This is a genomic window from Flavobacterium sp. ENC (assembly GCF_020991415.1).
Lineage (GTDB): Bacteria > Bacteroidota > Bacteroidia > Flavobacteriales > Flavobacteriaceae > Flavobacterium.
Genome location: NZ_JAJMOY010000003.1, coordinates 403,700 through 519,042, shown reverse-complemented (window position 1 = coordinate 519,042; position 115,343 = coordinate 403,700). Strand labels below are relative to the sequence as shown.

The window sequence follows — 115,343 nt, the reverse complement described above, 5'->3', positions numbered from 1 at the left end:
GAGCTAATGGTTCCGGTTTTAAATTATTGCTTACGTATTCGGCTACCTTGGCAGGAGCATCGGCTAGAAAAACATCGGCAATACCTTCTTTTTTTATAGTTGCAATCCCCGCTTTTTCTTCTACAATAAGGTTTTTACCAACATGGCTCTCTGCATCCGTTTTTGCAAGAGACAACAGGCTTTCTCCATTTTTCGGAACGTATGCCGCGATGTAAATGATCTTTTTTATCTGAGGCGCAATCTCTTCTGCAACCTGGCTTGCTACAATTCCGCCAAAGCTGTGCCCAACCAGTACAATATTTTGTTTGTCTCCAATGGCTTTTTTAACTTCGTCCACATACAGCTTTAAGCTAATGACTGAGATTGCGGTATTATCGGTTCCGTGCCCGGGGAGGTTAACGGAAATAACCGAATTGCCACCAGCAGTCAGATCTTCTGAAACGTGCTGCCAATCGTTTGACGATGACCATGCACCGTGGATGATTACGATTGTACTTGTATTTTGCGCTTTATTCGTTTGGGATAAAGCTGTAACCGTGGTAAGCAATAGTATTGCCAGTGCTAAAATTGAATTTTTCATGATGTATATTTGTTACTTGTTACTATTTAGTTGTTTGCTATTTTTGTCAATATCGATGACAATTCGTCGGGCTGTGAAAGGAATGGACTATGTCCTGTATTGATCTCGTATACAGATTTGACTTTACCGGTTTCGATCATTTTATTTTGCAGGTAAGGCGACACAACATGATCCTGTAACGTTTTGATGTATGCTTTTTTAACTGATCCAAAATTTTGCTCCGTAAGTACTACAGGATTAATAAACGGAGTTAATGGCTCTGTTCGATAATTCTTTACTACGAGGTTTTGAATTTCCGGACTGCCGTCCTGAATAAACAGATTAACGATCTGATCTTGTTTTACATCTACAGTACCATTATCATTAAAAATTAGATTACCCTTGATTCCAAGCTGAGAATCTGGATCCATATGTGACAACTGATCTAAATTCTGACCTGACTCTGGTAAATAAGCAGCCACGTAAACCAGTTTTTCAATTTTCGCAGGCACCGCTTCCGCCACCGATGAAATGATCATGCCGCCAAGACTATGGCCTACTAAGATCACTTTTCCATCTATTGTGGAGAGTGCATCAATTACCTTTTGTTTATAAACATCCAGCGTTATTGTGCCTGGAGAAGTTTTATCATTGCCATGACCCGGTAACTCCACAACAATTACTTTATTACCCTGTTTTTCAAGCTTAGCTTTTACGGTCTGCCATGCATAAGGAGCCTGCCATGCTCCGTGAACAAGGACATAATTTTTTAGGTTTTCGGGCTGTTTATCGTCACTTGAACAGGATGATAAGATGAAGATACAGGCCACAACGAGAAGTTGAATTAATTTTAATTTTTTCATGATTGTACTAATTAAAGAGTTATTTATATTGTGAGATGTGTTTTATTTAGCTTCAAGCGTTAAAATTGCGGATAGTATTTGAGGAAATACTATAAATGGTGTGTGGCTGGAAGGAAGCGAATAAGTTCTTAAAATTCCTGCCTCTTTTACCATTTTTTGCTGAAGTGAATAGCCTATTGTATGGTCATTAAGACTGTGAACATATACCTTATTAATGTTACCGAAATTAGCCTCAGATAAGGTGACCGCAGTAGATAACGGGGCTGAAGGTTCTGGTCTCAGATTATTAGTTACATATTCTGCCACCGGTTTTGGGGCATCTGCTAAAAAAACGTCTGTAATTGCCTCTTTCGTTATACGGGCTACTCCCGCCAGCTCATCTACAATAAGACTTTTACCAATATGACTCTCTGAGTCCGTTTGTGCCAGTGATAATAAGCTGTCTCCATTTTTAGGAACAAAGGCGGCAATGTAAATTAGTTTTTTTATCTGCGGAGCAATTAACTCTGCTACTTCACTTACTACTATTCCACCAAAACTGTGACCAACAAGGGTAACAGCTGTTGCATCTCCAATCGCTTTTAAAACTTCATATACATAAAGCTGTAAACTAATGTTCGATACAGGGGTCTGATCAGTACCATGACCCGGAAGATTTACTGTGATAAGGTTAATGTCTTCTGCTGTAAGATAGCCGGCAACATGATGCCAGTCATTTGCAGATGACCATGCTCCATGGACAATGACAATAGTATTTTTACTCTTAGATAATGAGGAATTTAATTCCTGCTGTGTGTTGTTTTTTTCGTTTTGCATAATATGATTTGTTTAATACTATGCAAAGAAAGTGCGAATAAAACCTGCAAAACTTGTCTTGCGGCAAGTAATGAAATTTCGTATCATTTTTTTATTTATAATTCAATTTTAAAAATTAAAGAAAAATAAAGCGGATTGCTATAATCCGTTAATCTAAATAGCAGGAAGAGTTGTTTGATAATACTACCAGAGAAATACTAGTATTTTAAAAAGTTTTTTTTGGATTGCAATGTTAGAGCTTCCCTATTGGAAACCCTAATTTTAGAATAGGCAGAAAGGCCTGAATTTATTGAACTAAAGACAGGCTTAGCAGCTATATGAGCTACAAGAAAACGGAATTGTATCAAAAAAAGTGATTTCTTCATTTGTCGATAAAATTCCGGCCGTAAATTCCAGAACTTTATAAACGGGTTTACTATCGCTGAATATCACTACTGCTGTTTTCGCAGGTATATCCAAAAAATAGTGCCTTCACCGGGTGTGCTTGTAAAATTAATAATCCCGTTATGGTTTTCGATAATACGCTGGCACAGGGCGAGACCTATTCCGTTGCCGCCATATTGGTCTCTTTCATGAAGACGCTGGAACATATTGAAAATGCGGTTTGAATATTGACTTTCAATACCAATACCATTATCAGCAATAGAGATAATGTGGTAATCGCCTGACAAAGCCAATGCATTGTTGTCTTCCGGCATAAGAGTAGCCGAAATGGTTACTGAGGGTACTGAAGTATTAAATTTAAACGAGTTGTTTACAAGATTATAAAACAATTGACGCAGCTGCGTATTTAGCCCTAAAACCTGCGGTAAGGGTTCTATGTTAATGATCGCATTTTTCTCTTCGATGATCATGCTTAAATCACCTAAAATTTCAGCAATAATATCATTAAGGTCTACTTCTTCAAAAAAATGTTTGTTATTATCTATCCTTGAATAATTAAGAACGTCAGTAATTAAATCTGATAAGCGCGTTGCCGACAATGCAATCCGGTCAAAATAATAATCCTTTTTCTGTTCTTCCGATAAATTTTCGCTGGCACGGGAAATCATAATCATAATCTTGCGCAGCGGTTCCTGAAGATCGTGACTCGCAATGTAGGCAAACTGCTCTAACTCCTTATTTTTAAAAACCAATTTGGAGTTGGCACTTTCCAATTCGCGCTGGATCACTTTTAGTTCCGTATTATCCTTTAGGGTCTCCACCACCACTTTTTGGGCATTAATATCGATAAAATAAATCAGCCAGCTGTTAAAGGATCCATCTTCTGATTTATTCGGAATCATGGTCACAAGGTGCCAGATGTAAGTCCCGCTATTATTAAGCCTGATTTCACCCGAAAAAGAAGATTGGTTTGATTTTGCTTTATCCCAGCCTGCTAAAATTACTTCAATGTCCTCAGGATGAATAAAAGTCGTCAAATTTTTTCTTTCAAAAGTTGGTGGAGGTACTTTTAAATAATACAGTAATGATTCGTTATACAATAATATTTTATTACGATCACTGACCTCACAAATCAAAATCGGGATTGTGTTCGCTAATTTTCGGTATCTGTTTTCGCTTTCAATTAATTTTTCTGAAAGCGCTATTAGTTCAATATTTTTCTTTCTAATCTCATCATACGGAGATAAAGGCGGCTCAAACTTAAAATAATCAATCAGCGATTTTATTTTCGTTTCCGACAGCAGTCCGGGCGACAGTACCTGCTGACTTATTCGGGTAGTTGACTGATTTCCTTTAAAACTGTATTCAATATTGCCGGAAATTTTTGAAGCGTAGTTAAATGCTTCCGGATTACAACTTTTCAAATCAATACTGTCTGTAATGATGGCCAGGATTTCCTTTTGAGTTGCTTTTGTAATATGAATGCCAATCACCAGCACTGAATCTTTCCCCTTCGCAATCGAACATCTGGCAATTTCGGATACCGCTGTAGAAAACCTTGTCTGAAAAGAAGAGGGCATCCCGCACATTTCGGCAATTTTCATGCAGCGCTTGTGGGCAAGAATCAGGTCCATTTCGTTATCAAGATTTATTTTTATGATCTCTTTCATGGTGCTTAGATTATTTTGCCTACAAGAATAGAGGCATCATCAGTTCCTCTGATATTTTCCTTAAAAATAGCGGATGCAATTACACCCGACTGTTGTTTTACTATTGACGCCATTTCGTTCAGGTTCCATCTGGTGCGCAATCCATCGCTGTGCATGACAATAATCTGATGTTTTTTGTAAGGTACAATAGTATTGTTCAGGGTACGGGGAATATTGTGTCCGATAATTCCGTTATAAGGTGTGTAGGTTTTATTTTCCAGTCCATCATAAATACGGGTACTGATATTGCCAATTCCGCATATACTCCATACATCTGATTTATAATCGACAGTGGCGATTGTTCCCACAAGACCCCTGCTCTTTTTTACTGCTGTATGGATATCCCTTAGAATTTCAGAAGGTTCTGTTTCTATGGACTGCTTAAAGGCTTTAATGGCTAATTGTACAGCTTCATTTGCATTTTCACCATGACCTAAACCGTCCCCTAAAAATATTTGGAAACCTTTTTTGGATGACTTAATATGATAGCCGTCCCCGCAGAACTTTTCGCCCGGGTAGTTTACCGCAATTGCGGCATAATTTAAACCGTTTTGTAAAGGAGGCAAAGGCAAATCAGATCTTTCGGCAATTTTGATGTACTGCACACATCCCCAGTTTTTCATGGAATAAATCTGAAAATCAGTACTCAGTCTTTTGATAGAGCCCAATCCGTGTCCCAGGGTATTGGATGACGAATAGCCGTCATTCATTATTTTGGCAAGATTTTCGAACCCTACACCTTTATCCAGACAATAAATTTCGATTACATTATGTTTTTCTTCCAGAGTAGCTCTGTATAGCAGCTCCCCTCCCTTGGCATATTTAATAAGATTGGAGGTTAATTCTGCAACTATAATATCGGTTTCAGCAGCGCGGTGGGGTGTAAATCCTATGTGAAGTGCCAGGTTGTGTATTTCTCTTTTTATAAAAGCAATCAGACTGCGATCGTCAATTTTATAACTGGAAAACGTATTATCCATTTTTCCATTTTATTATAGTAACGGTGGTACCGTTGCCCAGTTCTGTTTTAATATCAAATTCATTCACGAGTCTTTTGGTACCGGGTAGTCCTAAACCTAAGCTTTTCCCGGTGCTGTACCCGTCTTTCATAGCCAATGACACATCGGCTATTCCGGGACCATTATCGATAAAAGTGACCCGTACACCATTATCACGGCCATTACTAACCGATTCAATGATGACTTTTCCGCCTCCGCCATATTTAAGGAGATTACGAACAAGTTCGCTTGTGGCCGTAATTAATTTGGTTTGATTCAGAATGCTCATCCCAATTTTTACACCATACTCTTTTACACGGTTGCGTAAGGGCACCACATCTTGTTCTCTTATAATTAAAGCTTCTTCTTTACTATTCGTTATCGTCGTCATATTCCTGCTCTTCATTATCGCTAGTATGCATTTTTGAGCGCAGTAGATCCATGCCTTTTTCAACATTCAGGGCACTTATAACTCCGTTTAAGGACAATCCAAGTTCAACAAGTGTAATCGCTACGGCCGGCTGCATTCCTACAACGACAGTCTGCGCATCCATTATTTTAGACATGACCGCAATATTTCCTAAAATCCGCCCCATAAAGGAATCGATTATAGAAACAGCCGAAATATCAATTAACACGCCTTTTGAGCTATGTTTACTTATGGTGTTAATTAAATCCGATTCAAGATTTTCTGCCAGTTGGTCGTACAAATCTACTTGTATGGTAACAAGCAGAAAATCGCCCATTTTTAGTATAGGAATTCTCTCCATATCAATTATTAAATCTTAAACTAATTTTCTTTTAACAACAGTTAGCTGCAACATATCAAATGCTGTTTTAAGTGCACTTGCCAGTGATGCTTTGGTAATAATACCGGTAAGATCTATTCCTAAATGTACTACTGTCTGTGCAATTTCCGGACGGATACCGCTAATGATACATTCGGCCCCCATTAAACGTGTTGCACTAACCGTTTTTATAAGATGCTGCGCTACAAGAGAGTCTACTGCAGGAACACCTGAAATATCGAGAATAGCAATAGAACTTCCCGTATCAACAATCTGCTGAAGCAGGTTCTCCATTACAATCTGTGTTCTGGAACTGTCAAGTGTCCCGATAATTGGCAATGCAACGATACCCTCCCATACGGTGATCACCGGAGTTGAGATTTCGCTAATTTCATCTACCTGTCTTGATATGATATCTTCCCTTCCTCTCATGAAGGCTTCGAAAGTCATGATAGTCATATTATCTATAATGGCATTCAGCTCTAAATTAGCCTTATACAAATTTTCAGAATCCGTGATCAGTTCCGAAAGAATTTGCGAAGATGCCTGTTTGAAAGTCGTAAGGTATTGTGCATTCTCTCTTGGTGAAAAGCCTCGTTTTCCTCTTGAAGTTGAAATACCGACAATAAGATCTTCAACCTTTTCAAATTCCTGGGAATCCTGAAATCTTCCGTTTAGCGTTGCCAGTGCACTTAAAAAGAGGGAAGCAAATTCCTTAGATTCTTCTTCTTCAACTGCACCATCATCAGATCCGCTTTCGATAAGAAGTTGCGACCATATTGTTAGTAATCTATTTTCGTGCTCTTTTAAGCCCCCTAAAAAGTTGTTTTGCATGTGGTATAAATTTGTAAATTTCACTAACAAATATAGGGTTTTAAAAATAGTAAAATGAGAAAAGATTTATTAAAATAACAAATTTGTAAATTGCAGAAAAAATACTGTATCACCCTGTAAAACAGTTATTATCCTATGCAGTAAAAGGGCAATTATTGACCGGACGCTATTTTTTTACGGATTTTGCTCAGGAACTCCGGGGTAATGCCCAAATACGAAGCAATCTGGGTATTGGGGATTCGGTTTATTAAGGCAGGGAACTGTTTTGTGAAACTAAGGTAACGTTCCTCTGCCGTGGCACTAATGTTTTGCAGGATGCGGTTTTGAAAATTGATATACTTCCGTTCGGTGATAATCCTGAAATTGCGGTCGAACTTATGATAATTTACAAATAAGTACAAAAGGTCTTCACGCTTTATCTGCAGCACAACCGAAGGTTCAATCGCTTCTATATGCATATGGCTTGGCTCCTGCTCATAAAAACTCTGAAGATCACTTATCCACTCGTTTTCTGCAGCAAATTGCAGGTTGTGTTCTTTTCCGGAAGGATCAACCGCAAACATTTTAAAACAGCCCGAAACAATGAAAAAATAATGGCCGCAGACATCACCTTCCTGCAGGAGATATCCCCTGCGCCTGATATTCCGTTGTGAAAAGAGCCGGATCACCTCATCACATTCCTTTTGATTCAGGGCAAAATATCCGCTGAAAAAGCGAATCAATTGTGCTGTCGGGGCATCTTTACCGGCCAATGCTGCATTAATGTCCATAGTAGTATTTAAATAGTAAAAGTAAGAAATAGGAGCCGCATTAAAAAGCGTAACAGCATTCCTTATTCAGACAGAAAATATAACACGCCTGACATTACTGGCTTCTAAAACCAAAAAAATAATGGTTTACGGTTTTTGCGTTTTAATTATTTTGATATTTATAAAGAAATTCGCATCTTTATTAACATTAATAAATTAGTTAAGCTGATACTAAAGGCATATCTCCGGATACGCTCTTACCAGGCTCCTCAATAAGTCTCCTGGAAGGGTTATCCGATTTTCCTGAAATTATCACTAAATTTCCGATTACCATAATCCTGTCTTTTTTTAGTCCATGAATTTTGCATTAAACAAGACTTAATCATTAACAAATCTTTAAACGTAAACAAATGAAAAAATGTAGTGTATTGACTTTGGTCGCTGTTACTTTATTTTTAACGGCATGTGGAAAAAAAACCGCTAACGAAACAACAACAGGCGAAGAACAACAGGTTGCCGAAAAAAAGGGAGAAGTACTGGCGGTAAACCTCGAAACTTCAAAAGTAGACTGGAAAGCATTTCACAAAGGAGGGTTTGCTCCTCGCTGGGGAACACTTGCCATTAAATCAGGTGAAGTTTCTGTTGAAGCTAACGAACTGACAGCAGGTGATTTTGTAATCGACATGACGTCTATTAAAGTGGATCCGGCATCGGTTACTGAAAAAGATAAAAAATATTCAGAACTGGAAGCACACTTAAAAAGCGCTGACTTTTTTGATGTGGAGAAAAATCCAACAGCTGACTTTAAAATTACAAGCGTTACAAATTTAGCCACTCCGGCAAAAGATGCTGTAGCAGGTGCCAACAAAACAGTAAGCGGTAATCTTACCCTTAAAGGTAAAGCGGTGAATGTTACTTTCCCTGCAAAAGTTACCGTAGCAGACGGCATTGCAACAGTACAGGCTAAATTTACGGTTAACCGTACCGACTGGGATATTAAGTTTGGAGCTTCTGAAGCTGATCCGGCAGAATGGATGATCAGTAAAGATATTGAGATTGGTATTGATGTAACGGCAGGAAAAAAATAAAAGACCGACGGTTTATTATTATAAAGAGAGGCAGCCTAAATAATGGGCTGCCTTTTTTTTGATGTTCACTTGCTTCGTACCGGAAGCTCTAAGACAGTCCTTTTAACAGTCGCTCCAGTCCTGTTTGCAACTGTGCTTTTGGAGTAGCAATGTTGATCCGCAGGAATCCCTCCCCGGAATTTCCGTACATAGTGCCCGAATTTATCCAAAGCTTTTGTTCTTCCAAAAGGGAATGCGATAGTGCATCTGCAGTTTTGTGCAATGCGGTACAGTCCAGCCAGACCAAATAGGTACCTTCTAAAGGTGTGACCTTGATCTGGGGCAGATGCAAACTTATAAATTCGTGGAGAAAAAGATAATTATCCTGAAGATATTCTTTTAAGGCATCAAGCCATTGCTCTGATTCCTCATAGGCCGCTATCAGTGCCGTGATGCCAAATATATTGAGTAATTCTATGCCCATCAGCTGAAAAGACGATTGAATTGCTTTTCGTAACTGCTCGTTTTGCGTAAAAAAATAACCCACTTGTAATCCCGCCAAATTAAAACTCTTGGTGGGCGAGCTAAGGGTAACAGCATTGCGGCTGTACTTTTCTCCCAATGATGCAAAAGGAATGTGAATGTGTCCCTGAAAAACCAGATCGGCATGAATCTCATCTGAAATAATGATCACATTGTGCTGCAGACCAATATCCCCGACCGCCTGTAATTCTTCTCTTTTCCAGACCCGCCCCACAGGATTATGCGGATTACTGAGAATCAAAAGCTTTACTTTGGGATCAGCTGCTTTTCGGGCCAGGTCTTCCAGATCAATTGTATATTCACCATTTTGATACCGTAAATTATTCTCGATAACGATACGGCCGCTGTTTTCTATACTGCTGTAAAAATGATTATATACGGGCGATTGCAGCATCACTTTATCACCTGTTTTTGATAGCGATTGTATGGCTGCAGATAATGCCGGTATGACTCCTGAAACCGGTACCAGCCATTCTTTTTCGAGCGTAAAACCGTATCTTTTTTTCCACCATCCCAGTACCGCTGTATAAAATGCTTCCGGTATTGCCGTATAGCCAAAAATGCCATGATCGACCCTGTTTTGCAAAGCACTTAAAATTGGGGGTGCTGATTTAAAATCCATATCTGCAATCCACATGGGGAGCACTTCGCCAAACGGGGCCGCATCCCATTTAATCGAGCCGCTGCCGTTACGTGGTACTATTTCATCAAAATTGTATTTCATGACAGGTTGTTTTTATTTAAAACTTATTTTCCGGAACAATAGGCACTAAGCTGCGAAATCGTTTTTATACGGAGTTCCTTCGCCTGCGTCCTTCTCATCATCAGGGCATAAGCATTATTAAATCCGATGGGACTGAGCCATTGCAACTGGTATTGTTTCTGAAATTCCTTCTGCACATAATTATAGGTTTTTCTGCTGTCTTTGGAGACTTCGGCAATGGTCTGTGCATCGGGTTTTAGCAAAACTAATAATCCGGTACCGGTATATTCCGGATAAAAATCAATGGCATCATTCATCAGGGCATCAAAACATATTTTTGTTCCGCCCAGTCCTGTTTTGGTTTCTACTTTATAATTGGTGTAGCCTTCAATCAGCATTCGGTACATTTCTGCTAAAATATATTGTTCGCCAAAAATTTTTGAACCAATCCGAATCGTTTCTCCCGTACCCTGATTTGCTTTTTTATATAAACCCTGACGGACTAAAAAATCTTTAGCTACTTTTTCCGGGGTCTGTTTTAAAAGTTCTGTTTTATAATTAAGTCCGGTCATAAGGCTGTCGTTGATCTTGCCCGCCAGAAGATTCAGTGTTTTTTCGAGTCCCGGAAATTTTTCCAGTGTTCGGGTTTTGAGTATGGGAGCGGCATAATAAGGCGGAAAAATGGTTTTATCATCTTCTAAAACGACCAGGTCAAAGGCTTTAATTCTTCCGTCGGTAGAATAACCGCTAATCAGATCCAGTTTTCCCTGATACGCCGCTTCGTACATAATAGCATCAGAGACCACCAGCGGGTTCAATTGTAGTCCGTAGACCGATCTGAGTCCCAAATCCCCATCCTGGCGCCCCATAAATTCCGGTGTAAACCCAGCTATTATCCTGCGTTCCGGCTGGGCCGAAAATATAAAATAAAGACCAGTTGCCACCACAATACCGCCAACAATATAAAGGAATTTCCGAAGTGTTTTTAATGACGCCTTCTGCAAATAGCCAATAATTAAATCTAACAGAACAGCCAGCAATGCCGCCGGAATAGCACCTGCCAGAATCATATTGGTATTGTTAAGAGAGATCCCTCCGAAAATAAATTCCCCAAGTCCGCCCGCTGCCACAAAAGAAGCCAGAGTGGCCACGCCGACATTGATTACCGCAGCGGTTCGAATACCGGCTATAATAACGGGAAGGGCCAATGGAAATTCGACTTTAAACAAACGCTGGGTTTTATTCATTCCAAGTGCCGTTGCAGCTTCTGTAACTACGGGACTTACTCCTGTAATTCCGGCAAAAGTGTTTCGTATAATGGGAAGCAACGCATAAATAAGCAGTGCAATTATCGCCGGTGTGGCACCAATACCGAAAAGCGGTATCATAAAACCCAAAAGCGCAATACTCGGAACGGTTTGCAGAATACCTGCCGTACCTAACACCGGGGCCGATAAGCTTCTTCTTCGGGAAATTAAAACTCCGAGTGGAATTCCGACTGCAATTGCCAGAAGTAATGATAAAAAAGTAAGGCCAAGATGTTGTCCGATCTGCACCAGCAATTTTTCATGCTGGGCCATCATAAATTGCCAAAGACTTTGCTCCTGTGTCATATGGTTTGAAGTTTTCTGTATTGGTTAAAGGCCTGCAAAAGTTCTTCGTAATCTTCGTTAAAAGCAGGATCGGCACTAAAAATCTGAAGCGCTTCCCACACATTGGTATCTTTGACCAGTTCCTGCGTTTTTAATGGCTTTTTCAGAAAAGGCGCTACCCGGTTTACGGAAGCAATTTTATACTCCAGCATCAGACGATTGCCTGCAAAAAAATCTTTGACAAAATTATTGGCGGGCTGATATAATATTTGGTCCGGTGAACCCATCTGAACAATCTTCCCTTTGTCCATCAAACCAATACGATGTCCGAGTTCAAAAGCTTCCACTACATCATGGGTCACTAAAATAGTTGTTTTGTTTTTGAGTTCATCAAGATTCTTAAACTCATGATGTATGGCCGACTTTGTAATCGTATCCAAAGCGCCAAAAGGCTCGTCCATTAAAAGAACCGGAGTATCGGCAATAAGGGCTCTGGCCACACCAATACGCTGTTGCTGTCCGCCGCTTAGTTCATGTGGAAAAACTTTTAAAAGGTCTTCCGAAAGATGCAGTTTTTCTAAGAGTTCAGACGTTCTTTTTTCTGTTCGCTGCTTTTCCCATTTTAAGAGATTAGGTACAATAGCAATATTCTGTGCTACGGTATAATGTGGAAAAAGCCCTGCGTGCTGCATCACAAAACCAATGGTTTTACGAAGTGCTTCGGGCTTCTGGTCCTTTATGTTTTTGCCGTCAATAAAGATATTTCCGCTATCGGGCTCGATAAGGCGGTTAATCATTTTGAGCGTAGTGGTCTTGCCACAGCCGCTGGTGCCTAACAGTACCAGAATTTCTTTATCATTGGCCTGAAACGAAATCGTATCTACCGCTTTGCCCGAACCAAAAGTTTTGGAAACTCCCTCTATACTAATCATCTGTTTTTCCTGCTATACATTATTTTGCCAAACGAATGCCCATAAACTGCCACTGATGGCGGGGATGAAAAAAATTACGATACGTAGCCCGGCTGTGTCCCTCGGGTGTTGCCACAGAAGCACCACGCAAAACCATCTGGCTTACCATAAACTTTCCATTGTATTCCCCTATTGCTCCGGGCGCTTTGGTAAAACCCGGATAGGGCAGATAGGCACTGTCTGTCCACTCCCAGCGTTGTCCCCAGTTTAAATGTGGTGAAGCGGCCTCCCATTCTGCTTCAGTAGGCAGACGCAGCCCTTTCCATGACGCAAATGCTGAGGCTTCGTAAAAATTAACATGGCACACGGGCTCGTTCAAATCTATTTCTTTTAAACCGGCAAAAGTATAATTCATCCACTTTTGATCGATGTAATGCCAATAAAGGGGTGATTTAGCAGCGTTTTCCTTTACCCATTCCCAGCCTTCAGAATGCCAGTATTTAAAATCGGTATACCCTCCGTCTGCAATGAATTCAAGATAGTGCGCATTGGTCACGGGATATTTTGCAATTTCAAAATCTTCCAGATAAACCTTATGCCGCCCCAGTTCATTATCAAAACAGAAATCTTCACCCTGATACCCAATTTCATAAATGCCGGATTCGACCTTTACAAATTCATTATTCTGAATGCTTCTGGGGTCAGAAACCGCATCAGTACGATAAGCCGGAAAAAGCGGATTATGTCCTAAGATATATTTAATGTCACTGTATAATAGTTCCTGATGCTGCTGCTCATGATTAAGTCCGAGCTGCAGCAATTCGGCTAACGCTTCCGAAAGAACATTGTTTTCCAGAAAAGCTTTCATGTGCTGGTCTACATACGCCCGATAGCGATAGACATCGGTTACGGAAGGACGGCTTAAATTACCGCGGTCGGTTCGTAAAACGCGCGCACCCACGCTTTCGTAATAGCTGTTAAAAACGAAATCGTACTGATCATTAAAAACGGTATACGCCTTATCATTCGGTTTAAGAATAAAGGTCTCGAAAAACCAGGTCGTATGTCCCAAATGCCATTTTGGGGGGCTAACATCTACAATGGGCTGCACCACATAATCCTCTATTTCTAAAGGTTTACAGATGTGCTCGGAATGCAGCCTGATGGTATTGTATTTTTCTATTATATTTTGATTCCTGCCTGTTGATTCCTGTACCTGCATACTTTTATCTTTAAATGTTAAACTGCCAGCCAGGCCACGTCTGTAAACCACGCTTTGGAGTCCATAATATGATTTATTGTTTCAAAACCGGAACTGTTGGCCAGTTCTTCGCTTTCCTTCAGCGAATATTTCTGTGAAAGTTCCATAGCTATCAGCTCATCTTTTTCGAAATTAACAGACTGGCCGTCAACGTTGACACGCTGATTTTCGAGGCTGATTAAATAGCTTCTGCAGGCACCGCTTAAAGGATCGTACGTCTGGTAATGCTCAAACTTTTCGACATTGAAATCAGCATTAAGTTCGCTGTTAATCCGGGTCAGCAGATTCAGATTGAATGCTGCGGTAATTCCCGCTTTGTCATTATAGGCATCCAATATGACCTGTGGATTTTTTTTCAGGTCAAATCCCATCAGGACAATATCGCCCGGGGACAGATAACTGTTAAGGCCCCGACAAAAGGAAAGCGCTTCGTCCTTCTCCATATTCCCGATATTGCTTCCCAGAAAAAGAACTACTTTTCTTTTTGAAGATAATGCTGCCGCCTTTTCCAGCATCTTAAAATATTCCCCTTCCAAACAAGTAATATTCAGCTCAGGAAGATCTGACTTTAGCTTATCCTGTAAAACAGACAATATGTTGGCCGATATGTCAATTGGCATATAATTAAAATCAGCTTTCTGATCTAAAAGATATTTTAGCAAAAAAGCCGACTTGGTTCCGTCACCCGCCCCAAGCTCTATGAGGTCAAAGGCTTCATCCGTTTGCAAAATGATCCCGGCAAGCGCTGAAGTTTTATTTTGGAATATATCCATTTCACAATTCGTCAGATAATATTCGGGCATTGCCATGATCTGTTGAAAAAGAGCATCGCCTTTTTTATCGTAAAAATATTTAGAGTGCAGTTTTTTGGGTGTGCTTTGCAGGCCTTGCAGTACATCAGAACGAAACTGATCTGTGGGATTGTCCTGTGTAGGTATGTGAGTAGATTTGGTAGTATAAGATTGCAATATCATAAAAATTTGTTTTTTAGAAATTCATTTAAGGCAGAACTACAATTTTGCCCCCTCCCGAACTGCTTTCCATAAGATGATGTGCAGCAACGATTTCGTTCAGATTAAAGATACGTTTTATAGCTGGTTTTAAAAATCCTTTTTCGATATCCTTAACAAATTTCTGAAAATATTTTCCTTCAATTCGAATTTCACCACTGTCATAAACCGTCAGGTTAACTGTGGCAGGAATATAATTCATTGGAGCAAATTCGGCAATTGACCATTGCTCGGAGAGTATCCCGGTCATGCAGACACTGCCGCCACTCACTACCGTTTTAAGAGAATCCTGTAAGGTGGTGGTCCCTACAAGTTCCAGTACTTTATCAATTTTAAACTGACTTTGATTTTTGATTATTTCTGCTAAGCTGCCGTTGTCAATGAGAACTTCATCGGCTCCGTTAGCGACCAGTAACTCTCTTTTCGCTTCATTTCGTGTGGTTGAAATCACAAAAAGCCCCGCTTCCTTTGCCAGCTGCAAAGCCAGTAAACCTACTGATGATGTACCGCCGCGGATTAACAATGTTTCTCCCGATTTTATTTTAAGAGCCCGATGAAGCGATCCGTATGCTGTCTGGAACATTTCAGGCAGGGCACCCAGGATTTCCCAGGAAAGTGTACTTTCAAAAGGCATGACAATAGCGCGCGGAACCAGGGTGTATTCGGCATAACTTCCATCGAAATCACGTCCCATTCCTCCCATAAAGGCTGCGACCTTTTGTCCCTTTGCCAACGTACCCGAAGGATCATGTGCTACTTCACCGACACATTCAATTCCCAGAACTCTCGGAAAATGCACATCAGGTGATAATCCTTTTCGCGTCATGAGTTCGGAACGGTTGAGTCCAAACGCTTTGACCTTAATAAGTACCTGACCTTCCAATGGAGTGGGTACCGGAAATTCTTCCATAAAAAAGTTTTCTGCCCCTCCGGCACTTCTAATTACAGCTGCTTTCATTTTTTTTCTGTTTTAGCTTAATTCAAGCTCTTGTACGTTATTGAACAGGTATCGGTAAATCTTCCAGTTTCCTGCTTCATTTTTCAAAACAAAAAAATCAATACTTCTTTTTTGTATGGTTTTTAAATCTGAAATGCGTTTTTCTGTTGTAGTGGCAAAAGCTTCTACAAAAGCAAATTGATTTTCAATCGTGATTTCTTTTATGGCGTAACTGATTTTAAAATCAGAACGTTTCAGATAGCCATTGCCGGTTTTCCCCAGTTGGTTAGCGGCAATAATTTTTTTCATCCCCTCCGGGATAAAAACAGCATCGCGATCAAAAAAATCCGGAATCGTTTTTGTATCTCCGGCATTTAGTACTCCGGCAAAATTGACCAGTACTGTTACAATTTCTTCTTTTTCTTTTATGTAATTCATGACTGTATTTTTTAATTAGCTCAGCATTCCATTTACGGATTAATATCCCGGTTTTTTATAAAGCTTTTCCATATTAGGCTTTATTTCCTTATCATATACTTCTTTCATCCAGGCCTCTTCAGCAACTTCTTCTATGGCGATTGAAACTGCTGCATCAGGTTTACCTGTATGTTTCATAATTACGTTCGTAATTTCCTTTGCTATTTTTGCTTTTTGCTCCTCAGAAGTTCCGGGATACATTTTTACATTTACGTGTGGCATGTTATTTTATTTTAAGTTTGATTTTTTGATGCTGATTCTGGACAGCGAATTTGCAATACAAAATTGCACCAAATCTGATGTAACTACATATAAGCATGTTTAAGAAATACCCTTAACCTGGTTTAAGAAAAAATCTTAAACCAGGTTAAGGGTATGGGATGTGAGACTATCTAAATTTATAAAATATTTGTGGTCCGGAAACACTAGACGTATAATCTCTAATATATGTTTAGTGCTTTTATTAAAATAATTTGCGGTAAATTGGGAAGAAAATGCGATGGCGGCATTCGTCAGCATGAAGGGAGTTATGGTTCTCCATAGAAATCTATAAATGAAGTTCCGGGTGTTGAAGTATCGGGAATTATGGCAGAACAAGGTCCGCAAGCTACCCAAAGGACAAAAGCCAGCCGGTTTTTGGCCTGTTCCCCGGATTTGGCTAAAGCGGAATTCTAAAGATAAAACGGCCTTCTATCACAAAAAAGGGCTAAGAATAGTAGTGTATCCCTGAATTAGTTCTAAATATCCAATTCTATCCAATGTGAATTTTTTACAAGTGCCCAGCAGTAGTTATTTGATCAGATTTTCTATTTTATTAAACTCTTCCGCTCCTCCACGTAGTAAAATTTTTCCACCGGAATCCACTAAAATAAATGTTGGATATGTCTGCACGGCAAGGTCAGTATAAATTCTGTTGTTCTTTCTGCCATCCACAAAGCCATGTGTCCAGTTCATTTTACTTTTCTTTGCATATTGTTTCACCACATTTTTATCCTGATCGTTGGCGATACTAATGATACTCAATTTTTCAGGATACTTATTGTGCAGGGCCACTAATCGCGGAGTCATATCCAGACAGGGTCCACACCAGGTGCCCCAAAAATCAATTAGGGTATACTTCTTTTCTTTAATGACGACATCGGTACTAAAATTTCCGTTATCCAAATCTTCAATGATCCTGTTTTCAAAATATTTCCCGACCCATTGACCGTATTTTTCTTCTTTGCTTTTTATTTTTCTAAGATATAATTTAGATATCTTTCTGTTGATGCTGTCTATTTTGTAATAGCCGTCACCAAGCGCAATAGTATCTTCTGTGAAGTGCATGAATTGCGCGTTAAAAATCTCATCTTTTCTGAAGGAAACGTTTTTTGGCTTAATGTAGATCGCGCCAAATGTATTATCAAGTGCCTGATAAGAAAAATCGTAAACGGTCTGGTTTAAAATTTGTTCGCCCTGCCAATAATCCTTAAACCTAAAACTGGAAAGGTATTTTGCTTCTTTATCTGTAACTATTATTTTTCGGTCATAGATATTCGCACATGGGAATAAAGTAGTTTTTCTTTTATAAGTGTGAATAGTGCCTTTAGAATAGGTTTCATAATAGTAGTCACTTTTAGGTAATTTATTGATACTTTCTAAGTTCTCTGCAATCGATTTATTTCTGAAATTGATGTCAAATTCATATTTAATATCATCACTAAAATCCTGATTTCTGTTGAAATCCCCAATAATAAATTGTTTATCTTTATAAAACCCGACAATGGAAATTACGCCCTGTTTTAGCGGTTTTTTCGAGAATCTCAAAGTATCGATATGTATTTTGTTTACTAATTCCAGAAATTCCTTTTTATCATATTGCTTAACTTTATATAAATCGTAGAAAAATTGGAGTGTTTCCTGAAAATTACCATAATATTGTATGGAATCATGCGCGGGAACCCCAATATAATTTTTTATTACTTTTTCTTTAAAAATAGGCGTTCTGTCTAATGAAATCAGTTCGGTGCTTACATACGAAAAATTGAGATTTAAGGTATCGTTAGTGACCTGTTTCATATCAATTACAAAGTTGGTGTCCGGTTCATACTGATAACCAAACAATAAAAACAAACCAGATAACAGAACGATTTTCTTTAGCATTTCATACGAATTAAAAGGATTAAAATTAAATTCAGGCAACTCCAAAAAATCACAATGATATGTACCGCTGCATATCATTCCAACTATAAATGCTGAACCTCAGCTCTAAAATGAAATATCAAAAATACACTATAATATCATACAAAAAGCTTCTGTTACCAACAGAAGCTTTAAATCTAACTACAAAATAAAAACCAAATTATTCAATTACTACGTTTTCTTATTTTGAAAACTCAACCGTATTCAATTTTTCCCAGCCTCCACGAGTGAAGTCCGGAATTTCAACCGGAGCTGAATTATGGTCCAGCGAGATTTCGGTCAACGTGCTCAGACAAGACCATTCGGCCAGATCGTACACATCCATATCTAACGGAAGTCCCTGCTGCAGACAGTGAAACATACGGTAATCCATTATAAAATCCATTCCGCCGTGGCCTCCTACTTTTTTGGCCATTTCTTCGATATCTTTTACGATCGGGTTTTTGTATTTTTCCATTAATATCTTTTTGACATCTTCCGATACAAATTCTTCTGCATTCAGGTTTTGGTAATTTTTAGAGATTTCTCCTCCTGCTTCCTTTGCATCGATGGCATAGCCTTCAACCGGATATTTATTGGCAAATCCTTTAGTTCCTGATAACTGATACATTCTGCTGTACGGTCTCGGACTGGTCACATCATGCTGAATCTGGATTGTTTTTCCTTTTTCGGTACGAATCATGGTCATGGTGTGATCCCCGTTTCTGAAATCGGTTACCACTTCCCCTGTTTTTTCTTTGATGAATGCCGGATTTCCGACTGCTTTGGTATCCATCGAAACCAGAAAATTCATTTTATCTCCTCTGTGAATGTTTAGCGCCAGACAGGCTGGTCCCATTCCGTGTGTCGGGTAAACATCACCTCTGTGTTTGCGGTTGTAATCCATACGCCAGTTGTTCCAGTATTCATTCCAGTATGGCTGTAAACCGTGAATGTACGAACCTTCCGCATGAAGAATCTCTCCGAACAAACCTTGCTGTGCCATATTTAAGGTGGTCAGTTCAAAGAAATCATAGACACAATTTTCAAGCATCATACAATGCTTACGTGTTTTTTCTGAAGTATCGATGATGTCCCATATTTCTTTCATGGTTAAAGCGCCCGGTACTTCTACCGCCACATGTTTACCGTCTTTCATGGCCTGAACGGCAATGCCTGCATGATGTTTCCAGTCGGTTACAATATAGACCAGATCCACATTTTTAAGTGCGGTTACTTTTCTCCATGAATCTTCTCCGAAAAACACTTCTGCTTTTGGCTTTCCGTGTTTTACCAAAGTGTCGTTGGCTGCATTTGCTCTTGCTTCGACCATATCGCAAAGTGCCACAATTTCTACTCCCGGAATATGGGTAATACGCTCAACGGCTCCTGTGCCACGCATTCCTAAACCAACAATAGCTACGTGAACAACAGGAATTGCCGGCGTAGCCAAACGCAATACATCGGCCTGGCCTTTGTCTCTTTTGGGTGCTTTTGTTTTTATGAGTTGCGCAGATACATTGCCAATTTTCAATACTAAAAAGGCTATCAATAAAATTTTTAAACTTGAACTTTTCATTTTTTTTGTTTTTTGATACTATATTGAGGTGAGTTACTCGTTATTATTTGTTTGCTTATACTTTTACGTAGGTCTTGTTTTTATGCATGTACCAAAGTATGAAATAAAGGATTCCAAAACCTGCCAAATCACAAAATGCATCGTAATAAGCTCCTGTGAATTGTTCGAAGCCGTAAAAAACCTGTTTGGCAATCAGGGAAAAATTTAAAACATGAGAACCCACATAAGCGGCGATGGCATTAAGGCCAATAACCCGAAACGGATAGGCCCATTTTGTATAGCCTTTTACATCAACAAGCCAGTAGAATAAAGCCAGCAAAACAAAACTTATTCCGGAGGAAAATATAACAAAGGAACTCGTCCATATTTTTTTAATAATGGGATGCCATATCCCTATGATTAACGACAGCGCGATTCCCGCGATACCGATCATAAAAAGATACCCGGCTATTTTTTGTCTTGACAACGAAGACAGCAGCAATTCGCCTGCAAACAATCCGGACATGGTGGTGGCCGTAAATCCTAAGCCGGTTAATAACCATGAATATTGGGTCTGATCGTAAAAACGACCGAAAACCTGCTGATCAATATAAATAGGAAGATTTTTATTGGGCAGTAATTCAAAAGCGTGCCCGAAAAAGCTGGGTATTGCTAATAATACTGCATATAAAACCAGACAGCTGATAAAGAAAATATACCTTCCTTTTTTGGATAAATTCAGGTATGCGATACACGAAAATAAATATCCTACCGCAATGGCCTGAAGCGTATTGCTGAATATTTGAAATTTGGAAAGATCCAGAAACAATAAATTGCCCTGAACAATCCACCCTAAAATGAACAGAATCACAAATCGCCTTAAAATATGGCGGTACAATTTGCTGTCCGATCCGGATTCCGTGCTTCTTTTTCCCAAAGAAAACGGAATCACAACACCGACCACAAACAGAAACAGCGGCATAATAACATCGTATAAATGAAAGCCGATCCATTCCGGATGTTCAAACTGGTCTGCCAGGTTCTTTGTGAAATTAGTTTTGGCCGCTGTATTTAGGTTGTAAAAAAAACGGTCTGCCACGATGATCATCAAAAGATCAAATCCACGCAGTACATCTACAGACATCAGTCGGTTATGGGGTATGGTTGTATTCATGCTATATCTTAATTGCTGTATAACTGGCTTTTTATAAAGCAATCCCCGATAGCAAAACATCAGGGATTACTTTTAAAATTATTTTTACTCGATAGCATATGCCATTAGATTCAAAAATTAAATCTTCAAAAAACCCTTCTTCTAATGGCACATTTGACCGGCTATCGATGACAAACTAAAGTTCTAATGTTGAAAATTTAGGTCCTTCCGGAAAGTTGGCAACTGCTGCCCATCCTGAAGTCATTTCGGTAATGGCAATACCTATTGAACTGCCTAAAGTTCCTAATTGTGATTTTGGAATACTAAATTCAATTGCATTTGTAGTATCGGAAAGGCTTACTACAGAAGATGCCGTTAAATTGGCACCGGAACCTGCAATGGCACTCCAGCCCCATCCTCCGTTTGGATCGGTGTGATTGTAGAATGCACCCCAGCCGTTGGTTACCAGCGGACCTTCAAATAAAAATTCTGCTCCGGAACCTCCCGGCCATGAACCATGTAAAAATCCTGTTTGCGTATTGCCGTCGGTATTGATAAACATATCAACCAATTCCATCAGCATTTTTTTGTTTCCTTCTAAATATACATTCACATTTGGACCACCTGCCCAGATTTTAATTTTCTGGATAGAACCGTTTCCGGAGGTATTCTGGTCTGTTACGGCCACATCATCCCAGTCTTTAAATTTCCCGTCAATTTTAATGTCGATGATTATAATTCTTGGTGCAGTGATAACTTTTGTAATAAATGATTCTTCTCCGGCTTCGTTTGTAACAGTCAGCGAAACCCTGATTTCACCGCCAATTTTATAGGTATACACGGGATCTTTTTCTCCTGATGTGTAATAAAGATCTCCAAAATCCCATCTGTATTTGGTACCGTTTGTAGAAAGGTTGGTGAAGGTAAAAGTGCTTCCGTCATTGGTAAATGAAAAATCTGCCACCGGTTTTGATGCCGAATCGGACGATGCATTATCACTGGAGCAGGCTGCCAGTAGTAAAAATGCAGCGAGCATTGTGATGTATTGGGTTAGTTTTAATTTTTTCATGGTTTTTTAATTTAAATGTTTTAATAACTATTTAATGATAACCGTTTGTGATAATTTATTGAAACCTGTTGAAGCTTCCCATACTCCTGTATTCGCCAGGCGAACCGAATAATCCGGTCTGTCTGCCAGTTTTGAAGAGTTGTCCTCGATCTTTAAAAGCAGTTCGTAAGTTCCCGCCGGAATTCCGGATAAGGATACCGATTCTTTCAGGTCGAAAGTCACTCTTGGCACGACTTTTCGAACATCAAAGTTTAATTTTTTCTTATAGACCGTACCGCCGGAAGTGGCTCTCAGGATTAAGAATGCATTTTTTGAATTGTAAATTGGCGCAAAACCTGAATTATTAATCAGTGCATTAAACTCTAAAGTTCCGTTTAAGGCTGCTTCTTTCTTGATGCTGGACGATGCCAGGGCAAGTCTGTAACCGAGCTTTCTTTCGAAATCGGTAAAGCAGTTGTTGTTTCTCCATTCCTGTAAAACGGGACCGTAATAATCAAGATTTAAGTACGTCCATTTTAGCATGGTCATTTCTTTTTCAGCAATACTGCAGCTCGCCACCGGAACGTCTGTTGGCGGGCAGGTTTCACCTCCTGTTGGGACAAAAAGGGCTTCATTACTTATATAGGTTTTCTCTGCCGTTACATTAATATATGTACCATAATCGTCTACACTTGCCATAAAGCAATCGTTATGAAAACCTAAACGGGCCGTATTGGTGGTTCCGTAACCCACTGTAGCATCCATAGCGGTTGTAGTGGCCACGAAGTCCTGTTTGATTTTTGGAGTCCTCACCTGTATTTTTACTTCTTTTGGAAAAGTCTCCAAAAGTTTATCGAGGATTATCTTTTTATTCGCCGGCGTAGTCAGCTGGTTCGTGGTGTAATACCATTCTCCCCAGGCTCCGACAAAACCAGCCTGAACAAAAGCAATCACATCTTTATTCTCTTCCAGAATTGGTTTTAACTGATCCAAATGTCCTGAAATAACGGCAACAGAAGCATCTGTACCATCCTGCGCATCGGTGTAGGCAAAACGCAGCACACATTTTAAACCCGATTCCCTCAAACGGGTAAAATCGGTTTTAATAAGATCTAATTGTGCCTGGCTTAAAGGAGTGGTTTTAAATTTCTCCAGATAATACAAACGCAGAATGAGGCTTACATTTTCTTTTTTAAGATTGTTTAAAGATGCCGCTGTTATGGCTGCTCCTTCTGCGTTTACCTGCCACGTGTGCATGAACCCGCGCTCCGGATTTGTAAACACTTCATTAGAAACTGTATAAGTAACCTTTTCAGTTCCGCTTACGGCTTGTTCTTCCGTATTGCCGCCTCCATCACTCTGACAGCCCGAGGCAATATTTAAGAAAAGAGCAATTACGATTAGTAAATGTTTCATTTTTATAGAATTAAATTATCTGATTATATTGTTTTATTCACAAAGTATAATGACCGTCTTAGTTTATATATCCGGTGTTCTGGATAAATTTACCTTTACCTTCACTTATTCTGGCTAATGAAAAAGGGAACAATGCTTTGTAAGGTTCACTTTGGCTTGCTGCTCCGTTTAAGGCTTTGGCATGCTCTGTAAATTTCCCGTGTCGGATCAAATCGGAACGGTATTGTCCGTTTTCACACCAGTATTCATGTGATCTTTCCAAAAGAATCATATCGTTAAATTTTTCCAGCGTGGCATAATTTACCAATTGCAATTCGCTGATCTTGGCTCTTTTTCGTACTACATTGACCAAATCTATGGCTTCCTGTGTAGGCGTTCCTGTTTTATTTACCAGTGCTTCTGCTTTAGATAACAGCACATCAGGATAACGGTATACGATAATGTCTACTGTCGTCAAAGCGGTTGTTCTCGCTGCATCCGGATCAATTTTTAACGGAATTGGTCCCAACTGCATATAATTGGCAGGATTTGCCCTGTTGTATGTAACACCATCTGTACCTGTATATTCGGCAATAAGTGCATTTTTTCGAATATCTGTTGCTTCAAAAGAATCGTAAAATTTCCAGGAACTCTGGATGGTACCGTAACCTCCTCTTCCTGGGAAATTAGCCGGCAAACACATCAACTGCCATTGGTTTTCGCTGGTTCCTGCATAATCTGCCGGAACTGCCCAGATTACTTCCCTGCTTTCTACCGGTGCTTTCACATCCCAAAGCCCCACATAATCGTCTTCCAGTCCGTAGTAATTCATGCCGATAATCGCATTGGTTTGTGCTTCTACCTCAGCCCATCTTTTTTCGTGTAAGTACAAACGTACCAGCACCATTCTTGCCATTCCGCTGCTTAATCTTCCGTAGGGTGTTTCGGCAGGGGATTTTAAATTTTCAGCGGCCGCTTTTAAATCATTTTCAATAAAACTTACCATTTCTGCATTGGACAATCTTGCCAAAGGCTCTTCTTTCAATGGGTTTTTAAGTACTTCAAGCGGTGCTACCACAAGCGGTCCGTACAAATCAAAAAGTTCATAGGCCAATAATCCTCTGGCACATCTGATTTCGGCAATGGCCTGTTTTTTAATCAACTCGTTTACTTTTGAGTTCTCGATTCTGTCAATGCTCAAAGTCATGCTGCTGATCTTGTTATAGAACACATCATAAAATCGCGTAAAAGCGGTAGAACTGGCTTTGTAACTGTGCAAAGAAGCTTCCTGCTGTACACCGTAAGGTCCCTGAAGGATTTCGGTTGTGGCATCCAGAATAAACATGAGTCCGTTTTCTGAAGTCGAATGAATTCCGTTTCCGTAAGATCCTCTCAGCGGATAGTACGCTGACGCTACTATAGCCTGAATATCTGCTTCTGAACTGGGGAAAATGCTCGGGTTAATCTCATCGTAATTAACAGACTCTATATCTTCGCTACATCCTGAGAAAACCAGTAATAGTAAAACTATTGTATAATTTTTTAAATTTTTCATCTCTTTTTTATTAAAACTTAAGATCAATTCCTACTGTGTATGTTTTTACATTTGGATATGCTGCTGCATAACCATCTGTTTCAGGATCTATACCATCATATTTGGTAATGATGAAAAGGTTTTGCCCGTCTACTCTGACAGCTGCCCCCTGCATGTATTTTCCAAACCATCTTTTTGGAAGATTATAACTTAATGATACGCTTTGCAGACGAACAAATGAGGCGTCCTGCAGGAAGAAATCTCCTGAACCGTATTGTGTGTATCCAAAATGTGACGCTGGGCGTGTATTGGTCGGATTATCAGGTGTCCATCTGTCGTATACGCTGCGAAGCGCATTTCTTCCGTTTTGTGCTACTCCTACTGCGGTTACACCGTAGGCAAAATCGGTCTGGTCTACTATTTTTCTTCCGAACATTCCATTGAAAACAAAATTCAGCTGAAAGTCTCTCCAGGTAATCGTGTTACTTAAACCTGCTGAAAAATCAGGATCTGCCGAGCCCAGTAAAACCGTATCGGCTTCGTCAATTCTTCCATCCGCTTCACCGGTTCTTAAAAATACACCATTGGCATCTGTTACCGGATTTCCTGCTCCGTCTCTTACAAAACCATTAATATCTTTGATTTTGATTTGTCCCGGAAATAAATCAGGCTGTGCCGGCACTACTTCGCCAATCTGCATGATTCCGTCAGATAACTGACTGTATTGTGCACGTAACGGATCGTTATAACTCATGTAAACCGATGGTTTCCAGTCCGGGGCTCTTTCTTTCCAGTTCGTTTTAAATTGTGAGTAGGTAAAAGTCGTATTCCATTTAAAATCAGGGGTACGGACATTTACGGTACTTATGGTAACCTCAACCCCTTTGGTTTGTGTACTTCCAATGTTAGCCCAAACCGTATTTATTTCATGGTAGCTATTGATTGGTTTTTCCATCAGTAAATCTGAGATTACCCTGTCGTATACCTCTACCGAACCTGAAATTCTTCTGTTTAATAATTCGAAATCAACCCCAAAATTCTTTTCTGTTGTGGTTTCCCATTTCAAATCAGGATTTTCCAAACGGCTTGCAAACACTCCGGTCCAGATAGATTCATCAGCGTTCAGATAAGCTGGCTGTGCATAAAAAGCACCTTTAGAAAGTCCGGCAGAATTTCCAACCGACCCGTAGCCAAATCTAAATTTAAGTTGTGATACATAATCTGAGATTCCAGTCATAAAAGACTCCTGAGAAACATCCCATCCTACTGAAATAGAAGGAAACAGAGCGTATTTTTTATTGGCAGCAAAAAAACTTACTCCATCACGACGTATCGTAGAGGTCAACAGATATTTGTCTTTATACGAATAGTTGATTCTAGAGAAATACGAGCGATAACTATCTTCGTTTTTAGACGATGTCGTTAGTTTTGTTCCCGCTCCTGCATTCATATTGTTCCATAAAAAAGCATCGGTAATAAAATTACTGTTTCCTAATGAGCTTCTTTCATTTCTAAAGGTAGATTGAGAATAACCCGCCATAAAAGTAAAGGAGTTGTTGTCTCCGATATTTGTGTTGTAGGTTAAAATAATATCCAGTAAATCATCATCTTTCTTTTGTGAATTGATAGACGCTTTACCGTTTTCCAATGCACCATATAAGGTCGTTCTTGGTAAATAGGTACTTCTGCTGGTGTTTCCCTGATCAAAACCTGCCTGAAATCTTGCTGTAAGACCTTTCAAAGGTTTTATCTCCGCATAAAAATTGGTCATGGTTCTGTCAATAACACCTTCATCAGAAATGGTTAACAAGGAATAAGGGTTTGGCTCTAAGGCATTATCCGGATTAATTGGATAATTGCCAAGCTCATCAATCGCCACAATGTTTGGTCCCTGCTGAATCGCTGACCTGATAATTCCGGAATTTTCGAACTGATCCCCTCCTAGTTGAGAATTTTGGTTTTTAATGCGGCTTTTGGTCATGTTCATACCAAAATTAATATAGTCCGTCAGTTTCTGATCGATACTAAAATGAACCGTGCTTCTTTTTAATCCGGAGTTTTTAACAATTCCTTCCTGGTCGAATAAATTTCCCGATAAAAAGTATTTTGTAGATTTGGTTCCGCCTCGTAATGATAAATTATGCTGTTTCACCATTCCGTCTCTTGTAACCAGTGACAACCAGTCTGTACCCGCTCCCGCATTTCTGATCTGCTCGTCAGAATAGACTCTTTTGTACGGAATTCCGTTTACAGGAGCCGCATTTGCCTCCTCCAGAGTTTTGGATGAATAAGGATATACCCTGTTGATAAACTCCCAGTTTTCTTTGGAAGCATCGTTTCGCAGCTGCATCCATTCCTGTAAGTTTAAAACGTCATAGCTATCGTTGTATTTCTGGTACGAATAAGAACCGGAATAATCCACTCTTACATCGCCTTCTTTTCCTTTTTTAGTCGTAATCATAATGACCCCATTTGCGGCTCTTGCACCGTATATGGCAGAAGCACTGGCATCTTTTAAAACCTCAATCGATTCAATATCATTTGGGTTGAATGAATTTAGAATACTCTGCGTACCCCCATCGTAACGGTTTCCTGTTCCGGGCTGCTGTAAATTTGTTACCGGAAATCCGTCAATAACAACCAAAGGATCATTACTGGCATTAATAGAACCTGCACCACGAATCTGAATATTAAATCCACCTCCTGGCTGTGCACTGTTCTGCGTGATCTGCAAACCGGCTACTTTTCCCTGGAGCGCCGTTAAAACAGAAGGTGCCGAAGATAAAATCAGTGATTCTCCTTTTACGGAAGACATTGCTCCCAGTACATTTTTCTTTTTCTGGGTTCCGTACCCTACTATAACGACCTCATTTAAGGTTTTTGATGAAGGTGCCATAGAAACTTTGATATTCGTCTGGTTGGCGATCAAAACTTCTTTGTTCTCATAGCCTACATAAGAAAATACTAAAGCTTCGGTATTGGAAGGAACGATGATTGTAAATGTTCCGTCAAAATCAGTTGTTGTGCCTCTTGGTGATCCTTTCGGGACAATCGTTACTCCAATCATTGGCTGTCCCAACTCATCCAGAACAACTCCTTTAATGGTAATATCGGCTTCTGATTTTTTATTTGTAATTTCTGATTTTTTGCTGCTATCCGTGGACGATGCAGCATTTACTTTAACAACAGTGACTATCAGAACTAAAACTGTAATTATTGCTTTTAAATTAAATTTTAATTCCTGATAGTTACCGTACAGTAACTTGTTACTTTTTTTCATATTATTCTGGTTAGTTTAATGGTTAATGTGAAAAGAATACTTTGCGTGGGTAAAAAAAATTTGGTTAGGAATTTTAGCAGACACAAAGCGAAGGTTCAGGTTATGTTTCTTTTGGTTTCATAATTTTTCCGGTTTTTGTTTTTTGTCTTGTTTTCGTTTGGTTATTTTTTTTTAATCTATTCTTTATGGTGCGTTTTCTTTCTTCTTAATTATCATTTCTCGACTCCTTCCGAGATACTGTATTTTTAAAATTTAATGCTCTTTTTTTTACTGTTTAAAGTCAATTTTAACTTCAGAAAAGGCGGAAAAAAAAGTTCTTTTTTAACTTATTATTGGCTAAACTAAATAATATTTTTTAATAAACAATGGTAAAACCAAGAAAATGTGTTCGTGCACATAAAAAAAGTGTTTTCGAACACATTTTTTAGAAAAAGTATTATTAAATTCCTACTTATTTTTAAATTTCACCATGAAAGAATTTAAATAATTACCAGAAAAAATTAATTTTACTTTAAAAAATATGTCTTTTAATTTGAAATTCATTTAATTAAAAAACGCAATAAAAATTAACTTTTCTATATCTAAATCAGGTATTTAATTGTATTTTGAAATGATAATCCTAATTTTAAAAAAGGGATTTTCAGCAATAATAATTTAGAGTAACTCTTTGATTTCAACAATGAATTTTTGGGCTAATTCATCTGCTTTTTTTTGTGAAATGCTCTCGGTGTAAATTCGGATAATAGGTTCCGTATTTGATTTTCTCAGATGCACCCATTCCGTCTCGAAATCAATTTTGATTCCGTCGATGCAGTTCGGCTTTTCGGTACTGAATTTTTGCGCTATTTTTTCCAGGATTTCATCGACATTAATTTGCGGGGTCAGTTCAATTTTGCTTTTGCTCATGTAATAATCCGGGTAACTTTCGCGAAGTGTTTTACACGAAATTTTGACCTGTGCCAAATGTGATAAAAACAAAGCAACACCCACCAGCGAATCTCTGCCATAATGGGATGCGGGATAAATAATTCCTCCGTTTCCTTCTCCTCCGATAATAGCATCAGAAGCTTTCATTACTTCCACGACATTGACTTCTCCCACGGCACTGGCCTGATACTTTCCGCCATGTTTTAAAGTGATGTCCCGTAACGCCCTTGAAGAAGATAAATTGGAAACCGTATTGCCTTTGGTTCTTCCTAAAACGTAATCAGCGCAGGCCACCAGCGTATATTCCTCGCCAAACATAGACCCGTCTTCGCAAATAATCGCCAACCGGTCTACATCAGGATCTACCACAATTCCAAAATCGGCTTTTTCTTTTACCACCAATTCCGAAATATCGGTAAGATGTTCTTTCAGAGGTTCAGGATTATGCGGAAAATGACCGTTGGGTTCGCAATACAATTTGACACAGGCCACACCCAGTTGCTCCAGCAAGGCCGGAATCGCAATTCCACCTGTTGAATTTACCGCGTCTACTACTACTTTGAAATTTGCATTTTTAATCGCTTCAACATCTACTAAGGCTAATTTTAAGACTTCTTCAATGTGTCGTTTTATGTAACCTTCTTCCTTTTCGTATTTCCCGAGATCGTCTACTTCTGCAAATACAAAAGTTTCCTCTTCCGCTATTTTCAGGATTTTTTCGCCTTCAGCAGCATTCAGAAATTCGCCTTTTTCGTTCAGTAATTTTAGGGCATTCCATTCTTTTGGATTGTGACTTGCGGTGATGATGATTCCGCCATCTGCCTGATCTAAGGTTACGGCAACCTCAACGGTTGGTGTGGTCGACAAGCCAATATCTGTAACATTAATTCCTAAACCTGTCAGCGTATTGGCGACCAGATTGCTGATCATTTCTCCCGAAATTCGGGCGTCCCGTCCTAAAACGATACTTAATTCTTTTTTTTGATTTTGTCCTTTTAGCCACATGCCATAGGCAGCAGCGAATTTCACGGCATTTACGGGAGTTAAGTTTTCATTTACAACTCCGCCGATTGTGCCTCTTATTCCTGAAATTGATTTTATTAAAGCCATTTTTTTGTTGATTATTATTTATGCTTAAAAAATTTAACCGCAAAGTTCGCAAGGTTTTTTATGCTGAAGTTTGAGTGGGAAGGATCGCAAAGCTTTGTGCTTAATTCAACCGCAAAGTCCGCAAAGGTTTTATGCTAAAGTTTGAGTGACAAGGGCCGCAAAGCTTTGTGATTAAAGTTGTGATTTTTTTGGCCACAGATTAAAGGATTAGAGTGATTTTTTGCCGCGAATTGCACGAATGATCACGAATTTAATTTATGTGAATTCGTGTAATTCGTGGCAAACTCTCTGTCGCAGGAATAACTTCCCGGTTTGCACTTAACAGTAACTGAAACCGAGACTGAAATACTGAGACTGAAAACTAAACCGCAAAGCTTTTTGATTGAAGTAAGTTGTGTGTGTGTTTTGCCACAGATTAAAGGATTAGAGTGATTTTTTGCCGCGAATTGCACGAATGATCACGAATTTAATTTGTGTGGATTCGTGTAATTCGTGGCAAACTCTCTGTCGCAGAAATAACTTCCCGGTTTGCACTTAACAGTAGCTGAAACCGAGATTGAAATACTGAAACTGAAAACTAAACCGCAAAGCTTTTTGATTGAAGTAAGTTATGTGTGTGTGTGTGTTGCCACAGATTAAAGGATTAGAGTGATTTTTTGCCGCGAATTATCGCCAGGTTTTAGTCGCAGTATTCAGTCTCAGTATTCGGACTGTAAACTGAGACTGTAAACTGCGACTAATAATACCATCTCACAAAAGCCTCCATAGCGGCGTAACTTGCCAGACCCATTTGTTGGTATACTTGTGCTGTTTCCCTGTTTCGGTCTTCGGCTCTCTGCCAGAATTCCCTGGCGTCTGTTCCCTGGAAAACAACCCCGTCTTTTTGTGACTGGTGTTTGAAGATTCCGTGGCGTTTGGCCAGCACCTGATCGGGGCTCATAGGTACCGCCATTTCGACTTCGTCAATGCCCCATTCCTGCCAGGCGCCGCGGTACAGCCACAACCAGCAGTCGTCCATAAAAGGTTTTGGTTTTAAGGCTTTGACAGCTTCAAAAATAGCATCCAGACATACTTTATGGGTTCCGTGCGGATCGGCTAAATCGCCAGCCGCGTAGATTTGGTGTGGTTTTATTTTTTCAATTAAATCGATTGTCAGCTGAATATCTTCCGGGCCGATTGGTTTTTTCTCGATTGTTCCGGTTTCGTAAAACGGAAGTTCCATAAAATGAATCTGATCATCTGTTAAACCTACAAAGTGACTTGTGGCTCTCGCCTCGCCTTTTCTGATGAGTCCTTTGATGTAACGTACTTCCGGAATGTCTATTTCGCTGTTCTTTTTATTCTCCAGAAAAGTTTGTGCTTTTTGGTAGATTGTATCGGCTTCGGCACTTTTGATGCCGAATTTCTCATTGTAGTCAATTACGAATCTTGCAAAACGTAAGGCCTCATCGTCAGCAACAGCAATATTTCCGGAGGTTTGGTAGGCTACATGCACTTCATGTCCCTGTTCCTGCAGACGCATGAAAGTGCCTCCCATACTAATGATATCATCATCAGGATGGGGACTGAAAATCAGTACACGTTTTCTGGCCGGCTCTGCTCTTTCCGGACGGTTGGAATCATCAGCGTTTGGTTTTCCGCCCGGCCAGCCTGTAATGGTATTTTGTAGTTTGTTGAATATTTTGATGTTTATGTCATAAGCAGGACCTGAATCTGCCAGTAAATCACTCATGCCATTTTCGATATAATCAGCGTCGGTTAACATTAAGATTGGTTTTTTAAGATCGAGTGCCAATCCCAAAACCGCTTTTCTGATAAGTTTATCTGTCCAGATCACTTTTTCTACCAGCCATGGCCGGTTGATTCTGGTGAGTTTGGAAGAAGCTTCCTTGTCCAATACAAAAACGGCATTGTCATGTTCCTGCAAAAAGGATGCGGGTACCCTGTTCGTTACTTCATCTTCTACGGATCTTTTTACCACATTTGCTTTTCCTTCTCCCCAGGCCATTAAGATCACCTGTTTGGCTTCCATGATTTTTTTTACTCCGAGTGTAATCGCTGTTCGGGGGGTATTGCTCAAACCTGAAAAATCCTTGCTGGCGGCAACTCTTGTAATATGATCTAAGGCTACCAGACGTGTTTTAGAGTTTTGTAATGAACCGGATTCGTTAAAACCAATATGTCCGTTTCCTCCAATTCCCAGAATCTGCAAATCGATTCCGCCAAGTGCTTCAATTTTAGCTTCGTAATCGTGGCAGTAATCCGCAATTTGCTCTTTGGTGAGAAGCCCGTCCGGAACATGGTCGTTTTCAGGTAAAATATCGACATGGTCAAACAGCAATTCTTTCATAAAACGCACATAACTGTTGATGGAGTTAGGTTCCATCGGATAATATTCGTCCAGATTGAAACTGATTACGTTTTTGAAACTCAATCCTTCTTCCTTATGCAGACGAACCAGTTCCGCATACAATCCTTTTGGGGAAGATCCTGTGGCAAGACCTAAAATACAAGGCTTATTTTCTTTTTGTTTTGCCTGAATCAAGACTGCAATTTCTTTAGCAACTGCTTTTGAAGCTTCATTTGAATTTTCGAAAACAACGGTATTAATATTTTCAAATCGTTTTTCGAAACCTGTTGCTTTGTCTATATTACTTTTTATCATTTTGAACTATATTTTATTGTGTTTTTCTTTATTTTAAAACAGCCCGTTGAGCTAAAAAAAGGCATAAGCTGCCCCGGAGCACATCAAATATTAATTGGAGTACTTAGTGGTAATCTGAAAATCAGATCGATGAATAAAATGTGGTGTTTATCTGAACTTTGTCATTTTTGAATAGCCTACCGCTTTAGCCGGAGGTTTAAAAAAGGTAGTCAAATTGGCTTTAGCTGAATTAAAAGTTCGGCTAAAGCCAAGCCTGATCAAATGAAATCCGTTGGTTAAAACCAACGGCAATTCAAAAAACTTAATTGAATTCCTTTCGATTTTCCCGTGTCATCCTTCGACTTCACTCGGGAGGCCAACTTGGTCCAAACTTCTGAAAACTTGAAACCTGAAACTTGAAACCCGAAACTGAAAACTGAAAACTGAAAACTGAGACTGAGACTGAGACTAAAAACTTCCCCCTACCATTTCCTGTACTTATGCCCTTTGAAGGCAAAAAATACGATCATAAGATAGGCCGGTATTAATATTAAATAGGCCAGTTGATTTCCGCTTTTTGCTGTTGCTACAGTACCTGCCGCTATATTTGCCGTATTGATATTGTCTGCCAGCAAACCATAGAATAAAGGAAAAACCGCACCGCCTATGATTCCCATAATAAGTACTGCACCTCCAATTTTAGTAAATCCGCCCAGATCCTGAAGTGCCATTGGCCAGATGGCCGGCCAGCAGAGTGCATTGGCCAATCCTAAAAGTGCAACCAAAATAATAATTAACGGTAATTGTGGAATTCCAGGTAACTGAATCATTATTTTTGGAGAAAGTATCACGATTAAGGCCACTAAAACAAGACCTAAAAACCCGGATGCTTTTAGGGCAAAAACCTGCGAAACATATTTGGGAATAAGTGTAATTCCTAAAATATAACCAACGACCATGGCAGTCATCGTAAAAGAAGTCAGTTTCAGATAAAAAGAACCATTCTCTCCGTAAACGCCCAATTGTTTTCCGAAACCTCCAATGGAATCTCCGGCCAGAACTTCGGCAGCAATGTACACCATCAGCGTAATCACACCAAAAACCAGTTGCGGATGTTTGAAGGCTTCTTTTATTTGTTTGAAAATACTCAGATGCGCTACTTGTCCCTCATTGTCCAAATTGATTTCGGGAAGCGGGGAAAACTTTACCAAAACTGCCAGAACCAGCATAATTCCCGCCATGTACATATAAGGCGTTTGCAGTTGCAAAGCCAGTAAATCGAGCGCGCTTTCTTTTTGAACCGAAGTCATAAGAGCAATTTTATCTGCCGAATAATCCCCAATATTAGACAAAACCAATGATGTCAATAGTAACGGAGCCAGAAAACCTGCCAGTTTATTGGCAATTCCCAGTACGCTGATTCGTGCAGCGGCACTTTCGCGCGGGCCAATGACAACGACATACGGATTGGCTGCTGTCTGTAAAACGGCCAAACCGGTTCCCATAACAAATAAGGCGATTAAGAACAGCCCAAAAGTACGGGCTTCGGCAGCCGGATAAAACAATAATGCTCCAACGGCAATGACCAGTAATCCTAATGAGATTCCGTTTTTGTATCCTACTTTTTCGATTAGGAAAGAAGACGGAATTGCCATGACGAAATAAGCAATATAAAACGCAAAGGTCACGAAATACGATTGTGATTCGGTTAACTCACAAGCTAATTTAAAAAATGGAATTAGCGGTCCGTTGAGCCAGGTTACGAATCCGAAAATAAAAAATAAGGAGGTTAAAATAACCATTGGAATCAAAGTACTGCTTTGTTCTTTTTTTAAAGTAATATCGATTTCTGACATAGTATTGGTTTTTGGGTTAGTTATTTTTATTTACTGACTAATTCCTGATGGTAAAAAAGAATGGTTTCTTCTAAGGCTTTATCAATGGTATATTCCGGTTTGAAGCCCAATTGATTGAATTTTTCAGGATTGGCTTTCGAATGTTTGATGTCTCCGGGTCTTTCTTCAAGAAATTTTAGCTGCGATTTTGAATTGGTAATTTTTATGATTTTTTCGGCCAATTCTAATACCGAAGTGCTGTGTCCGAGTGCTACATTGTAGGTTTCATTTCCTTTTTGGGAAGCCAGGATATTCGCTTTTACAACATCTTTGACATAAATAAAATCTCTGGTTTGCGAGCCGTCGCCATAAATAATGATGGGTTCGTTCTGAAGCGCTTTATTAATAAAAATAGGCACTGCCGCCGCATACGCCGATTCGGGGTTCTGGTGCGGGCCAAAAACATTAAAGTATCTCAACGATGCTGTTGGAACCTGATACTGATCAAGATACATTTTTAAATAATATTCCCCGTCTAGTTTTGTAACTGCATAAGGTGTCATGGGTTCCGGAAACATGGTTTCTACTTTTGGCAAAACCGGATTGTTGCCATAGTTCGCTGCAGATGTTGACAACACCACTTTACAGCCTGTATTATTTCTGGCAGCCTCCAGAATATTGATAGTTCCGACGGTATTGATTTCGATACATTCTTTAATTTTCAACAAAGACTCCGGAACGCTTACCAATGCAGCCAGATGAAAAATTCCGCTTGCTCCGCTTACCACTTCATTTACTAAATTTTCATCGCGAATATCTCCTTGTACAAAATCAACATTCAAACCGTTTAGGTTGTGTTTGAATCCCGTTCTTAAGCTATCAAGTATAGTAACCTGATGGCCTTCTTTCGATAAATGCTCGGCAATGTGGCTTCCAATAAAACCGGCACCTCCGGTAATGACATATTTTTTCATTTGTATTATTTTAATGATCCGATGAAATTCAGATTGTAATCTTCCATTTCCTTAAATTGTTCCGAAAGACTTTCAATCAGTTTGAATTGATTTTTGGAGCGATCCAGATTATGTTCCGGGTATTCGGTTTTATAGTATATATCGTCATTTAAGAAGTCTGTCAGAAAGCGCAATGCCATGATAAATACCATCGTTTTGGCACCAAGCGGCAGGTATTTTATTTCTAACAGCGAAAGGGACGAATTTGTTTTTTCCAGAAAACCTTTTACATAAGCTTTGTAATACTGTAAATTGAAATTCACCCGTTCGAGGTCTTTTTCATCTTCGGCAGCCGTATTGCAAATGGTTCGTATGGCATCCCCAAAATCATAATGGATAATTCCGGGCATCACCGTATCGGTATCGATGACGCAAAGCCCCTTTTTGTCCGCATCGAAAAGTGCGTTTGATATTTTGGTATCATTGTGCGTCACTCTTAATTTAATTTTTTCGGTATCTTTTAATTTTTGCAAAACGTGCATCTCTTCTTTAAGTTCGTGAACTAGGTTAATGCAGGTTTTGGCTTGTTCGATTCGTTGTACCGAAGCTTCCTTTAAGGCAATATCAAACTGGGCATAACGAAATGCCATATTATGAAAATTCGGAATGACTTCTGTAAGTTTTCTGGCATCAAAATCACTGGTCAGATTCAGGAACTCTCCAAATAACTTGCCTCCTTCATAGGCAATTTCTTCATTATTAACGGTTTCAAAAGTCAGGCTTCCTTCTATATACACCATCATATTCCAGAAATTTCCTGCCGCATCTTGATAATAAAAAACACCTTTTCTGGTGCCGATGAAAGTTAAAACACGACGTTTTAGTTCGTTTTCCGGTAAATGTTTCAGTTTCTTCAGCAGATGTTTGCTTACGCTGACCTTATTGGCAATAAGACCGGGAACGTCTTTAAAAACGCCATCGTTAATGCGCTGCAAAATAAACTGTTTACGACTATCAGTTGTTATCAAATACGTATCATTGATATGACCGGACGCCAGTTCTTCAAAACTTTTGAAAACCCCGATATGGTCAAACTGGTCGAATATAAATTTTAAATGTTCCGTTTCCATATTACCAGAGGTTAGTTGGATAAACTTTTTGGGCTCTCAGCTTTTCGATTTCTTTTTTTACAATTTCCTTATCTTCCTTGTAGGTCACTCCAAACCATTTTGCATTCGACTGAAGTACTTCAAGCGATGCATTCTCTGATTTTAAAATCTCATTTACAACAGAGGTAATAAAAAATTCGGCTTTTAAATCGTGTTCGTTTTCTTTCAGGAATTCTTCAAAAAGAGCACCGCCAAATTCAAAACATTTTGGCGTAAAACCCCAGAAATTCATAGAAACGATTGTATTTTCATCAATGGGAATAAAATCACCGTTATCCTCTTTACGCATGAGTGTACCGTTTATTTTTTCGATATGGGTACGTTCGGTAACATCGGTCAGAAAATTATTTTCATCTACCTGACATTCGCCTCTTGACACGAAGCCATGATCAGAAACCGTATTTTTCAGGAGATAGGCCATCATGTTGAAATGATAAGATTCCTTGTCCATTTCGGTTAAGGCTTTTGCCATGATCTCAAAAGCTTCTTTTCCGTAAAAATCATCGGCATTAATAATCGCAAAATTTTCGGTTACTTCATCCTTTGCCATTAGCAGGGCATGCCCGGTTCCCCAGGGCTTTTTTCTTTCCGGATTTTGATATTGTTTCGGAACATTGCCAATTTCCTGAAAAACATATCCTATTTCGGCTTTTCCTTCCAGTTTTTTATTAAATATTTCTTTGCATTCTTCTTCAATATTTTTACTTATAATAAATACAAATTTTCCAAAGCCTGCCTGCAATGCGTCATATATCGAAAAATCCATAATGGTATCTCCTTCGGGAGTAAATGTATCTAACTGTTTTAATCCTCCATATCGACTTCCAATACCTGCCGCCAAGATCACGAGAGTAGGTTTACTTTTGCTCATTTAAATAGTATATTAATGGTTTATTATTTTTAATTGTTTTTGGCTGGATTTTATTTTCAAATTCATTTCAAAAAGCATCCTGAAAAAATTATACTGCATATTGAAAACTTCTCTTATAAATCGAAAAATAAATATTAATCTGACAATATTTACGTTAATATCATAAACTATATGATTAATATTCGGCTAAAATATATATTAATATTTTATAAAAAAAGAAAATTGTGTTAAAATGTGCTCGAACACAATTAAAATGTTTTCGAACACATAAAATTTAATATTTTCTCATATTTGATTTTTATATATATTTGTTTCTATATGGAAAAAATTTATACAATTAAGGATATCGCAGAACTTGCGGGTGTCTCTAAAGGCACTGTAGACCGCGTTTTGCATAAAAGAGGAAAAGTCTCTCAGGATGCCCTTGACAGGGTGAATGAAGTGCTGGATAAGATTGATTATCAGCCCAACTTGATGGCACGAAGTTTAAAGAAGACACAAATCTATTCCATATGTGTTTTATTGCCGGATTCTAAAAATGATCCGTACTGGCAGCCTTGTATTGACGGTATTAATGAAGCCAAAAAAGAATTTAAGTCTTTTAATGTAAAAGTTGAAATTTTCCTGTTTGATGCGACAAGCACCGTATCGTTTGTAGAAACGAATAAAGCCGTTTTAGCAGCTTCGCCCGATGCCGTTTTGTTAGTTCCCCTTTTTCATAAAGAAGCGAATGAGGCTATTGAAACGTATAATTCAAAAGGTATTATCACGAGTATTTTTAATAACCAGCTTAAATCCAGTTCCATAAAAAGTTTTGTGGGCCAGGATTTATTTCAAAGCGGAAGAATTGCTGCCCGATTACTGGAATTGCTGCTTCAGAAAGGCACTATCGCCATCGTCCATATCGATGAAGATTATGAGAACGCCATTCACATGCAGGAAAAGGAAAAAGGATTCCGGGATTATTTTGACCTGTCTGGTAAAGGAAAATTTGAAATCAAAACTTTTAAGGTCAAACATCCTCAGTTTAAAACGACGCTTAAAGAGTATTTAGAAGCAAATCCAACTATTGGAGGCCTGTTTGTAACGACTTCCAAAGCGTATCAGGTGGCGAAAATTATCGCTAAAAATCCCGAAAAGAAAATTGCCCTTGTGGGTTATGATTTACTGGAAAACAATCTGGAATATTTAAATAATAAAACAATCGACTTTTTGATTCACCAAAATCCAAAAAGACAGGCGTATTTAGGAACCACCAGTCTGATTGAGCACTTTATCTTTGAAAAAGAAATCAGTGCCGAAAAGCTGCTGCCAATCGATATTATCAATACCGAAAACGCTAAAGATTATTTTTTATAAATCTAATGAACGTAGCTTAACCGCAAGGTTCGCTAAGGTTTACGCAAGGCACGCTAAATATTCTCATGAAGCGTTATAAAGTTTACGCAAAGCAGGCTAAATTATTTCACGCAAAGTCGCAAAGTCGCAAAGAAAAACTAAAATAGAAAACTTTGCGACTTTGCGACTTTGCGTGATTAAAAAAAAACAGCTTTGCGAACCTTGCGGTTAAGCTAAGTTAAATAAATTACAAATAAGTCCTTACCCTAAAGTCAAAGTACCAAAAGAGCTGGCAACATGAAAATTGGGAGTTTCAGTATCCGGATCTACCCATGAAATCCAGGTAGGTTCAAACAGGTTATTTTGCTGTTTTTTATATTTGGCCCTGAAAAGTCCGGCTTCAATAGTACGGCCTTTAATTAAGTTAAAGTTCATTAAAGACTGAATACTGATCGCTATCTCAACAACGAAATACTCCTCTTTGATATGAGATTTAATAACAATATCATTTTTGGGCCAGTTCCAGTCAAAATCAAATTTTTTGGCCGGAGATGCCTTAAAGTCCATGATTCTGGGCGTTGGATCAATTTCTAAACAATAATAGGGATTTAGGGTTTCATCTGTCCTGAAAAAAATCTCTATCCTGTCTGATTCCCCAATGCTGTCAACCGAATCATCTTTCCTGTCGATATGAATATTGGTATCATAAACAGTATATGAAAAATAAATATTTTTAAGATCCCATAAGGCCCTGAATTCAATTTTTTCAGGTTCTGCATTATCCCACGGAGAACTAAAATCAGTTAGTACTTCTGCCTGCTGCCAAAGCGGGTTATCTGCTAAACCATTTATTTGCAGAATATTTTCTTCGATACGATTTACAGTATAATTTTTCATTTTAAAAAGGTACGAAATTTTAAAAACAAAAAAAGGGGCAAAAAAGAAAAATCTCTTTTGCCCATTAGAAATTACTATTATTTCAGGTATACTTTAGTATTACTTAACTCATGATCAGCATTAATCTGAAGAATAACCAGTTGCGATTTCTTTAAATCAGAAACAGTAATGGTTGCCGTACTAACCCCATTATATTCTCCTTTTACAAGTACTCTTCCGTTTAAATCCAATACAGAAATCGTTGCTGTCTTAATTTCTTTTCCAAAATTAACAGTGATTATATCGGATGCCGGATTAGGGAAAACCGCAAAGTCAGGGTTAATTTCTTTGGTTACTTCCACAGCTGCCGATTTTTTAGCAGTCGATCCTGTCTGCAATTCAGAACAGCCAATATCGATTCTGCCATTTCTCTTGCGAATATCATCATCAAAATCCAGGGTACCGGAATACGTGCTATTGTAAGTCGGGTCCCCTTTATCTGTAGCGAAAGCTCCGGTGGCTAAAGTAAAATTAAAAGCCGCCGCATTTACAAATCCTGGCAACCCTGTAACTGAATTAACATCCAGACCTGTGGCTGTCGCAAATGTCGTTGGATTATAAGAGCCTGTAGTTGAACTTCCGTTGAAACTTACTCCCGTTAAATCAATAGTGAAATCCGTATTGGTTTCTCTGTAAAATAAATTATAGTTCGATACAAAGCCAGACACAGTATACCCTGAAGAAGCCAGAAGCAGTTTTTTACCCGTTGTAGCATACAAAATATTATTTTTGAACGTAATTCCCGAGCTGTTCTGAAGATGAACCTCTCCTCCGAAATTATCCGCAATAGTCCCCACGGCAACACCGGCAATAGTCGTAACGCCATTGATAACCGCTCCTGTTCTGTTTTTATAAAAAGTGTTGTTGAAAATTTTAGTGTTCCCGACACTTGTTGTGTAACCGCTTCCGATAACACCGCCAAAAATAGCTCCGGTCACTACATTATTATAAACCGAATTGTTATTTACAATATGTCCGGTAGACTGGCCACCATTTCCTGTGGCTGTATTCTGTTCAGAACCCACTGCAATTCCAACACCGCATCGGTACACTTCATTTCTTTGTACCGTACAGTTTAAGGCACCGTCTACATAAATACCGGCACTATTGGCAACGGCACTCATACAATTAAAAACTTCATTCGAAGCAATCACACCATTTCTTGCCTGGTTATTGCTTGTTGCCCCGGTCGATGTATAATTTCCGGCAGCAACAATTCCGATGTTGGCGATATCATAAACCGTATTTCCTGAAACCGAGAAACCATTTACATTTCCGGTTACGGTTACGGCTTCTCCCCAGCCAGTGGCACAGTTCGCTACTTCGTTATTTTCAATTTTAACATTGGTAATCGCGTATGTGGCATTCCCTCCGTCGACTTTGATCGCGTTGGCTACAATTCCGCTATTGGCAGGAATTGACGAAAGATTGTTGCTGATCCATCCGATATTTTTTACAATACAATTTTTGATCGTGATGTTGTTCAGATTAGCCGTTGCGCCGGAATTGGCTAAAATCCATATTCCCTTGCTTCCGTTTGCAATTTTGTTTGAAATAGTTAAACCATCAATGGTCACACTGCTTGTATTGACAATTCCCAATACATAAGTATCTGAGCTTGTCCAGCCGGAAGCGTTGATAACCACAGCAGACGAACCGCTTTTTTGAATCGTCAGCGGTTTCCCGACAAAAATAGGGCCTGTTACAGGATACGTTCCTGATAAAACCAATACGGTTCCGCCGGACGGAGCCACCTGAACTCCTTTGGCAATGGTCTTGAATGGTAAGGCAGCTGTTCCTGTTCCTGTAACATCATTTCCGGTTGTAGCGACATACGTCTGGGCAAATCCCTGCACAAAACACAATAAAATAATAAATGTAATTTTTCTGATTTTCATAATTTGATATTTTGGATTAAACAATTAAAAAAACTATAATTAAATATTGCAATATTTCTACAGTATAAATAAGCCTGTTTTATTCCGTTAAACTTTAAAAATCAATTCGTTAAAATCTAAAATTGAAAGTAACTTTTGATTGAAAAGAAGGTTTAGAAAAAACGTAAAGTAGCTTATTTCAGACGAATGTAAAAAATGTAATTTAATTGGCAACATGAAAACAAAAAAAAATGTGTTCGAACACAAAAAAAAGTGAAAATCCGAAAAAATGTACTATTTTACTTATAGCTAAATATACGTTTTTGGAAGTTCAACGAAATGTGTTTGAACACAATTAAGAAAAATACTATGTTATTAAGAAGTGAAAGATGCAAAGTGAAAGGTAAAAGTGCTACCTAAGGGGTGAAGATTTAACCGCAAAGCACACAAGGAAAAAAGCGCAAGGTTCGCAAGGCTTATAATAAACTTTGCGAACCTTGCGAAAAACCTTGCGCCCTTGCGGTTAAAAAAAATCCCAAACTCCGGATTTGGAATTTGGGATTTTATAATATTGTTATTTTAAACTTTAGTCCAGAATAAAACTAACCGTAACGTTTGCTAAAATCTCGATTTCGCCAATTGCTAAAGTTTCGTTTGCAGCTCCGGCTGTATCTGCAGATTCTTTCATTCTCATCGCCGCATACATTGGTTGCGGGTGGTATACCTGAGAATTATCAGAAATCGTGTAAGCTTTACCTACTTTTTGTCCTAAAACAGAAACATAGTCTTCAGCTTTTGCTTTTGCGTCTTTAATGGCCAATTTTCTGGCTTCTGACTGGTATTGTGCTAATTTAGAAGACTCAAAAGAAACATTATCTAAACGGTTAATTCCCTGTTGAACCAAACCTTCCATTAACTCATCGTATTTCGCTAAATCTTTCAATACAATTTCTACTGTCTGAGCAGCATTATAAGTTGTTTTCTTTTTCTCGTAATCGTATATCGGATTCAGAGCTACTTGTTTTGTTTTGAAATCTGCTGTTGGAATATTCATTTTTTTGATGAATTTCAAAACGGCATCCATTTTTTCATCATTTTGTTTTTTGACGTCTTTAGCATTATTCCCTTTTGTTTCAACCGTAGCTGAAATACAAACCTGATCAGGTGCTATTTTTACTTTACCTTCTCCATTAACATTGATTTGTGGAATTTGTTTGATTTCCTGGCCGTAAGACATAGTCATAAACATGATTGTTAAAAATAATACTAGTTTTTTCATTTTTGTTATATTTAAATTGTTTGATAGTTTCATTTCAAAAGTTGTGCCAGCATTACAATTTGCCCAATTTCGCCATTCCGAAAAGTATCAAAATCGGAATTGCCAGCAGAATTACCATTAAGGTATGATCGGCAAATAAAGAAGGTACTTTGATCAGTGTGATCAGATAACCGCCTATGGCGCCTCCAAAATGCGCTGTATGTCCGATATTATCATTTTTGGCTTTCATGCCATAAATTGAATACAATAAATACAAAATTCCGAAGAGATAGGCCGGTATTGGAATTACAAAAAAGATACCCAGCATCATATCGGGCTGCAATAAAATGGCAGAATACAAAACACCTGTTACTGCTCCCGATGCACCAACAGCCCTGTAACTGTAATCGTTTTTATGAAACAGCATGGTAAGCAAACTTCCAAAAATAAGGCTTCCAAAATAAACGAGGACAAAAGAGAAATCTCCCAGCCAGCTTAAAACCACAGGAGCAAAAAACCAAAGTGTCAGCATATTAAAAATCAAATGCATCATATCTGCATGCAAAAACCCTGATGATAACATTCTGATCTGCTCGCCGGAACGAATACTTCCGACATGAAATTCGTATTTTCTAAAAAAGGCAATATCATTAAAACCTTTGTAACTTATAAGTGCATTGGCCACTATTATCCCAATCAAAATGGTATTCATAAAAAATATTTAATGTGAATTGTAAAGATACTCATTCTCCCAGATAAGTCAGTAACAAACCAAAATATCGGTCGTTATTCATTTTTACTTTATATTTGCAAAAAAAATTACATGCAATTTCTCGTTTATATTTTGGCCTACCCTATTCTCTGGCTTATCTCTATACTACCTTTCCGAATATTTTATTGGTTTTCTGATTTTGTGTTTTTTCTGGTGTATTATGTTTTAGGATACCGCAGAAAAGTGGTGCGTGAAAATCTGGCTTTGGCTTTGCCACATCTGAATTTGGCTGAACGAAAAGTGATCGAAAAGAAATTTTATCAGCACATGTGCGATATGTTTCTGGAAACAATTAAAACCATGGGCATTTCACCGGAAGAAATGGATAAAAGATTTCAAATCACCAATCTTGATCTTATAAAAGAATATGCAAAGAAAGGAAAGAGCGTTATTCTGGTCGCTTCACATTATGCGAGCTATGAATGGCTTTTAACTATGAACACTAAAATTGATTTTAAAGGAATTGCTGTTTATAAAACACTGGCCAATCCTTATTTTGACCGATTGGTTCGAAGAATTCGTTCTAAATATGATACCGAATTAATTGAAACCAGAAAGGCAATTCCGCTGATGGCCCAAAACCAGCGGGCAGCAATTTTAAGCATGTACGGTCTGGCTAGTGATCAGTCTCCAAAACTCGACAGGATTTTTCATTCGATGAAATTTATGGGTGTTGAGGTTCCGGTACACACTGGTGCTGAAATGCTGGCCAAAAAATACGATTTGAGTGTTATAATGGTGAAAGTAAAAAAAGTAGCAAGAGGTTATTATGAAGCTACCTTCCTTCCTATTGCCGAAAACCCAAACGATTATGCCAATTTTGATCTTACCGAGAAATATTTAAGAGAGGTGGAAAAACAAATCCTTGAAGCCCCGGAATATTATTTATGGACACACAAAAGATGGAAACACAGAGTTGATAAATAGTTTCATAACGAAATAAAAAAATCCAAAAAGCAATTGTCGCTTTTTGGATTTTTTCGTTTTAAAGCTTTTCAAAAAGCCACAAAACAGATTTGATGTGTTTTTGTACTGTTTTTTTGATAAGATATTAATGACAAATTAAACCAACAATAATATCTTTGAAACTGATAAAAAATTTCCCAAAATCTAATTTATCTCCCTATGACAAAAAACCTATCTTTTACAGCATTGCTGTTCTGTTTTTCAATGGCCCTGTTGGCCCAAAGTCCAAAACGCGGAATCGCTTACGGCTACCATTCCCAGGAAGATTTACTGGCACTGAAACCCGGCGTTTCGTGGTGGTACAACTGGAGTCCTTCCCCGGATCAGGCTATTGAACCCAATTACCAATCTATCGGTGTTGAATTTGTACCCATGGTATGGGGTAAAATCTCAGATGCCGATGTACAGGGCTTCATTGCCAAAATAAAACCCGGCGCCAGATATTTATTAGCCTTTAATGAGCCGAATTTTAATAACGGTGCCAGACTTACCCCTCAGGAAGCGGTGAATGCCTGGGTAAATGTTGAAAAAATCGCAGCAGCAAAAAATCTCGAAATCGTAAGTGCGTCACCTGCATTTAATGGCCCGGATAATTATGGCGGATACACCAGTCCGACTGCCTGGCATGATCAGTTTTTTCTTTTATGTCCCAATTGCAAAGTCGATTATATTGCTTTTCATACGTATGATGCCACAGCAGGATCTGTTATTGGCGTTACGGGACTTTTGAAAAAATACAATCGTCCGGTTTGGGTCACTGAATTTGCGAATAGAGTCGTTCAGACTGCAGCTGAGAAAACGAAGTTTATGAAAGAAATTGTAACCAGTTTTGAAAACGATCCCGACATTTACCGCTATTCCTGGTTTACGGGCCGGGTTGACCCTGACTGGCTGGATATGGCCGAAGGTCCTTTATTGGCTCCGCAAAGTGGTGTTTTAAGACCTATTGGAACTGAATATATTAATACGACTTACACTGCTAAAAAGATGACTGTTCCGGGCAGAATCACCGCCAATAAACATTATCGCAGAAAAGGCACCACTTTATCAAACACAACTGATTCCGGAACAGGTCAAAATGTTACTTCGATCAGCAGCGGAGACTGGAATGAATTTATGCTGAATGTTGACAATGCCGGTACTTATAATTTTACTTTAAGAGTGGCATCCGCTACAATTCCCGGAAAATTTGACATTTTGGTCAACAATACGGTTGTTAAAACAGACGAAACCTTTCCGGCAACCGGAGGTGTACAGACGTATGCCAACAAAATTGTAAACGGAATTGCATTGCCAAAAGGAGAAGTTTACCTGAAAATCAGGTTCAAATCAAATGATATGAATTTTAATTTTATTGATGTTGCCACGGCGAACCTCGGTGTAAATGATCCTGCAATTGAAAAAGATTCTTTTATGGTTTATCCTAATCCGGTTAAGGAGCAGTCTACTCTTCACATCAAATCGGAAACGACAGAACCTTTACATTTGAAAATTATCGATATAAAAGGAAGTACCTGTTATTCTTCGGATGATTATTTTACCAATGAAGATATTAAGATTGGAGACAAACTCCAGAACGGGGTTTATATCGTAACCGCAACTTATGGTACAGTCAAAAGATCACTGAAAATTATCAAAAAATAAATTTTGGTTTTAGAATAAAAAAAACCTCTTTCAAATCGATGAAAGAGGTGTTTTTTATTTGAATTGTTCAGTATTAAATTCCTGCAATCGCTTTGATTTCATCAATAATGCGAAGTGCCAGGACATCGGCTTTTTCCTGAGAAGGCGCTTCTGTATAAATTCTGATGATTGGTTCTGTGTTTGATTTTCTTAAGTGCACCCATTCAGTAGCAAAATCAATTTTCACACCATCAATTGTCGTGATATCTTCGTTTTTATATTTTTCGGTCATGGCAACCAAAATAGCGTCAACATCAATTTGTGGTGTTAATTCAATTTTATTTTTGCTCATATAATACTCCGGATACGAAGCTCTCAAAGCCGAAACAGACATTTTCTTATTGGCCAGATGCGTTAAAAACAACGCTACTCCAACCAGACTATCACGCCCGTAATGCGATTCCGGGTAGATAATTCCGCCGTTTCCTTCACCACCGATAATGGCATTATTTTTTTTCATGAGTTCCACTACATTCACCTCACCTACCGCACTGGCTTCGTAGCTGCCTTTGTGGCCAACCGTAACATCACGCAAAGCACGTGAAGACGACATATTGGAAACGGTATTTCCAGGTGTTTTACTCAGTACATAATCGGCACAAGCCACCAAAGTATATTCTTCGCCAAACATCTCCCCGTCTTCGCTGATAAAAGCCAAACGATCCACATCCGGATCTACTACCACTCCAAGATGTGCTTTTTCTTTTACGACCAATTCAGAAATGTCTGTCAGATGCTCTTTTAAAGGTTCCGGGTTATGAGGGAAATGTCCGTTTGGTTCGCAGTACAATTTTACTACTTCAACACCCATCAACTCCAACAATCTTGGAATGATAATTCCTCCTGATGAATTCACCCCATCCACAACAACTTTAAACTTTGCCGCTTTTACAGCTTCAACATCCACTAAAGCTAAGTTTAACACTTCGTCGATATGGATATCCATATACGCATCGTTTATGGTGATTTCTCCCAAATTGTCTACATCTGAAAAGTCGAAAGCTTCTGCCTCGGCAATTTCAAGAATTTTAGCACCTTCAGCACCGCTTAGAAATTCGCCTTTTTCATTTAGCAATTTCAGGGCATTCCACTGTTTGGGATTGTGGGAAGCCGTCAGGATAATTCCGCCATCTGCCTTTTCCAATGGTACTGCAATTTCTACCGTTGGTGTAGTTGAAAGCCCAAGATCAATTACATTAATTCCTAAACCAATTAAAGTATTTACTACAAGATTATGAATCATCGGGCCTGAAATTCGGGCATCACGACCAATCACAACCGTCAGTTTTTCTTTAGAAGTGTTATTTTTAAGAAAAGTCCCGTAAGCCGATGCAAATTTCACAGCATCAACAGGAGTCAGGTTATCTCCTACTTTTCCACCAATAGTTCCACGTATACCTGAAATAGATTTTATTAAAGTCATTTTTTTGAGTTATGGTTACCAATTACAAATATAGAAAAGTTAGTAAGGTTCTTAGGTGCCAAGAGGCTAAGATTTTCTGAAAAAGTTGCTGAGGGGCTAAGTTACTTAGGTGCTGAGATTTTAATGGAGCAGTAAATCATTCTTTAAACGATATAAAAAAGTTTTCATACATTTACTAAAATAAACTTAGCGTGCTACCACCTAAGTGCCTTAGCACCTTAGTACCTAAGAAACTTAGCACCTCAAAAAAATGAATTTTCTAGCACATATTTATTTGTCAGGAGACAATGATCTGATCAAAATTGGCAATTTTATGGCCGATGGAATCCGCGGAAAACAATTTGAACATTTTCCGGAAGATGTCCAGAAAGGAATCATTCTGCACCGTTCGATAGATACTTACACCGACTCGCATGATGTTTTCAGGCAAAGTACCAAGCGTCTACATGAAAAATACCACCACTATTCCGGAGTGATTGTAGACATTGTTTACGATCATTTTTTAGCTAAAAACTGGACTAAATATTCTGACGAAAAACTGGAAACCTTCATTAACCGGTTTTACAGATCCTTACATGAAAACTACGATATCCTGACCGAAAAAACGCAGGACTTAATGCCGTATATGATTCAGCGAAACTGGCTTTTGAGTTATCAGACCGTTGAAGGGATTCATCAGATCTTAACGCAGATGGACCGAAGATCCAAAAATGAATCCAAAATGCAGTTTGCCAGTACCGAATTAAAAGAATTTTACACCGAATTCGAACAGGAATTTACGCTCTTTTTTGAAGATATAAAAGAGCATGCAAAACAAAAATTACTCTTATTATGAGAAACATTACGCTTTTATTTACCTTCATCTATATTAGTTGCGCAGCGCAGCAGACCCCGGCAAAACCAACAGGATTGGTAGTTACAAAGCGATGGTCGTTTCCGCCCGTGAGGAAGCCTCAAAAATAGGGGTTGAAATTATGAAAAAAGGCGGTAACGCTTACGATGCGATGGTGGGTACAGAACTGGCGCTTGCCGTTGCTTTTCCGTTTGCGGGAAACATTGGCGGTGGCGGATTTATGGTATACCGAAAAGCAAACGGCGAAGTCGGGTCCTTAGATTATCGTGAAAAAGCCCCCTTGGCCGCGACCAAGGACATGTTTTTAGATCAAGACGGAAACGTAATTAAAGGAAAAAGCACCGAAACAGCTTTGGCAATTGGAGTTCCCGGTACTATTGCCGGTGTTTTTACCGTTCATAAAAAACTGGGATCACTGCCCATGTCCGAGATTTTAAAACCGGTAATTGCACTTGCTGAAAGAGGCGTAATTGTAACAAAAAAACAGGAAAAAAGCCTGGATGCTTACCGCGAAAGCATTGTCAGAATAAACGGAGACAAAACCCTCCTGGCAGCTGCCTTCAAAGAAAACGATACGATTAAATATACCGCCTTGGCTGAAACTTTAAAGAGAATTCAGAAAAACGGCAGCAATGAATTTTACAAAGGAAAAACTGCTAAAATCCTGGTGGATTATCTTAAGAAAAAAGGAGGCATTATCACGCTTCAAGATTTAGCGAAATATGAAGCCAAATGGAGAACACCGCTTCAGTTTACGTACAAAGATTTAAAATTAACCTCCATGTCTCCTCCAAGCAGTGGCGGAATCTGTCTGGCGCAAATTTTAAAAATGGTTGAACCGTACGATTTATCTAAATTAGGACATAACACCCCCGAATCCATTCAGATCATTGTTGAAGCTGAAAGAAGAGCCTACGCGGACAGAAGTCAATATTTAGGTGATCCGGATTTTGTAAAAATTCCGATTAAGGCCTTACTGGCTGATTCGTACTTAAAAGACCGAATGGCTACTTTTAATCCCGAAAAAGCGAGCTTATCCTCAGAAATAAAAGAAGGAAAAGTGACGTATAATGAAAGCACGGAAACTACCCATTATTCTATCGTGGATCAGTTTGGGAATGCTGTTGCGGCAACTACAACGCTAAATGACGGTTATGGCTCTAAATATTATTGTGACGAATTAGGTTTCTTTTTAAATAATGAAATGGACGATTTTAGCGCCAAGCCCGGATCTCCGAATATGTTTGGTTTAGTAGGAAATGAAGCCAACAGCATCGCACCGCAAAAACGTATGTTAAGTTCTATGACACCAACCATTGTGGAGAAAAACGGCAAACTGTTTATGGTAGTCGGTACGCCGGGCGGTTCGACTATTATTACTTCTGTTTTACAGACTATTCTAAATGTTTACGAATACAACCTAAGCATGCAGGAAGCGGTAAATGCCCCTCGTTTTCATCATCAGTGGCTGCCCGATCTTATTAATTTTGAGCAGGACACTTTTGATCCCGCAACGATCGAAAAACTAAGATTGAAAAACTATCTGATCAACGAAAAACCAAGTCCGATTATTGGTAAGGTGGATGCCATTTTAGTTCTTCCGAATAAAAATCTGGAAGGCGGCGCAGACTTCCGCGGTGATGATAAAGCAGTAGGCTTTTAATTTAGTTCCCTTTTTTTAATAGTTTTTTAAAGATTATAATTTAAATTTGTAGTATCCGTAATTTTTAAAACAGAATGCTAAAAAAATATTTCCGAAGACTCGAAAGCATTATTGCTTTGGCGCAATCCTTAATGACCCCAAAGCAATTTATTTTTTTATCAAGTGTTTTGATCGGCATTTCGTGTTCGCTTGCCGTAATTATACTAAAGACTTTTGCACACAGCGTTTTTTCATTTGCCACTTATATCAATGGAATTCTTAAATTAAGTTTCATTAATAGTTTACTTCCTATTATTGGAATTTTGCTTACCGTTCTGGTTGTCAAAAAAGTACTGAGCGGAACCATTCAGAAAGGAACCTCCCAAATACTGTATGCGGTTGCCAAAAAAGCAAGTATCATTCCGAAGAAACAGATGTATGCACAGATCGTAACCAGTTCGCTCACAGTTGGCTTAGGTGGTTCTGCCGGTTTAGAGAGCCCAATTGTAATCACAGGGGCTGCATTTGGTTCTAATTTTGCACAGAATTACAAATTACCTTATAAAGACAGAACCTTACTGATTGGCTGTGGTGTCGCCGCCGGAATATCAGCCGCATTTAATGCGCCCATTGCAGGCGTGCTTTTTGCCATAGAAGTTTTATTGGTTGATGTGAGTATTTCAGCTTTCACCCCGATCATGATTTCTGCTGCTACAGGTGCCATTGTATCTGCTATTTTATTAGATGAAAGTATCTTATTATCTTTCAGGCAGCAACAGACTTTCAATTATCATAATACCCCGTTTTATGTAATTTTAGGCGTATTAACAGGGCTTGTAGCCATCTATTATTCACGAAATTTCCAGAAAGTCGAACATTATTTTTCCAAACCGGAAATGGGACCTTATAAAAAAGCATTAATCGGATCTTCGATACTGGCTATTTTGATTTTTATCTTCCCTACTCTTTTTGGGGAAGGTTATGAAAGCATCAAAACATTATCTGAAAATGATCCTGGAAAATTATTAGACAATACCTTATTTAGTGATTACCGAAATAATAACTGGGTTTTGCTTGTTTTTGTCGGATGTACCTTGATGATAAAAGTACTGGCTACAGGTTTAACTATAGGAAGCGGTGGAAACGGAGGGAATTTTGCTCCTGCCTTGTTTATCGGTTCTTATTTGGGTTATTTTTTCTCCAAATTGATTAATATGACAGGCCTCACCAATCTGCCTGTCAGCAATTTCACAATGGTTGGAATGGCCGGGATCCTTAGTGGTTTGTTCCATGCACCGCTCACAGCCATCTTCCTGATTGCCGAAATAACGGGAGGTTACGGTTTAATGATTCCGCTGATGATTATATCGTCTATAAGTTTTGCGATTTCTAAAAAATTCGAAAAACATTCCCTGGATGTAAAAGGACTGGCTAAGAAAGGGCATGCCTTTACAAGTAATAAAGATTCCAATATCCTTTCAACTCTGGACATTGACTCCATTATCCAGACGGACTATTTAACCGTTCATCCTGATGAAAATCTAAGCAAACTGGTTGATCTAATCTCCCATTCCAATCAGGTCGTTTTTGCAGTTGTCAATAACGACAGGGATCTGGTTGGCGTTGTCCACTTTAATGACATCCGTGAAATTATTTTCAATTCATATCGTGTGAAATATACCGTGATCAAAGACGTCATGAAAACTCCGCCTGCTACCATTTCTTCCTACGACAGCATGGAAATCGTAATGAGTAAATTCGAAAATACAAAAACTGCTTTCATTCCCGTATTACGAAATGAGAAATACTACGGGTTCATTTCCAAATCGATAGCACTTGAAGCCTACAGAACCAAATTGCGTTCCATGACCATTGAATAAGCTTATTATCGGATAGGACAAAATTTGGAGTATCCGATAATAAGAAGTACCTTTGTGGGATTATGTGGAATATAGACCTAACATACAGAGAAGAATTTCAATCAACTTTTGAACGATTGTACCAAAAAAGGCAGGATTTGCAAACCAGCAGACCATTGCCCAATATCGCTTTGCATAAAATCCGCGAAAGCCTTTCGCTCGAATGGACCTACAATTCGAATAGCATAGAAGGAAATACCATGAGCCTGCGTGAAACACAAATGGTAATTCAGGAAGGCATCACCATAAAAGGAAAATCGTTACGGGAACATTTTGAAACCCATAACCACGATAAGGCCATTGATTATTTGTATACCATTGTCAATGACGATTACAAACTCAGAAGTATAGACATACTTTCCATTCATGGTTTAGTACTACGCTCTATCGAAGATGATTTTGCAGGACGTCTAAGAAATGGCGGTGTTCGTATTTCAGGAGCCAATTTTATGCCTCCGAATGCGAATAAAGTATCGGACTATCTTGACGAATTAATCGATTTTATAAATGCAAATCCACTGGGGCTTAATGATATAGAACTAGCTACTATTTATCATCACAAATTAGTCTGGATACATCCTTTTTTTGATGGAAATGGCCGTACAGTGCGTTTAAGCATGAATTTATTATTGATGCGCTGTGGGTTTCCGCCTGCTATTATTCTTAAAAATGACCGGAAAAAATATTATGAAGCGCTTAATCAGGCTAATAACGGCAATTATCAAAAGTTAATCCTTTTGATGTGTCAGGCCTTAGAACGTACGCTCAATATTTACCTGAATGCCATGCCTGATAGTGATACCAACTTTCAAAAAATATCAGATATTGTCAGTGAGCCGCAAGCTCATTATGGTCAGGAATATGTTAGTTTACTCGCCCGAACAGGCAAAATAGACGCTTACAAAGAAGGTCGAAACTGGTATACGACCAAAGAAGCCATCGAAGAATATATGCTTACCCGAAAAAGAAAACGCTAACTCAGGTTAGCGTTTTTTGTTACTAATTGTAACATAAAGTTTTGTAGTCTAGTACTAAAAGAACAAATCAAAGTGGTAACTTTGCGTTTTGCTCAAAATTATGTTAGAAAAAGACAATACTATTGAAGTTCTTGGTGCAAGAGTTCATAATCTAAAAAATATAGACATTTCTATTCCGCGTGAAAAACTGGTGGTGATTACCGGTTTATCGGGTTCGGGAAAATCTTCTTTGGCATTTGATACTATCTATGCCGAAGGACAACGCCGTTATGTGGAAACCTTTTCGGCTTATGCCAGACAGTTTCTTGGCGGCTTAGAGCGTCCGGATGTTGATAAAATTGACGGGCTTTCACCCGTAATTGCAATCGAACAAAAAACAACCAGTAAAAGTCCGCGTTCAACCGTTGGTACTATTACTGAAATATATGATTTCCTGCGACTTTTATATGCCCGTGGTGCTGATGCTTTCAGTTACAACACCGGCGAAAAAATGGTTTCGTATTCTGACGACCAGATTAAAGATTTGATTATTCAGGATTTTAGCGGAAAACGCATCAATATTCTTGCTCCGGTCATTAAAGCCCGAAAAGGACATTATGCCGAATTATTCCAGCAAATCACCAAACAGGGATTTTTGAAAGTGCGTGTAAACGGCGAAGTACAGGATTTAGTTTCAGGAATGAAATTAGACCGTTATAAAACCCATGATATCGAAATCGTAGTAGACCGAATGTTGATCGAAGATACTGCAGACAATCAGAAACGACTGGCTGAAAGCATTAATACTGCCATGCATCATGGTGAAAATGTGCTGATGATTTTAGATCAGGATACTAATGAAGTACGTTATTTCAGTAGAAATTTAATGTGTCCTTCCACTGGGATTTCCTACCAGAATCCGGAACCGAATTTATTTTCGTTCAATTCTCCAAAAGGAGCTTGTCCGCATTGTAACGGATTGGGAACCGTACACGAAATCAATGTCAAAAAGATTATACCGAATCCGAAATTATCCATTAAAAGTGGTGGATTTGCGCCTCTTGGTGAATATAAATCATCCTGGATTTTCAAACAGTTGGAAGTTATTGGCGAAAAATTTGGTTTCAAAATAACCGATGCGATCGAGAAAATTCCGGAAGAAGCCATGCAAATGATCCTTCACGGCGGAAAAGATAAATTTACGATCAATTCAAAAGACTTGGGTGTTACGCGCGATTATAAAATTGATTTTGAAGGAATTTCAAATTTCATTAAAAACCAATATGACGAAAGCGCTTCGACCACCATCAAACGCTGGGCAAAAGATTTCATGGACGAAGTAAACTGTCCGGTTTGCGAAGGTTCCCGTTTGAAAAAAGAAGCACAATTTTTCAGGGTTAACGGAAAAAATATCACCGAATTATGTGATATGGATATTTCTGATCTGACCGCCTGGTTTCAGGATCTAAACAATCATTTGTCTGACAAACAGCTTTTGATTGCTTCTGAAGTGGTGAAAGAAATCAAAGACCGTCTGAACTTTTTAATGAATGTTGGTCTGAATTACCTGGCCTTGAGCCGAAGTTCAAAATCGCTTTCGGGCGGTGAAGCACAGCGTATTCGCCTGGCCACGCAAATTGGTTCGCAATTAGTAGGAGTTTTATATATTCTCGATGAGCCAAGTATCGGTTTACACCAGAGAGACAACGAAAAACTAATACATTCGTTAGAGCAACTACGTGATATAGGGAACTCGGTTATTGTGGTGGAGCACGATAAAGACATGATTGAACGTGCCGATTACGTTATTGATATTGGTCCGAAAGCCGGAAAATATGGTGGAGAAATCATCAGTATCGGAACGCCTGCGGAAACTTTAAAATCGAATACAATTACCGCTCAATATCTGAATGGTAAAATGAAACTGGAGATTCCGAAAGAACGTCGTAAAGGGAATGGTAAATTTCTAAAACTAACCGGAGCAACGGGAAACAACCTTAAAAATGTTTCGATCGAATTGCCATTGGGGCAATTGATTTGCGTTACAGGAGTTTCAGGAAGCGGTAAATCGACTTTGATCAACGAGACGCTCTACCCTATTCTAAACGCTTATTATTTTAACGGTGTCAAAAAACCACAGCCCTATAAAAAAATAGAAGGCTTAGAACATATTGACAAAGTAATTGATATTGACCAAAGTCCGATTGGAAGAACACCACGTTCTAATCCGGCGACTTATACGGAGGTTTTTACCGAAATCAGAAACCTGTTTACGATGACTTCTGAAAGTATGATTCGCGGTTACAAAGCCGGACGTTTTAGTTTTAACGTGAAAGGCGGACGCTGCGAAACCTGTGAAGGTTCCGGTGTCAGAACAATTGAAATGAACTTTTTACCGGATGTTTACGTCGAATGTGAAACTTGTCAGGGGAAACGTTTTAACAGAGAAACTTTAGAAATCCGTTACAAGGGAAAATCTATTTCGGATGTATTGAATATGACGGTTGATGAAGCGGTTCCGTTTTTTGAAAACATTCCAAAGATTTACCGAAAAGTAAAAACGATTCAGGACGTTGGTTTAGGTTATATTACGCTTGGCCAGCAAAGCACAACGCTTTCGGGTGGTGAAGCACAGCGTATCAAACTCGCAGGAGAATTGTCCAAAAAAGATACCGGAAATACGTTTTATATTCTGGACGAACCTACTACAGGTTTACATTTCGAAGACATTCGTGTTTTAATGGACGTAATCAACAAACTGGTCGACAAAGGAAATACAATCCTGGTGATCGAACATAATATGGATGTCATTAAACTTGCCGACTACATTATTGATATTGGCCCTGAAGGCGGAAAAGGCGGCGGACAATTAATTGCCAAAGGAACCCCTGAGGAAGTGGCAAAAAATAAAAAAAGTTATACGGCTAAGTTTTTGAAAAAAGAGTTAATTTAGTATTCGTTAACAAAAATAGTTAAAATCATTTTATAAAAACGTCATTATGAATAGTTTAAATTTAAAAGTAGATTTAGATTTTAAAGAATTATTAAAGGTTGTAAAACAATTATCTCCTTCTGAAAAATTAAAACTCAATGATGAAATTTGGAAAGATGACATTGAAATTCCTGCAGAACATCAAAAAATAGTTTTAAGCCGAATTAAAAAAAGTAAGGCCTCACCAGAAAGAATGCTGGATTGGGATGAAGTTTCAGATTTGCCAATTCAATAATTTAAAATAATGTACAAAATTAAAATTGATCAGGAAGCATTAAATGATCTTCGTGAGATTGTTATTTGGTATAATAGTCAATTACAAAATTTAGGAATACGCTTTCATAAACAAGTTAAAACTCAAATTAATTCCTTAAAAACCCAACCCTACATTTACACGATTCGTTACAAAGATATTCGCTGTATGCTGGTTAAAAAATTTCCATTTATGATTCATTATTCAGTTAATGAAGAATTATATTTATTAGAAATCTATGCCATACTTCACACAAGCCGAAGTCCGGAAATTTGGAATACAAAAACAAAAAAACGATAAGAAAAATCAGATAAGTCATACAATCCAAAAGCTATTGTAGTAATTTAATTGTTATTGACCTGCAAAGGAATAATCTATATTATTGTAATGAATGTAATTCACTTATAAATCAACACCAAATTAATTTTGCAACAAGAATTTGGTTCTTGCATCCATTTTTTAACCCATTGATATTGAAACTCCAACCAAAACGAAACCTTTGAAAATGTTACAATTCAATTAATAAACCCGCATTTTTGTAACAATTCTCAAAAAAAGAATTAATTTAGTACGCCCATTTTGTCAACCTTATTTTGATTTTTGACAGGTACTAAAGCAAAATCTATGAATCTAAAAGAAAAATTAAATACCGTTGACCGCTATTTTTCTCCTAAAATAATTGATGAAGTAAACGATCAATATGTTAAGGTGGCGAAAATAAAAGGTCAGGAAGTGCCGTGGCATAATCACGAAAATGAAGATGAATTATTTTACATCATCGACGGTGAACTTTTGATGGAAATTGAAAACGAGCCCTCTTTCACGATGAAAAAAGGCGATTTATTCGTTGTAAAGAAAGGCGTTAATCACAGGGTTTCATCGGTTGAGGAATGTTCTATAATGCTGATTGAATCAAAAACCACAGAACATACCGGAAAAGTTAAAAGCAACATCACCAAGTCAATTGAAGAACAGACGTATTAATAGGAGTACTTCTTTTTATAAAACGATGTTTTAATTAAAGCCGAATGCCCTAGCCCTGATGGAAGCGACATCCTTTTGTGGCGGGGTTCGCCAAAAAAGATACAGCGGACAGCAGGAAATAGCTCCTCACTTTGAATACACTCAATGTGAAGGCCTGATTCAAAAATAAAGACACAACTTAAGAATAAAAATATAAATAATTAAAATACCTAAAATGAGATTAGAAGATTTTGATAATGATGAGGATAAAGTAATTCAGGACCGTTTGAAACAAAAAACGTGGAATGAAATCAGAACCAATGACAGCTGGGCGATTTTTAAAATCATGGCTGAGTTTGTAAACGGTTACGAAAGCATGGGACGTATTGGTCCGTGCGTATCAATTTTTGGATCTGCCAGAACAAAACCAGACGATAAATATTATTTACTGGCAGAGAAAATTGCCTATAAAATCAGTAAAGCAGGTTACGGAGTAATTACAGGCGGAGGGCCGGGAATTATGGAAGCCGGAAATAAAGGGGCGCATTTAGGAGGCGGAACTTCGGTTGGACTGAATATTGAATTGCCTTTTGAACAGCATTTTAACCCTTATATCGATCACGATAAAAACCTGAATTTCGATTATTTCTTTGTGAGAAAAGTAATGTTCGTGAAATATTCGCAGGGTTTTGTAGTGATGCCGGGAGGTTTTGGAACTTTAGACGAAATGTTTGAAGCCATTACTTTAATCCAGACGAAAAAGATTGGAAAATTCCCAATTATATTGGTGGGTGTTGAATTTTGGTCGGGATTGATCGAATGGGTAAAAACAGTTCTAGTAGAAAAAATGCACACGGTAAGTCCGGAAGATCTGAACCTATTTAAGATTGTAGACACTGAAGATGAAGTAGTTGAGGCTTTAGATAAATTCTATAAAAAATACGATTTAAGTCCGAATTTCTAAAAATTCTGAACCGTTTAAAAAATTTAAATTCATTTAATGTTGTAACGGTAAAAGTAAAATTTACATGAACTTAAACTTCTTAAATAGTTAAATTACATCAACATATTGCAAAAAATTAAAGCTGTTTTTTTTAACAGCTTTTTTTATACTATTTTTACAACAATCCATAACAATCAAAAGCTCGTAAATAAAGATATATTCCAAAACATAAGTATCAATTGAGATCATTTTATAAAATAATCTTCTTCCTCTTCGTTTTATTCAGTTCAATGAAACAATATGCGCAGCATCGCTCTAAAATAGAAGCTGCGGTAAATTTTGAATTGAAAACACTGAATGTAAAACAGGATCTTACCTATTACAACACTTCTAATGATTCTCTGGATTCGATTGTGCTGAATGACTGGAACAATGCCTTTTCAAACAAAAATACGCCGCTAGCCAGACGTTTTTCGGATGAGTTTTACCGGGGCTTTCATTTGGCCAGCACAGAAGAAAGGGGAAACACTACTATTCTGAATCTGACAGATTCTGATGACAGCGCCGTGGAATGGGAACGAACCGATAAGAATCCGGATTACATTGTTATAAAGTTAAAACAAAAGCTTGCACCCAATCAAAAAATCGAGCTGCACCTCACTTATGTTGCTAAGATTCCGAGTAATAAATTTACCAATTATGGTTTTGACCAAAATGGCGGAATGAATCTGAAAAACTGGTATTTAAGTCCTGCCCGTTTCGAAAATCACAGCTTTATAAAATACAATAATTTCAATCTTGATGACATTGCAAATGCCAGCACTGATTATGAAATCGCGATAAAAGTCCCAAATAGTTATTCGATTACGACGGATCTAAATACGGTTGCTACGGATCTGACCAATCCAGAGTCGGCGGTTTATTCTTTTTCTGGGAACAACAGAACTGATTTTAACTTATTTATTGAAAAACAAAATAGCTTCAAAAGCTATCAGAATGGCTCGATCGAAGTGCTTTCTAACCTGAAAAACAAAAAACTCAACGAGATAGAGAAGGCCATTATCATTAATAAGGTCGTTAATTTTGCCAGTGCTTTTATTGGAAAATATCCGCATGAAAAAATTACCGTTTCACAGGTTGATTACGATCGGAACCCTTTTTACGGACTAAATCAGTTGCCGTCTTTTATTAGTCCGTTTTCAGATGATTTTATATTTGAAATTACGTTTTTGAAAACCTATCTCAACAATTATTTGAAGAACAGCCTGCGCTTAGATCCCAGAAAAGACAACTGGATTTATGACGGGATTCAGATTTATACCATGATGAAATTCATGGAAGAAAACCATCTGGACCAGAAGATGCTCGGAAGCCTCTCCAACATGAAACTCTTTAAAAGTTACAACATTACCAATCTGACTTTTAACGAACAATACAGTTATTATTATATGCTGATGGCCAGAAAAAACCTGGATCAGCCTCTCGGAGATCCCAAAAACACCCTTATAAAATTTAACGAACAGATTGCCAGTAAGTACCGTGCAGGTTTGAGCCTGAGCTATTTAGCTGATTATTTAAACCATGATATTGTACCACAGAGTGTTCAGGAATTTTATGATTTAAATAAAACCCAACAAACGGACCGGTCTGATTTCGAAAACATACTAACCAAAAACAGTTCAAAGGACATCCGGTGGTTTTTCACCACCATTATTGGCTCCCGTGATATTATCGACTATAAATTTTCGAATGTTTCCAGAACCAAAGACAGCGTGCAATTTCAGGTACGAAACAAAACGGGTGTCTTTACGCCAATTCCTATTTATGGAATCAGAAAAAATGAAGTTGTTTTCAAGAAATGGATTGAGCCCAAAAACAATGATTCAATCTACGTTTTTGAACGAAAAAAAGCAGATAAGATAGTTTTGAATTATGACAATGAAGTCCCGGAATACAATTTGAGAAACAACTGGAAATCATTGAAAAGTCTGGTGATTACAAATCGTCCGATAAAATTTAATTTTACAAAAGATCTTGAGGATCCGTATTACAATCAGATCTTATACGTTCCCACACTTACTTATAATTATTATGACGGGCTGACTCCGGGAATACGTCTTCACAATAAAACGATATTAGACAAGCCCTTTACGTTTGACATTAATCCGGCCTATTCTATTAATGCCGGCACGATTTCCGGTTCTTCTGCCTTTTCTTTAAGTCATTTTTACCGCAACAGCACACTCTATAACGTTCGATACTCTATTAGTCAGAATTATTATCATTATGCGCCGGATGCGACATATTTCAGATTGAACCCGATGGTTCAGTTCAGGATTCGGGAAGAAAATTTCAGGGATAACAGAAAACAACTGTTCCTGCTGCGCCAGATAATCGTAAACCGGGAAGCCAGCAAATATATCACAGATAATTCGAAACCGAATTATTCTGTTTTTAATGCTCGTTACATGAATACGAAAACGGAATTGGTCGATCATTTTAATCTTATGACTGACGTTCAGTTTTCGGGTGAATTCGGAAAACTCGCAGGAGAAGTGGAATACAGAAGATTGTTTGAAAACAACAGAAGGCTAAATTTGAGATTGTATGCCGGAAGTTTCCTCTACAACAATACCAATTCAGACTATTTTAGTTTCGGATTAGACCGACCTTCCGATTATTTGTTCGATTATAATTTTTTGGGAAGATCGGAAAGCACGGGAATATTCAGTCAGCAATTTATCATGGCAGAAGGTGGTTTTAAATCTAAAATAGCACCGCGATATGCCAATCGATGGATGACAACGCTAAATGCCAGTTATTCGATCTGGAACTGGATTGAGGCTTACGGAGACGTGGGTCTTATGAAAAGCAAACAACAAACTGCTGATTTTGCGTATGATACCGGAATCCGGCTGAACCTGGTTCCGGATTACTTTGAACTCTATTTTCCGGTATACTCCAATAACGGCTGGGAAGTTTCCCAAAACAAATACAATGAAAAAATACGATTTGTGGTCACTTTTTCTCCTAAAACATTAGTCAATCTTTTTACCCGAAAGTGGTTGTAATTGAATAAATTTTAAACAAAAAGATAAATTATATTCACTTATATCACAAATAACCTGATTATTCAATAAAAAATATACGTATTTTTAGCAATTTACTTGTAGATAATTAAATTATATTTACTTTAATGAATTATGATTATTGATACTTTTTAAGTAATTTTGCCGCATAACATGACCATTCCAGATTATGATTAAAGAAAAAAACAATACTACATTGACTTTCGAAGATTTCAAAACTGAGGTACTAAACGACTACAAAATTGCTGTAACCAGCCGCGAATGTAGTCTATTAGGACGTAAAGAAGTATTGACAGGAAAGGCCAAATTTGGAATATTTGGTGACGGGAAAGAAGTGCCGCAGCTTGCTATGGCAAAAGCTTTTCAAAATGGGGATTTCCGTTCGGGATATTACCGCGATCAGACTTTCATGATGGCTATAGGAGAACTTACTCCAAAGCAGTTTTTTGCCGGTTTATACGGTCACACTGATTTAGATTTTGATCCGATGTCTGCCGGAAGACAAATGGGCGGTCACTTCGTAACACACAGTTTAAACGAAGACGGCTCCTGGAAAGACTTAACAAAACAAAAAAATTCAAGTGCAGATATATCTCCTACAGCCGGGCAAATGCCAAGGTTGTTAGGATTAGCGCAGGCTTCTAAAATTTACAGAAATGTTGACGGGATTACAATCAAAGACAAATTTTCTGTCAATGGAAACGAAGTTGCGTGGGGAACTATTGGAAACGCCAGTACTTCTGAAGGTTTATTTTTTGAAACCATAAATGCTGCCGGAGTTTTACAGGTTCCGATGGTCATGAGCGTCTGGGATGATGAATACGGAATTTCGGTTCACGCCAAACACCAGACTACCAAAGAAAACATCTCTGAAATCCTAAAAGGATACCAGCGTGATGAAGATTCAAAAGGCTACGAAATTTTCAGAGTGAAAGGCTGGGATTATGCCGAGTTGGTTTCAACTTACGAAAAAGCCGCAGCAATCGCACGTGAAGAGCACGTTCCGGTTTTAATCCACGTGAATGAATTGACACAGCCGCAGGGACATTCGACTTCAGGATCACACGAGCGTTACAAAAATGCCGAAAGACTGGGTTGGGAAAGAGATTACGACTGTATTCGTCAAATGCGATTATGGATGATCGCCATCAATATTGCATCACCGGAGGAATTGGCCGAAATTGATTTTGAAATCAAAAAAGAAGTTCTTGAAGCTAAAAAAGAGGCGTGGAATTCGTTTATCAATCCAATTATCGAAGACCAGAAAAACCTTTTGGTTTTATTGGAGCAGATTTCAGCTGCCAGCATCAATCATAAAGATAAAATCCAGAAATACATTTCTGAATTAAGTGCTATAAAATCGCCTTTGAAAAAGGAAATGCTTGTCATCTCCAGAAAAATACTGCGTTTTATTGAAGTTCCGAACAGCAAAGCTTTATTATCCGAATGGATTACCAATTATATCGCAGATACACAAGGAAAATTCAGCAGTAATTTGTATTCTGATTCCGCTCAAAATGTTTTTTCAGTAGAAAAAGTTCTTCCTGAATACGCAGAGAATGCCAAAGCAGATTTAGACGGAAGAATGATTCTTCGCGATAACTTCGATGCACTGTTTACGAAATATCCGGAAACTTTGATTTTTGGTGAAGATGTCGGAAACATTGGCGATGTTAATCAGGGACTTGAAGGGATGCAGGAAAAATACGGTGAACTCCGTGTTGCTGATGTGGGCATCAGGGAAGCTACTATTCTTGGACAGGGAATCGGAATGGCTTTAAGAGGTTTACGCCCTATTGCCGAGATTCAATACTTAGATTATTTACTATACGCCATTCAGATCATGAGTGATGATTTGGCTACCTTACAATACAGGACTGTTGGAAAACAAAAAGCCCCATTAATTATCAGAACCCGCGGACACCGTTTAGAAGGGATCTGGCATTCGGGTTCACCAATGGGAATGATTATCAATGCTATTCGCGGAATCCACGTTTTGGTTCCGAGAAATATGACACAGGCCGCCGGTTTCTATAACACCCTTTTGGAGTGTGACGAACCTGCCCTGGTCATTGAATGTCTGAACGGATATCGTTTAAAAGAAAAAACACCACTTAATTTTGGGGAGTTCAAAACGCCAATCGGAGTGGTGGAAACACTAAAAGAAGGTGCTGATATTACTTTGGTTTCTTACGGATCTACCTTACGACTAGTAGAACAGGCAGCAACCGAATTAGCAGAATTAGGAATTGATTGCGAAGTAATAGACATCCAGTCCTTACTTCCGTTTGATGTTAACCACGATATCGTAAAAAGTGTTGCCAAAACAAATCGTCTTTTGGTAATCGACGAAGATGTTCCAGGTGGAGCTTCAGCCTTTATTTTACAACAAATCCTGGAAGAACAGGATGCGTATAAATATCTGGACAGTAAACCGCAGACACTGGCTGCCAAAGCACACAGACCTGCTTACGGAACAGATGGAGATTATTTCTCTAAACCTTCTGCTGAAGATATTTTCGAGAAAGTGTACAACATGATGAATGAAGTTAATCCAACTAAATTTCCGAACTTGTATCAATAATTTAGTTTGATTTCGATATAAAAAAAGCTCCAGGATTGGAGCTTTTTTATGCTTTTACTATTAAATACTTTGCGGGGGCTTCGACTTCGCTCAGCCTGACATTCGACTTCGCTCGGCCTGATAGTTCGACTTTTTTCTGCCTCAATACTTTAACTTTGATCAGCATGACAGCTGTGAAACACAAAAAACATGGTATAAAAATCCGTATAAATCCGTGTAATCCGCGTACTATCTCATTCTTATATGTCTTTCAAAATAGCTCTTGCCTTCTCTAGATCCTCAGCGGTATCAATTCCAATTCCTACGTGGGTGGTTTCAACCATTTTGATTCGTTTTCCAAATTCCAGGTAACGAAGCTGCTCTAATTTTTCGGAAGCTTCCAGGGATTTCATCGGAAGGCTGTAAAAATCCAGCAGTGCCTGTTTTCTGAAAGCATAAATTCCGATATGCTGAAAATAACGCACGCCGGCATCTTTATCTCTCGGATACGGAATTACAGAACGTGAAAAATACAAAGCAAAGTTCGACTGATCGACCACCACTTTCACATTGTTCGGATTATTGATTTCTGCTTCATCCGTAATTTCACGCATCAGTGAAGCCAAATCTACTTTCTGATCCGGATCGTTCTTAAAAGCAGCCAAAACCTGTTCTAACGGGCCAGCTTCCGTGAATGGTTCATCACCCTGCACGTTCACGACGATATCAACGTCTAAATTGGCTATAGCTTCCGCAATACGGTCGCTTCCGGATTCGTGTTCTTTGATGCTCATGATCGCTTTGCCACCTTTAGCAACAATTTCATTAAAGATCAAATCAGAATCGGTTACTACAAAAACATCGTCAAATAATTTTGTGGCTACAGCAGCTTCATAAGTTCTTAAAATTACAGTCTTCCCTCCCAAATCCTGCATTAATTTCGCAGGAAAACGTGTGGATGCGTATCGTGCCGGAATTACAGCTATTATTTTCATTCTTACTATTTTTTATTTTTCTATTTTTCTCTGCGAATCTCTGTGGAATCTTTGTGCTGCTTTGCGTAATTATTCTTTCACAGAGATTCACAAAGATTTCACGAAGTTCTTTTTACATAATTTTTACGGAGGTCATGCTTAGGGAACCCGCCAGCAATTTATCATTAAACAAGCTTAATTCTTCCGATTCCTGCTTTAACCCTAAAGTATACAGCAAAGGCAAATAATGATCCGGAGTCGGGATCGCTGTCTGAACGGCTTTGTTCATTTTTTCGAAATTGATTAAAGGCTGAAAATTGCCATCCAATAAATAGTTATTAACGGTTTCCCGGGCTTCAATCGCCCAGTCAAAGCCATAATTGTCTTTGTCAAAATTCCTGAAATCTACCAATCGTAAATTGTGCACTATATTACCGCTGCCAATAATCAGAACGCCTTTGTGACGCAAGGATTGTAACTTTTGAGCCAGTTCAAAATGATATTGTCCGGATTTGGTATAATCAATACTCAGCTGAATCACCGGAACATTCGCTTCCGGGTATAAATGTTTGATGACACTCCATGCCCCATGGTCTAAACCCCAGTGTTCATCTAAATCCACAGGAACAGGTTCCAGTATTTTTTTTGTTTCCTGCGCCAGTTCCGGACTTCCTTTTGCCGGATACTGAACATCAAAAAGTGCCTGTGGAAAACCTCCGAAATCATGAATTGTTCTTGGCATCTGCATGGCGGTCACTTTGGTTCCGTTGGTAAACCAGTGTGCCGAAATACACAAAATAGCATTGGGCTGCGGTAATGTTTTCGCCAGATTACGAAAACCGGCTACAAACTGATTTTCTTCAATGGCATTCATTGGGCTGCCGTGCCCCAAAAACAAAACCGGCATTTTTTCGGTATTCGAAAACGTCGATGAAATCGAATGTAAATCGTTTAGTGTTGTCAAAATAAGTGAAATTTAGATAAAAAACGATTTATTAACTATCCTCTTTTATTATTTAAGCAGAACTATTAGGTGCTATGCAAGAAAACATCAGCAGGAATGCTGAAATAATTCTTAAGCTTTTGTGCCATCTTTAAAGTGATTTCACGTTTTCCGGATAAAATTGCAGAAACGTGACCTTTACTTCCAATTATTGGTTCAAGATCTTTTGCTTTCATACCTCTTTCCTGCATTTTATATCTTATAACTTCCAAAGCATCCAACTCTGGCAATTGATAATTTTTTTCATCATAATCCTTTACTAAAAGAATCAGCAAATCTAACTCATCATTTTCCGGAGTATTAGGTTCTGCATGAAAAATTTCCATCAATCTTAGAGAGGCTTTATTATAATCTTCCTCTGTCTTTAATACTTTCCAATTCATCCTTCTTTACTTTTATCGTTTAAAATTGTAGTGTCAAATTCTACTGTTTCCACATTAATTTTATCGTACTCTTTATGTGTTCCGAACCAAATTACATAACAAGCATTTTGCAGGAAATTAATTGAAACTACTAATCGAAAATCATTCCCTTTAATATTAAAAACAACTCTGTTATTATTTACAATACTGGCGTTCCCGTAAACATTTTTAAGTTCATTGAAATTATTAAACTGAAATTTAGAAAACTCATTATACCAGATTAACAATTGTGTAGATGCGATCGGATATTTTTCGATATAATATAAAATCGTCTTCTTTACAAGAATTTTCATGAGACAAATGTATTATAAAAGTTTTCAAATTGCAAACTTTTTTTTATTTTTATTCTAAATTTAAACTAATTTACTGCTCAAAACTTTCGTCTTTAAAGCCTATCAAATATAACTTATTTTTAGCACGTGTCATCGCAGTGTACAGCCATCTGATGTAATCACGATCGATTCCGTTTGGCAGATAGGGCTGTTCGACAAAAACCGTGTCCCACTGCCCTCCCTGCGATTTATGACAGGTAATGGCATACGAGAATTTCACCTGCAGGCCATTGAAATATTCGTTGTTTTTTACCTTTTGAAACTTTTTGTATTTGGTAGATTCATCTTCATAATCCTTCATCACTTCTTCGTACAAACGGTTGGATTCTTCATACGTCAAAGAAGGAGATTCACTTTTTATGGTATCTAAAATTAAAACCGTTTCGAAAGGTTTCTGATCCGGATAATCGACCATTCTGATTTTTACTTTTGCAAAATTGAATCCGTATAGTTCTTTGATTCCGAAAAGCTCCAGCACTTCAATAATGTCCCCGTTGGCAATAAATCCGGCTTCGTCGGTTTCCTTTAGCCAAAAATAATTATTCTTGACCACCATCAGGAAATCGCCAACCGAAAGTTCACTTTCCTTAAATAAAATCCTGGTCCTGATTTGCTCGTTATACTGATTGGCCCTTTTATTCGAACGAACTATAAAAGCCGTATCTTCAATGCTATAATTGCTGTATGCTGTATTGATGGCGTCCTGAATATCATAACCATCGGTAAGCCTGACAATATCTTTGAATTTCTTTACATTGAATTTAAATTCTGTTATAAAAGATTCCTTCAGCAGTTCGCGTAATTCCGTAGCATTAAACAAAATACCGGAACTTTCTTCCTGACGCATTACTTCATCGAGCTCGATATGTTCGATTTCTTTGTTGTAATGAATACCCAGCGTTTGCGTATCAAGCGCCGGACTTATATCTAAATTCACAGGAGGCAGCTGCGCCGTATCTCCCAAAAGGATCATCTTGCAATTGGTCCCCGAATACACATAGGAAATCAAATCGTCCAACAATGATCCGTTATCGTACAATTTAGAATCTGAAGTTGTGTCTGAAATCATCGAAGCCTCATCGACAATAAAGATGGTATTTTTGTGCTTGTTGATTTGTTTTGTAAAAGCAACTCCACCACCGGAAGATTTTTTAGGAAAATATATTTTTTTATGAATGGTAAATGCAGGTGTATTCGAATAATTAGCGATTACTTTTGCAGCGCGTCCGGTTGGAGCAAGCAAAACAAACTTCTTATTGATATCACCCAGATTATTGACTATTGTTGAGATCACGGTTGTTTTTCCGGTTCCGGCATATCCTTTCAACACAAAAATGGTGTCATTGGCCGGTTCTGTCAGGAAAATAGCGATTTTCTGAAAAAATATATCCTGTTTATAAGTTGGGGTAAAAGGGAATTTTCTTTGTAAAACGCTGTAAAACAGTGATGAATTCATAGGATAAATTTGAATTACAAAGTACGGTCTTTTTAGCGTTAAAGGCAATTTCGGGAATCGATTTTAATGATAATATTTTTAAAAAGAGGCTAATTAAAATTACAGAATTAATAAAAATATAATAAGCCGGTAACTTTAAGAAAATGTTGTTTTTGAAATTGCAATTATTATTGTTGCTTTTTAATTTGTAAGTTTGTCTTTTAACTAAATTCTTTCTTGACACTACAACAGGTAATGAATTGTAAATCAGATTATGGCATTTCAAAATACGAATATCACATCAAAAAAATACAAAAAACTTTCGATTCAGGTTTCGCTGAGCGGATTTTCGTTTTGTTGTTTTGATACGCTTAATAACAGCATCACTTCGTTTAATGAAGTAGAATTTACACCCACACAAAAAGGATCCAAAATAGAGGAATTATATAGTGATGCTTTTAAAAAACATCCGGAATTAAAAGAGACTTATGATGACATTACCGTCATTCACAGTAACAATCTTTCCACTTTTGTGCCTGTTGCCTTATTTGATGAAAATTATCTGGGCAGTTACCTGCAATACAATACCAAAGTTTTTGAAACTGATTTTTTTACGTATGACCAGATTTCAAATTACGAGATGAATACGGTTTACATTCCCTATGTGAATATCAATAATTTTCTGATTGATCAGGTAGGTTCCTTCGATTACAAACACGCCAACAGTATCTTAATTGAGAAAATACTGGAAGCTTCTAAAAATAACGACGATAAAAAAATGATCGTTAATTTTAATCCGGACCATTTTGAACTGATTGTGGTACAGAACCAAAAATTATTGCTGTTCAACTCATTCGAATATCAGACACCGGAAGACTTTTTATACTATTTGCTTTTCACAGCAGAGCAACTGAGTTTAAACCCCGAAAGTTTTCACCTTGAATTATTGGGAACGATAACCAAAAATGATCCTTTTTATGCCATTGCGTATAAATACATTCGTAACATTACATTTTTGGATGTAAGCAGGTTACAAGAAAAAAACAACTACTCTACTGCTCAGAATCAAAAACATTATATCTTATTTCAATCATGAGAATCATTTCAGGAAAATTCAAAGGACGCCGCATTTCTCCACCCAAAAACCTTCCTGTACGACCAACAACTGACATGAGTAAAGAGGCATTGTTTAATGTGCTGAACAATCATTTTAGTTTTGAAGGCTTAAAGGTTCTGGATTTATTTTCAGGTACCGGAAATATCAGTTTCGAATTCGCTTCAAGAGGAAGTGCTCCTATTACCTCGGTTGATGGCGATTTTGGGTGCGTAAAATTCATCAAACAGGTGGCCTCAGAGTATGATTTTGAAATTGCAGCGACAAAAAGCGATGTTTTTAAATTCCTTGAAAACTGCAAAACTTCTTACGATATTATTTTCGCAGACCCTCCGTACGGTTTAGACCAGGCGACTTTTGAAAAAATAGTCCTTACGGTCTTCGAAAGAGATTTGCTTCACGACGACGGAATGATGATTATCGAACATTCCAAATATACCAAAATGGAGCATTTGAGTAATTTCTCCTTTCAGAAAAGTTATGGCGGTTCCTTTTTTACCTTCTTCGAATTGAATTCTACGGATGACGACGAAGAAATGGCCGATGAAACATCTAATAAAGCTACAGAAGAAGACGAAGGATAAATTCTTCTTTTCAATCTTAAAAAGTCTCCTGAAATTCAGGAGACTTTTTGTTTTTTAACGGATTCTGTTTTGGTTTTCGTCGATATTTCGCTCTTTAAATTCCGTTTCTTTTATCTTCCCAAAGGAATATTTTATAGCGATTGAAATTTCATGATTATCCACTACATATCTTGCTTTAGAATAAATCGTATTGATGGTGAATTTTTCGGTTTCAGTGTTATTTTTTAAAATATTAGTACAGCTCAAAGTAAATTTCCATTTTTGAAAGTACGTTTTTGAAACGGCCATATCTACAATAAGTCTTGGATTTGTTTCAAAAACACCGGTTTTTTGCTTCGTTAGTCCCCAGAAATTCAAAGTGAAGACATATTCTTTTGGAAGTCTGAATTCGTTATTGGAAGAATAATACAAATAAGGTTCCGAGGCCAGCACTACTGCAGATTTATCTTCAATTTTTTCCAAAATGAAAACCAGGGAATTGGTCGTTGTCCAGAATTTATAGGTAAAGGGTACCGTAAAATCAAGGGATACTGCAGCGCTTTTATCGAAATTGATATCTTTAAACGTCATGATGTTTTTTTGATCATCAAAAGAAAAACTATTGTAAACCGGATTATTGGTTTTGGTAAAACTTAATCGGACCGATTTGTCATGATACTGAAAATTTGCAACAATCTCATCTGTAATCGTTGGCACTAAATTAATATTCCGGGCATATAAAAAGTATGGATTAATATAGGTAGAACCCTGACTTAAAGACGAATAATTAGGTCGTGAAATACTTTTGGCATAGTTTACCGAAATACTTTTAACACTGTCTATTGGAACTGTAAACTGCATTTTCGGAAAAAGATTCGTGTAGTTTTTATCCAGTAAGGGTACTTCGTCTGTTTTAAATTTTCCGGTTACTTTTGAGTTTTCAACCCTGAACCCCACTGAAAAATCGATTTTTTTAATTTTACCGGACAATTGTGTGTATCCGGATATATTTGCCTCTTTGAAATTGTAAAAACTCAATTCGTTTTCATCGGTTGCGGTATAAAAAACAGCAACATCCGATTTAGAATTTGCTGCCGAATACAAACCGCCAAATTCGAGTTTCATTTCATTTTTAAATTTTTTCTCGATATCCATTCTTCCCGAAAAATAATTAATTTCAAATTTCTGATCCCTGATTTGTGTTTGTTCGAATTGCGTATCATTATAATTGTCATTTACTTCGGTAAACAATCCCTGATCAAAATTAGAATATTGCAGGCCTGTAAAAAACTGTGCATCAAACGGCTTTATCTTTTTCTGATAATTTAAAAAGAAGTTGACGAAATTCTTTTTGCTTTGATTTCCCGTCCATGTGATCACATTATTTATTTCGCTGTTGTTTTTATTATAAGTTGTGGTATTGATATCAAAAGAATCTTTTTGCAGTTTGCTGTTGATACTAACCGAAAAATAATCATCGTCATTTATTTTGTAGAATAAACCTCCGCCAAAAACAAACTGGTTTCTTTTGGTAAGCGCCGTTACATCATAATCGGAGGCAATATTCGCTTGCGGAATCTGATATTTAATACTGTGGCTTTCCCAGGGCTGCAGTTTATTGTAATTGAAATTTGCTTTCCATTCAAGCTTACTTTTTTTGAAATTTGAATTGAATCCGAGGTAATTGTTATACTGTTTTTTGAAAGAAGCGACTTCCGAAATTTCCGTTCTGAAACTGTCTTTTTTACTAAATTTCCTTGTAATTAAAATTACGCTGCGGCCTTCTGCCTCGTATTTGGAAGACGGATTCTGAATAATTTCAATCGTTTTGATATCGGCCACTGCCAAAGCATTCAGGTCATTTATTCCCGCTTTTTGATTATCGATATAAATCAGCGGACTTCCCTTTCCGATAACGGTAATATTTTCTTTATCGGAACTGATCTGAACAGTTGGTAATTTCGCCAATAAATCAACAGCATTCGGAATTGAATTATAAATCGAATTTGCAACGTCCACTTTTATATTTCCGTTGGTATTGCTGAACGTTTTTTTGTTCTGAGTAATCACAACTTCCTCTAATTTATTTGAAATACTGTCTTTTGGTATTTCATTTTGAGCGTTTCCGACAATTGAAAAACAAAATAGTAACAGCGCGAGAATAATTTTTAAAAACATATAAATTTTCATTTAACACTAATTTTCAGATTGAGATCCTGCAAAAATGCTTCTAAAAAATTGCCGCGAAAGTTAATTGGAGGTTAATGCGGAGTTAATGCTCCAATTGTATCTTAAAAACAGTATTTTTGGAATGAATTTTCGATCTGTATGAAACAAAGAATCAATTTATTAATAGCCTTTTCCGTTGTCGCCCTGATTATTTTATCGGCGGTACAATGCTATCTGGTAAAGACGACTTATGATTATAAAGTGGCCCAGTTTCATACCGAAATCAAAAATGAAATAGCGCAAATCTCAAACAATTACAGTGATATTGATGCTGTTATTGTTGCTAAAAAAGAAGCGCTTTATAAACAATTAACCGAGAAGTACGTTCAGGGAAAAAAATCTAAAGCTGCAATTCAAAATGATATTATTGACAATGAATTCAGAGATGCCTTAACGCTGAAAATCCAGCGTAAGTTTGAAAGGGAAATGCCGAATCTCCGAATTGATTTTGCCATTGTCCTGAACAAATTCGTACTGTATCAAAACAACAAAAAAGCAGATACGATTTTCTCTCAGAAACCTTTGATACAAAATAAACTGTACGGGAATCTGGCTTCGTTAAATCATGCTTTTCTAGTTCGGAATTATGTCGGGACCACGAATGGAACATTTGAAAATCAGGAGTATAAATTACTGACGGAAGATTCGATGTACATTTCGGTAATCGACTGGGAAATGATCATTTTAAGGCGTATGGCCGTTGTTCTTACTTTGTCTTTACTTTCTGTTTTCACTTTGATAATGCTTTTTATAATTGCGATCAAAGCCTTAATCAAACAAAAAAAAGTAAGTGACGTCAAGACTGATTTTATCAATAATATTACACACGAACTCAAAACGCCTTTAGCAACATTAGGCATTTCAACAAAGATATTAGAACAGAAAAATATTCGTGATAACGACGAAAACTTCCATGCGATTGTGAATACCATCTCGCGACAGAATAATCGTTTGCAAAGCTTAATCGATCAGGTTCTGGCCAACTCACTGGCAGAAAACGAAATCGAATTACAAAAAGAAAAAATCAACACCGAAGCTTTCCTGCTTTCGATTGTAGAAGATTTTAAAATTGGGTATCCGAAAATTACAATTGAAACCGATTTTCAAACGCAAAAAACAGTTTTGGTTCTGGATAAATTTCATTTGACCACGGCTATTTTAAATGTGCTGGAAAATGCCGTAAAATATGGTTCCAGCAACATTTCCGTAAAAACAAGAAAGCATCAGGATGAGTTTGCAATCAGTATTGAAGATGACGGAATCGGCATTTCCAAAAACAAACAAGCCCTGCTTTTTGAGAAGTTCTACAGGGTTGAGCAAGGCAATATACACAATGCAAAAGGCCTTGGATTAGGCTTGTACTACGTAGATCAGATTATAAAAGCACACCAGGGTTCGATTGCCGTGATGAGCGATTTGGGAAAAGGAGCCGTGTTTACGATTATGTTTAAAGTTTAAATCATTTCCATTGAAAAGAATACTTTTAGCCGAAGATGATTTTGATTTTGCCAATATGCTCAGGCAATATCTGGAACTTTACCATTATGAAGTAATTTGGGCAGAAGATGGTGAAATCGCACTTGATCTTTTTAAAAACCAGCGTTTTGACATTTGTGTTTTTGATGTAATGATGCCCAAACTGGACGGTTTTTCTTTAGCGGAAAAAATCATCAGAATAAATCCTGAGATTCCTTTTATTTTCCTGACCGCCAAAAAACTAAAAGAAGACAAAATCATTGGACTGAAACTAGGTGCTGACGATTATATCGTAAAACCTTTCGAAGCCGAAGAACTGATTTTGCGTTTGCAAAATATCTTAAAAAGAAGCCGTCAAAAAGACCTTTCAACGGAAACAGCAGAAATTCAGATTGGATTATATCTGTTTGACACCCAACGCCTGATTTTAAAACTAAACAATAAAAATCAGCAGCTTACAGAAAAAGAAGCCGCTTTGATTCAGTATTTTTATTTGCATAAAAACCAATTGCTGAAAAGAGAAGAAATACTGAAAGCTATTTGGGGCAATGATGATTTTTTCTCGGGCAGAAGTATGGATGTTTACATCAGTAAAATCCGGAAATATTTTAAGGAAGATGCTGCAATCAGTATCGAGAGTATCCGGAATATTGGTCTTGAATTTAAAATATAAAATCTAATTTTTTTTCTTTTCAAATCCTAGATAATAGCTGATTCCCGCCCCAACTGTTTCCGTATTAACTCTTGAACCGGAATGGTTTACTTCTGTTAAAGCTTTTCCCATATTCACTCCGTTGTAATACAAATTGACAGAAAGCGAATCATAACTTTTATCCGAAAGTACAATATCGATTCCTAGTCCTATTCCAAACGAGTGCTGCCATTCGCTGACAGTTTCTTTTGTAGTTACAGAAGCCGACGGTTTCGTCTGATTGATGACCGTATAATAACGATCTGCGCCAATTTTTGAAACATTAAATCTCGGTAAGATCTGAATAAACACATCACCCGAATTTACTTCTTTACTGTACAACGAAATCTTGGGTGTCAGGTTAAAATTAAGGGCATATGCCTTACTGGTTCTGAGATCGAGCGTATTTCCCAATGCATCTTTTTTACTGTAATCCTCCAGGTTTCCTATAAAATAACTGACTCCTATCTCGGGTTTCAGAAAGCGATGGGCTTTTACCTCTAAACCAGCTCCCAATTCTACAAAGGAATTGTTTTGAAAGTCAGAATGCGAATATGCTGAAATATTGGCAAATATTCTGGCATGCTGTGCATTTGAATTTATACAGGACAAAACCAACAAAAAGAAAAGTATTTTTTTTATCATAGCTTATTTTACAATGTTCTGCCTTAAAATAATAAGCAGTAACAGCGCGCAAATATAACATTAAAACAATACCATGATATAGAAATTGAATTATTTTCTTACAGTTCATTCAATGTAAATCTTATAATCGGAATCGGTAATTATATAACTAATTGAGTATTAATTCAGATAAATTTGTTGGTAACATTTAAAAACAAAAATCATGAACCTAAAAAGATTATTTGGAGGATTACTTACACTCCTTGGTATTATCGGCCTAATTTACACAGCAGTTATTTTCGCAGGAACTTCTGGCGAAACAAGGGATATTAAATCCTTAATTATTTATGGAATACTTGGAATCGTTTTCTTTATGTCGGGAATCAGTCTGGTTCGTGCCACAAAAGACGAATCGTAGACCTACGCTTCTTTTGGGTTTGATAATTTATCGAAAACCAATTGATAAGTTGGGGTCTCCACTTCATATTTATGGCCTTCATTAATTACAAATTCGGTTAATGAAGCCAATTCTATATTTCTTCCGGCCAACAAATCACGATGCATCGATGAAGTTGTATCCGGAGGAGTTTTTTCAAGTTTTAAAATCGTCTGCATAATAATATCCTCAGGAAGATTGAGTCCTTTTACGGCTGCAATCATTGTAATTTCATTCATGAGCGAAACGTATACATTTCTGCCCGTCCGGCTTTCCAGAATTTGTCCAATGTTAAAATCCAGATAACAGGTTGCTGACGCTAATACCGAAATAAAAACAAATTTCTCCCAAACGGTGTCTTCAATATTGTCTACCAGATGACTATCGATCGATGCGTTTTTAAAAATGGCCTGCAGGGCTTTCATTTTGGAAACAGAAGCGCTTTCAGATCCAAAAAACAATCGTTGCAGAGCGCCGACGTTATGAATAACGCCAGGTGATTCAATCATGGAAAAAATATAAACACAACCTTGCAGCACTTCATTATCCGGATAAAGGGTACTGATACGTTCCGGAGCATCAACGCCATTATATAAAGGAAGAATTACTGTGTTTTTGGTAATGCATTTACTTAGCGCAAGAAGACTTTCTTCGATATCATAGGTCTTCGTGGCACAAATTAAGTAATCGAGTTTACCGATAACAGCAGGATCATTTGACACTACTTTTGGAAAAACTACCATTTCTGAATCCTTCGTAATGATTTTCAATCCTGATCCTGAAACTACTTTTAACGTTTCACCACGGGCAATAAAGACAATTTCGATGTCTTCCGATTCCTGATATGCTTTCGCTAAAAGTCCGCCAAAATAACCGCCTACTCCACCTAGACCTAAAATTCCTATTCTTGTTTTCATGATAAATGTTAAATGTTAGATGTTGGATGTTAGATGTTGGATGTTAGATGTTAGATGTTTTATCGACTTCAAATAGCAGTTCAAATAAAAAATTCTTGTAAATCCGTATAATCTGTGTAATCCGTGTGCTATCCTCCTTACTAAAAAATTATTCCTCCACAACAGGTTCCAGATTCAGCTCTGTAAAGTCATGTTCACTTTTAGAAATTATGATTGTGGCTACCGTATTTCCAATTAGGTTTGTGATGGCACGGGCTTCACTCATAAATTTATCTACTCCCAATAAAAAAGCCAGGCCTTCAACGGGAATTTTATGAATCGCTGTCAGCGTCGACGCCAAAACAATAAAACCGCTTCCGGTCACACCGGCCGCACCTTTTGAGGTAATCATCAGTATACCGATAACGCTCAGGATTTCAAAAAAACTCAAATGAACATCATACAACTGTGCCAGAAAAATTACCGACATCGATAAGTAAATGGAAGTCCCGTCGAGATTAAACGAATATCCGGTCGGAATTACCAGTCCCACCACCGATTTACTACAGCCCATTCGCTCCAGTTTCACCATTATACTGGGCAGAGCCGCTTCAGAAGAGGAAGTTCCGAGTACCAGTAAGAGTTCTTCTTTGATATATTTTAAAATCGAAAGGATACTTATTTTATAATATTTCAGGATACTTCCCAAAATCAAAAACACAAACAAAATCATGGTCAGGTATACGCAAAGCATCAGTTTTCCCAACGGAATCAAAGTTTGCAGTCCAAACTTGCCGATTGTGTATGCCATTCCCCCAAAAGCACCAATTGGAGCGAGATACATGACATATTTCAAACCTGTAAAAACTACTTTTGAGAAACGTTCCAAAACCAGAATAGTCTGTTCTCTTTTCCGGTAAAAATTTAAGGCGATACCACAGACAATTGCGGCCAGTAAAACCTGAAGCGTAAAATTAGAAAGAAAGAATTTCAGCCAGGAGAAGTTCTCGGCCGCATGATTCGTATACTGACTCGCATCTTGCAGCGCCAGGCCTGTTTTATCGATTTTTCCGGGTTTAAAAACATAAGCAATTGTAACTCCAATTGCCAGCGCAATAGTCGAAACAATTTCAAAATATCCCAGTGCTTTTACACCGATACGGCCTACTTTTTTAAGGTTTCCCATTCCAGAAATTCCAAGAACAATGGTAAGAAAGATAATCGGACCAATAAAAAGCTTGATAATATCTACAAAGGTCTTGCCGACGATTTCCATTTTCATCCCGTTTTCAGGCGAGAAATGACCGAGCAGAACACCAGCAATAATCGCGATCAGCACCCAGAAGGTAAGATTGGTTATAATGACCTTAAACGTACTTTTTTTAGGTTTATCCGAAGAATTGGGGACAGGAATATTCATGAAAATTAGTTAGATGGATTCACAAATATATAAAAAATGCAGACCTGTAAGCCGGATTCTGTCTCTGATAAATCAGAGCCTTATCATTTATCTAGGCTTACAATTACTCATAAGCTCGAGCTACCTACCCTTCAGCAACGAACGAGAAGCCCTTAAATGCTGATATACTTGGTATTTCACCGCATAGAGTTTACCTGGTTTCACTACAGCATTACCTGTACATACTTTCTGTTGCACTTGTCCTTGCCTTATTGCTAAGGCCGACGGGTGTTACCCGCTATGCTTCTCTGTGGTGTCCGGACTTTCCTCCCTCCCGATAAATCGGAACGACGATAAGGCGGTCTGCGCGGCAAAAGTAGCGATTTATCTACTAAGAATAATGATTTTAAATTTCAGATTTACTCACGTTTTTCGTAATGATTTAATTTTAAAATAGTTATCTTTAAAATCCATAATTTTAAAATACGATTATTATGACTAGAATGTATCATTACGCAACTGTTTCAAAAGCTTTAGATCAATTACATGAGAAAGGATTTACCTGCGATTTTAATTTAAACTCTGACGCAATTAAAAAGAATCCTGAAAAATTTGAAATTGTACATGTGTATCGATACGAAGGGGAATCAGACCCTGGCGATGAGGCAGTTGTATACGGAATTAAATCAAACTCCGGCAAAAAAGGAGTTTATGTATCAGGGTTTTCAGCGGATTCCGATTCCGAAACCGCACAGATTTTATTGGATTTGAGTATAAAGGGAAGGTGATTTTTTAAACTTAAATTCCATTTTTTTTTAAATTCCAAATTCCAATAATCGGACGGAGAAAATTGTCGTTTTGGGGAACGGGGGATTTCCTTTCTTGATGTCGCGGAGATGCTTCGTTCCTCAGAATGATACAAATTCTACGCAAAATGGTTATGAAACCTTGCTAAATCTTAAAGCCTTGCAGTTAAAAGCAAAATAATAAAAAAGTCCATCAGACGACGGACTTTTCTAAACAGCAAAATTAAATTACACTGTTGGTATTTTCAGTTTCCAGCCCACCTGAATGAGGTCCGGATTTTTGATGATATCTTTATTGGCTTCGTAGATGTCCTGCCAGGAAACGCCATATGCTTTTCCGATTTTAGATAGTGAATCTCCGTTTTCCACTGTATATTCTCTTGAAACTTTTTCAGTCACTTCAATATTCATCACAACATCAGCCGATCTGTAATCCGGATCTATTTTGTTGTAAGCGTCCCAAAGTTTGTCTTTATCTGAAGCAGAATTGGCCGTACCATCAATATAGAGTACATTATCCTGTTCTCTGACCTGTAAATTTGTTATTCCTAAGTCAGCAGCCAGATTGGTTACTGCGCTGTATTTTTCCTGTAAACTCATCACTCCTTATTTTATGGTTAGTTTATTTTCCACTTTCTTAGGTTTCAATTCCTGCACACTTTGCATTAAAGGCTGCAACTGGTTTCTTTTGATTTCTCCGGAGAGTGTTACGACACCGCCTACAACGGTAGCACTTACTCCATCGTAAGCTTTTACGACATCACTTACCGATTTATCTAATGTACTGTCCGAATTAATGACAACGGCCGCTGCAACAGGTTCTGTTTGAGGTGCCGGAATTTCGCAGTTGTTCACAACAGATTTTACTCCTTTGACCCCTTTTACTATGTTTTCTGTATTTTGCTTAAAAGCCTCATCGTTACAAATACCTGTAATCGTGGCAACACCATCCTGTACCAAAACCTGTACTTCAGGCTTGTCTCCTAATTTTAAGGCAATTTCTTTTTGTATATCGGTGTCTTTTGGAGTACATGCGAATAGAGAGCAAGCAAGTCCCATTCCCAATAAAATTGATTTCATTTTCATAATGCTATTTTTTAATAATTAACAACCTAAAATTAAGGCTATTAAGAACTAATAAATTATATGATACCCGTTCACGTTTTATATTTTTTCCAGTAAAAAATTAATTTTAAATCAAAGCAGAAATGTGCTTTGATAGAATCTGTTTTTTTATTGTTCCCTTTAACTTTCCTGCTTCAGATTCCAAATTTCACAATCAGGGGTTTATGATCGCTGTACATTTTCCAGTCTTCATAGCTTCCGACTTCAACACTTTCTAAGACCTGCATAAAATCATTTGAGGCAAAACAATAATCAAGATGATAGGGTCTGTTTTCGTGACGGTATAAAAACAAAGTAGGATGTATTTCTTTTCCCTGTTCCTGATTAAAAAATTTATGGTACACACTATGTATGCCCTTCTCCGCCAATTTACTGACAACAGTCGAATGATTTCCTGCTCTTCTGGGTTTGTCCCAAATGGTATTGCTGTTGAAATCGCCAATTAAAATCGTCTTTGTTTCAGCAAGCAGTTTTTCGTAGTAATTAATGGCTTTCCAGACCTGAGTTACATACTGTCCGTCCTTGTCCTGTGGGTTATTGGCCCATACCGCGAATAAAATAAAATCTGTTTTTCCTTTGGTAACTGCGATAGGCAGGACGTTTTTAAAATCAGGATTATGACAATCCATAAGTTCAAGCCTGTACTCACTGTATGAAAAGACCCCAAGGCCTTTGTGCTGATTGGTGCCGTACCAAAGTACAGCTGTTGGCAGCGGAACATCGGGAGGAAATTTGAGGTTTTCGATATTTTCGCATTCCGGAATAATCAGAATATCCGGCTGATGAGCCAGAATATACCTGGCTTTTTTCCTGAAAGCCATATTACAATTCCAGGTGATGATTTTCATTCTATTTTCTGATTCAGTTCAAACAAAATATAAGGACCGTTTTCATTATCACCGCGTCCTTTCTCTCTAAATCCGGTCTTTTTATAAAATGCAACGGCTTGTGTATTCTGCTCCAGGCATTTCAGCATTACCGGAAACTTTGTTCGCTCTAAAGCAGCTTTTAAAAGTATTTTTCCAATTCCGCGTTTATGAAATGATTCGTCAATATACAAGTGATGAATAAAATTATCCCGCATCCAGACCGAAATAAATCCAATAACTTTTTCATCGTAAAGTGCCGTCAGGATATATTCTCCTTTTGTCTGGACATCAAAATCCGGCAAATCAAAGGTACTCTGATCGACCCATACAAAAGTACTTTGACGCACTTTGAGAAATAGTTCACGCAACGCATCTAAATCGCTTTCCCTGAATTCGATAATTTTTAGTTTATCATTCATATCCGCTAATTAAGAGAATAACTGTTTTTTTTTTAAGATATGTTTCTGAATAGAAGATTTATAAAAATAGTACTTCTATTCGTGTTGCGACACATCATTATATTGCCAGAGTACATTTATTATTTTCCATTCCCCGTTTGTTTTTACAATATGCATATAATCGATCCAGGTGTCGGCCAGTAATTTTACAGATGCTGTTCTGGAAGAAACATCTAACAGCTTCACTTCTTTTCTTGGATTTTTGGGAAATTTATCTCCTTTTACGTTATAGGTATCGGCCAGAATAACCATGTTTTCGGCGAAATATTCAGACACATAATCTTTTTGGGTTTCCTTATTTCTAAAAACGGATCTTTTGACCAGTCTCGGATGCAGGGCACTTTCCATCAATTTCGGATTCGGATGGTGTTGTGCCTCAATATAAGCCAGGGCAACACGTTTAATCTCAAGCGTATCCTGAGCCGTCTGCGCCTGAATCTGAAAAGAAAAAAATACAATCGTAATGAGGAACAGATATTTTTTCATAAAATTTGGATTTTAAAAAACGCACCAATCATCACTTTTTAAAAGATTTACGCAGTTTTTCAGGTGTTGCTACTGCTAAAATACTACATTTTTTAGTACAAAACAGGAATGCTTAATTTATCATCCTAATGAGATTACTTCATTCCTCACAAGGACTTTGATTGTTTATTATTGCGTTCCTTCGACTTCGCTCAGGAAGACAGATCTAATGTAAATCTGTGCTTTTTTGCTTAGTAAATCCGTTTTATCAGGCATCCATTTCGTTAAGCCTGTATTAAAATTAAATGTTACCTGCCCCTGTTCAAACCACTCAAAATACACTTGAATATTTATCAATTTCAGATTTGTGATTTGGCAATTTTCAGCCTATATTTGCTATCGAATAAAAAAGAATATGGAACAATTTGTAGTATCGGCCCGTAAATACCGCCCACAAACCTTTAAGGATGTTGTGGGACAGAAAGCCATTACCAACACTTTGCTAAATGCCATAGAAAGCAATCATCTTGCTTCGGCTTTATTGTTTACAGGACCGCGTGGAGTTGGTAAAACTACCTGCGCCCGTATTCTGGCCCGAAAAATAAATCAGCCCGGATATGATGATCCTAATGAAGATTTTGCTTTTAACGTTTTTGAGTTAGATGCTGCATCCAACAACTCGGTTGATGATATTCGAAGCCTGATCGACCAGGTTCGGATCCCGCCACAAACCGGGCAATACAAAGTCTATATTATCGACGAGGTCCACATGTTGTCATCGGCAGCTTTTAATGCTTTTCTGAAAACACTGGAAGAACCGCCAAAACATGCTATTTTTATCTTAGCTACGACTGAGAAACACAAAATTATTCCAACGATTTTATCCCGTTGCCAGATTTTTGATTTCAAGAGAATTACGGTAAAAGATGCCAAGGAACATTTAGCGGAAGTTGCGGCAAGTCAGGGAATTAATTTTGAAGACGATGCCCTGCACATTATTGCCCAAAAGGCAGATGGTGCGATGCGTGACGCTTTATCGATTTTTGACCGTGTCGTTTCTTTTTGCGGAACCAACTTAACCCGTCAGGCCGTTACCGAAAACCTGAACGTCTTAGATTACGAAACGTACATTAACATTACTGATTTACTTTTAGAAAATAAAATTCCGGATCTTTTACTGGCGTACAATGATATTCTTGCCAAAGGTTTTGACGGACATCATTTTATTGCCGGACTGGCTTCACATTTCAGGGATTTACTGGTAAGTAAAACTCCCGCTACTATTGCTTTGCTTGAAGTGGGTGAACAGGCCCAGCAAATGTATGGCGTACAAGCTCAAAAATGCTCACAGGACTTTTTATTAAAAGGAATTGACATTGCAAATGACTGTGATTTAAAATACAAACTAAGTCAGAACCAGCGCCTTTTAGTCGAATTATGCCTGATGCAGTTAGCCTCTATCAATTTTGATGGAGAAAAAAAAAAGCTGAGCAATTCATAATTCCACCCGTTTACTTTAAAAATGGGGGATATTCTATTGTTGAAATTCCAACTACAAAAGCCCAAATTCCAAACACTTCAGGAGAAGATCCAAATTTGAAATCCCAAATTCCAAATGAGGGACAGAATAGCCATTCGACTGTTGAAGTGAAATCGGAAACAATCGTCGAAGCTACAAAAGAGGAAACCCCTGTAACAAAACCCGAATCAGGCCCTGAACCTAAAATTTCTGCTTTTTCGTTATCGAGTATCCGCAAGAAAAAAGAACTGGAAGCCAGTACCAAATCGTATGTCAAACCTTCCTCTGTCCTTCCAACTGAAGAATTTACCGAGACAGAAATGTTAGTGCAATGGAATAAATATGCACAGCGTCTCGGGGATAAAGGCTTAAAAATCATGCAATCGTTGTTATTGATTAACGACCCGACTTTAGACGGAACGGTAATTACACTGGAATTACCCAATGAAGGCTCCAAACTGGATTTTGAAAGCCAGATTCACGGGCTTTTGGGACATTTAAAAGGTCACCTACACAATCATGACATTACAATTGAGGTTAAGGTAAACGAAACTATCGAAAGCAAACGCAGCTTTAACGATCAGGACCGTTACAACCGCTTACTGGAAATCAACCCAAACATTGAACTTTTACGTTCTACATTTGGATTGGATTTACATACTTAATATTCTGCCGTAATTAACCGCAAGGACGCGAGGGATTTTCGCAAAGTTCGCAAAGGCTTTTTGGCCACGAATTACACAAATTAGCGCGAATTATTTTACACACTTTGCATCAAAAATTCGTCCAGATTCGTGTAATTCGTGGCAAAAAAAACCTTACCCCCTTATTTATTCTGAAGTCCTAAATTATAGACTTTGTGCAGCCATTTTTCTCTTTGAAAATCACCAGAGCCTTTTATGATTCCGATATAGCTGACTTTTACCGGTTTTACGCCACAGAATTCCAAAGTAGATTTCTTAAGCTGATTGACGCTGGGTCTTCCATAAAACAAGCGGTAATACCAGCCCGGCTGATCGAGAGTGGTAATAATATGGGCGGTTTTTCCTTTTAGTAATTTGTCCCACCAAACTGAGTTTTCCCGGTACTGAAAAGCCATTCCGGGCAAAAACAACCGATCAATAAATCCTTTTGTGATAGCAGGTAAGCCACCCCACCAGACAGGATGAATCCACACCAAATGATCTGCCTTTTTAATTTTTTCCCAGGCATCCAGTAAGTCCGGTTCTAATTCGGTGCGTTTTTGATAGCCAAATTGCAGATTCGGATTAAATTGTAGTTCGGCAATGGTAATAGTTTCTACCTGTGCCCCGGAAGCAATTGCACCATTTAAATAAGAGTCCGCAATTCCAAAATTGAAACTTGCAGCATTCGGGTGTCCATTTATAATCAGTATTTTTTTCATCTTTAATTAGCCTACTTTAATATTAATACTATGGTGACCTGCTAATGCTTCATATAGTTCCTGAGAAGAATGTATTTGATGACTAAAATAGATTCCGCCCGATAAGACCTCTTTTAGCATCTTCTCGATATGCAAGACCGTTGAAAATGCAGTCAGCTCAGCCTGTCCATTAACACTTTGCAAGCTCAACTTCTTTATTTTAGCCTTCGTTTTTACAATCATTTCAAAAACAGTTTGATCTCCTTTTCCGCTGGAGCCAAAGAGAAACTGTCTTTCTCTTAGAGACATGATGTTGAAAATTTTAAATTTTTGAAAATATCCCATTAAACTGGTAACCAACTTAGAATTGTAAGTCATTTTTACCAAAACGGTTGGTATCTTTTCTATCTGGTTTAAAATAAATAAATCCGGAACATCGAGATTATAAACCTGACGTTTTCCTATTCCGAATGAGAAATTAAATCTTTCCCAATTTAAAAAATGCCTGACTTTTTCCGGCTTATTATTTACGTAGACAATAAATGATTTACATACATTTTCGGCTAAAAAATTAGCAGAGCTTTTCCCAGCCTGATCTTTAACAGAATAATAAATATACAGACTGGCTTCCTGAATTTGATCTTTATCCGGCTCCATTAAATCAACCAAACTGCCTACGATACCGCCCATCCAACCGGAACTAAAAACAATCCTGCTCTCTACTTTTTGCTTATTTTCCTGTGCTAAATTGTACGCTAAAGTTAAATCCGGAGTTGGTTTTGTAATATCAATATAATCCAGTTTATTTTTTATCGCAAACTGTAAGATCTTATCATTACTATCCTTGGTACACATTACAATCAAATCGATTCTATGGTCTATAATACAATCGAAAGTTTTGGGATTAGTAACATCAATAACTAAATTACTGCTTGCTTTTCCCGGATGACGACTTCCAATAAACAAATTATAGTCAGGATTTCTGCCTTGAAGCAAACGCAAGATGACTTTTCCCACTAATCCTGTTCCTCCAATCACTAAAATATTTTTTCTCATTATTATATATTGTTTTTAGCAAAAATAATAATGGAATATCTCCCGATTACCGGACAAATGTCCTAAAAAATCGCTTTCCGGATACGACTTAAATGTCTCGGCGTAACACCGAGATAAGAAGCTAAATATTGAAGCGGAATCAACTGAATGTATTTTTGGTGATTTTTATACAGTTCTTCATAACGCTGGGTTCCGGATAACTTCTGAAAAGAAATCATTCGTTTTTGAAGTATTACGTATTCCATTTCAGTCAGTTTACGGCCTATTTCCTGCCAGTGAATGCCTGATTTATAAAGCTTCTCCAAACTTTCACGGCTGATGACCTGCAATTCTGTATCAACAAGTGCCTGAATGTTTTCTTCAGCAATATTTTGGGTAATGAAACTTGAAAAGGAAGCCATAAATTCATTTTCAAAAGCAAAACAATTGGTAATTTCATCTCCCTGATGATTGAAAAAATAAGATCTCAAAATGCCTTTTTTAATAAAAACGATTTCATTGCAAACCTGATTTTCCTTCAATAAAAGTTCTCCTTTTTTGAGTTTTCTGACTGTAATTACATCATCTAACAGATCTAATTCATCCGGAGGAATTATTTGAAGGGATTGAAAAGCAGATTTCATTGTAGTAGTAGGAAAATTAGTTTTTTGAAGTAAAAACCCTTTCGATTCTTTTATCGGGAATAAGCCAGGACATCGCTACTATAAAGTAAGCGGCTCCCGAGATCCATTCATTGTAAAACGAAAAGGCGATTCCAATTATGTATAAAATAGAGGAAACATTTCCTTTGACATCTTTTCCTATTGCTTTTGCTATTACTGAATTTTTCCCTTCACTGATAATTATAGTCCTTTGCAAAATAAAATAGGCTACAGAAGACAGCAGTAAAACTACTCCATACAAAGTCATAGCAGCTTTTGCGAAGTTATGTTCTCCCATCCAGCCTGTTGCTAGCGGAATTAAGGATAGCCAGAAAAGTAAATGCAAATTGGCCCAAAGAATTTTCCCGTTGATTTTGGTTAGACTATGAATTAAATAATGGTGGTTATTCCAGTAAATTCCAACATAAATAAAGCTCAGAACATAACTTAAAAACTTCGGGATAAGCGGTTTTAAATCAGCAAACTCAACTCCATGAGGCACTTTGATTTCTAAAATCATAATGGTTATAATAATCGCCAACACACCATCACTAAAGGCTTCAAGTCTTGTTTTATTCATTTATTTACGAATTATTGTATTCTGTGTTAAAAAAAGTTTGCCGCGAATTACACGAATTTTCGCGAATTTTTATGTTTAATGTAAAATACTAATTCGTGGAAATTCGTGTAATTCGTGGCAAAAAATATATTGCTTAAGGTTTAAATACTAAATTTTACCGTAATACATTGCTTTTACGATACCGTCGGAAAGTCCGATTTTTGGAACATAAATCTGGCGTGCCCCACTCCATTTCATGGCGTTCAGGTAAATACGTGTCGCATGAATGATTACATCGGCACGATCAGAATTCAGACCTAATTCTGTAATCCTTTGTTCGTAAGTCAATGAATTTAAATAGGCATATTGTGAATTGATATAAATATAAGAAAGTGGTTTTTCCTGTTGCTTCCCGGACATTTTAAACAATTTATTGATATTTCCTCCGGAACCAATCAGTGTCACTTCTTCATAGTCCTGCGTATTGGTTTTGATCCATTTTTCGATTTCATCCCAGACAATATCGTGTACCATATTATTTAGCAAGCGAACAGTTCCTGCCTTGAAAGATCTCGAATTAATCATTTTACCGTCAGAGAACAAGGTAAATTCGGTACTTCCGCCTCCAACATCTACAAAAAGATAGGTTTCGTCTGTTTTCAGTAAATGATGTAGATCCGTTGAAGCAATGATAGCTGCTTCCTTTTTACCATCAATAATTTCGATTTTTATATCGGCTTTTTTCTTAATCAAAGCCACAACTTCTTTGGCATTATAGGCTTCACGCATGGCTGAAGTGGCAAATGCCATATAGCGTTCTACTTTATGTACTTTCATCAAAAGGTTGAATGCTTTCATCGCATCTACCATTCGATCTATATTTTCTTCTGAAATTTCCCCAACTGTAAAGGCATCTTGTCCCAAACGAATTGGCACACGAACAAGTGAACTTTTATTAAATTGCGGTTCTTTGCCATCTTGTTCTACAACATTCGATATCAGAAGCCTCATGGCATTTGAACCGATATCTATTGCTGCAAGCTTCTTTATATTAATCATTGCTCCCTTATGATTTGAATTTGGTTTGTTATTGACTTGTTTTTTGCAGCATCTTCGATTGCATCAATTTTATTCTGGTAATACTTATAGGTTTCAAGCTGCGCTCTGAATGGGGCATGATGATTTCTTGGTTTGTATTTATTATCTAACTTATAGGAATGGTATCTCACCTTAACATTCCCTTTCCATGCAATATTAAAATTGTCAATTAGTTCTTTCTTAATTTCAAGATCATAAATCGGGCAGGTAACTTCTACCCTTCCGTCAAGGTTTCTGGTCATAAAATCGGCTGAAGAAATATATACTTCTGTCAAACCTGCATTTCCGAAAATATAAACTCTGGTGTGTTCCAGGTAATTATCGACAATACTGATGGCTTCAATGTTCTCACTCATTCCCGGAATTCCCGGAATTAAGCAACAGATTCCTCTTACCTGAAGCTGAATTTTTACTCCGGCATTACTGGCTTCGTACAGTTTATCGATCATTTTAAAATCAGACAAACTGTTCATTTTCAATTTTATATGTGTTTTTCTGCCTGCTAAGGCGTGCAAAATTTCACGATCTATCAATTTTACAAATTTCGTTCTCGTATAATGAGGGGAAACGATTAAATGTTTGTATCTGTGAACCCTGTAGTTGATATCAAAAAATTCAAATATTTTAGAAATATCCTTTAAAATCTGCTGATGACAGGTAAATAAGGTTACATCCGTATAAATTTTAGCGGTTGATTCATTGAAATTTCCGGTAGAGATAAACCCGTAACGACGCGTTTTATCATCTTCTACCCTTTCAATCACACAAATCTTACTGTGAACCTTTAGTCCTTTTATTCCAAAGATAAGTTCAATGCCTTCCGTTTGCATTTGCTCTGCGTAGGAGATATTTGTTGCTTCATCAAAACGTGCCTGAAGTTCAATCTGAACGACTACTTTTTTGCCATTTTTAGCTGCATTGATCAGCGAACTGATAATTTGCGAGTTCTTCGCCAGACGGTATAACGTAATTTTGATACTGGTTACTTTCGGATCCAAAGCGGCTTCACGCAAAAACTTCGTTAAATACGAAAACGACTGATAAGGTGCGTGTAATAAATAATCTTTTTTACTGATTTTCTCCAGAATACTTCCTCCCATACTCAGGCCGGGAATTGGCAGCGGATCATTGGTTTTATAAAGTAAATCGTATCTTCCTAAATTAGGGAAACTCATATAATCACGGCGGTTGTGGTATCTTCCCCCGGGAATAATACTGTCTGTCTCAACGATTTTCATTTTATCCAAAAAGAAACGCAACGTATCCTCTTCTATCAAACTATCGTAAATAAAACGAACCGGCTCGCCTATCCTTCTGTCTTTTACTGATGTCGCAATTTTCTCCAGCATACTTTTGCTCAAATCGCTGTCGATATCCAATTGTGCATCACGTGTAATCTTGATCATATGGGCTGAGACGCTTTTATAATCGAAAATATTAAAAATGTTTTTAAGGTTATGGCGAATCACATCATCGATTAAAATCACATATTGTTTATCATCATCGGATGGCAGTACCACAAACCTGTTTATCGTTTTCGGGATTTCTATGACAGCGTAACGAATCTCATCATTCGTATTCATTTCCAAACGAACGGCCAAATAGCCTAAAGTATCTTTCAGCACCGGAAACTCCGCCAGATCATTCAAAATAATAGTCACCAGTTCCGGACTTAATTTTTGAATAAAAAAGTCTTTCAGAAAACGTTCCTGCAGTTCTGTAATCTGATCTTCATTGATGATAAAGATATTTTCGGCTTCCAGTTCGGCTTCGATATTCCCCAAAATACGTAAACTCTCCGATTGCTGCTGAATTACGATTTCGGTAATATCCTTAATCAGCTGATGTGCGGAAACTCCTCCAAGGTATTTTTCGCCAGAAATTCCGGACAGACTTAATCTGCGGATTGCGGCATAACGAACTCTGAAAAACTCATCTAAGTTGTTCGAAAAAATTCCAACAAAACGCAACCTGTCTAAAAGCGGAACCGTGTTATCTGCTGCTTCCTGAAGCACTCTTGCATTAAACGCTAACCAACTTTTTTCTCTATCGATATATTTCTGTTCGTACACTTTATTTATTTTAAATCTTTGGGGAAAATTGTTTTGTGTGTCTTGCCTTTATTGATGTTGTCCCAGCTTTCTGAATCAAATTTCAGAGACACAAATCCTGAGGTAGGTACATTTTCTATAAAAACATCCCCAAATTTATTAACAAAATTTGTAATAGCCTCGTTATGTCCGAAAAGAATAACGCTTTCGAAACTATTATCACATGATTTGATAACTTTTTCGAGTTGTTTGTCATCAAAAGTATAAAGATCGTCTTTGAATATGATACTTTCTATAGGGTAAGAAATATTTTGAGCAAAAATAAGAGCGGTTTCCGAGGCACGTGCGGCAGTACTACTCCACACGATATATGTTTTTGGCAGAAATTTTGAAATATTTGTGGATACTTCATGGGCATCCAGAATGCCTCTTTTCATCAAAGGTCTGTCAAAATCTTTCAAAGGAGCTTCCCAACTGGATTTAGCATGTCGTATTAAAATTAAATTTTTCATAAGCAAAAGGATTTAGAAACATCGTAGAAAGAAGTTCTTTTTTATTGAAGTTCTAATTTACAAAAGAAAATCTAATACTTCCCTTTTTTTTAATTGTGTTAACATTTAAAGAAATTTTTAACAGAAATTGATTTGAGTGAAACGCTTCTATTTAAAAAAACTAATGAACACTAAATGTTGTTGGAAAACATAAATTATTTTTACCGCAAAGAACGCTAAGTTCTGCCTCTTAGCTTTTATAAAACGCAAAGTTCGCAAAGCTTTGCGAACTTTGCGTTTTATAAGACATTCCCAGATAAAAATCGTTGCGTTCTTTGCGGTTAAAAAAAATAGTACGGTAATTTTTTTCTCTATTCACAAGTTTTGGGATTGATCCCTTCCTTTCTTTTACATCAAAAAAAAACGTTGTAACTCATAGAATTACAACGACTCAGTAAAAAACGGTATATTGTTTTTTATTTATATTCTCGCAAAAATATTGGTATAATATTTCTTCCCTGTTACAGGATCCGTACTGACAGAGATTCCAAAATGCGTATATTTTCCTTCGATATTTTTTTTGTGTCCCGGAGATGCCAGCCAGGCTTTTAGGACAGCTTCTGAAGTTTTATAATTGTAGGCTACATTTTCGGCTACATTTTTGGCAGAGAGCACTTTTACAATATTCTCCGATCGGGAAGCAAAATTGTTGTGGTCTACTACTTTGTTTGCAATCATATACTTATTATGCTCTTCGCATCTGTTTGAAATATGATTTACTTTTTCTAATGCATTCAGGCCAATACTTACACGATAATCGTTAATAAGCTGCATCAGTTCCAATTCAGCATCGTTGTAGGCATAATTGTCATCCAGTGTTTCAATTATAACGTCGTTATGAGTCCTTTTCTCTGTTTTTGCAAAACATGAGTTCATTGTGATAAGCATCACAACGAACATCATGGTGCGCAAAATCTTTTTCATAATCACTAGCATACTTAAGCGTTTAAAGTAAATGTTGGGGCAAATCCTTTAAATATTATTTTCAGTATATTTATTCTAATTTTCCGTGGCAAACTTATCTAATCCGCACTTAAACTGCAAACATAATCGACGAAATACACTCCAAAGCTTGTATGCTAAATAAATTTCTTACAACTAAGAAGACAATCTTTCTATTTTCCATGAAAAATCAGATTGGCTACTGTATCGGATTCTGTCGTGCAACCTGTTGGGTCTTCCCTGCCAAAATTCTACCTCTAAGGGCGTTACCAGAAATCCGCCCCAATTTTCAGGTCTCGGAATGGGTTTTCCTTCAAATTCTTCCTCCAGTTTTTTCAGGTTTTCTTCTAAAAATGTCCGTGACGGAATCACTTCACTCTGATTGGAGACGATAGCACCTAACTTGCTTCCGTCCGGACGGGAATCAAAATAGCCGTCAGAGATATTTTCAGATGTTCTTTGTGCAATTCCTTTTATAATCACCTGACGTTCCATCTCCTGCCAGAAAAAAGACAAACAAACGTGTGGATTGGCCGTTATGGCTTTTCCTTTTTCCGAATTATAATTGGTGTAAAAGATAAAACCTTCTTCTGAAAATTTCTTTAGCAAAACGACTCTCGATTTTGGAAAACCATCCAGACCAATTGTAGCAACCGTCATGGCATTTACTTCTCCGCTGGCTCCAAAATCTTCCACCTCATGAAACCATCTGTTGAATAGATTAATCGGATCTTCAGGAATCTTACTTTCAAGCAATTCGCTTTTTTCATACGATTTTCTATAGTTGCTTAGATCATTCATTTTTTAGATTTTTAGATTATTGGATTTCTTAGATTGTTGGACTTCTTAGATTTTAGATCTTAGATTTTGGCTTTACCGGAATATTAAATTTTTAACTTAGTAACTCAGAACCTTAGTAACTTAGTACCTCAGAACCTTAGCAACTCAGAGCCTTAGCAACTTAGTCAAACTCAAAACTTCTTCCGTCGTCTCCTAAAAGTACATTCGGGAAAATTTCTTGTGCTTCTTCTTTAAAACGCTCAATGCCGTCATATCTTGTAGAATAATGTCCTAAAACCAATTGTTTTGCATTTGCTTTTAGTGCAATTCTTGCCGCTTCTTTTGCCGTAGAATGTAATGTTTTCAAGGCCAGCGGAGCTTCTGATTCTAAAAAGGTGGATTCGTGGTACAAAACATCTACGTTTTTTATAATCGGAATTATAGCTTCATTGTAAACGGTGTCGGAACAAAAAGCATAACTCATTGCAGGAATCGGATCGAAAGACAATTTTTCGTTTTCAATTACGGTTCCGTCATCAAGCGTTACATTTCCTCCTCCTTTTATTTTTTGATAATAGGCCGTGTGGATATTGTAATGCTGAACAGCCTCCACATTTAGTTTTCGGTCTCCGGGTTTTTCCTGAAATAAAAATCCATTCGTATAAACGCGATGCTTTAACGGAATGGTTTTGACAATAACCCTGCTATCTTCAAAAATCACTTCACTTTCTGTCGATTCCAGTTCGTGAAAAAACAAATCATAAGTTGTCCAGGAATTGGATAACCTCAGCTGTAAAGTGATAATTTCTTTCACCCCTTTCGGCCCATAGATGTGCAAATCGGTAGTTCGGCCTAAGAGCGCAAAAGTGGAGATCGTACCGATCAGTCCAAAGAAGTGATCGCCATGCAAATGCGAAATAAAAATATGATTAATTTTAGAGAATTTAATCTTGTTTTTACGCAACTGCACCTGAGTTCCCTCGCCACAATCAATCAAAAACATCCTGCTCTTAATTTCTAAAACCTGCGAAGTTGGATTGGTAATTGTTCTTGGAGTTGCTGCATAACAGCCGAGTATCGTTAATTTCAATATTAAATATTTATTCGTTTATTTGGTAAATCGTTTAATCGCCTAAATTATAATTTCATATAAAATCAATTACAACATGACATAAAATCTATTAAACAGCTAACAATTTTAGTTTATTTGGTAAATTGTTTAATGGTTAAAAAGTAACTCAGCCAAATCGATTAAACAGTTTAACGGTTAAACAAATAAACAATTAGATCAACTTTAAAATCCCAGATCTCTTTCAATTTCTTCCATTTCGATAATATCATGCGCTTCCAAAAGAGAAGGAACTACAGTCAGTTTATCAGAAACAGCATTAAAGTCAAGGTCCGCAACTACAATCACAAATGATTTTTTGGCTTTTTTCTGTTGCTTTGAAAGTGGCAAAAACAGCTTTATATCTTTTTCAGATAAGGCCGTATGCGATAATAAATCTATTATAATATTTTGTTTTTCAAAGGTTTTAAATTGCTGCGTTACTTTTTCCAGGAAAGAATTAAAATCTCCCTGTGTGTCTTTAATAGTAACGGTATGTCCTTTTTGATCTACTTTCATTTTATAATGTATAGCGCTTTAATATGAGTACTAAGGTACGAAGTTTTTTTTAGTGTTTCTTTTTGAGGTTTCAGGTTTGAAGTTTCAAGTTTCATGTTTCATGTTTCATGTTTCATGTTTGAAGTTTCATGTTTGAAGTTTCAGGTTTCAGGTTTGTCAGGCTGAGCGAAGTCGAAGCCCTCTTTGCAATCAAAAAGCCCTTCGACTTCGCTCAGGTGGACAACTGAATGCCAATGAGACTGAATACTGCCACTGAGACTAAAAACTGAGACTGAAAACCGCGACTAAAAACCTACTGAATCTTCGATGCTAAAAGATAAATAACAGCCATTCTGATGGCAACGCCATTCTCTACCTGATTTAAAATCACAGACTGATTCGAATCGGCTACTTCACTGGTGATCTCGACTCCTCTGTTGATCGGACCCGGGTGCATGATTATAATTTCTTTACCAAGCGAATCCAATAAGGGTTTGTCAACCCCGTATTGTTGTGCGTATTCCCGTGTTGAAGGGAAAAAGTTCACATCCATACGTTCGTTCTGAACACGTAACATATTGGCAACATCACACCATTCCAACGCTTTACGCAAATTCGGTTCCACCGTAACACCAAGCGATTCAATATATCTCGGGATTAGTGTTTTGGGTCCGCAGACTTTTACCTCAGCACCCTGCATCTGTAAAGCATAAATGTTAGATAATGCAACTCTTGAGTGTAAAACATCGCCTACAATGACCACTTTTTTTCCGGCAACATCTCCTAATTTTTCTCTGATCGAATAACTGTCCAGTAAAGCCTGCGTTGGGTGTTCGTGCGCGCCGTCACCGGCATTTACGATACTGGCTTTGACATTTTTAGATAAAAAATAAGCCGCTCCGGGATTGGAGTGGCGCATTACTACCATGTCAACTTTCATGGAAAGGATATTATTTACGGTATCGATCAGGGTTTCTCCTTTTTTAACCGACGACTGGGCTGCCGAAAAACTAATCACATCAGCCGATAATCTTTTTTGGGCTAACTCGAACGAAAGTTTTGTCCGGGTACTGTTTTCGAAGAAAATGTTGGCAATCGTAATATCTCGTAATGAAGGAACTTTTTTAATGGGTCTGTTAATGACTTCTTTAAAATGATCGGCAGTTTCAAAAATCAGGTTAATATCATTCTCGTTGATGTATTTAATTCCTAATAAATGATTTACGCTTAATTCTTTCATTGTGTTTGTTTAATATTATTTGTCAAATTCCTGAAATACTGAAATTATTCAGTATTTCAACGCTTCTTTAAGGAGCAGCTACCCTATTGCACCATTCTGTCTACAACCTCACTATAATCCTGGAGATCTCTCGCATCTTCGTCAAAAATCTTCTGCCATCTGAAGCCCGGAATCTCTATTTTAGTTGTTGCCGAACCATTCCATTTTATTGCAAAATCGTTATTTATTAAAACTTCGGCAACTCGTTTCCCGACTTCAATTGTTGTTTGATCATCATCATTATCTACTTTCTGGAAAGCGATAAACAAACCCGGGTTTTCAATTGCAACAGCTCTTTCTAAATCTTGTCCGTGATAAAAACAGTAACCGTCAGATTCGACTTCGTTTTCCTGAAGTTCTCTTTCCACTTCCACTACTTCATATTCGCCTTCACTTGTGGTATAACCTGCATTGTGAAGTGCGATTATATTTTCATCACATAAGGCATCAAACGCTTTTATTAGCTTTTCAGTATCTGTTGGGCTTTTCCATTGTTTACTTTCTGCAAGTAACTTTTGGTATTCTTCTCTTATTTTGTCAAAAGCCCATTCTTCTGAGATTTCGTCTTCGAATTCATTGTCTTCAATCTCTTCTCTGATATTCTCCTGGATCTCATCAAGAGAAAGAAATCCCATTCTAACCTGATTAAAAATGGATTCATAAATAAACGCTTCGTTCTCTGTCATTTGTTGTTTAATCGTTGATTTGTTTAACCGTTTATTTGTTTAATCCTTTAATCGTCTGTTTTTGTTGATTAAACGATTAAACAAATAACCGATTAACCGATTCAACTAATTCGTTATCAGATACACGGCGTCTTCCCCTTCATTTTCTTTCCAGCTTACTTTTACTTTTTCATCATTAATGGCATCTACCTGGCGACCGCGATAATCGGGCTGAATAGGTAAATTACGGCTAAAACGTCTGTCGATTAACACTAACAATTCAATTTCCGAAGGTCTTCCGAAAGACTGAATAGCGGTTAAGGCAGAACGTATACTGCGTCCGGTAAACAAAACGTCATCGATAAAAATGACTTTTTTGTTTTCGACTATAAAATTTATTTGTGTTTTATTGGCTTCAAGCGGTTTATCAGTCCGGCGAAAGTCATCCCTGAAGAAAGTGATGTCTAAATAACCCAAAGAGATTTCCGGTGTCTGGTATTCGTTTTCTAATATTTGTTTCAGGCGTTCTGCCAGGAAAACACCTCTCGGCTGAATTCCAACTAAAATCGTATCCGAAAAATCCAAGTGTTTTTCAATCAACTGACAAGCCAAACGATGGAGTATGATAGTAACTTCTTTTGAATTAAGTAATACTTTTTGGCTCATAATTAAGTGTGATGTTTGGTTGGGCAAAAATAACACTTTTTTTTACCTTTTTAACGAACGAAATCAAAAAAGACAAAAAAAGCAGGCTCTTAGCCTGCTTTAAATTTAACTAGCTTCAGATAAAGCAATATGATAAACAATTGCTTCGATTTCATCATCTGTCAAAGGTCTTAATTTTGGATTCAAAAAATTCGACTTATAATCTACTAAAAGCTTTGGGAATCTAATTAACCATTTTTGTGATGATTCTTTCGAAGAAGGGTAAGCTAGCTTTATATCCCTTAATAAAACCAAATCGTTTTTGCCAGTAGCTTTCACATCTTCGATTAGCTCTTTATCATTTGCAATAAAATTCCGAATTGCATATCTATAAAAGCTTCCTAAATTTGAATTAGCGTCATTTTTTCTTCTAACAATGTCTTTTGGAACAAAAATAATTGGCTTTCCAAGATAAACAGGAAGATTAACTTTCTTTTCCGTCCATCTTAATTTATCTATATCAAATAAATATTTTTGATGAACTTCAATCATTGGTATTGGTGTAGAACTTTTTAGACATTGATCTTGAGTATATTCAATTAGAACTGACTTAATAATTTTAGTAGTAATATCTGAAATTCTATCACATCCAATATCATCAATAAACAAATCAAAATCACCAAGATTATTTAAGACTCCGTATTTCAAAAGAACACTATCACTGAGTGCAGATTGAAATTTCGGTTTTAGCTTATCTCCAACAGAATTCCCGTCAAAGTTTTTTTCTGAATGACCTAATCTAGTTTCTTTAGGTTCGCCTAAACCTGACATTAAATATTTGATATTTTTTTTATTATCAGCTTTAATATTATCTAATAATTCAGCTAAAAACACTTTTAAATTATGTTGCATTTTAACAACAAGTGGATTTTGACTTATTTCAATAAGTCTAGGATCTACAAAAAGCTTGTTATCCTTATGTAATTTTACGTCTACGAAATCTAATTTGGATTGGCTTAATCCTAAATTATAAATATTACTTATATTCATTTTTTATTGTATATTAAACGTTAATATGAACTAAACTGTTTAGCTCACTTTATAAATCTTTGAAACAGCAACATTCTTTTCTACAATAAAAAAATTTAAATTTTAACTTTTTTTTATTTTTTATTAAACCTAATTGATATACATTTGCCCCCAGATACCGACAAAATATCTATGAAATACCTTTTAATCCGATAAAATACACAAAAACACCCGGATTTCAAGATTGTAAGCCTCTTAATTGAGTAATAATTAATATTTTATTTCCAAATTAGAATTGGAATTTAATAAGTTATTACCATATCAATTATTAGGCCTTTTCTTGTTTTATGTCATTTTGACAGATAAAATATACAATACACTGACACGGCCTTTTTTGTCATGACAAATATCCAATAAATGAGTCAGAACAAATATTCAACATCATGAGAAAAATAATCGTCATAACCATGATTACAATCGATGGCGTAATGCAGGCTCCGGGCGGACCTGAAGAAGATACATCGGGCGGATTTGAATACGGAGGCTGGGTGGCTCCATTTGGTAATGAGGAATATGGCAAGGTCATGCAAAAGCAAATGGAACCTGCAGATATTCTTTTAGGCAGAAAAACATTTGATATTTTTGAAGACTATTGGCCCAAACATGCGGAAGGCTGGCCGGGAATTAATGACGTAACCAAATACGTTTTGTCTTCCACCAGAAAAAATTCCGATTGGGAAAACTCTGAATTCCTTTCCGCCGTAGAAGACATCAAAAAACTCAAAAATTCAGAAGGCGGTGACATTAAAGTCTGGGGAAGCGCAACACTTGTTCAGCTATTGCTTCAACATGATTTAGTGGATGAATTTGGACTCTTAATTTATCCTGTAATTCTTGGCAAGGGAAAAAAATTGTTCGATGATAGCTCCACTCCTGCGGGGTTTGCATTAATTGAAAGTACCGTTACTCCGAGCGGTGTAATTGCGGTGAGTTATCAGCGGGCGGGAGACGTTAAGACTGGGACAATCGGAGAATAATACTTTTAACAAACGATGATGCATCAATGACTATTTGATACCATCAAACATTAAAAGGTATGAAATTAGAACAACTGGAATAAAACTATATTTTTTTAATCCCAAAATCATAGAACTTTTCAACTAAATTATATAAGACATTTTTTTGCTGTTTGAAGTAATTTTATTCTACGATAATTAGAATACTAAATTCTTTTTAAAACAATTAAAACAGCAAAATCATGCAAAAGAACATTACACGTTTGTTAATGGTATTCGTAATACTATTTTCATTTACAAGTTGCGAAGTTATTGGAGACATTTTTAAAGCCGGAATGGGATTCGGAATTTTTATCGTGATCTTTATTGTTGCGATCATCATTTTCATTTTCGCTAAGCTTTTCGGCAGAAAATAAAACATAAAAAAAATCCCGTTGCTCCTGTAACGGGATTTTTTTTTTACCTCAATATTTTTTTTTATAAAGAATATCCATCTTCCGGCAAGTACTCTCTTGCCTCTTTTCCTCATTAGTTTTTTTTTACTGCCAAAACAGGTAGGCAAAAGTCGTATCTCATTGAACGCTTTGCCGTTTCCGTTTTACATTTCACCAGTCTCTTTTTACCACTAAAAAGCCTCAAATTTCTATTTTTTTCTACAGTTATCAATTAAAACCCACCACTTATAAATCGGTTATGGTTTTTTAATTTATCGTTCTTAAATTCAAACCACAAATTTACTAACGAAACTAAATAACTGTAAAAAGTATGAAAAAAATGACCTCAAAAAAAGTCCGTACGGCACTTTTATTTTCTTTGAAAACATCGTTAAAGAAAAAACTAGCAGCTCTCTTTCTTATTGCTTCAGTGCTGGATGTACAATCCGGGAATGATGGTAAGAAGTTAAAAACAGCGAATAAGTCGGTTGTAACTATCACAGATCAAATTTCAAGTCAGCAGAAAATTCATGGTATAGTCAAAGACCACACAGGCTTTCCCTTAATTGGAGTCACCATTGTAGTAAACGATCAAAAACAAGGGACAACTACTGATTTTGATGGTAAATTCGAAATAACGGCTACGAATGGCGATGTTTTGAGTTTTAGGTTTTTAGGTTTTACGACTAAAAAAATTAAGATTACCGATCAGGTTTTACTCCATGTTACCCTGGAACCCAGTACCAAAGAACTGGATGAACTTATTTTGGTGGGCTACGGAAAAACTTCCCGTAACAAAATAACAGGTGCTGTCACAAAAGTCGATACCAAAGTATTGCAAAACACACAAAATGTATCTTTTGCTGATGCTTTAATTGGTGTAGTCCCGGGTTTATTTGTCAAGGAAAACTTTACCTCTCCCGATGCGCCGCCCTCCATCTTATTAAGAGGTGTTGGTTCTATAAGTGCGAGTACAGAACCGCTGATAGTTGTGGATGGTGTACAGATGCCGAGGTCGGGACTCGGAGCCTTTTCGTTAAATGCTGCAGACATAAAAGAAATCAGTATTCTGAAAGATGCTGCTTCAACTTCCATCTATGGATCTAAAGGAACTAACGGCGTTATCATCGTTACTACGAAAAGAGGTAACAGAAATGCAGGGTTACAGGTTAGTTTTAATACCAGATTAGGAATTAAAAAAGCAGATGAATCCTTTACAGCTGATTTAATGAATGGTTCTCAAAAATTAGATTATGAAGAATCATTAGGTTTTTATAAATCTAATCCGGCATTACTTCAGAAAAGAAGAAACTCCAATACTGATATAAATTGGGCAGATCTTCTTCTAAAGAATGAAATCAACAGAGAAAACGACATTTCTTTTTCCGGAGGTTCAGACAAGATCAATTATTATACCTCTGTCACGTATAATAATGTGGATAATATCTTTGGCAGCCGCTACAAAAGATACACGGCAACGACGCGGGTTGATTTTGATTGGGGTACCCGGTTCAAAGTCGGATTTTCAGGAAATTTCGGAAATGTAAACGAAGAAGATAAACGAACGATTGGCTCTCCGTTTTCGAATGCCTTTTTATTAAATCCGTGGCTAACTGTTTTTGATGAGAATGGAGATCCCCTGAGACTTCTGGATGTTGGTAATTCTTCCGGAATTCCTTACAACCCATTGTATGTTCGCGATAATACCAATGTAAGTGCCAACCGAAAAAATATTGGAGGAAGTGTCAACCTTACCTATACACCTTTTAGATGGTTAAGTTTAAATGGCGTTTTAGGAGCGAATTACAATACTACAAAAAGCAGCAGTTTCGAAAAAGTCATAGTCAACGGAGGTGTATTAAGCTACGCTAACGGTGATAATAACAACTACACCGGAACACTAACAGCAACGATAGCCCAAAAGTTTAAAAAACACAATTTTGACATCGTAATGGGTAATGAATTTAACGAATACGAAACGAACAGCCTTTCTGTTTTTGCCAGAGATTTCAATTCTGATGCGATACAAACCATCAGTGCTGCAAAAACCGTATCTACCCTTAGTGAAAGAAAATCTCATGCCGGTTCCTTATCTTATTTTTCCAGATTAAATTATTCATTTGACAATACTTATAATTTATCCTTATCCTGCAGGAGAGACGGATCTTCCCGTTTTGGGGACAATCATAAATATGCAAACTTCTGGTCTGTCGGAACTTCCTGGAATATCCATGATGATTTCTTTAAAGAGAGTATCCATGTCAGCTCTTTAAAATTAAGAGCCAGTATTGGTACTTCGGGCAATGATTTCATTGGAGATTTTGCTTCTCAGTCTTTATATGGTTACAGAAGCCAGATAAATTATGCCGGCAGCGCTGTACCTTACTTAACAAGAGGAGAAAACGCAGATTTAACCTGGGAAAAGAATAACAACAAGAACATTGGTCTGGATTATGGCTTGTTTAGAAATCGTATTTCCGGAACAATTGATTATTATATCAGAGACACCAAAAATTTATTAAACAGTAAACCACTTCCTTTGACTTCCGGTTTTACTGAATTGATTTCGAATATTGGAGATTTCAGAAATGAGGGTCTTGAAATAAGCCTTCACCTTTTAAATTTTAGAAACAAACATTTTTCGTGGACCAGCGATTTTAATATTGCGTTTAATAAGGGAACCGTTTTAGCCTTGTCGAATGAAAAAGATATGCTGGTAAATTCAGGATCTACGGTATTTAAAGAAGGCAGTGCCATACGGTCTTTTTATATCACGGACTGGGCAGGCGTAAATCCGAAAATGGGTTTTAATCAATATCGGTCACAGGACGGGAAGCTGACAGACTACAATACGAGCAGAATAGCCTCTAATACCAACGAGATTAACGGTCTGAGGCAAGTTGTCAATAAAACCTCTATACCTAAATATCATGGTGGCCTGACCAATACGTTTCGATTTAGAAACCTTGATATGTCGTTCCTGATCTCTTATGCCGGAGGACATTACGTTTTAAATGAAGGCATTTATAACTTATACAACAACCCTGCTTTTAACCAGCATGTTACTGTAGCAGCTGCGTGGAAAAATCCGGGCGATCAGACAGATTTAGCCATAAGGCAGGTCTATCTGGCCCGGCCAACATCGCCCATGGTATCCGACTACAAAGCTTCTTCTCAGTTTCTTCAGGATGCGTCCTACATTAAATGGAAGAATATTACCCTCGGCTATACGCTCAACAAAATTGTCTCGGATAAAATAGGGATTCAGCGTTTACGAATTTACGTTCAGGGACAAAACCTGCTCACAAAAACAGCCGTGTCTTACATAGATCCGGAATATGCGACTGCCAGTGGCGGTATCGGACTTTCCTCTTCCATTCTAAGAGGCTACTCATTTGGTCTCAATGCTAATTTTTAATAGACAAGATTATGAAAACAAATATAAAATTACTTTTTACAGCAGTACTACTGGCTTTATATTCCGGCTGTTCTGATGATATTATACACAAGCAGCCTCTGGACGAATTAGCTCCCGCTACGCTGCTTCAGACGGAAAGTGGTTTCAGAAGTGCTTTAGATGGCGTTTATGGCCTTATGAAACAAGACTTTAATGGGTATTCGTTTGGCATTTATACAATTCCCGAAGCCATTAGTGATGACCTTTTAGCCTCTGCAGACCCCAATGATTATTCTTTCGACAATAGTGTAGAAAGCTTATATCCGCTAACGTACAACAGTTCTACAGGCGGGATCGAAGGATTCTGGAGGATTTCCTACCAGGCAATTTATAATGTCAATACCATTATAAAACAGGCGAGATCAAGTTCATTAAAAAACAAAAACACTTTTTTAGGAGAAGCATTGGGTTTGCGTGCTTTATTATACTATAATCTCTATCGATTTTATGCTCCTGCTTACAACACAAACAAAACCGCACTGGCAGTTCCTTACCGATTTGAAACTGATGCCTTACTGACAATCAAGCCTAGAAACACGACACAGGAAGTTATTGGTTATGTTTTAACTGATTTAAAGGAAGCCGCCGCATTAGCAAACAATACCGTTAATTCCTACCGAATATCCAAAACCGCTATTTACGCTTTAATGGCCAGAGTCTATCATGAAACCGCTGATTATAAAAATGCGGTCCTGAATGCTAATCTGGCATTAGCAGACGGCAGATATAAATTAGACAATACGTTAAGTGCTTTGGAAAAAGAATGGGATAAGGATGAATCTAACGAAATTATTTTCAGGATCCGTTTTGAAAAAACCGAGACCGGACAGACAGCAGCACTTCTGGCCATACCGGTTTATTCGAGTTATCCGTATTCGGTATCTGATGATTTACTAAATCTTTACGATAAAAATAAAGATATCCGATTTACAGTCTATTTTAAAAATCATCCCCTTATAAAAGGCAGTTATTATCCTAAAAAACAAGCCGGGACCAGAACCACCAACGCAGCTGCATTTGACCCCGGAAACATCGATCTTAAACTGATCAGAGTCCCTGAATTATATCTGATACTGGCAGAATCGTATTTACATGAAAACAACAACAGTGCCGCATTGACAAATCTCAATAAACTTAGAAATGCACGTGGATTAGGTGATTATTCAGGAAATGATCTAAGCAGCGAAATTTTAAACGAAAGAAGAAGAGAGTTAGCCTTTGAAGGTTTTAGATTTACAGACCTTAAAAGACTTGGATTGGGCTTTACAAGAACAGACGGCACGGGCTTACCTGCTGATGCTGATCGGTTTGCTTTGCCCATTCCCCAAACAGAAATAGACCGTTCGGGACTTAAGCCAAATCCCGGATATTAAAACAATTCATTGATTCGAATTACCAGTTATTTCACGAGCCAGAGCTTATAGCCATAACGCTGGTTCCCGGAATGCTGTAAATTTTCCCATAAATAATAATTTTCCATACTATAAATCCTTTAAATGAAAAAAGAAATAGTTCTGTTTTTTTTACTTTTTGTATGTACCGTACTAACAGTACACGCACAACGTAAGGAAATCGCTAAAGTCACCATACTAAAGAATGGTTTTATATTTGACGATAAATTTGAATTACACAAAGGCAGCATCGTAATTACTGACGCTACAATAACAGCAATTTTATATGATGATAATCTAAATGATTATATCGGAGCAATTATAATTGACATTACCGGAAAGTACGTACTTCCCGGATTAACAGATACACATGTACATTTGGCCACAGCACCTGATCCCGACAGGGAAAAGAATGCTAAATATATGAGCAACCAACTTTCCAGGATGATTGATGCCGGTATCACAACTGTCCGGGATATGACTGGTAACGCTATTATCCTAGCCGATTACAAACGTGCGTCTAATCTGAACCAAATACCCGCGCCCTCTATTTTTTATGCCGCGCAATTTGCAGGACCAGCCTATTTTACTTTAATGAGAAAGCATTCTAAAGAAGATAAAGATACGCCCTGGGAACGCACTATTACCGACACAACAGATATTAAAATGGCCGTGGCAGAAGCTAAAGGTGCAGGTGTAACCGGGATCAAAATATATAATGACCTAAGTCCCCGCATCGTTAAAAAAATTGTAAAAGAGGCTAACAGACAAAAATTACAATGCTGGAGCCATGCAGCAGTATTTCCTGCTACACCAACCGATGTTGCAGAGGCAAAAGTAAATTCCATGTCGCATGCGTTTGACATTCCCTATGATTTTTCGAAAGGAAAAATGGATCATCATAAAAAACCACCTGCTATCGATACCCTAAAAATGGATAAACTTTTACGTCTAATGAAAGCCAACAGTATTATACTCGATGCAACCAACTATATGGGTAAAAACAATAATTTTTTTGATGGTATGAAAGTAACCAAAAGAGCTCATGAACTTGGAGTAAAAATATCTACAGGAACAGACTGGCCTTACTTATTTGAAGAAGCCGGCACTACTCCGTTATTCAAAGAAATAAAAATACTGATTACCAACTGTAATTTCACCAATAGGGATGCACTGATAAGTGCTACTAAAATCGGAGCCGAAAGCATTGGACTGAAAGACAGAGGTGTTCTGGAAGCGGGTAAACGTGCAGATATTTATATCACCAATTCAGATCCCGTCCAAAACATCGAAAACTTAAAGGATGGTTTTATAACTATTAAGTCAGGGATTATCTATGCTAAAAAATAGATACTAAATCAGTGCTGAGAGTTGCGATAAAACGAACTGATTTAACCACGAAAATCTTAAAAAAGAAAAAAACACTTGCAAAACGATTTTTGCAAGTGTTTACTAAATATTTCTAATCCTTAATTAGTATTGATTCTTTACAACCACAAGAATTACAGATTGTACATTTTCTTTCTTTGCTCCTGAATTTTTTCATCTTCCAGATACTCGTCAAAAGTCATGTAACGGTCGATAACTCCGTTTGGTGTTAACTCCACTACCCTGTTACCAACCGTTTGTGCAAACTCGTGGTCATGTGTGGTGAAAATTACAGATCCTTTAAAGTTTTTTAAGGAGTTGTTAAAAGCCGTGATCGATTCCAGATCCAGGTGATTCGTAGGTTCGTCAAGCATCAGGATATTAGCGCGCTCCATCATCATTCTGGATAACATACAACGTACTTTTTCTCCTCCTGATAATACACGGCTTGTTTTTAGGGCTTCTTCTCCGGAGAAAATCATTTTTCCTAAAAACCCTCTGATAAATACCTCATCACGTTCCTCTTCTGTTTTTGCATATTGACGTAACCAGTCTACTAAACTCAAATCATTTTCAAAAAACGAATGGTTCTCCGCCGGCAAGTAGGCCTGATTGGTGGTAATTCCCCAGTCAAAATTCCCGGAATCTGCTTTTTGCTCATTATTTAAAATCTGGTAGAAAGCCGTTGTAGCACGTGAATCTTTCGAAAAAAGAACGATTTTGTCGCCTTTTGCCATATTCAGATGCACATCTTTAAATAAAACTTCTCCATCTACAGAAGCGCTTAAATTTTCCACATTCAGGATTTGATCTCCTGCTTCACGGTCCTGATCAAAAATGATCGCCGGATAACGACGGCTGGATGGTTTGATATCTGAAATATTCAGTTTAGAGATCATTTTTTTACGGGAAGTTGCCTGTTTCGATTTGGCAACGTTCGCACTAAAACGACGAATAAATTCTTCTAATTCCTGTTTCTTTTCCTCCGCTTTTTTGTTTTGCTGCGCACGTTGTTTTGCTGCTAACTGGCTGGACTCGTACCAGAAGGTATAGTTTCCTGAGTAATGGTTTATTTTTCCGAAATCAATATCAGAAATATGGGTACAAACCGAATCTAAAAAGTGACGGTCGTGAGAAACTACAATTACAGTATTTTCGTAATTTGCCAGGAAATTTTCTAACCAGGCGATTGTCTCGAAATCCAGATCGTTGGTAGGCTCATCCATAATAAGCAAATCCGGGTTTCCAAAAAGGGCCTGCGCCAAAAGCACACGTACTTTAATTTTTCCTTCAAGATCGCCCATTAATGTATAATGGTGCTCTTCGTTGATTCCAAGGTTAGACAACATTGCAGCAGCATCAGAATCGGCATTCCATCCGTTCATTTCTTCAAACTGAACCTGAAGCTCCCCTATTCTGTCTGCGTTCTTATCGTTGTAATCCAGATAAAGTTCATCCATTTCTTTTTTAACAGCGTACAAAACTTTATTCCCCATCAAAACGGTTTCCAGAACAGTATGCTCGTCGAACATGTTGTGATTCTGGTTTAAAACCGACATACGTTTTCCGGGCTCTAAATGAATGTGGCCTGAAGTTGGATCGATATCACCTGAAATGATTTTTAGAAAAGTAGATTTTCCAGCACCATTGGCTCCAATAACGCCGTAAATATTTCCGTGTGTGAATGTCGTATTTACTTCGTCAAACAAAATTCGTTTGCCAAATTGAACTGATAAATTATTGACTGTTAACATGAATGTCTTTTTAATTAATTTGGTGCAAAAGTACGGAAAAAGGTTCTAAGTTGCAAAGGTGCCAAGGTGCTAAGTTTTTCTCCGAAAAATATTTTTTACGTAAAGACGCAGAGAAACAAAGAAAACAACCTTTAGGAGGAAATTTTCTGCTTATATAGGTTCACTTAAACTGAAGCTATTAATTTTAAACCATTTAAAAGAAAAAAAACTTTGCGTAAAATATTTACCATATAAGTTATATCAGTTCATTTAAGATTGAACTTATTAACTTAAAAAAAGAAAAAACTTTGCGTCTTTGCGACTTTGCGGGATTATTTCAACTAGAGATTACATTGGTCAAAACAACAGGGAATCACAGAAAATTTTGTCTGAAAATTTTCTACCATATAAGTTATATCAGTTCACTTAAACTGAAGCTATTAATTTCAAAACCATTTAAAAGGAAAAAAACTTTGCGTAAAATATTTACCATATAAGTTATATATGAGTTCATTTAAGATTGAACTTATTAACTTAAAAAAAGAAAAAACTTTGCGTCTTTGCGCCTTTGCGGGATTATTTCAACTAGAGATTACATTGGTCAAAACAACAGGGAAGCACAAAAACTTTTGTCTGGAAATTTTCTACCATATAAGTTATATAAGTTTATTTAAACTGAGGCTATTAATTTCAAAACCATTTAAAAGGAAAAAAACTTTGCGTAAAATATTTACCATATAAGTTATATATCAGTTCATTTAAGATTGAACTTATTAACTTAAAAAAAGAAAAAACTTTGCGTCTTTGCGCCTTTGCGGGATTATTTCAAATAAAGATCACATTGGTCAAAATAACAGGGAAGCACAGAAATAACTTTATCTGGAAATTTTCTACCATATAAGTTATATCAGTTCATTTAAACCTAAACTAAAAAATGCCAAAAGGTAAAAACTTTGCGTCTTCCGGGATCAGTGAGCCACAACTTTATTGTGTAACATAAACTTACATCACTTATATAGTTAAAAAAAACTACAGTTTACTCTCCTTCGCCAATGCCACTTCCAGACTTTCGAAATTCGGCAGCACTTTCGCAATTAAACCTTCTTTGTTTATGATAAAATGTGTTGGAAAAGCATTTAGATCCAATGTTTCATTCATGTAGATTTTCATATCCGGAATAACTGCATAGGACAATGGTTTTCTCGCTAAAAATACTTTTAATTGCTCTGGCGAATCTTCAGCAAGACTGACAAAGAGAATATCTTTCCGGTCTTTGTATTCCTCCACCAGACGATTTACCTGCGGAAATTCTTTTATGCAGGGCGTGCAGTGAATGTACCAGCATTTTATTACAATAATTTTCCCTTTCATCGTTTCGTTTGAAACTTCATTTCCGTTTAAGTCTTTAAATGAAAATTTCGGAAAAGCTGTGCCTTCCATTTTATAGTTTTTAAGCGCATCAAAACCTATTTGATTGATGGTGGCTTTTATACTGGTATCTGAATTGGGCTGGATTTTAAACAGTTTATAATAATAAATCGAATTCTCTGATTTTAAACGGATTGGAATAAAATTGCCGTTTGCTAACTGATCTAAAAAAGATTCTTTTGAAATTTCTTTTGAAAGAACATCAAGTGCCACAAAATCCCTGGAAAGCATGATATTTTTGTTCTGATAGGCTGACCAGTCTGTAAAGTTTTTTTGAACTTGAAAGGGATCAACTTCCGGATTTCCAAATTTTGTCTGGGCTGTTGAAAGGTTAAACAGTAAGAATGTTAGTAGTATGCTGATTGATCTTTGCATGAATTCTGGATGGAATAATTTAAGTTCAAAAGTACTTATTTTTTCACGGAAATTTGTTTGATTTTTAACCGCAATGAACGCTGGGGAATTGCGCAAAGTTCGCAAAATTTTGATATCGTCCTTTGACTTTGATAATACACAGATTTTGCAGATTAAAATGGTCTACACGATTTTTCTTTTTTGTGTTATTAGGAAAATGAAAAAACGTATTTCTAGTTAATTATTCACTTTAGGTAGAAAGGAAATATCCATAAAATACTTCTTTGGATTTTTGGGATCAATCATCACTTTGATTTCGTCCATTTTTATAAAATCTGTAGGATCGAACCAGATATTATCACTTTTAAAGATATATAATTCATTCGTATGCGTATCCAGCCACTGACTGTAAATCTGGAAGGGACTTCTGCCATTTACTTTATAGCTGTTATTAAATTGTACGCTATCAAATTTTGTTGCAATACGCTTGCCATTATCAAGCAGGTATTGTGATCTCCTTTGTTTTAAATTTTTAAATAAAATAATGAAGAAACCCACTAAAGAGAAAACTGTTCCCAAAAAACCTACAATTAACGGACCAAACCATATCGACATAAAACCATTAATAGTAGCCTCTTTAGGATCTCTTGGATCATACAAGATCTCAACAGTTTCACCCTCGCTATAACTTGGCGGATTACTACTTACAGAAGAAGTAAATTCAATCTGCCTGCCTTCTTTGGTTGTAAAGGATACTACAGGTTTATAGGTTGTAGAATTATCAGATCTGGATTCCAGTAATTCGACAACTGTTCCCTGAGCGCTGACTGCTTTTTCTAAAAAAGCTTTTTTATTCTGATAAAGAAAAAAAGCCCCTGTCAGCAATCCCAGACCAACGACAAGAAATACGTATTTAAGAATAGAAAAGGTTTTCATATTTAGTTGTTTGATTTTGGCATGAACTTTTTTTACTACAATTTTTGAAATCCAAAAGTACTTAAAAACATATCCTCATAATGTTCTGAATTAATCTTTTTATTTTTTATCTAATCTATTTCTCAGATAAATTATTTCGCTTTTTAAATTATCTATTTGTTCCTGATATAATTGTCTTTCCTTATCAAAAAGATCCATTATCGTTTTCATCTCATCCGGAGTTGTACTAACATGATCAGAAACTAATTTATCAAGCTTCTTTGTTTCGTGAAAGTCAATAATACTGCTAATTTCAAGATCAAAAATGGAAGCTATTTTTTTTAATTTTTCAAAATTAATTTTCGTCTTACCTCTTTCTATATCCGAATACGCCGCCTGAGATATGTTTAATAGATCAGCTACGTAGTCCTGAGAAAATCCCTTGATAATTCTAATCTTTCGTAAATTTTCTAAAAGCATTTTTTTTTACAAAAATAAGAAATAATTTACTTATTAAAATTATAAATGTAAAGTAAAACTTATATAAAATAAGTGTTTGTTATTTTATTTTTGGCACTACATAAACACTAGTCTGTACGGAATGGCTAAAAAAAATGAAACATGGCATGGATTTAAAATGGTTTTTTAAAATTTTACTATTAATCCCAATAATAGTTCATTCTCAAAATAGAGAATTTAAGGATCGGGGTCCTAGTATTGAGGCTTCAGCACTACTCCTGTTCCCTTACGATTTTAAGATCCCTTCAGAACATAATGAGATCTCCGAAACTAGTACTAAATCTAAAATACTGGGAACTAGTATACATTTAGACTACTATATTTCTAAACATTTTGCTTTTAGGGCAGGAAGTGGATACGAATTTATAAATCAGCCAAAAATTGATTATATCCCGGTTACTGGTGGGATTAAATGGGTCTTAAACGATACAAAAGAAAGTTTATCAACCTCTTTTGATTTAGGGGGGCATTTGGGACAAGTTGAAAAATTCGGTGTCCTGATGCGAATAGGTGTCGGGTACAGATTCGTAATTTTCAAAAAGGTTCTCGGCAGTTTTGAATTGTGTTATTCCCATCAAAATTTATACAAAACATTTACTAATTCATCCAATAAAAAGGTCGATTATCATAATATTGAAAGTGCCGGATTTAAATTGGGAATAGAAATTTATTAATAACTAAACTATGAAAGTATTAAAAATAATGACACTTATCCTTATGCTGCTATTTGGAGTAAAAGTTCTTTCGCAGCAAAAAGCAACCTTAGAAAAATCAATTTTCGGCATACAAACCGGCTTTTTAGGCTTTTGGGTTAACAATGAAAGCAGATTATTATCTAATCTTTCATTAAAAAGCGAATTAGGAGTAGACGCAGGACTATTTGGAGGGAGTTCAAATGACAAAATTGGCAGTGTAGTAGTTCCTGTTCTTACTTTAGAACCCAGATACTATTATAACATTCAAAAAAGAGCTGTTAATAATAAAGTTACAGCTAACAACAGTGCAAATTTTATTGCGCTAAATTTAAAATACCAATCCGATGTATTTGTTATTTCTAACAAAAATGTTGATGTCATAAGTACTATTTCTATTATTCCAAAATGGGGTATTCGTCGAAACTTAGGAAATAATTTTCATTATGAAACTGGTTTTGGTGTTGGTTACCGACATTTTCTGGAAAAGATAAATAGCGAAAAAGGTGAAGTAGCAGTTGATTTACATGTAAGAATAGGATATAATTTTTAAAATTTAAACTATAAAAAAACCCGACAATAAATTGTCGGGTTCATAATGCGCTCCTTCAGGTGAAAACCAAATAACAAATCACCCCAATTCACTGCATTTATTCGAAATATAAAAACCAGATTAAAAAATAAATAACCAAACTCAATTTTAACCGTCCCAATTTTTTTATTTCTAAATTTTCCATTCTTTGTCGTAAACCTTAGTTTAAAAAGTTCATGACTTTGAATGATTTTTTATTTCCTGCCTTGTCAGTCACTATCACTATAAATAATTGTTTAGTGGAGAAACTTTGGTTTTGAAGCAGTACTTCTTTATTGTTCTGAATGTTTTTATGACTTACAATTGATTGTCCAATCGTATTAAACACATCCACCTGAGCGATATCTTCTGTTTCATTTGTAACCGATAAGGCATTATTTTTAAAATAAGCTACTGTGTTACTTTTCACTTCAATTTTTTCAAGGGACAATGTTTTTGCTGCTGACTGCGAAGCAAAATAAGCGGCATACGCTTTAGACAATTCAGATGAATTACCACAAGAAGAGGCATCCCAGTTTACAGACCAGGTCATTAGACCTCTTAAAGAAGGATAGGGTCCGCCTGGCTGCATTGTGTAGGTTCTTCCTGAAAAAGTGGTTCCGGTTCTTAAATAATGCATAGCATTAATTCCTTCTGTCGGCGTTAAATAACCGCTGCCTGCTGCACTTGGACAAGCTGGTAATGCAATAAGAACTTTTGAGGCAGGTAAACCATCAAAATGCATTCCTGTTGTAGCAATGTTGTACCCTTTTATGACCATATCAGTTAGGGCTGTTACCATGTTTGATTTCTTAGCTGAACCATAATACTGACCATCTAATCCGTTTTCTCCTCCTGTATTATACAATTGTACCGCTAACAAATCCAATTCATTACGCAAGTTTTGAATGATTGGCAGGAAGGAACCAAAAGTATCTGTATAGGTAGAATAACCTCCTTGTACGTATTGTGTTTCCGGAGCTGCAGTTAATAAAAATCCAGGGCCATAGTACGTTTTTAATTCTTTGAAAGCATCTACTACGTTTTTTAATCTTGGATAAACAGAAATACCGGCATAGGAAATATCTCTTAAACCTCCTGCATTAAAATTCATCGATCCGCCTTCAAAATCAATATCAACTCCATCAAATTGATACTCATCAATAATGGCTTTCAGACCATTAACAAAAATATTTTTTTGAGCTACATTATCCAGAACAACATGACCATTTTGACCTCCGATAGAAACAATAACAGGAACACCGCTATCTCTTAAGGATTTTATATCATTTTTCAATAATTGCTTATTGAAAACACCATTGGTCAGATATCTCGTGTCATTTGTAGTTAATACTGGTGTATAACCATCACGATTCACTGTTTCTACGAAAGAATAATCGACTACGTTAAATTTACTTCCCACCATTTGAGAGAAATATAAAAACGGAGCACCAGCATTTTCCCAGGAATGTGCATATCCTAAAATAATTTTAGAGGGAAGCGGGATAAATCTATTAGTGCTCACCGGAGCAATTTTAATGGTATTGTTTAAGGTAGTTACAGCAGCTCTGTTATCGGTTGCTTTGATTACAACCGGATAATCCTGATAAGCAGCTGGTGTAAAATTGTACGTATAGGTATTATTGGCACCTGCCGTCATGTTAAATGTACCTCCATTTATGGTAATAGTAACACCTGAAACCGATCCGTCACTATCAACTGCTTTAACTGAAATTGGCACCACCTGGAAAGAACTTTGGTTTACAGTAGTATTCGATGGTGAATTCCATGTAATTACCGGCAATGAATTTGGACAGTTTGCACCTGAACAAGTTAATGTAAAACTATATGTTTTTGCTTCTGTTGTTCCGTTTGATGCAGTAGCTGTAACGGTTAATGTATGAGCAAGCGAAAACTGATTTGCTGCCGGTGTCCAGATCGCTGTATAAGTTCCCGAAGAATTGGCAGCACTCAGGCTTTGTCCATCTAAACTGAATACAACAGAGGAAATTGTAGTGGCATCAGCAGCACTTAATCCAACACTTGCAACAAAATTAATTGCTGATCCTAAATTGATAGCAATCGCCGAAGCTGTTGGCGCTGTGATGGTAACAACCGGTTTAGTCGCAACCACTGCCTGTCTGTTAAAATTATAAACCGTTGGAGTTGTTGGAACTGCAAAGTTGGCTAAGTTATTTGGATAATAAGTCACTTCACCATTTTCCCATGAGTTCAATTTCAAACTTAAAATTTGTGTATACCCTGCTACAACTGAATTATCAAAAGTATAATTTCCTGATGCATCTGTTGTGGCTAAAACACTTTTCCAGTTGTGCGTGTTATCAGTCCATGGTAAAACAATTTCTACTTTTGCACCAGCAACCGGAGTTGTTCCGTTTTTAACCGATCCGCTGATTAAATTTACAACGGCAGCCAATGCTGATTTTGCGGTAGAGCTTGTATTAAAATTGTAAACCGTTGGGTTTGCAGGAACAGCAAAGTTTGCCAGGTTATTAGGGAAATAGCTTACTTCACCATTTTCCCAGCTGTTTAATTTAAGACTTGTAACAGTGTTATAACCCGCTACAACCGAATTATCAAAGCTGTATTTCCCTTGTGCATCTGTTATGGCAATTACGCTTTTCCAGTTGTGTGTATTGTCTGTCCACGGCAAAACGATTTCTACTTTTGCACCAGCAACCGGAGTTGATCCGTTTTTAACTGTTCCGCTAATTTTATTGGAAGGAACTACAATAACATCCTGAGAGAAGTTTAATGTTTTGTTAGCAGTTAAATTGGTATAAACTGTTGAAGCCGGCGTATACGTTTGTCCGGCCAAAGCTGCCGTTACGGTATAATTTCCGCCTGACGGTAAATTCCCTATCGAATAAACGCCGCTTGCATTTGAAGTTGCCGTAAAAGTTCCGGCTGTTGAAGTTGCTGTAACTGTTACACCAGAAACTGGAGTTGATCCGTTCAAAACAGTTCCGCTTACGGTGTAATAAACAACTGGTGCACCCTGAGCAAAATTCAACGTTTTATTAGCATCGATTGCATTATAAACGGTTGAAGTTGGCGTGTAGGAGAATCCTGTTTTTGCAGCTGTAACGGTGAAGTTAAGTCCGGCTGTTAAACCTGTTACGCTGTAAACTCCGCTTGCATTAGAAACTGCTGTTAAAACAGTAGATCCAGAAGTTGCTGTAACCGTTACACCAGAAACGCCTGTTGCTCCGTTAAGAACTGTTCCGCTTACCGTGTATAAAGGCTGAGTGCCGTTTATAACAACTGCCGTTTGGTTTGTTGTTACATTCGTTAACGTTACGGGAGTAAAAGTATACGTAGATTTTGCAGCTGTAAGGATATAATTTTGTCCTGAAGTTAAGTTGCTGAAGGTAAAATTACCTCCTGTAGATACTACGGTTTGCAATACTGCATTACTGGCGTTGCGCAATTCAACGGTAACATTCGGAACTAAAGCTGCTCCGTTTTTTACCGAACCTGAAATACTTACTGTTCCGGGAACAACGCTTCCAAATGAAGTATCTACCTGGGTTAATAAGGAGTTCGGTATAGCACCTCTGGTATCCTGGGATAATTCCCAAACCATACCTCCGGCAAGATTTCTGGACTTGATATACTGTACTTTTAAATCCATTGATTGTTTATCTTCATAGCTGATAAACTGTTTTAAAGTGGCATTGTATAAGTAAGGCACTTTGGTAGTATTGTCAAAATAACGTACCCATCCTGCAGCTGCAGCCGTTGGCGTAACCAACATGGTAGTCGGATCTAAGTAAGCGTGTGAATTGGTCACCGGATTTCCGACTAAATCGCAAATTTCGATACTTCCTGATTTTTCGCAGGCTGCCGGACCATCCCAGGTTCCTGTTGGATTTTGCGGATTCGTACAGCCTGAAACTATATCTCTTGGAGCTGAAACGAATAATCCGTTAGTGGAGTTCGTGGCAACATGATCAAACTTTTTACCGTAAAAAGGCAATCCCATGATCAGTTTATTCGCCGGAAATCCTACCACATTTAAGTATTGACTGGTCAGTTCATCCAGTGATTCTGATTGT

General features: G+C 37.3%; 98 protein-coding genes, 1 other RNA gene and 1 pseudogene (2 of these 100 running past the window's edge). 30 read left to right on the top strand and 70 right to left on the bottom strand.

The window, feature by feature from the left end; all coding sequences use genetic code 11:
* From LPB89_RS11030 to LPB89_RS10990, 9 genes are all read right to left on the bottom strand, one after another.
* Window positions 1-580: the 5' portion of an alpha/beta fold hydrolase gene (locus tag LPB89_RS11030; protein WP_230701808.1), read on the bottom strand. Its footprint begins 218 nt before the window's first position; only the first 580 of its 798 coding nucleotides appear in the window; the start codon lies at window positions 578-580; its stop codon lies off the left edge, out of view.
* 26 nt (window positions 581-606) lie between these two features.
* Window positions 607-1,422: an alpha/beta fold hydrolase gene (locus LPB89_RS11025; protein WP_230701807.1), complete on the bottom strand. Its 816-nt coding sequence runs from the start codon at window positions 1,420-1,422 to the stop codon at window positions 607-609.
* A gap of 42 nt (window positions 1,423-1,464) precedes the next feature.
* Complete coding sequence (locus LPB89_RS11020; protein ID WP_230701806.1) at window positions 1,465-2,238, bottom strand: alpha/beta hydrolase; 774 nt, start codon at window positions 2,236-2,238, stop codon at window positions 1,465-1,467.
* Between the two features lie 431 nt (window positions 2,239-2,669).
* Entirely contained in the window at window positions 2,670-4,292 is a 1,623-nt protein-coding gene (locus tag LPB89_RS11015) for an ATP-binding protein (RefSeq protein WP_230701804.1), read from the bottom strand.
* A gap of 5 nt (window positions 4,293-4,297) precedes the next feature.
* The gene (locus LPB89_RS11010) at window positions 4,298-5,311 is read right to left on the bottom strand and encodes an ATP-binding protein (protein ID WP_230701803.1); all 1,014 of its coding nucleotides are present in this window, start codon (window positions 5,309-5,311) and stop codon (window positions 4,298-4,300) included.
* Window positions 5,304-5,720 (bottom strand): anti-sigma regulatory factor, encoded by a 417-nt coding sequence (locus LPB89_RS11005; RefSeq protein WP_230701802.1) that lies wholly within the window; start codon window positions 5,718-5,720, stop codon window positions 5,304-5,306. The genes LPB89_RS11010 and LPB89_RS11005 overlap by 8 nt, the downstream gene beginning before the upstream one ends.
* Window positions 5,701-6,099 carry an STAS domain-containing protein gene (locus LPB89_RS11000; RefSeq protein WP_230701801.1) on the bottom strand — a complete coding sequence of 133 codons (399 nt, stop codon included), beginning with the start codon at window positions 6,097-6,099 and terminating at the stop codon, window positions 5,701-5,703. Before LPB89_RS11000 ends, LPB89_RS11005 begins: the two co-directional genes overlap by 20 nt.
* Window positions 6,100-6,114: 15 nt before the next feature.
* Window positions 6,115-6,951 (bottom strand): STAS domain-containing protein, encoded by an 837-nt coding sequence (locus LPB89_RS10995; RefSeq protein ID WP_230701799.1) that lies wholly within the window; start codon window positions 6,949-6,951, stop codon window positions 6,115-6,117.
* A gap of 152 nt (window positions 6,952-7,103) precedes the next feature.
* Window positions 7,104-7,721, bottom strand: a complete 618-nt coding sequence (locus LPB89_RS10990; RefSeq protein ID WP_230701798.1) for a Crp/Fnr family transcriptional regulator — start codon at window positions 7,719-7,721, stop codon at window positions 7,104-7,106.
* 389 nt (window positions 7,722-8,110) lie between these two features.
* Here LPB89_RS10990 and LPB89_RS10985 point away from each other — a divergent pair, with 389 nt between their 5' ends.
* Window positions 8,111-8,788, top strand: a complete 678-nt coding sequence (locus LPB89_RS10985) for a YceI family protein (RefSeq protein ID WP_230701797.1) — start codon at window positions 8,111-8,113, stop codon at window positions 8,786-8,788.
* Between the two features lie 88 nt (window positions 8,789-8,876).
* On the opposite strand, the gene LPB89_RS10980 is transcribed toward LPB89_RS10985, so the two are convergent.
* From LPB89_RS10980 to LPB89_RS10880, 21 genes are all read right to left on the bottom strand, one after another.
* Window positions 8,877-10,034, bottom strand: coding sequence for a MalY/PatB family protein (locus LPB89_RS10980; protein WP_230701796.1), 1,158 nt, complete (start codon window positions 10,032-10,034; stop codon window positions 8,877-8,879).
* 23 nt (window positions 10,035-10,057) lie between these two features.
* Window positions 10,058-11,626 carry an ABC transporter permease/substrate-binding protein gene (locus LPB89_RS10975; RefSeq protein WP_230701795.1) on the bottom strand — a complete coding sequence of 523 codons (1,569 nt, stop codon included), beginning with the start codon at window positions 11,624-11,626 and terminating at the stop codon, window positions 10,058-10,060.
* The gene (locus tag LPB89_RS10970; protein ID WP_230701794.1) at window positions 11,623-12,537 is read right to left on the bottom strand and encodes an ABC transporter ATP-binding protein; all 915 of its coding nucleotides are present in this window, start codon (window positions 12,535-12,537) and stop codon (window positions 11,623-11,625) included. Before LPB89_RS10970 ends, LPB89_RS10975 begins: the two co-directional genes overlap by 4 nt.
* A 19-nt stretch (window positions 12,538-12,556) precedes the next feature.
* Window positions 12,557-13,738 (bottom strand): ergothioneine biosynthesis protein EgtB, encoded by a 1,182-nt coding sequence (egtB, locus tag LPB89_RS10965; RefSeq protein WP_230701793.1) that lies wholly within the window; start codon window positions 13,736-13,738, stop codon window positions 12,557-12,559.
* A gap of 17 nt (window positions 13,739-13,755) precedes the next feature.
* Entirely contained in the window at window positions 13,756-14,751 is a 996-nt protein-coding gene (gene egtD, locus LPB89_RS10960) for an L-histidine N(alpha)-methyltransferase (RefSeq protein ID WP_230701791.1), read from the bottom strand.
* A gap of 25 nt (window positions 14,752-14,776) precedes the next feature.
* Complete coding sequence (locus tag LPB89_RS10955; protein ID WP_230701790.1) at window positions 14,777-15,745, bottom strand: zinc-binding alcohol dehydrogenase family protein; 969 nt, start codon at window positions 15,743-15,745, stop codon at window positions 14,777-14,779.
* Between the two features lie 12 nt (window positions 15,746-15,757).
* The gene (locus LPB89_RS10950) at window positions 15,758-16,162 is read right to left on the bottom strand and encodes a hypothetical protein (protein ID WP_230701789.1); all 405 of its coding nucleotides are present in this window, start codon (window positions 16,160-16,162) and stop codon (window positions 15,758-15,760) included.
* A gap of 39 nt (window positions 16,163-16,201) precedes the next feature.
* Window positions 16,202-16,423: a tautomerase PptA gene (gene pptA, locus LPB89_RS10945; protein ID WP_230701788.1), complete on the bottom strand. Its 222-nt coding sequence runs from the start codon at window positions 16,421-16,423 to the stop codon at window positions 16,202-16,204.
* 567 nt (window positions 16,424-16,990) lie between these two features.
* Window positions 16,991-18,343 carry a TlpA disulfide reductase family protein gene (locus LPB89_RS10940; RefSeq protein ID WP_230701786.1) on the bottom strand — a complete coding sequence of 451 codons (1,353 nt, stop codon included), beginning with the start codon at window positions 18,341-18,343 and terminating at the stop codon, window positions 16,991-16,993.
* Window positions 18,344-18,563: 220 nt separating this feature from the next.
* Complete coding sequence (locus LPB89_RS10935) at window positions 18,564-19,940, bottom strand: Gfo/Idh/MocA family protein (protein WP_230701784.1); 1,377 nt, start codon at window positions 19,938-19,940, stop codon at window positions 18,564-18,566.
* Window positions 19,941-19,995: 55 nt separating this feature from the next.
* Window positions 19,996-21,093 (bottom strand): acyltransferase family protein, encoded by a 1,098-nt coding sequence (locus LPB89_RS10930; protein WP_230701783.1) that lies wholly within the window; start codon window positions 21,091-21,093, stop codon window positions 19,996-19,998.
* A gap of 175 nt (window positions 21,094-21,268) precedes the next feature.
* On the bottom strand, window positions 21,269-22,141 hold the full coding sequence (locus tag LPB89_RS10925; RefSeq protein WP_230701782.1) for a PKD domain-containing protein: 873 nt from the start codon (window positions 22,139-22,141) through the stop codon (window positions 21,269-21,271).
* Window positions 22,142-22,168: 27 nt separating this feature from the next.
* Window positions 22,169-23,536 carry a DUF4832 domain-containing protein gene (locus LPB89_RS10920; protein ID WP_230701781.1) on the bottom strand — a complete coding sequence of 456 codons (1,368 nt, stop codon included), beginning with the start codon at window positions 23,534-23,536 and terminating at the stop codon, window positions 22,169-22,171.
* Between the two features lie 58 nt (window positions 23,537-23,594).
* Entirely contained in the window at window positions 23,595-25,070 is a 1,476-nt protein-coding gene (locus LPB89_RS10915) for a RagB/SusD family nutrient uptake outer membrane protein (RefSeq protein WP_230701780.1), read from the bottom strand.
* Between the two features lie 10 nt (window positions 25,071-25,080).
* Window positions 25,081-28,329, bottom strand: coding sequence for a TonB-dependent receptor (locus LPB89_RS10910; protein ID WP_230701779.1), 3,249 nt, complete (start codon window positions 28,327-28,329; stop codon window positions 25,081-25,083).
* Window positions 28,330-28,983: 654 nt separating this feature from the next.
* Window positions 28,984-30,366: a phosphoglucosamine mutase gene (gene glmM / locus LPB89_RS10905; protein ID WP_230701778.1), complete on the bottom strand. Its 1,383-nt coding sequence runs from the start codon at window positions 30,364-30,366 to the stop codon at window positions 28,984-28,986.
* A 736-nt stretch (window positions 30,367-31,102) separates the two neighbouring features.
* On the bottom strand, window positions 31,103-33,031 hold the full coding sequence (nagB, locus tag LPB89_RS10900; protein WP_230701776.1) for a glucosamine-6-phosphate deaminase: 1,929 nt from the start codon (window positions 33,029-33,031) through the stop codon (window positions 31,103-31,105).
* Window positions 33,032-33,492: 461 nt separating this feature from the next.
* A complete protein-coding gene (locus LPB89_RS10895) occupies window positions 33,493-34,866 on the bottom strand; it encodes a sugar MFS transporter (RefSeq protein ID WP_230701775.1) in 1,374 nt (457 codons plus the stop codon).
* Between the two features lie 26 nt (window positions 34,867-34,892).
* Window positions 34,893-35,819 (bottom strand): SDR family NAD(P)-dependent oxidoreductase, encoded by a 927-nt coding sequence (locus LPB89_RS10890; protein WP_230701773.1) that lies wholly within the window; start codon window positions 35,817-35,819, stop codon window positions 34,893-34,895.
* Between the two features lie 5 nt (window positions 35,820-35,824).
* On the bottom strand, window positions 35,825-36,928 hold the full coding sequence (locus LPB89_RS10885; protein ID WP_230701772.1) for a phosphotransferase enzyme family protein: 1,104 nt from the start codon (window positions 36,926-36,928) through the stop codon (window positions 35,825-35,827).
* Between the two features lies 1 nt (window position 36,929).
* Complete coding sequence (locus LPB89_RS10880; protein WP_230701771.1) at window positions 36,930-37,838, bottom strand: sugar phosphate nucleotidyltransferase; 909 nt, start codon at window positions 37,836-37,838, stop codon at window positions 36,930-36,932.
* A 318-nt stretch (window positions 37,839-38,156) separates the two neighbouring features.
* On the opposite strand from LPB89_RS10880, the gene LPB89_RS10875 reads away from it, so the two are divergent.
* Window positions 38,157-39,197, top strand: a complete 1,041-nt coding sequence (locus LPB89_RS10875; protein WP_230701769.1) for a substrate-binding domain-containing protein — start codon at window positions 38,157-38,159, stop codon at window positions 39,195-39,197.
* Between the two features lie 240 nt (window positions 39,198-39,437).
* Here the strand turns inward: LPB89_RS10875 and LPB89_RS10870 are convergent, their stop codons facing one another.
* The 4 genes from LPB89_RS10870 to LPB89_RS10855 all read right to left on the bottom strand — a co-directional run bounded on the left by LPB89_RS10870 (window position 39,438) and on the right by LPB89_RS10855 (window position 43,959).
* A complete protein-coding gene (locus LPB89_RS10870) occupies window positions 39,438-40,073 on the bottom strand; it encodes a carbohydrate-binding family 9-like protein (protein WP_230701768.1) in 636 nt (211 codons plus the stop codon).
* 77 nt (window positions 40,074-40,150) lie between these two features.
* Entirely contained in the window at window positions 40,151-42,010 is a 1,860-nt protein-coding gene (locus tag LPB89_RS10865; protein ID WP_230701767.1) for a T9SS type A sorting domain-containing protein, read from the bottom strand.
* 565 nt (window positions 42,011-42,575) lie between these two features.
* On the bottom strand, window positions 42,576-43,268 hold the full coding sequence (locus LPB89_RS10860) for an SIMPL domain-containing protein (protein WP_154343723.1): 693 nt from the start codon (window positions 43,266-43,268) through the stop codon (window positions 42,576-42,578).
* A gap of 52 nt (window positions 43,269-43,320) precedes the next feature.
* Window positions 43,321-43,959: a rhomboid family intramembrane serine protease gene (locus LPB89_RS10855; RefSeq protein WP_230701766.1), complete on the bottom strand. Its 639-nt coding sequence runs from the start codon at window positions 43,957-43,959 to the stop codon at window positions 43,321-43,323.
* Between the two features lie 111 nt (window positions 43,960-44,070).
* Here LPB89_RS10855 and LPB89_RS10850 point away from each other — a divergent pair, with 111 nt between their 5' ends.
* Together LPB89_RS10850 and LPB89_RS10845 are read left to right on the top strand one after the other, a co-directional pair.
* Window positions 44,071-44,946 carry a lysophospholipid acyltransferase family protein gene (locus LPB89_RS10850; protein WP_230701765.1) on the top strand — a complete coding sequence of 292 codons (876 nt, stop codon included), beginning with the start codon at window positions 44,071-44,073 and terminating at the stop codon, window positions 44,944-44,946.
* Between the two features lie 198 nt (window positions 44,947-45,144).
* Window positions 45,145-46,629 (top strand): glycosyl hydrolase, encoded by a 1,485-nt coding sequence (locus LPB89_RS10845; protein ID WP_230701764.1) that lies wholly within the window; start codon window positions 45,145-45,147, stop codon window positions 46,627-46,629.
* A 73-nt stretch (window positions 46,630-46,702) separates the two neighbouring features.
* Here the strand turns inward: LPB89_RS10845 and glmM (LPB89_RS10840) are convergent, their stop codons facing one another.
* Complete coding sequence (gene glmM, locus LPB89_RS10840) at window positions 46,703-48,091, bottom strand: phosphoglucosamine mutase (protein WP_154343731.1); 1,389 nt, start codon at window positions 48,089-48,091, stop codon at window positions 46,703-46,705.
* 250 nt (window positions 48,092-48,341) lie between these two features.
* Between glmM (LPB89_RS10840) and LPB89_RS10835 the strand changes: the two genes are divergently transcribed.
* The 11 genes and pseudogenes from LPB89_RS10835 to LPB89_RS10785 all read left to right on the top strand — a co-directional run bounded on the left by LPB89_RS10835 (window position 48,342) and on the right by LPB89_RS10785 (window position 64,285).
* Window positions 48,342-48,926 (top strand): ACP phosphodiesterase, encoded by a 585-nt coding sequence (locus tag LPB89_RS10835; RefSeq protein ID WP_127338820.1) that lies wholly within the window; start codon window positions 48,342-48,344, stop codon window positions 48,924-48,926.
* Window positions 48,923-50,607 (top strand): annotated as a pseudogene (ggt, locus tag LPB89_RS10830) (gamma-glutamyltransferase). Before LPB89_RS10835 ends, ggt begins: the two are co-directional and overlap by 4 nt.
* Window positions 50,608-50,681: 74 nt before the next feature.
* Window positions 50,682-52,466, top strand: coding sequence for a chloride channel protein (locus tag LPB89_RS10825; RefSeq protein WP_230701763.1), 1,785 nt, complete (start codon window positions 50,682-50,684; stop codon window positions 52,464-52,466).
* A 62-nt stretch (window positions 52,467-52,528) separates the two neighbouring features.
* Window positions 52,529-53,482 carry a Fic family protein gene (locus LPB89_RS10820; protein WP_230701762.1) on the top strand — a complete coding sequence of 318 codons (954 nt, stop codon included), beginning with the start codon at window positions 52,529-52,531 and terminating at the stop codon, window positions 53,480-53,482.
* Window positions 53,483-53,582: 100 nt separating this feature from the next.
* Complete coding sequence (gene uvrA, locus LPB89_RS10815) at window positions 53,583-56,414, top strand: excinuclease ABC subunit UvrA (protein ID WP_230701760.1); 2,832 nt, start codon at window positions 53,583-53,585, stop codon at window positions 56,412-56,414.
* Window positions 56,415-56,460: 46 nt separating this feature from the next.
* On the top strand, window positions 56,461-56,688 hold the full coding sequence (locus LPB89_RS10810; protein WP_230701759.1) for an addiction module protein: 228 nt from the start codon (window positions 56,461-56,463) through the stop codon (window positions 56,686-56,688).
* Between the two features lie 9 nt (window positions 56,689-56,697).
* Window positions 56,698-57,006 (top strand): type II toxin-antitoxin system RelE/ParE family toxin, encoded by a 309-nt coding sequence (locus tag LPB89_RS10805; protein WP_230701758.1) that lies wholly within the window; start codon window positions 56,698-56,700, stop codon window positions 57,004-57,006.
* A 324-nt stretch (window positions 57,007-57,330) separates the two neighbouring features.
* Complete coding sequence (locus LPB89_RS10800) at window positions 57,331-57,690, top strand: cupin domain-containing protein (RefSeq protein ID WP_230701757.1); 360 nt, start codon at window positions 57,331-57,333, stop codon at window positions 57,688-57,690.
* A gap of 214 nt (window positions 57,691-57,904) precedes the next feature.
* Window positions 57,905-58,633, top strand: a complete 729-nt coding sequence (locus tag LPB89_RS10795) for a TIGR00730 family Rossman fold protein (protein ID WP_127338810.1) — start codon at window positions 57,905-57,907, stop codon at window positions 58,631-58,633.
* A 269-nt stretch (window positions 58,634-58,902) separates the two neighbouring features.
* Window positions 58,903-61,683: an aminopeptidase gene (locus LPB89_RS10790; protein WP_230701755.1), complete on the top strand. Its 2,781-nt coding sequence runs from the start codon at window positions 58,903-58,905 to the stop codon at window positions 61,681-61,683.
* 187 nt (window positions 61,684-61,870) lie between these two features.
* Window positions 61,871-64,285, top strand: coding sequence for a thiamine pyrophosphate-dependent enzyme (locus tag LPB89_RS10785; protein WP_230701754.1), 2,415 nt, complete (start codon window positions 61,871-61,873; stop codon window positions 64,283-64,285).
* Window positions 64,286-64,524: 239 nt separating this feature from the next.
* Here the strand turns inward: LPB89_RS10785 and kdsB are convergent, their stop codons facing one another.
* The 5 genes from kdsB to LPB89_RS10760 all read right to left on the bottom strand — a co-directional run bounded on the left by kdsB (window position 64,525) and on the right by LPB89_RS10760 (window position 68,451).
* Window positions 64,525-65,259, bottom strand: coding sequence for a 3-deoxy-manno-octulosonate cytidylyltransferase (gene kdsB, locus LPB89_RS10780; protein WP_230701753.1), 735 nt, complete (start codon window positions 65,257-65,259; stop codon window positions 64,525-64,527).
* Between the two features lie 112 nt (window positions 65,260-65,371).
* The gene (ygiD, locus tag LPB89_RS10775; RefSeq protein ID WP_230701751.1) at window positions 65,372-66,202 is read right to left on the bottom strand and encodes a 4,5-DOPA dioxygenase extradiol; all 831 of its coding nucleotides are present in this window, start codon (window positions 66,200-66,202) and stop codon (window positions 65,372-65,374) included.
* A 65-nt stretch (window positions 66,203-66,267) separates the two neighbouring features.
* Entirely contained in the window at window positions 66,268-66,624 is a 357-nt protein-coding gene (locus LPB89_RS10770; RefSeq protein ID WP_230701749.1) for a type II toxin-antitoxin system HigA family antitoxin, read from the bottom strand.
* Window positions 66,621-66,956 (bottom strand): type II toxin-antitoxin system HigB family toxin, encoded by a 336-nt coding sequence (locus LPB89_RS10765; RefSeq protein WP_230701748.1) that lies wholly within the window; start codon window positions 66,954-66,956, stop codon window positions 66,621-66,623. The genes LPB89_RS10770 and LPB89_RS10765 overlap by 4 nt, the downstream gene beginning before the upstream one ends.
* Window positions 66,957-67,026: 70 nt before the next feature.
* Window positions 67,027-68,451 carry an ATP-dependent RecD-like DNA helicase gene (locus tag LPB89_RS10760; protein WP_230701747.1) on the bottom strand — a complete coding sequence of 475 codons (1,425 nt, stop codon included), beginning with the start codon at window positions 68,449-68,451 and terminating at the stop codon, window positions 67,027-67,029.
* A gap of 253 nt (window positions 68,452-68,704) precedes the next feature.
* Here LPB89_RS10760 and LPB89_RS10755 point away from each other — a divergent pair, with 253 nt between their 5' ends.
* Both LPB89_RS10755 and LPB89_RS10750 read left to right on the top strand, forming a co-directional pair.
* Entirely contained in the window at window positions 68,705-69,526 is an 822-nt protein-coding gene (locus LPB89_RS10755) for a DUF3822 family protein (protein ID WP_230701746.1), read from the top strand.
* Window positions 69,523-70,128: an RsmD family RNA methyltransferase gene (locus LPB89_RS10750; protein WP_230701745.1), complete on the top strand. Its 606-nt coding sequence runs from the start codon at window positions 69,523-69,525 to the stop codon at window positions 70,126-70,128. Before LPB89_RS10755 ends, LPB89_RS10750 begins: the two co-directional genes overlap by 4 nt.
* Window positions 70,129-70,182: 54 nt before the next feature.
* Here the strand turns inward: LPB89_RS10750 and LPB89_RS10745 are convergent, their stop codons facing one another.
* Window positions 70,183-72,285, bottom strand: coding sequence for an outer membrane beta-barrel protein (locus LPB89_RS10745; protein ID WP_230701744.1), 2,103 nt, complete (start codon window positions 72,283-72,285; stop codon window positions 70,183-70,185).
* Window positions 72,286-72,435: 150 nt separating this feature from the next.
* On the opposite strand from LPB89_RS10745, the gene LPB89_RS10740 reads away from it, so the two are divergent.
* Window positions 72,436-73,794, top strand: coding sequence for a sensor histidine kinase KdpD (locus tag LPB89_RS10740; RefSeq protein ID WP_230701742.1), 1,359 nt, complete (start codon window positions 72,436-72,438; stop codon window positions 73,792-73,794).
* A 10-nt stretch (window positions 73,795-73,804) separates the two neighbouring features.
* Window positions 73,805-74,485, top strand: a complete 681-nt coding sequence (locus LPB89_RS10735) for a response regulator transcription factor (RefSeq protein ID WP_230701740.1) — start codon at window positions 73,805-73,807, stop codon at window positions 74,483-74,485.
* Between the two features lie 3 nt (window positions 74,486-74,488).
* Here LPB89_RS10735 and LPB89_RS10730 read toward each other — a convergent pair whose 3' ends face one another.
* A complete protein-coding gene (locus tag LPB89_RS10730; protein ID WP_230701739.1) occupies window positions 74,489-75,148 on the bottom strand; it encodes a hypothetical protein in 660 nt (219 codons plus the stop codon).
* Window positions 75,149-75,350: 202 nt separating this feature from the next.
* Between LPB89_RS10730 and LPB89_RS10725 the strand changes: the two genes are divergently transcribed.
* Window positions 75,351-75,545, top strand: coding sequence for a hypothetical protein (locus LPB89_RS10725; RefSeq protein WP_127338798.1), 195 nt, complete (start codon window positions 75,351-75,353; stop codon window positions 75,543-75,545).
* Between the two features lie 2 nt (window positions 75,546-75,547).
* Here LPB89_RS10725 and LPB89_RS10720 read toward each other — a convergent pair whose 3' ends face one another.
* The 3 genes from LPB89_RS10720 to rnpB form a co-directional block, all read right to left on the bottom strand.
* Window positions 75,548-76,480 carry a ketopantoate reductase family protein gene (locus LPB89_RS10720; protein ID WP_230701738.1) on the bottom strand — a complete coding sequence of 311 codons (933 nt, stop codon included), beginning with the start codon at window positions 76,478-76,480 and terminating at the stop codon, window positions 75,548-75,550.
* Between the two features lie 148 nt (window positions 76,481-76,628).
* The gene (locus LPB89_RS10715) at window positions 76,629-77,879 is read right to left on the bottom strand and encodes a cation:dicarboxylate symporter family transporter (RefSeq protein ID WP_230701737.1); all 1,251 of its coding nucleotides are present in this window, start codon (window positions 77,877-77,879) and stop codon (window positions 76,629-76,631) included.
* Between the two features lie 31 nt (window positions 77,880-77,910).
* Window positions 77,911-78,228, bottom strand: an RNA gene (gene rnpB, locus LPB89_RS10710) — RNase P RNA component class A.
* Window positions 78,229-78,352: 124 nt separating this feature from the next.
* Between rnpB and LPB89_RS10705 the strand changes: the two genes are divergently transcribed.
* A complete protein-coding gene (locus LPB89_RS10705; protein ID WP_127338795.1) occupies window positions 78,353-78,646 on the top strand; it encodes a hypothetical protein in 294 nt (97 codons plus the stop codon).
* A gap of 246 nt (window positions 78,647-78,892) precedes the next feature.
* On the opposite strand, the gene LPB89_RS10700 is transcribed toward LPB89_RS10705, so the two are convergent.
* The 5 genes from LPB89_RS10700 to LPB89_RS10680 form a co-directional block, all read right to left on the bottom strand.
* Window positions 78,893-79,264: a LysM peptidoglycan-binding domain-containing protein gene (locus LPB89_RS10700; protein ID WP_230701735.1), complete on the bottom strand. Its 372-nt coding sequence runs from the start codon at window positions 79,262-79,264 to the stop codon at window positions 78,893-78,895.
* A 6-nt stretch (window positions 79,265-79,270) separates the two neighbouring features.
* On the bottom strand, window positions 79,271-79,750 hold the full coding sequence (locus tag LPB89_RS10695) for a BON domain-containing protein (protein ID WP_230701734.1): 480 nt from the start codon (window positions 79,748-79,750) through the stop codon (window positions 79,271-79,273).
* A 173-nt stretch (window positions 79,751-79,923) separates the two neighbouring features.
* Window positions 79,924-80,637, bottom strand: a complete 714-nt coding sequence (locus tag LPB89_RS10690; RefSeq protein ID WP_230701733.1) for an endonuclease/exonuclease/phosphatase family protein — start codon at window positions 80,635-80,637, stop codon at window positions 79,924-79,926.
* Window positions 80,634-81,077, bottom strand: coding sequence for a GNAT family N-acetyltransferase (locus tag LPB89_RS10685; protein WP_230701732.1), 444 nt, complete (start codon window positions 81,075-81,077; stop codon window positions 80,634-80,636). Before LPB89_RS10685 ends, LPB89_RS10690 begins: the two co-directional genes overlap by 4 nt.
* Before the next feature lie 75 nt (window positions 81,078-81,152).
* Window positions 81,153-81,602 carry a nuclear transport factor 2 family protein gene (locus LPB89_RS10680; RefSeq protein ID WP_230701730.1) on the bottom strand — a complete coding sequence of 150 codons (450 nt, stop codon included), beginning with the start codon at window positions 81,600-81,602 and terminating at the stop codon, window positions 81,153-81,155.
* 394 nt (window positions 81,603-81,996) lie between these two features.
* Here LPB89_RS10680 and dnaX point away from each other — a divergent pair, with 394 nt between their 5' ends.
* The gene (dnaX, locus tag LPB89_RS10675) at window positions 81,997-83,082 is read left to right on the top strand and encodes a DNA polymerase III subunit gamma/tau (RefSeq protein ID WP_230701729.1); all 1,086 of its coding nucleotides are present in this window, start codon (window positions 81,997-81,999) and stop codon (window positions 83,080-83,082) included.
* A gap of 95 nt (window positions 83,083-83,177) precedes the next feature.
* Window positions 83,178-83,765, top strand: a complete 588-nt coding sequence (locus LPB89_RS10670) for a DNA polymerase III subunit gamma/tau (RefSeq protein ID WP_230701727.1) — start codon at window positions 83,178-83,180, stop codon at window positions 83,763-83,765.
* Window positions 83,766-83,926: 161 nt separating this feature from the next.
* Here the strand turns inward: LPB89_RS10670 and LPB89_RS10665 are convergent, their stop codons facing one another.
* From LPB89_RS10665 to LPB89_RS10595, 15 genes are all read right to left on the bottom strand, one after another.
* A complete protein-coding gene (locus LPB89_RS10665; RefSeq protein WP_230701726.1) occupies window positions 83,927-84,505 on the bottom strand; it encodes an NAD(P)H-dependent oxidoreductase in 579 nt (192 codons plus the stop codon).
* Window positions 84,506-84,511: 6 nt separating this feature from the next.
* A complete protein-coding gene (locus tag LPB89_RS10660; protein WP_230701725.1) occupies window positions 84,512-85,540 on the bottom strand; it encodes a saccharopine dehydrogenase in 1,029 nt (342 codons plus the stop codon).
* A gap of 62 nt (window positions 85,541-85,602) precedes the next feature.
* On the bottom strand, window positions 85,603-86,163 hold the full coding sequence (locus LPB89_RS10655; RefSeq protein ID WP_230701723.1) for a Crp/Fnr family transcriptional regulator: 561 nt from the start codon (window positions 86,161-86,163) through the stop codon (window positions 85,603-85,605).
* A gap of 16 nt (window positions 86,164-86,179) precedes the next feature.
* Entirely contained in the window at window positions 86,180-86,761 is a 582-nt protein-coding gene (locus LPB89_RS10650) for a TMEM175 family protein (RefSeq protein WP_230701722.1), read from the bottom strand.
* 147 nt (window positions 86,762-86,908) lie between these two features.
* On the bottom strand, window positions 86,909-87,799 hold the full coding sequence (locus tag LPB89_RS10645; protein ID WP_230701721.1) for a Ppx/GppA phosphatase family protein: 891 nt from the start codon (window positions 87,797-87,799) through the stop codon (window positions 86,909-86,911).
* Window positions 87,796-89,910, bottom strand: coding sequence for a polyphosphate kinase 1 (gene ppk1, locus LPB89_RS10640; RefSeq protein ID WP_230701720.1), 2,115 nt, complete (start codon window positions 89,908-89,910; stop codon window positions 87,796-87,798). Before ppk1 ends, LPB89_RS10645 begins: the two co-directional genes overlap by 4 nt.
* A 5-nt stretch (window positions 89,911-89,915) precedes the next feature.
* Complete coding sequence (locus tag LPB89_RS10635; RefSeq protein ID WP_230701718.1) at window positions 89,916-90,401, bottom strand: histidine phosphatase family protein; 486 nt, start codon at window positions 90,399-90,401, stop codon at window positions 89,916-89,918.
* Between the two features lie 459 nt (window positions 90,402-90,860).
* The gene (locus LPB89_RS10630) at window positions 90,861-91,364 is read right to left on the bottom strand and encodes a CAP domain-containing protein (RefSeq protein ID WP_230701716.1); all 504 of its coding nucleotides are present in this window, start codon (window positions 91,362-91,364) and stop codon (window positions 90,861-90,863) included.
* A gap of 174 nt (window positions 91,365-91,538) precedes the next feature.
* Window positions 91,539-92,183 carry a pyridoxamine 5'-phosphate oxidase gene (gene pdxH / locus LPB89_RS10625; RefSeq protein WP_230701714.1) on the bottom strand — a complete coding sequence of 215 codons (645 nt, stop codon included), beginning with the start codon at window positions 92,181-92,183 and terminating at the stop codon, window positions 91,539-91,541.
* A 160-nt stretch (window positions 92,184-92,343) separates the two neighbouring features.
* Window positions 92,344-93,252: a ribonuclease Z gene (locus tag LPB89_RS10620; RefSeq protein WP_230701713.1), complete on the bottom strand. Its 909-nt coding sequence runs from the start codon at window positions 93,250-93,252 to the stop codon at window positions 92,344-92,346.
* Window positions 93,253-93,456: 204 nt separating this feature from the next.
* Complete coding sequence (locus LPB89_RS10615) at window positions 93,457-93,789, bottom strand: ribonuclease Z (RefSeq protein WP_127338777.1); 333 nt, start codon at window positions 93,787-93,789, stop codon at window positions 93,457-93,459.
* 292 nt (window positions 93,790-94,081) lie between these two features.
* Window positions 94,082-95,008, bottom strand: a complete 927-nt coding sequence (locus LPB89_RS10610) for an aspartate carbamoyltransferase catalytic subunit (protein WP_127338776.1) — start codon at window positions 95,006-95,008, stop codon at window positions 94,082-94,084.
* Window positions 95,009-95,091: 83 nt separating this feature from the next.
* A complete protein-coding gene (locus LPB89_RS10605; RefSeq protein ID WP_230701712.1) occupies window positions 95,092-95,733 on the bottom strand; it encodes a hypothetical protein in 642 nt (213 codons plus the stop codon).
* Between the two features lie 105 nt (window positions 95,734-95,838).
* Window positions 95,839-96,378: a bifunctional pyr operon transcriptional regulator/uracil phosphoribosyltransferase PyrR gene (gene pyrR / locus LPB89_RS10600; protein WP_127338774.1), complete on the bottom strand. Its 540-nt coding sequence runs from the start codon at window positions 96,376-96,378 to the stop codon at window positions 95,839-95,841.
* 105 nt (window positions 96,379-96,483) lie between these two features.
* A complete protein-coding gene (locus LPB89_RS10595) occupies window positions 96,484-97,407 on the bottom strand; it encodes a hypothetical protein (protein ID WP_230701711.1) in 924 nt (307 codons plus the stop codon).
* Between the two features lie 422 nt (window positions 97,408-97,829).
* Here LPB89_RS10595 and LPB89_RS10590 point away from each other — a divergent pair, with 422 nt between their 5' ends.
* The 5 genes from LPB89_RS10590 to LPB89_RS10570 all read left to right on the top strand — a co-directional run bounded on the left by LPB89_RS10590 (window position 97,830) and on the right by LPB89_RS10570 (window position 105,034).
* On the top strand, window positions 97,830-98,423 hold the full coding sequence (locus LPB89_RS10590) for a dihydrofolate reductase family protein (protein ID WP_230701710.1): 594 nt from the start codon (window positions 97,830-97,832) through the stop codon (window positions 98,421-98,423).
* A 221-nt stretch (window positions 98,424-98,644) separates the two neighbouring features.
* On the top strand, window positions 98,645-98,818 hold the full coding sequence (locus tag LPB89_RS10585) for a hypothetical protein (RefSeq protein WP_164502527.1): 174 nt from the start codon (window positions 98,645-98,647) through the stop codon (window positions 98,816-98,818).
* 358 nt (window positions 98,819-99,176) lie between these two features.
* Entirely contained in the window at window positions 99,177-102,254 is a 3,078-nt protein-coding gene (locus LPB89_RS10580; protein WP_230701709.1) for a SusC/RagA family TonB-linked outer membrane protein, read from the top strand.
* A gap of 11 nt (window positions 102,255-102,265) precedes the next feature.
* On the top strand, window positions 102,266-103,666 hold the full coding sequence (locus LPB89_RS10575; protein WP_230701708.1) for a RagB/SusD family nutrient uptake outer membrane protein: 1,401 nt from the start codon (window positions 102,266-102,268) through the stop codon (window positions 103,664-103,666).
* A gap of 123 nt (window positions 103,667-103,789) precedes the next feature.
* A complete protein-coding gene (locus LPB89_RS10570; RefSeq protein ID WP_230701707.1) occupies window positions 103,790-105,034 on the top strand; it encodes an amidohydrolase family protein in 1,245 nt (414 codons plus the stop codon).
* A 152-nt stretch (window positions 105,035-105,186) separates the two neighbouring features.
* Here LPB89_RS10570 and LPB89_RS10565 read toward each other — a convergent pair whose 3' ends face one another.
* From LPB89_RS10565 to LPB89_RS10550, 4 genes are all read right to left on the bottom strand, one after another.
* Window positions 105,187-106,806 carry an ABC-F family ATP-binding cassette domain-containing protein gene (locus LPB89_RS10565; RefSeq protein ID WP_127338769.1) on the bottom strand — a complete coding sequence of 540 codons (1,620 nt, stop codon included), beginning with the start codon at window positions 106,804-106,806 and terminating at the stop codon, window positions 105,187-105,189.
* A 1,008-nt stretch (window positions 106,807-107,814) separates the two neighbouring features.
* Complete coding sequence (locus LPB89_RS10560; protein ID WP_230701706.1) at window positions 107,815-108,588, bottom strand: TlpA disulfide reductase family protein; 774 nt, start codon at window positions 108,586-108,588, stop codon at window positions 107,815-107,817.
* A gap of 216 nt (window positions 108,589-108,804) precedes the next feature.
* A complete protein-coding gene (locus tag LPB89_RS10555; RefSeq protein WP_230701705.1) occupies window positions 108,805-109,503 on the bottom strand; it encodes a DUF3592 domain-containing protein in 699 nt (232 codons plus the stop codon).
* A gap of 99 nt (window positions 109,504-109,602) precedes the next feature.
* The gene (locus LPB89_RS10550) at window positions 109,603-109,962 is read right to left on the bottom strand and encodes a helix-turn-helix domain-containing protein (RefSeq protein ID WP_127338767.1); all 360 of its coding nucleotides are present in this window, start codon (window positions 109,960-109,962) and stop codon (window positions 109,603-109,605) included.
* Window positions 109,963-110,096: 134 nt separating this feature from the next.
* Between LPB89_RS10550 and LPB89_RS10545 the strand changes: the two genes are divergently transcribed.
* Window positions 110,097-110,675, top strand: coding sequence for a hypothetical protein (locus LPB89_RS10545; protein ID WP_230701704.1), 579 nt, complete (start codon window positions 110,097-110,099; stop codon window positions 110,673-110,675).
* A 10-nt stretch (window positions 110,676-110,685) separates the two neighbouring features.
* Complete coding sequence (locus tag LPB89_RS10540; protein ID WP_230701703.1) at window positions 110,686-111,246, top strand: hypothetical protein; 561 nt, start codon at window positions 110,686-110,688, stop codon at window positions 111,244-111,246.
* Window positions 111,247-111,445: 199 nt separating this feature from the next.
* Here the strand turns inward: LPB89_RS10540 and chiA are convergent, their stop codons facing one another.
* On the bottom strand, window positions 111,446-115,343 hold the 3' portion of the coding sequence (chiA, locus tag LPB89_RS10535) for a T9SS-translocated chitinase ChiA (protein ID WP_230701702.1). 842 nt of this gene lie beyond the right edge of the window; the window shows 3,898 of its 4,740 coding nt (coding positions 843-4,740); its start codon lies beyond the right edge, outside the window; its stop codon occupies window positions 111,446-111,448.

Excerpts from the sequence above, each read along its gene's own strand:
- LPB89_RS11025 (WP_230701807.1), bottom strand. The coding sequence starts at position 1,422 with ATGAAAAAATTAAAATTAATTCAACTTCTCGTTGTGGCCTGTATCTTC.
- LPB89_RS11020 (WP_230701806.1), bottom strand. The coding sequence starts at position 2,238 with ATGCAAAACGAAAAAAACAACACACAGCAGGAATTAAATTCCTCATTA.
- LPB89_RS11015 (WP_230701804.1), bottom strand. The coding sequence starts at position 4,292 with ATGAAAGAGATCATAAAAATAAATCTTGATAACGAAATGGACCTGATT.
- LPB89_RS11010 (WP_230701803.1), bottom strand. The coding sequence starts at position 5,311 with ATGGATAATACGTTTTCCAGTTATAAAATTGACGATCGCAGTCTGATT.
- LPB89_RS11005 (WP_230701802.1), bottom strand. The coding sequence starts at position 5,720 with ATGACGACGATAACGAATAGTAAAGAAGAAGCTTTAATTATAAGAGAA.
- LPB89_RS11000 (WP_230701801.1), bottom strand. The coding sequence starts at position 6,099 with ATGGAGAGAATTCCTATACTAAAAATGGGCGATTTTCTGCTTGTTACC.
- LPB89_RS10995 (WP_230701799.1), bottom strand. The coding sequence starts at position 6,951 with ATGCAAAACAACTTTTTAGGGGGCTTAAAAGAGCACGAAAATAGATTA.
- LPB89_RS10990 (WP_230701798.1), bottom strand. The coding sequence starts at position 7,721 with ATGGACATTAATGCAGCATTGGCCGGTAAAGATGCCCCGACAGCACAA.
- LPB89_RS10985 (WP_230701797.1), top strand. The coding sequence starts at position 8,111 with ATGAAAAAATGTAGTGTATTGACTTTGGTCGCTGTTACTTTATTTTTA.
- LPB89_RS10980 (WP_230701796.1), bottom strand. The coding sequence starts at position 10,034 with ATGAAATACAATTTTGATGAAATAGTACCACGTAACGGCAGCGGCTCG.
- LPB89_RS10975 (WP_230701795.1), bottom strand. The coding sequence starts at position 11,626 with ATGACACAGGAGCAAAGTCTTTGGCAATTTATGATGGCCCAGCATGAA.
- LPB89_RS10970 (WP_230701794.1), bottom strand. The coding sequence starts at position 12,537 with ATGATTAGTATAGAGGGAGTTTCCAAAACTTTTGGTTCGGGCAAAGCG.
- egtB (WP_230701793.1), bottom strand. The coding sequence starts at position 13,738 with ATGCAGGTACAGGAATCAACAGGCAGGAATCAAAATATAATAGAAAAA.
- egtD (WP_230701791.1), bottom strand. The coding sequence starts at position 14,751 with ATGATATTGCAATCTTATACTACCAAATCTACTCACATACCTACACAG.
- LPB89_RS10955 (WP_230701790.1), bottom strand. The coding sequence starts at position 15,745 with ATGAAAGCAGCTGTAATTAGAAGTGCCGGAGGGGCAGAAAACTTTTTT.
- LPB89_RS10950 (WP_230701789.1), bottom strand. The coding sequence starts at position 16,162 with ATGAATTACATAAAAGAAAAAGAAGAAATTGTAACAGTACTGGTCAAT.
- pptA (WP_230701788.1), bottom strand. The coding sequence starts at position 16,423 with ATGCCACACGTAAATGTAAAAATGTATCCCGGAACTTCTGAGGAGCAA.
- LPB89_RS10940 (WP_230701786.1), bottom strand. The coding sequence starts at position 18,343 with ATGCTAAAGAAAATCGTTCTGTTATCTGGTTTGTTTTTATTGTTTGGT.
- LPB89_RS10935 (WP_230701784.1), bottom strand. The coding sequence starts at position 19,940 with ATGAAAAGTTCAAGTTTAAAAATTTTATTGATAGCCTTTTTAGTATTG.
- LPB89_RS10930 (WP_230701783.1), bottom strand. The coding sequence starts at position 21,093 with ATGAATACAACCATACCCCATAACCGACTGATGTCTGTAGATGTACTG.
- LPB89_RS10925 (WP_230701782.1), bottom strand. The coding sequence starts at position 22,141 with ATGAAAAAATTAAAACTAACCCAATACATCACAATGCTCGCTGCATTT.
- LPB89_RS10920 (WP_230701781.1), bottom strand. The coding sequence starts at position 23,536 with ATGAAACATTTACTAATCGTAATTGCTCTTTTCTTAAATATTGCCTCG.
- LPB89_RS10915 (WP_230701780.1), bottom strand. The coding sequence starts at position 25,070 with ATGAAAAATTTAAAAAATTATACAATAGTTTTACTATTACTGGTTTTC.
- LPB89_RS10910 (WP_230701779.1), bottom strand. The coding sequence starts at position 28,329 with ATGAAAAAAAGTAACAAGTTACTGTACGGTAACTATCAGGAATTAAAA.
- glmM (WP_230701778.1), bottom strand. The coding sequence starts at position 30,366 with ATGGCTTTAATAAAATCAATTTCAGGAATAAGAGGCACAATCGGCGGA.
- nagB (WP_230701776.1), bottom strand. The coding sequence starts at position 33,031 with ATGATAAAAAGTAATATAGACAAAGCAACAGGTTTCGAAAAACGATTT.
- LPB89_RS10895 (WP_230701775.1), bottom strand. The coding sequence starts at position 34,866 with ATGTCAGAAATCGATATTACTTTAAAAAAAGAACAAAGCAGTACTTTG.
- LPB89_RS10890 (WP_230701773.1), bottom strand. The coding sequence starts at position 35,819 with ATGAAAAAATATGTCATTACCGGAGGTGCCGGTTTTATTGGAAGCCAC.
- LPB89_RS10885 (WP_230701772.1), bottom strand. The coding sequence starts at position 36,928 with ATGGAAACGGAACATTTAAAATTTATATTCGACCAGTTTGACCATATC.
- LPB89_RS10880 (WP_230701771.1), bottom strand. The coding sequence starts at position 37,838 with ATGAGCAAAAGTAAACCTACTCTCGTGATCTTGGCGGCAGGTATTGGA.
- LPB89_RS10875 (WP_230701769.1), top strand. The coding sequence starts at position 38,157 with ATGGAAAAAATTTATACAATTAAGGATATCGCAGAACTTGCGGGTGTC.
- LPB89_RS10870 (WP_230701768.1), bottom strand. The coding sequence starts at position 40,073 with ATGAAAAATTATACTGTAAATCGTATCGAAGAAAATATTCTGCAAATA.
- LPB89_RS10865 (WP_230701767.1), bottom strand. The coding sequence starts at position 42,010 with ATGAAAATCAGAAAAATTACATTTATTATTTTATTGTGTTTTGTGCAG.
- LPB89_RS10860 (WP_154343723.1), bottom strand. The coding sequence starts at position 43,268 with ATGAAAAAACTAGTATTATTTTTAACAATCATGTTTATGACTATGTCT.
- LPB89_RS10855 (WP_230701766.1), bottom strand. The coding sequence starts at position 43,959 with ATGAATACCATTTTGATTGGGATAATAGTGGCCAATGCACTTATAAGT.
- LPB89_RS10850 (WP_230701765.1), top strand. The coding sequence starts at position 44,071 with ATGCAATTTCTCGTTTATATTTTGGCCTACCCTATTCTCTGGCTTATC.
- LPB89_RS10845 (WP_230701764.1), top strand. The coding sequence starts at position 45,145 with ATGACAAAAAACCTATCTTTTACAGCATTGCTGTTCTGTTTTTCAATG.
- glmM (WP_154343731.1), bottom strand. The coding sequence starts at position 48,091 with ATGACTTTAATAAAATCTATTTCAGGTATACGTGGAACTATTGGTGGA.
- LPB89_RS10835 (WP_127338820.1), top strand. The coding sequence starts at position 48,342 with ATGAATTTTCTAGCACATATTTATTTGTCAGGAGACAATGATCTGATC.
- LPB89_RS10825 (WP_230701763.1), top strand. The coding sequence starts at position 50,682 with ATGCTAAAAAAATATTTCCGAAGACTCGAAAGCATTATTGCTTTGGCG.
- LPB89_RS10820 (WP_230701762.1), top strand. The coding sequence starts at position 52,529 with ATGTGGAATATAGACCTAACATACAGAGAAGAATTTCAATCAACTTTT.
- uvrA (WP_230701760.1), top strand. The coding sequence starts at position 53,583 with ATGTTAGAAAAAGACAATACTATTGAAGTTCTTGGTGCAAGAGTTCAT.
- LPB89_RS10810 (WP_230701759.1), top strand. The coding sequence starts at position 56,461 with ATGAATAGTTTAAATTTAAAAGTAGATTTAGATTTTAAAGAATTATTA.
- LPB89_RS10805 (WP_230701758.1), top strand. The coding sequence starts at position 56,698 with ATGTACAAAATTAAAATTGATCAGGAAGCATTAAATGATCTTCGTGAG.
- LPB89_RS10800 (WP_230701757.1), top strand. The coding sequence starts at position 57,331 with ATGAATCTAAAAGAAAAATTAAATACCGTTGACCGCTATTTTTCTCCT.
- LPB89_RS10795 (WP_127338810.1), top strand. The coding sequence starts at position 57,905 with ATGAGATTAGAAGATTTTGATAATGATGAGGATAAAGTAATTCAGGAC.
- LPB89_RS10790 (WP_230701755.1), top strand. The coding sequence starts at position 58,903 with ATGAAACAATATGCGCAGCATCGCTCTAAAATAGAAGCTGCGGTAAAT.
- LPB89_RS10785 (WP_230701754.1), top strand. The coding sequence starts at position 61,871 with ATGATTAAAGAAAAAAACAATACTACATTGACTTTCGAAGATTTCAAA.
- kdsB (WP_230701753.1), bottom strand. The coding sequence starts at position 65,259 with ATGAAAATAATAGCTGTAATTCCGGCACGATACGCATCCACACGTTTT.
- LPB89_RS10770 (WP_230701749.1), bottom strand. The coding sequence starts at position 66,624 with ATGAATTGGAAAGTATTAAAGACAGAGGAAGATTATAATAAAGCCTCT.
- LPB89_RS10765 (WP_230701748.1), bottom strand. The coding sequence starts at position 66,956 with ATGAAAATTCTTGTAAAGAAGACGATTTTATATTATATCGAAAAATAT.
- LPB89_RS10760 (WP_230701747.1), bottom strand. The coding sequence starts at position 68,451 with ATGAATTCATCACTGTTTTACAGCGTTTTACAAAGAAAATTCCCTTTT.
- LPB89_RS10755 (WP_230701746.1), top strand. The coding sequence starts at position 68,705 with ATGGCATTTCAAAATACGAATATCACATCAAAAAAATACAAAAAACTT.
- LPB89_RS10750 (WP_230701745.1), top strand. The coding sequence starts at position 69,523 with ATGAGAATCATTTCAGGAAAATTCAAAGGACGCCGCATTTCTCCACCC.
- LPB89_RS10745 (WP_230701744.1), bottom strand. The coding sequence starts at position 72,285 with ATGTTTTTAAAAATTATTCTCGCGCTGTTACTATTTTGTTTTTCAATT.
- LPB89_RS10740 (WP_230701742.1), top strand. The coding sequence starts at position 72,436 with ATGAAACAAAGAATCAATTTATTAATAGCCTTTTCCGTTGTCGCCCTG.
- LPB89_RS10730 (WP_230701739.1), bottom strand. The coding sequence starts at position 75,148 with ATGATAAAAAAAATACTTTTCTTTTTGTTGGTTTTGTCCTGTATAAAT.
- LPB89_RS10725 (WP_127338798.1), top strand. The coding sequence starts at position 75,351 with ATGAACCTAAAAAGATTATTTGGAGGATTACTTACACTCCTTGGTATT.
- LPB89_RS10720 (WP_230701738.1), bottom strand. The coding sequence starts at position 76,480 with ATGAAAACAAGAATAGGAATTTTAGGTCTAGGTGGAGTAGGCGGTTAT.
- LPB89_RS10715 (WP_230701737.1), bottom strand. The coding sequence starts at position 77,879 with ATGAATATTCCTGTCCCCAATTCTTCGGATAAACCTAAAAAAAGTACG.
- LPB89_RS10705 (WP_127338795.1), top strand. The coding sequence starts at position 78,353 with ATGACTAGAATGTATCATTACGCAACTGTTTCAAAAGCTTTAGATCAA.
- LPB89_RS10700 (WP_230701735.1), bottom strand. The coding sequence starts at position 79,264 with ATGAGTTTACAGGAAAAATACAGCGCAGTAACCAATCTGGCTGCTGAC.
- LPB89_RS10695 (WP_230701734.1), bottom strand. The coding sequence starts at position 79,750 with ATGAAAATGAAATCAATTTTATTGGGAATGGGACTTGCTTGCTCTCTA.
- LPB89_RS10690 (WP_230701733.1), bottom strand. The coding sequence starts at position 80,637 with ATGAAAATCATCACCTGGAATTGTAATATGGCTTTCAGGAAAAAAGCC.
- LPB89_RS10685 (WP_230701732.1), bottom strand. The coding sequence starts at position 81,077 with ATGAATGATAAACTAAAAATTATCGAATTCAGGGAAAGCGATTTAGAT.
- LPB89_RS10680 (WP_230701730.1), bottom strand. The coding sequence starts at position 81,602 with ATGAAAAAATATCTGTTCCTCATTACGATTGTATTTTTTTCTTTTCAG.
- dnaX (WP_230701729.1), top strand. The coding sequence starts at position 81,997 with ATGGAACAATTTGTAGTATCGGCCCGTAAATACCGCCCACAAACCTTT.
- LPB89_RS10665 (WP_230701726.1), bottom strand. The coding sequence starts at position 84,505 with ATGAAAAAAATACTGATTATAAATGGACACCCGAATGCTGCAAGTTTC.
- LPB89_RS10660 (WP_230701725.1), bottom strand. The coding sequence starts at position 85,540 with ATGAGAAAAAATATTTTAGTGATTGGAGGAACAGGATTAGTGGGAAAA.
- LPB89_RS10655 (WP_230701723.1), bottom strand. The coding sequence starts at position 86,163 with ATGAAATCTGCTTTTCAATCCCTTCAAATAATTCCTCCGGATGAATTA.
- LPB89_RS10650 (WP_230701722.1), bottom strand. The coding sequence starts at position 86,761 with ATGAATAAAACAAGACTTGAAGCCTTTAGTGATGGTGTGTTGGCGATT.
- LPB89_RS10645 (WP_230701721.1), bottom strand. The coding sequence starts at position 87,799 with ATGATTAATATAAAGAAGCTTGCAGCAATAGATATCGGTTCAAATGCC.
- LPB89_RS10635 (WP_230701718.1), bottom strand. The coding sequence starts at position 90,401 with ATGAAAAATTTAATTTTAATACGACATGCTAAATCCAGTTGGGAAGCT.
- LPB89_RS10630 (WP_230701716.1), bottom strand. The coding sequence starts at position 91,364 with ATGAAAAAGATTTTGCGCACCATGATGTTCGTTGTGATGCTTATCACA.
- pdxH (WP_230701714.1), bottom strand. The coding sequence starts at position 92,183 with ATGAATGATCTAAGCAACTATAGAAAATCGTATGAAAAAAGCGAATTG.
- LPB89_RS10615 (WP_127338777.1), bottom strand. The coding sequence starts at position 93,789 with ATGAAAGTAGATCAAAAAGGACATACCGTTACTATTAAAGACACACAG.
- LPB89_RS10610 (WP_127338776.1), bottom strand. The coding sequence starts at position 95,008 with ATGAAAGAATTAAGCGTAAATCATTTATTAGGAATTAAATACATCAAC.
- LPB89_RS10605 (WP_230701712.1), bottom strand. The coding sequence starts at position 95,733 with ATGACAGAGAACGAAGCGTTTATTTATGAATCCATTTTTAATCAGGTT.
- pyrR (WP_127338774.1), bottom strand. The coding sequence starts at position 96,378 with ATGAGCCAAAAAGTATTACTTAATTCAAAAGAAGTTACTATCATACTC.
- LPB89_RS10595 (WP_230701711.1), bottom strand. The coding sequence starts at position 97,407 with ATGAATATAAGTAATATTTATAATTTAGGATTAAGCCAATCCAAATTA.
- LPB89_RS10590 (WP_230701710.1), top strand. The coding sequence starts at position 97,830 with ATGAGAAAAATAATCGTCATAACCATGATTACAATCGATGGCGTAATG.
- LPB89_RS10585 (WP_164502527.1), top strand. The coding sequence starts at position 98,645 with ATGCAAAAGAACATTACACGTTTGTTAATGGTATTCGTAATACTATTT.
- LPB89_RS10580 (WP_230701709.1), top strand. The coding sequence starts at position 99,177 with ATGACCTCAAAAAAAGTCCGTACGGCACTTTTATTTTCTTTGAAAACA.
- LPB89_RS10575 (WP_230701708.1), top strand. The coding sequence starts at position 102,266 with ATGAAAACAAATATAAAATTACTTTTTACAGCAGTACTACTGGCTTTA.
- LPB89_RS10570 (WP_230701707.1), top strand. The coding sequence starts at position 103,790 with ATGAAAAAAGAAATAGTTCTGTTTTTTTTACTTTTTGTATGTACCGTA.
- LPB89_RS10565 (WP_127338769.1), bottom strand. The coding sequence starts at position 106,806 with ATGTTAACAGTCAATAATTTATCAGTTCAATTTGGCAAACGAATTTTG.
- LPB89_RS10560 (WP_230701706.1), bottom strand. The coding sequence starts at position 108,588 with ATGCAAAGATCAATCAGCATACTACTAACATTCTTACTGTTTAACCTT.
- LPB89_RS10555 (WP_230701705.1), bottom strand. The coding sequence starts at position 109,503 with ATGAAAACCTTTTCTATTCTTAAATACGTATTTCTTGTCGTTGGTCTG.
- LPB89_RS10550 (WP_127338767.1), bottom strand. The coding sequence starts at position 109,962 with ATGCTTTTAGAAAATTTACGAAAGATTAGAATTATCAAGGGATTTTCT.
- LPB89_RS10545 (WP_230701704.1), top strand. The coding sequence starts at position 110,097 with ATGAAACATGGCATGGATTTAAAATGGTTTTTTAAAATTTTACTATTA.
- LPB89_RS10540 (WP_230701703.1), top strand. The coding sequence starts at position 110,686 with ATGAAAGTATTAAAAATAATGACACTTATCCTTATGCTGCTATTTGGA.